This is a genomic window from Herbiconiux sp. VKM Ac-2851 (genome assembly GCF_013205105.1).
In the GTDB taxonomy this organism is placed as follows: Bacteria; Actinomycetota; Actinomycetes; order Actinomycetales; family Microbacteriaceae; genus Herbiconiux; species Herbiconiux flava.
Window position 1 is genome coordinate 1012505 of the sequence record NZ_JABMLJ010000002.1, and the last position, 115343, is coordinate 1127847.

Here is a 115343-nt window from a genome sequence, read left to right on the forward strand (position 1 = left end):
CGTGAGCACCGTGGCGCTGAACGGCTACCTCGTGAACCAGCTCGACTCGCAGCTGCGGGAGGCGTCGAACCGCACCATCCAGAACATCACGGCCGGCTCGCAGGGCCCGCGCCCCGGCCTCTCGCTCGGCCAGGCCTCCGGCACCCTCGTGGCGGTCGTGTCGAACGGCGAGGCGACGGCCGGCGTCGTGCTGGCCCAGGACGGCGAGTCGCAGACCCTCACCGACGAGCAGCTCGCCGCGCTCGACGGGATCGGGGCCGAGGGGGCGTCCGATCTGACGCTGGCGCCGCAGAGCGCCCCCGAGACGATCACGCTGCCCGGACTCGGCAGCTACCGGGTCGAGTCCCAGACGGTCACGGCCGCGGGCGACCTCGTCGTCACCGGCCTCCCGCTCGGCGACCTCGAGGGCACCCTGCAGCAGCAGATCGTCGTGATCGTGATCGTCACCGCCGGTGCCATGGCGCTCGCGGCCGTGGCGGCGTTCCTGATCATCCGTCTCGCCCTGCGGCCCCTCGACCGGGTGACCGCCACCGCCACCCGGGTCGCCGAGCTGCCGCTCGACCGCGGCGACGTGGCTCTCGCCGAACGCGTTCCGGCCGACGACACCGACCCGCGCTCCGAGGTGGGCCGGGTGGGCCTGGCCTTCAACCGGATGCTCGAGCACGTCGCCTCGGCCCTGACCTCACGACAGCAGAGCGAGAACAAGGTGCGGCAGTTCGTGGCCGATGCGAGCCACGAGCTGCGCACACCGCTGGCGAGCATCCGGGGCTATGCGGAGCTCACCCGGCGCACCGCCCCCGAGCTGCCCACCGACGTGGCGCACTCGCTCGGCCGCATCGAGTCGGAGGCCACCCGCATGACCACCCTCGTCGAGGACCTGCTGCTGCTCGCCCGCCTCGACGCCAAGCCCGAGCTCGCGATGTCGGAGGTCGACCTCTCGCTGGTGCTCGTCGACGTCGTCAGCGACGCCCACGTGGCGGGCCGCGACCACGTCTGGGACCTCGAGCTGCCCGAGGAGCCCGTGACCGTGTCGGGCGACCCCGAGCGGCTGCACCAGGTCTTCGCCAACCTGCTGGCCAACGCCAGGGTGCACACGCCGCCCGGCACGCGGGTGACGGTCTCGATCGACGGCTCCGCCGGTGCTCCGGATGCTCCGGTCGCCCTCGTGCGCATCGCCGACGACGGCCCCGGCATCGCGCCCGAGCTCCTCCCGACGCTGTTCGAGCGCTTCGTGCGCGGAGACGTCTCGCGGTCACGGCACAAGGGCAGCACCGGACTCGGCCTCGCCATCGTCAAGGCGGTGGTCGACGCCCACGGCGGAACGGTCGACGTCGAGAGCGAGCCCGGATCGACGGTCTTCTCGGTGGCGCTGCCGCTGGCCGCCACCGCGCTGCCGCGACCGCGGTGAGCCGGCCGTGACGAGGGGTACGGTGAGACCATGACCGATCAGCAGAACGAGCCCATCATGGCCGGAGCCGACGACGCCGCACTCACCGAGAAGGTCGAGGGCGTGCTCGCCCAGGTCAAGGCCGATTCGCCCGACGCCTCCTCGGCCGAGATCGCCGAGCTGCTGCGCGAGCGCCTCGGCCAGGCCGGCCTCGAGGTCGACGACGAGGAGATCGGGCGCCTGGCCGCCTGGGAGGCCGGCGAGAGCTGATTTGCCATCGGCGGCCGGGTGCCTTAGGCTTCACGAGGCCAAAGACCGCCGGTCGTCGGTGTGCGCTGCTGAGAAGCAGAGTTCACCGGCCGAAGATTCGTGAGAGCGAAGACCTGCGCAGGTGTACGAAGTACGTCCCCAGCGTTCTGCTGTGTTCTCGCTCCGGCCTCCTGCGCCGGAGCTTTTTTCTTTCCTGTCCCAGAGCTCCTTCTCCAGGTGCACCCGGTGGTCGTCCCGGCCAACACCATCGATTACTAGGAGCGCCATGGCGAACAAGGAAGCCTCGGTTGCCGAGCTCACGGAACTGTTCCAGAGCTCGACCGCCGTTCTGCTGACCGAGTATCGCGGTCTCACGGTCGCCCAGCTGAAGCAGCTGCGCGGAAGCATCCGTGAGCACGCGTCATACGCCGTGGTAAAGAACACGCTGACCAAGATCGCGGCGAACAACGCCGGCATCTCGTCGTTCGACGACGAGCTCGCCGGTCCGTCCGCGATCGCCTTCGTCCACGGTGACCCCGTGGCCGTCGCCAAGTCGCTGCGTGACTTTGCCAAGGCAAACCCTCTTCTGGTCGTGAAGGGCGGGTACTTCGACGGTAACCCCCTGACCGCCGACGAGGTCACCAAGCTCGCCGACCTCGAGTCCCGTGAAGTCCTGCTGGCGAAGCTCGCCGGTGCCTTCAAGGCCTCGCTGTTCGGTGCCGCATATCTCTTCAACGCCCCGCTGTCGAAGGCCGTTCGCACGGTCGATGCGCTGCGTGAGAAGCAGGAGTCCGCGTCCTGAGCTCCGGCTCCAGCACGCGGTTGAACTAACTACCACAACAAGGAGAACAACATGGCAAAGCTTTCCACCGAGGAACTGCTCGAGGCTTTCAAGGAGCTCACGCTCATCGAGCTGAGCGAGTTCGTCAAGGCGTTCGAGGAGACCTTCGAGGTCACCGCGGCTGCCCCCGTCGCCGTCGCCGGCCCCGCCGCTGCCGGTGGCGCGCCCGCTGAAGAGGTCGAGGAGCAGACCGAGTTCGACGTCATCCTCGAGGCTGCCGGCGAGAAGAAGATCCAGGTCATCAAGGAGGTGCGCGCCCTCACCAGCCTCGGCCTCGGTGAGGCGAAGGCACTCGTCGACGGTGCTCCCAAGGCCGTCATCGAGGGCGCCAACAAGGAGACCGCCGAGAAGGCCAAGGCCCAGCTCGAAGAGGCCGGCGCCACCGTCACCCTCAAGTAGTCTTCTCTGCTTCGAAGCGGATGCCCGGGCCTCACGGCTCGGGCATCCGTCGGTTAACCGGCCGCCCCTGATCGGCGCGGCGGTCAGCGCCGCGGGGGAGCGGTGGACGAGCGGATGACCAGCCGCGCCGGCACGAAGGTGTGCTTCGACGGCGGCGTCCAGCCCGGCTCCTCCAGCTGGCGGATCACCCAATCGACCGCCTGCTCGCCCTGCAGGTCGGGCCGCTGCCCGATCGAGGTGAGCCCGAACATCTCGCTGAGCGGGTGGTCGTCGATGCCGATCACCGACAGGTCCTCCGGCACCGACAGTCCGAGCTCGCGCGCGGCGAGGATGACCCCGATGCCGACCTCGTCGCAGGCCGCGAACACGGCCGTGGGGCGGCGCCGCGGATCGCCGAGGAGCTGCTTGCCCACCCGGTAGCCGCCCGGTATGTCGAAGGGCGTCGCGACGTGCGAGTCGGGGTCGTAGCGGATGCCCGCCGCCTCCAGCGCCTCCCGGTATCCGCGCAGCCGCTTCGAGTGCACGTGGAAGTCCATCTGCTCGTCGATGTCGCCACCGACGTGCACGATCGCGCGGTGGCCGAGCAGCAGCAGGTGCTCGGTGGCGAGCCGCGCCGCCTCGATGTCGTCGATGCTCAGCGTCGGGATGCCGACCAGGGGGCCGCCGATCCCGGCGATCGGCTTGCCCAGCGCGAGCAGGCGCTCGGCCTCGGGAGCGGTGATCTCGAGGGTGACGGCGATCACCGCGTCGACCCGCTTGCGCACGAGGAAGTACTCGAAGACCCGGCTGCGCTCCTCGACCGTCTTGGTCGTGTTGTAGAGCATGAGGTCGTAGCCGCGATCGAGCAGGGCGCGCTCGACGCCCTCGATGATGCTGCCGAAGAACCACTGGTTGATCTCGGGGATGATCACCCCGACGTTGTTGGTGCGGCCGGTGACGAGGCTCGACGCGCTCGAGGAGACGACGTAGCCCAGCGTCGCGGCAGCGGCGGACACCCGGGTGCGCGTCTCGGCCGACACGTAGCCGCGGCCGCTCAGGGCGCGGGACACCGTGGCCTTGGACACCCCGGCCAGGGTCGCCACGTCTTCGATTCCCGACACGACGACCTCCTCGTCTTCTCGTGTGCAAACGCTTCCAGAATCCTAGTGCCACGCGGCGGCGGATGTGGAGGACCAGTTTCGCGATCACTCCCGCTTCTGCTAGCGTGAGAGCGCTCTCTCCGAACGGATCGTTACCTTCTCGAGACATCGAGGACGTCGCTTGTCATTTGGTGGGAGTTATGGAAAGGTTTCCCTACACGCGCCACCGAAGGCACCACTACGGAGCGCACTAACTCAATGAGGAGGAGATATGCGGTCACTTTCGCACCGCCGTGTCACAGCACCCATCGCCATCGCGGCGGGCCTCGGGCTCGCACTCGTCGGCTGCTCCGGCGGCGCCGGCGGCGGAGCGGCGGGCGGTGAGGCCGGTGAGGCCGACGGCGTCGTCACCGTCTACGGCACCATCGCCGACACCGAGGCCGAGCTTCTCGAACAGTCCTGGGCGGACTGGGAGAAAGAGAACAACATCGACATCCAGTACGAGTCGTCGAAGGAGTTCGAGTCCCAGATCGGCATCCGCGCGCAGGGTGGCAACCCGCCCGACCTCGCGATCTTCCCGCAGCCGGGTCTGCTCGCCGACCTCGCGTCGCGCGGCTTCATCCAGAAGGCTCCCGAGGGCGTCGAGAAGAACGTCGACGAGTACTGGTCGACCGACTGGAAGGCCTACGGCACCGTCGACGACACCTTCTACGGTGCGCCGCTGATGGCCAGCGTCAAGGGCTTCATCTGGTACTCGCCGAAGCAGTTCGCCGACAACGGCTGGGAGGTCCCGAAGACCTACCAGGAGATGGTCGACCTGACCGCGAAGATGCAGACCACCCTGGGCACCGCCCCGTGGTGCGCCGGCTTCGGCTCGGGCGACGCCACCGGCTGGCCGGGCACCGACTGGGTCGAAGACCTGGTGCTGCGCCAGAGCGGCCCCGACGTCTACGACCAGTGGGTCAAGAACGAGGTCAAGTTCACCGACCCCGCGATCAGCGACGCCTTCACCTCCGTCGGCGACATCCTGCTCAACCCGAGCTACGTCAACGCCGGTTTCGGTGACGTCAAGTCGATCAACGCGACCGCCTTCGGCGACGTGGCGAACGCCATGGCCGACGGCAGCTGCGCGCTGACCCACCAGGCCTCGTTCTTCGACGGCTTCCTGACCGACGCCGGAGCCACGGTCGGCCCCGACGCCGACATCTGGGCGTTCGTCACCCCCGCGGTGAACGAGGGCGAGACCGCCGTCACCGGTGGTGGCGAGATCGTCGGAGCGTTCTCGAACGACGCCGACACCGTCAAGGTGCAGGAGTACCTCTCGAGCCCCGAGTGGGCGAACAGCCGCGTGTCGCTGGGTGGCGTCATCTCCGCGAACAAGGGCCTCGAGGCCTCCAACGCGCAGAGCCCCATCCTGCAGCAGGCCATCGGCATCCTCCAGGACGAGAAGACCACGTTCCGGTTCGACGCCTCCGACCTGATGCCCGGTGCCGTCGGCGCCGGAACCTTCTGGAAGGGCATGGTCGACTGGATCAACGGCACTCCCCAGGAGGAAGTGCTCACGTCCATCGAGGGCGGCTGGCCGACCGAGTAGGTCGCCTGCCCGTCACGGTCGAATAAGAACCACTCGATCGAACGGTCACGACGAGGCCGCCCGAACCCTTTCGGGCGGCCTCGCCGCACCCCGGTGCTACGGTTGCCTCACGGTGCCGAGGGCACCGGGCCGTTCACCGAGTTCAGAGTCGCACTCGAAAGGTTTTCATGTCCGATTTCCTTCTCTGGGTGGGGAAGCTGCCCGCGCTGGCGCAGATCCCCATCGTCCTCATCGCGTTCGGCATCGTCGTCGCGCTGATCCTGTTCTTCGTGGAGATCGCTCCGCGAACCGGGCGCAAGTACACGATCATCCGTCTCGCGGTCTGCGTCATCGCCCCGTTCCTCGCCCTCGTGCTCGTGGGCTCGGTCTGGTGGGCGGCGCTCATCGCCGCGGCCCTCGGCCTGCTGTTCTTCTGGATCGACAAGCGGTCCTCGCAGGGTGCCGGCTATCTCTTCCAGCTCTTCGGCTTCCTGGCCCCCGCGATCATCCTGCTGGTGATCGGGCTCATCTACCCCACGGTCAAGACCGCGATCGACTCGCTGTTCTCGAGCCGCGGCAACTTCGTCGGGCTCGACAACTTCGCCTGGGTGCTCACGAACCCGCAGAACCTGCGGGTCATCCTGAACACCATCATCTGGGTGCTGGTCGTGCCGATCGCGTCGACCATCTTCGGTCTCGCCTACGCCGTCTTCATCGACAAGAGCCGTGGTGAGAAGTTCTTCAAGATCCTCGTCTTCATGCCGATGGCGATCTCGTTCGTGGGCGCGTCGATCATCTGGCGCTTCGTCTACACCTACCGTCCCGACGACCAGAGCCAGATCGGCCTCCTCAACCAGGTGGTCGTGTGGCTCGGCGGTCAGCCGGTGCAGTGGCTGCAGGAGTCCCCCTGGAACACCTTCTTCCTGATCGTCGTGCTCATCTGGATCCAGACGGGCTTCGCGATGGTCATCCTCTCGGCGGCGATCAAGGGCGTTCCCGCCGAGCAGCTGGAGGCAGCGGAGCTCGACGGCACCAACGCGTGGCAGCGCTTCACCAATGTGACGGTGCCGGGCATCCGCTCGTCGCTGATCGTGGTGCTCACCACCATCTCGATCGCCTCGCTGAAGGTGTTCGACATCGTGCGCACCATGACGGCGGGCGCGAACGAGACCAGCGTGCTGGCGAACGAGATGTACACGCAGTTCAAGAACTTCGAGTACGGGCGGTCGGCGGCCTTCGCCGTCATCCTCTTCATCCTGGTGATGCCGATCGTCATCTACAACGCCAGGCAGATCAAGAAGCAGAGGGAGATCCGATGAGCGCCGTGCAGCCGATCGACCTGCCGGTCGACAAGTCGACGAAGAAGCAGCTGAGGTCGGGCGAACGCGCGATCGAGCGCGACGAGACGGTGACCAAGCGCACCAAGCGCCGGCTCACCAGTCGCGGCGCGACGGTCGCCGCCCTGATCATCGCGGTGATCTGGACGATCCCGACCTTCGGTCTGCTGATCTCCTCGTTCCGCGAGCGGAACGACATCCAGACCTCGGGCTGGTGGACGATCTTCGAGAACTGGGGCTTCACCCTCGACAACTACGTCGAGGTTCTGGGCTCCGGCAACTCCTCGGTCACGATCGCCTCGTCGTTCGTGAACTCGATCGCCATCACCATCCCGGCGACGCTGATCCCGCTGGTGATCGCGGCCCTGGCCGCCTACGCCTTCGCGTGGATCGACTTCAAGGGCAAGGACTGGCTGTTCATCGGCGTCTTCGCGCTGCAGATCGTGCCGATCCAGATGGCCCTCGTGCCGCTGCTCAGCCTGTTCTCGCGCGGCGTGGCCGTCGGTGACGACTGGATCTTCTCAGGAGTGCCCTCCAACGGCACCTTCTCGCAGGTCTGGATCGCGCACACGATCTTCGCCCTGCCGCTCGCGATCTTCCTGCTGCACAACTTCGTGTCGGAGATCCCGCGCGAGGTCATCGAGGCGGCTCGCGTCGACGGCGCCGGTCACGGGCAGATCTTCTTCCGGATCATCCTGCCGCTGACCATGCCGGCGCTGGCGTCGTTCGCGATCTTCCAGTTCCTCTGGGTCTGGAACGACCTGCTGGTGGCGCTGATCTTCGCCGACGGCGGGGTGGCCCCGATCACCAAGCTGCTGGCCGAGATCACGGGCTCGCGCGGCCAGGACTGGTACCTGCTCACGGCGGGTGCGTTCGTGGCCATCATCGTGCCGCTGATCGTGTTCTTCGCCCTGCAGCGGTTCTTCGTTCGGGGGCTCCTGGCGGGTTCCACCAAGGGCTGACGCGCTCGCGCACGCATCGCGGTCACCGACGCTCTCACGGGCTCGGTGGCCGCGATTCGTGCGTGAGGCCACGTTCGGGTTTCGCCCTGGGAGGACGGTGACGGCGGCGTCGGTGGTGCGGCGTACTGTCATCACTATGAGTGGAATGGGCGGCGGTGGCCGCATGAGCGCCGTCGCGGCCGCGGGCGGGCGCACCCGCGTCGGCGGCGGCGGTGGGGGTGGCGGCGGTGGCCGCGTCTCCAGCGGTGACCGCGACGCGCAGCGCGCCGCGAACGCGGAGGCGCCGAAGATCCCGAACCTGCTGCGGCGCATCGGGGAGCTGTTCCGGCCCTACCGTCCGGCGCTCACCGTCACCGCGGTGCTCGTGCTGATCGGGGCCGCCCTCACCGTGCTGCCTCCGCTGCTGACGCAGCAGGCCTTCGACCTGGGCCTGTTCCCGGCCGGCGGGCCGAACATCCCGATCCTGTTCGAACTGGTCGGCGCGATGGTGCTGATCTGGATCGTGTCGGCCGCCCTCGGCGTGTGGCAGACGTACCTCACGGCCCGGGTCGGCAACAGCGTGATGGGCGATCTGCGCATCCGGCTGTTCACCCACCTGCAGCGCATGGAGCTCGCGTTCTTCACCCGCACCAAGACGGGCATCATCCAGTCGCGGCTGCAGAACGACGTGGGCGGCGTGGCCAACGTGCTCACCAACACCGTCTCGAGCGTGCTCGGCAACACGGTGACGGTGATCGCGGCGCTCGTCGCGATGCTGCTGCTGAGCTGGCAGCTCACGGTGGTCGCGGTCATCCTGATGCCGCTGCTCGTGCTCGTGCAGCGCCGGGTCGGCCAGGTGCGGGCGCGCATCGCGGGCAAGACGCAGGAGTCGCTGTCCGACATGACGGCCATCACGCAGGAGACGCTGAGCGTCTCGGGCATCCTGCTGGCCAAGAGCTTCAACCGTCAGGGCGCCGAGATCGAGCGCTACTCCGACGAGAACCAGAACCAGATCGCGCTGCAGGTGCGCCAGCAGATGAGCGGGCAGTGGTTCTTCGCCATCGTCAGCATCGTGCTCTCGGTGGTGCCGGCGGTCGTCTACCTCGCGTCGGGCTACCTCATCCAGGGCGGGGTCGACGTGACGGCGGGCACCATCGTCGCGTTCACCACCGTGCAGGCGCGGCTGACCTGGCCGCTCCTCGGGCTGATGCGGGTCGGGCTCGACCTGCAGACCTCGGGCGCGCTGTTCGCCCGCATCTTCGAGTACCTCGATCTCAAGCCCACGATCGCCGATGCTCCGGATGCGGTGGACCTGCCCCATGGGGGCGGTGCCGAGCGCGCGGGGCGGGTCGAGTTCGACCACGTGAGCTTCGTGTACCCCGACGGGGAGGTCGAGCATCCGACCCTCGACGACGTCTCGTTCGCCATCGAGCCGGGGCAGTTCGCCGCGTTCGTCGGGCCCTCGGGCGCCGGCAAGACCACGGTGTCCTACCTCGTGCCGCGCTTCTACGAGGCCACGTCGGGGGCGGTGAAGGTCGACGGGTACGACGTGCGGGACCTGCGGCAGGAGTCGCTGATCGACCGGCTCGGCATCGTCAGCCAGGAGACCTACCTCTTCCACGCCACGATCGCCGAGAACCTGCGCTACGCCAAGCCCGAGGCGACCGGCGAGCAGCTGGCGGCGGCGGCGCGGGCGGCGAACATCCACGACCGCATCATGAGCTTCCCCGAGGGGTACGAGACGCTCGTCGGTGAGCGCGGCTACCGGCTCTCGGGCGGCGAGAAGCAGCGCATCGCCATCGCACGGGTGCTGCTGAAAGACCCCGCGGTGCTCATCCTCGACGAGGCGACGAGCGCGCTCGACTCCATCTCGGAGCGCGTGGTGCAGGATGCGCTCGACACCGCCGCGCGCGGCCGCACCACGATCGCCATCGCCCACCGGCTGTCGACGATCGTGAACGCCGACGTCATCTTCGTGGTCGACGCGGGCCGCATCGTCGAGTCGGGCACGCACGAGCAGCTGCTGGCGCGCGGTGGCTCGTACGCGGCGCTCTACGCGCAGCAGCTCACCACGGCCTGACCCGGACCAGTGGGGCGGGCCGCGCCAGCTCGCCACGGTCTGACCAAGTCGGTGCCGCCGACTGCGCAACACCGGCCCACCACGGCCTGAGCCGCACAGGTGGCGCGGGCCGCACCGCCGCCGGCTGCCCCGCACCGGCCCACCACGGCCTGACCCGGTCGGCGCCGCCGGCTGCCCCGCACCGGCCCACCACGGCTGAGCCGGTCCTCCTCTCGGCACCCTCGGCGGTGGGGGTGCGTTCCGTCGTGCTGATGCGTTCGGAATATTAGCGTTCACATTAGGGCCTGCAGCCGCCCAGCACCAGCCTGATTCCGGTTATCGATTCGTTACCGAATTGCCAATTGTGAAGGCTCACATTTTGTGAGTACCATGACGCACCGGCCCCGACGTGGCGGCCGACCCGGCACCATCACGCAGCACGACGCGGCCGGGACGATGAACAGAGAGGTTCACCATGAAGAAGAAGTTCCTCGGTCTCGCCGCGGCCGGAGCGATGCTCCTGACGCTCGCGGGCTGTGCCGGCGGCGGCACCAGCGCCGGCAGCTCCGAAGGCCCCAAGGCCGCCGACCAGCTCGTCGTCGGCTTCTCGCAGGTCGGCTCCGAGAGCGGCTGGCGCACGGCCAACACGACCGACATCCAGGCCGCGTTCAAGGACGCCGGCATCGAGCTGAAGTTCTCCGACGCGCAGCAGAAGCAGGAGAACCAGATCAAGGCGATCCGCTCCTACATCCAGCAGGGTGTCGACGTGATCGCGTTCTCGCCGGTCGTCGAAACGGGCTGGGACGCGGTGCTGAACGAGGCGAAGGCCGCGAACATCCCCGTCGTGCTCACCGACCGCGCGGTCGACTCGGCCGACGACTCGCTCTACGAGAGCTTCCTCGGCTCCGACTTCGTCGAGGAGGGCAAGAAGGCCGGCGAGTGGGTGCTCGAGGAGTACAAGGACTCGACCGAACCCGTCAAGATCATTCAGCTCGAGGGCACCACGGGCGCCGCGCCCGCCATCGACCGGGCCGAGGGCTTCGCCGACGCCATCAAGGGCGACGACAAGTTCGAGGTCGTCGCCAGCCAGACCGGTGACTTCACGCGTGCCGGCGGCAAGCAGGTCACCGAGGCTCTCTTGAAGTCGAACCCCGACGCCAACCTGATCTACGCCCACAACGACGACATGGCGCTCGGCGCCATCGAGGCGATCGAGGCGGCCGGCCTGAAGCCGGGCGTCGACATCAAGATCGTCAGCGTCGACGCGGTGAAGGACGGCATGCAGGCCCTCGCCGATGGCAAGATCAACTTCATCGTCGAGTGCTCGCCCCTGCTCGGCAAGCAGCTCGTCGACATCGTGAACCAGATCAACGAGGGCGAGACCCCCGAGAAGCGCATCATCACCGAGGAGACCACCTTCACGAAGGACCAGGCCGCCGAGGCGCTGCCGACCCGTCAGTACTAGGCCGGCACCAGCTCCACCAGCTCCACCTGAGAGCGGTGACGGATGCGCGGCCCCACACCCCGCATCCGTCACCGCCTCACCACGAACCCGCACACCGCACCGCACCCCACCGCACACCGCACTCCCTCGAAGAAGAGAGAACTCATGACCGAACCAGTCGTGGAGATGAGCGCCATCTCCATCTCCTTCCCGGGGGTGAAAGCGCTCGACGACGTCAGCTTCCGCATGTTCCCGGGCGAGGTGCACTCGCTGATGGGCGAGAACGGCGCCGGCAAGTCGACGCTGATCAAGGCGCTCACCGGCGTCTACCCGATCGACAGCGGCACCATCGTCGTCGACGGGGAGACCGTGTCGTTCACCGGTCCCGCCGCCGCCCAGGCCGCCGGCATCGCGACGGTCTACCAGGAGGTCAACCTCCTGCCGAACCTCTCGGTCGCCGAGAACATCCTGCTCGGCCGCGAGCCCCGCCGCTTCGGCTCGATCGACGGCCGCGCCATGCGCCGCCGCGCCGCCGAGCTGCTCGACGGCCTGAACCTCGACATCGACCCGGGCTCGCTGCTCGGCTCGCACTCCCTCGCCATCCAGCAGCTCGTGGCCATCGCCCGCGCGATCAACGTCGACGCGAAGGTGCTGATCCTCGACGAGCCGACCTCGAGCCTCGACGCCGACGAGGTGGCCGAGCTCTTCCGGGTGATCCGCTCGCTCCGCGACTCCGGCGTCGCCATCCTCTTCGTCTCGCACTTCCTCGACCAGATCTACGAGATCACCGACCGGCTCACCGTGCTTCGCAACGGCCGGCTCGTGGGGGAGTACCTCACCGAGGAGCTCCTGCGCATCGACCTCGTGCAGAAGATGATCGGCAAGGAGCTGACCGTCCTCGACGAGATCGGCCGCAAGGCGCACGCCGCCGATGCCGACGGAGGCGCGGCCGACCGTCCCGCCGACTTCGCCCGGGCCGAGGGCCTGGGCCGGAAGGGCGCCATCGAGCCGTTCGACCTCGTGATCGGTGAGGGCGAGGTGATCGGCCTGGCCGGTCTGCTCGGCTCCGGCCGCACCGAGCTGGCGCGCATCCTGGGCGGCATCGACCGCGCCGACTCGGGCACGCTGACCGTCGGCGGCGCCGGCTCGAAGCTGCGCACACCGCGCCAGGCCATCTCGCGCCGCATCGCGTACTCCTCCGAAGACCGCCGCGGCGAGGGCATCATCGACGAGCTCACCGTGCGCGACAACATCGTGCTGGCCCTCCAGGCCGACCGCGGCTGGTTCCGTCCCATCCCGAAGAAGCGCCAGGAGGAGCTCGCGCAGAGCTACATCCAGGCCCTGAACATCCGGCCCGCGAACCCCGACGCGCTCGTGCGCAACCTCTCCGGCGGCAACCAGCAGAAGGTGCTGCTCGCCCGCTGGCTCGCCATCGCGCCCCGGCTGCTCATCCTCGACGAGCCGACGCGCGGCATCGACATCGGCGCCAAGGCCGAGATCCAGAAGCTCGTCTACACGCTCGCCGAGAACGGCATGAGCGTCGTGTTCATCTCGGCCGAGCTCGAGGAGGTGCTGCGCCTGGCGCACCGCGTCGTGGTGCTCCGTGACCGCCGCCTCGTCGCCGACATCGAGAACGACGGCCTCACCGTCGACGCGCTGCTCGCGCTCATCGCCGACGGGTCAGTGGCCGAGGAGGGCGGGGTTCCGGATGCCCTGACCGCCGACTCCGGCTCGGGCGCCGGCCGCGCATCCGTCGCCGACCCCGGCCCCGCACACGACAGCGGCCCCGCAGCCGACCCCGCCCCCCTCGAGACCTCGGGAGACCGACGATGAACGCCCTGCTCCTCCGCACCGTCTCGAGCCGGCTGTTCTGGCCGATCGTGATGCTGCTCGTCCTCGTGTTGATCAACGTGATCGCCTTCCCCGACTTCCTCACCGTGACGGTGAAGGACGGGCACCTGTTCGGCTCGATCGTCGACATCCTGCGGAACGGGGCACCGACCCTGATCATCGCGGTCGGCATGACGCTCGTGATCGCGACCCGCGGCATCGACCTCTCGGTCGGCGCGGTGGCGGCGATCTCGGGGGCCGTGGCCTGCTCGATCCTGCTCGGCTCCTCCGACCCGGGCAACCCGGCGACCGTCGCGGTCGCGGTGATCGTCGCGCTCGTCATCTCGCTCGTGCTCGGCGTCTGGAACGGGTTCCTCGTCTCGGTCATCGGCATCCAGCCGATCATCGCGACGCTCATCCTGATGACGGCCGGCCGCGGTGTGGCGATGCTGATCACCGAGGGGCAGATCCTCACCGTCGACAGCGCGCCGTTCAAGGAGCTCGGCTCGGGCTTCTGGTTCGGCATCCCGGTCGCCGTCGTGATCGGCGCCGTGATCTTCGCGGTCGCCGCCCTGCTCACCCGGCGCACGGCGCTCGGCATGCTGATCGAGTCGGTCGGCATCAACCCCGAGGCCAGCCGTCAGGCCGGTGTGCGGGCGCGAGTGCTGCTGTTCACCGTCTACGCGTTCTGCGCGCTGTCGGCCGGCATCGCCGGGCTCATCCTGACGGCCAACCAGACGGCTGCCGACGCGAACAACACGGGCCTGTTCATCGAGCTCGACGCCATCCTCGCGGTGGTCATCGGCGGCACCTCGCTCGCCGGGGGCCGCTACTCGCTGGCGGGCACGCTCGTCGGGGCGCTGGTCATCCAGACCCTCGTCACCACGGTGTACACGGTCGGCATCCCGCCGATCGTCACGATGGTCTTCAAGGCGGCCGTCGTCACGGCCGTCTGCCTGCTGCAGTCGCCCACCACCAACGCCGCGTTCTCCCAGCTGCGCCAGCGGCTCGCCGCCCGCACCGCCCGAGTCAAGGAAGCAGCCGCATCATGACCGCCACCATCGACCGCCCCCGCACCGGGGCGCCCCTGCCGACCAAGCCCGGCCGCCCGCAGCGGCGCCCGGTCGACCGCCTGCGCGACGTGCTCACCAGCCCCAAGTCGGGCCCGGTGCTCGTCACCGCAGTGCTCTTCGTCGCCGTCTTCATCGTCGGCGGGGTGCGCTACAACGGGTTCTTCTCGGGCCAGGTGCTGCTGAACCTGTTCGTCGACAACTCCTACCTGATCGTGCTCGCGGTGGGCATGACCTTCGTCATCCTGACCGGCGGCATCGACCTCTCGGTGGGGGCGGTCGTGGCCCTGTCGACGATGATCGCGGCGAGTCTGCTGCAGACCGGGTGGTCGCCGGGGATCGTCATCCCGCTCATCCTGGTGCTGACCAGTGTGCTGGGTCTGCTGGTGGGCCTCATGATCCACGTCTTCAAGGTGCAGCCGTTCATCGCGACGCTCGCCGCGATGTTCCTCGCCCGCGGCCTCTGCTACGTGATCTCGAAGGACTCGATCTCGATCACCGAGCCCACCTTCGTGGCGCTCGCGGTGACGCGCATCCCGCTCGGCGGCGGCCTCAGCATCACCCCGAGCGTCGTGATCGCGCTCGCCGTGGTGATCGTCGCGGTGTGGGTGCTCGGCTTCACCCGCTTCGGCCGCACCGTCTACGCCATCGGCGGCAGCGAGCAGTCGGGCATGCTGATGGGCCTGCCGGTCGCCCGCACCAAGGTGATCGTGTACGTCGTGAGCGGCTTCTGCTCGGGCCTCGCAGGCGTGCTGTTCTCGTTCTACACGCTCTCGGGCTACCCGCTGACCGCGGTCGGCACCGAGCTCGACGCCATCGCCGCGGTGGTCATCGGCGGCACCCTGCTGACGGGCGGCTACGGCTTCGTGCTCGGGTCGGTGCTCGGTGTGCTGGTGCTCGGCGTGATCCAGACGATCATCACCTTCGAGGGCACGCTGTCCTCCTGGTGGACCAAGATCTTCATCGGCGCGCTGCTGCTCGTCTTCATCATTCTGCAGAAGGTGCTGACAGCTCGCAGGAGGTGAGAGTGCGGGGCCGACATAATACGTAGACGCGCGCGCATCCGGGCCGCCGATGAGGATCGACTGTGACTGAAGACGACAGGGCGCGAGCCGCCACGATCTTCGATGTGGCGCGCCTCGCCGGGGTCTCGCACCAGACGGTCTCCCGGGTGCTCAACGACATGCCGAACGTGCGGCCCGCCACGCGCCAGCGGGTCGAGAACGCGATCAAGCAGCTGCGCTACGTGCCCTCGCCGGCCGCCCGGGCGATGGTCACCCGGCGCTCGCGCACCATCGGCCTGATCACCACCGGTTCGGCCGACTACGGGCCGTCCTCGACCGCGCTGCACTTCAACGAGACGGCTCGGGATGCGCGCTACGCCGTGATCACCGCAGGGCTGCTCGAGGCCGACGCCGTGCACGTGCGCAGCGCGGCCGAGCTGCTGGTGCGGCAGAACGTCGAGGCGATCGTGCTGATCGTGCAGCAACGCGCGGCCGTGGAGGGCATCGCCGGGGTCGACCTCGGCGTGCCCGTGGTGGCCGTCGCCTCGGAGGACCGGGGGGTGCCGCACCGGGTGCAGCTCGACCAGTACGCGGGATCGCGCGCCGCCGTCGACCACCTCGCGGCGCTGGGGCACCGCGACATCCGGCACATCGCGGGCCCGGCCGACTCGATGGACGCCGCCGAGCGCCTGCGCGGCTGGTTCGGCGGACTCGCGGCGCACGGGCTGGTCAGCCGGGAGCCGATGGTGGGGGACTGGACGCCGGCGAGCGGCTACGCGCACGGGGTGCGGCTCGCGGCGGAGGGGGCGGCGACCGCGGTGGTGGTGGCGAACGACCAGATGGCGCTGGGGCTGATCCGCGCGTACACCGAGGCGGGGCTGTCGGTGCCGGGAGATTTGAGCGTGGTGGGGTTCGACGACATCCCCGAGGCGGAGTACCTGTCGCCGCCGCTCACGACGGTGCGGCAGGACTTCACCGTGCTCGGGCGGGCGGCGATGGAGACGGTGCTCGAGGTGCTCGGCGAGCGGCCGCCCGAGGCGGGCGCGATCGCGGCGGTCTCGGGCGTGTCGCTCGTGCAGCGCGCCAGCACGGCGCCCCCGGCCGCCCGCGCGCCGCGCGCGGCGGCTGCGCCCGCGCCCTCCCGCGGGCGCACCCTCTAGCCCGCCCACTCCTCCACCCTGGCGCGCGCTCGGCGAGTGGTCACTTTCGGCGCCGACACGCCGGGGCGAGGCGACAGAAGTGACCACTCGCGAGGGGGTGGGAGCAGGAGGGGCGGGGCGCTCGCCGGGCGGGAGGCATAATCGGGGGATGGTGAGCGCGGGCACGGGCGAGGGGGCGGCGCGGGTGCGCGCGGCCAGCGTGTTCGACGTGGCGAAGGCCGCGGGGGTGTCGCATCAGACGGTGTCGCGGGTGCTGAACGATCATCCGAGCCTCAGGCCCGCCACGCGCCAGAAGGTGCTCGACGCCATGCGGGAGCTCGACTACCGGCCGAACCTCGCCGCCCGGGCGCTGGTGACGAGTCGATCGCGGATCATCGGCATCCTCTCGACGTCGAGCGGGGAGTACGGCCCCGCCTCGAGCATCGCCGCCGTCGAGGCCGCCGCGCGGGCGCGGGGGTACAGCGTGAGCATCGCCAACGCCGACGGGGTCGACCAGCGGTCGATCGACGAGGCGCTCGAGCACCTCGTCGACCTCTCGGCCGAGGGGATCGTGGTCATCGCCCCGCAGCTGCAGGTGCTGTCGGCGCTGTCGGCGCGGTCGTTCCGCATCCCGTTCGTGACGTTGCAGACGCTGCGGCAGACCGACGGCGCCGAGCTCGCCCTCGACCAGGTGACGGGTGCGCGCCTCGCGACGGCGCACCTCGCCGAGCGGGGGCACCGCCGGATCGGGCACCTCGCGGGGGCGGTCGACTGGATCGACGCCGTCTCGCGCCGCGCGGGGTTCGCGGCCGAGCTCGAGACCCGTGGGATCGCCGTGGGCCCGGTGGCCGCCGGGGACTGGAGCGCGCCCTCGGGGTACCGGGCGGGGCAGGAGCTGATCGCCGCAGGCGTCACCGCGGTGTTCTCGGCCAACGACCAGATGGCGCTGGGGCTGCTGCACGCGGCGCACGACGCCGGGCTCGCCGTGCCGCGCGACCTGAGCGTGGTGGGCTTCGACGACACCCCGGAGGCCGCGCACTACCTGCCGCCGCTGACGACCGTGCGCCAGGACTTCGCCGAGGCCGGCCGCCGCGCGCTGGCGCGGCTGCTCGACGAGGACGGCACGAGCCCGTCGGTCGAGCCGGCGCTCGTCGTGCGGGCGTCGACGGCGCCGCCTCCGGATTGACCCTGGGATCGAGCATCCGGATGCCGTACACTCGCTACGGCGGCCCGTCATGTGATCGATCACATGCGGCGCCAGGACACCCCTCATCTCGACGAAGGAGCCCCGATGACGAGCGACAGCGACCCGGCCGACGCGATCCGCAGCGGCCGCGCCACCCTCGGAATCGAGCTCGGCTCGACCCGCATCAAGGCCTGCCTGATCGGCGACGACCCCACCGAGGTGCTCGCCGTCGGCAGCCACGCCTGGGAGAACGAGTTCGTCGACCGCGTCTGGACCTACTCCCTCGAGAGCGTCTGGAGCGGCCTGCAGGCTGCCTTCGCCGACCTCGTCGCCGACGCCGAGCGCCGCCACGGCGTGCGCCCCGAGACCTTCGGCGCCATGGGCGTCTCGGCCATGATGCACGGCTACCTCGCCTTCGACGCCGCCGGTGAGCTGCTCGTGCCGTTCCGCACCTGGCGCAACACCAGCACCGGCCCCGCCGCGGCGGAGCTGAGCGAGCTGCTCGGCGTGAACATCCCGCTGCGCTGGTCGATCGCGCACCTGCACCAGGCCGTGCTCGACCAGGAGCCGCACGTGCCGCAGCTCGACTCCGTCACGACCCTCGCGGGCTACGTGCACTGGAAGCTGACGGGCCAGAACGTCCTGGGGGTCGGCGACGCCTCGGGCATGTTCCCGATCGACTCGGCCACGAACGACTACGACGCCGAGCTGGTCGCACGCTACGACGCGCTCGCCGCCCCGACCGCTCTGCCGAAGACGCTCGTCGAGCTGCTGCCCGAGGTGCTGCCCGCCGGCCGCCCCGCCGGCACGCTGACGCCCGAGGGCGCGGCGCTGCTCGACCCGAGCGGGGGGCTCCGTCCGGGCGCGGTGCTCTGCCCGCCCGAAGGCGACGCGGGCACGGGCATGGTCGCCACGAACTCGGTGGCGCCGCGCACGGGCAACGTGAGCGCCGGGACGAGCATCTTCGCGATGGTCGTGCTCGAGCATCCGCTGGCCTCGGTGCACCACGAGCTCGACCTGGTGACCACGCCCGCCGGAGACCCCGTCGCGATGGTGCACTGCAACAACGGCGCGAGCGAGCTGGCTGCGTGGGTGGGGCTGTTCGGGCGGTTCGCCGAGGCCTCGAACCCCGGCGGGGCCGTCGACAGCGACGCCGTCTTCGACGTGCTGTTCCGTGAGGCACTCGCAGGCGCCCCCGACGCCGGCGGCCTGCTCGCCTACAACCACCTCGCCGGCGAGCCCATCGCCGGTCTGGCCGAGGGCCGCCCGCTCGTCGTGCGCACCCCCGACAGCGACTTCAGCCTCGCCAACTTCATGCGCGCCCAGCTCTACGGCGTGTTCGGCACCCTCGCCCTCGGCATGCGGGTGCTCGCGGGCGAGGGCGTCGAGCTCGACCGGATGTTCGCCCACGGCGGCATGTTCCGCACCAGCGGCGTGGCGCAGCGCTTCCTCGCCGGCGCCCTGGCGGCCCCGGTGTCGGTGGCCGAATCCGCGTCGGAGGGCGGAGCCTGGGGCATCGCGGTGCTCGCGGCCTACGTGCGGGCGGCCGAGCAGGAGGACGTGGCGCTCGACGTATTCCTCGACGAGCATGTCTTCGGGGGCGCCGTCTTCGAGACCTCCGAGCCCGACGCCGCCGATGTGGCCGGCTTCTCCGCCTACCTCGACCGCTACAGCGCCGGCCTCGCCGTCGAGCGCGCGGCAGTCGACGCCCTGACCCTGGAAGGACCCACCCGATGACCGACATCACCCCCGAGGTGCAGGAGGCGATCGACCGCGTGCGGAACGACGTCGCCGCCCTGCACGCCGAGCTCGTGCGCTACGGCCTCGTCGTCTGGACGGGCGGCAACGTCTCGGGCCGCGTGCCCGGCGCCGACCTCTTCGTGATCAAGCCGAGCGGCGTGCTGTACGACGAGCTGACGCCGGCGAACATGATCCTCTGCACTCTCGACGGCGAGGTCGTGGCCGGTTCGCCCGGCTCCGACCGCTCGCCCTCGAGCGACACCGCGGCGCACGCCTACGTGTACCGCAACATGCCCGACGTGGGCGGCGTGGTGCACACGCACTCGCCCTACGCCGTGGCCTGGGCCGCGTACGGCGAGCCCATCCCGTGCGTCACCACCGCGATGGCCGACGAGTTCGGCGGCGAGATCCCGATCGGGCCGTTCGCCATCATCGGTGACGACTCCATCGGCCGCGGCATCGTCGAGACGCTGAGCGGTCACCGCTCGCGCGCCGTGCTGATGAAGAACCACGGCCCGTTCACCATCGGCAAGGATGCGCGCGACGCCGTCAAGGCGGCCGTCATGGTCGAGGACGTCGCCCGCTCGGTGCTGTTCTCGCGCCAGCTCGGCACGCCGAACCCCATCCCGCAGCCGGCCATCGACTCCCTCTTCAACCGCTACCAGAACGTCTACGGACAAGACCCGACGGGATCACTCAATTGACCAAACTCAGCACCTCCCTCGACTCCTACGAGATCTGGTTCTTCACCGGCAGCCAGAACCTCTACGGCGAGGAGACGCTCCGCCAGGTGGCCGAGCAGTCGCAGCAGATCGTGGCCACCCTCGACGGCGCCGACGCCATCCCGGTGAAGATCGTCTGGAAGCCCGTGCTGAAGGACTCCGAATCCATCCGCCGCGCGGCCCTCGACGCCAACGCCGACGACAAGGTGATCGGCCTCGTCGCGTGGATGCACACCTTCAGCCCCGCCAAGATGTGGATCGCCGGGCTGGATGCGCTGCAGAAGCCCCTCCTGCACCTGCACACCCAGGCGAACGTCGAGCTGCCCTACGCCGAGATCGACTTCGACTTCATGAACCTGAACCAGGCCGCGCACGGCGACCGGGAGTTCGGCTACATCCAGACCCGTCTGGGCGTCGCCCGCAAGACCGTGGTGGGTCACGCGACGAACCGCCGCGTGCAGGACGAGATCGGCCAGTGGGCGCGCGCCGCCGCCGGCTGGCAGGCCGTCAAGACGCTGAAGCTCGCCCGTTTCGGCGACAACATGCGCTTCGTCGCCGTGACCGAGGGTGACAAGACCGAGGCCGAGCTGCGCTTCGGCGTGCAGGTGAACACCTGGGGCGTCAACGAGCTGGCCGCCGCGGTGTCGCTGGCCGAAGAGGACACCGCCGCCGTCGACGCGCTCGTTGCCGAGTACGAGGAGCTCTACGACGTCGTGCCCGAGCTGCGCGTCGGCGGTGATCGTCACCAGTCGCTGCGCGACGGCGCCGCCATCGAGCTCGGCCTGCGCTCGTTCCTCGAGGAGGGCGGCTTCGGCGCGTTCACCACGAGCTTCGAAGACCTGGGATCGCTGAAGCAGCTGCCCGGCCTCGCCGTGCAGCGCCTGATGGCCGAGGGCTATGGCTTCGGCGCCGAGGGCGACTGGAAGACCGCCATCCTGGTGCGCGCCGCCAACGTCATGGGCGCCGGCCTGCCCGGCGGTGCCAGCCTGATGGAGGACTACACCTACGACCTCGTCGACGGTGCCGAGACGATCCTCGGTGCGCACATGCTCGAGGTCAGCCCGTCGCTGACGACCTCGAAGCCCACGCTCGAGATCCACCCGCTCGGCATCGGCGGCAAGGACGACCCGGTGCGCCTGGTCTTCACCGCCGACCCCGGTCCGGCCGTCGTGGTCGCGCTCAGCGACATTCGCGACCGCTTCCGCCTCGTGGCGAACGTGGTCGAGGTCGTGCCGCCCCGCGCCCCGCTGCCGAACCTGCCCGTCGGCCGTGCCGTCTGGCGCCCCGAGCCCTCGTTCGCCGTCTCGGCGGCGGCCTGGCTCACCGCCGGTGCGGCGCACCACACGGTGATGTCGACCGCGGTCGGCGTCGAGGTCTTCGAGGACTTCGCCACCATCGCCAAGACCGAGCTGCTGCGCATCGACGCCGAGACGACCCTCCGCGGCTTCAAGAACGAGGTGCGCTGGAACCAGGCCTACTACCGCCTGGCGCAGGGCATCTAGCCCCTCACAAGATAGCGCGAACGGCCCTTCGGCATTGCCCGGAGGGCCGTTCGCGCTACCCGGCCGGCAGCGTCAGGACGAAGCGGGCGCCGGGAGTGCGCGGTGCGGCACAGGTGAGGTCGCCCCCGTGGGCGCGGGCGATGGCCCGGGCGATGGGGAGACCGAGGCCCGAGCCGCCGCCTGAGGTGTCGCGGGAGGCGTCGAGGCGCACCAGGCGGTCGAAGATGCGCTCGCGATCGGCTGCCGGCACGCCCGGGCCCTCGTCGGCGACCTCGAGGCGGGCGGTGCGGCCCTCGGCCGAGAGGGTGATGGTCACGGGGCCGCGCCCGCCGGTCATCCGGCTGGCGTTGTCGACGAGGTTCGCGACCACCTGGCCGAGCCGCTCGGGGTCGCCCTGCGCGGGCACCTCCTCGGGCGCCTCCACCCGCAGCTCGAGAGCCGGGCGACGGATGCGCTGCCGCCCGACCTCGGCCGCCGCCACCTCGCGCAACCCGATCGGTCGCAGCGCGAGGGTGAGGCCCTCGTCGAGCCGGGCCATCAGCAGCATGTCGTCGATCAGGCGTCCGGCGCGCGCGGCCTCGCGCACGACGTGCATCGCCAGGCGCTCCTGCTCGGGTGGGGCGACGGATGCTCGCACGAGCGTGTCGGCCGCGGCGCGCATCCCGGCCACCGGGGTGCGCAGCTCGTGCGCGGCGTCGCTGACGAAGGCGCGCACCCGGCGCTCCGCCTCGACCGCGACGAGCTCGGACCGCTGGGACGCCGCCTCGGCCTCCCGCGCGGTCTGCTCGGCGTCGCGCGCCACGAGCTCGGCGTCGCGGGCGGCACGTTCGGCGCCCTCGACGCCGTCGAGCATCTCGTCGAAGGCGCGGGCGGTGCGGCCGATCTCGGTGCGCGGGCGGGTGGGGTGCAGGCGCCGGCCGCGGTCGCCGTCGCCGATGTCGCGAGCGAGGGCGGTCATGGTCTCGAGGGGGCGGAGGGAGCGGCGCACGACGAGCACGAGGGCTCCGGCCGCCACCACGAGGAACGCGGCCGAGGCGGCCAGCATGATCCAGCGCAACTGGGTGAGGGTCTCGCCGACGGTCGCGGTGTCGGCCGTGAGGGTGAGGGTGCTGCCGTCGGAGAGCTCGGAGCGGAGGGTGAGGAGCCGCGCATCCGAGGTGTCGATGCTCGACGAGGTGACGGTCGCGCCGGCGGTGGTGGTGTCGGCGGTGTCGGGCGCGGTGGTGTCGGCGGTGCCGGGCGCGGTGGTGTCGGTGGTGTCGGCCGTGGTGGTGTCGGGGGTGCCGGGCGCGGTGGTGTCGGCGGTGTCGGGGGTGGGCGCGCCGGTGCCGCCGGAGGTGGGGGAGGGGTCGACGGATGCGGGGCCGGGGTCAGACGGCGCGGGGCCGGGCAGCGGGGGCAGGGCGGCGGGATCGGGGCCGCGGCGGAGCTCGTCGGGGGTGGGGCCCGCGACGACCGCGGCGCCGTCGGGCGACTCGATCAGCACCGAGACGCCCTGGGCCGAGAGCCGGTCGGCGAGCTCATCGTTCGAGACCGTGCCGATCAGAGCGGCGGCCGCGGCGGCGCGGTCGGCGAGTCGCTCCTCGATCTGGGCGCGCAGGCGCTCGCCGAGCACGAGCTGCACCGTCAGGCCGAGCCCGACGAGCAGCACCGCGAGCAGCCCCAGCACGGCGAGCACCGTGCGGGTGCGCAGCGAGCCGGTGGGCAGCGAGCCTGTGTGCACCGAGCCGGTGCGCTGGCCGCCAAGAGCGGTGGCGGGAGTGGAGGGGGCGGTGGCGGCGCGGGTCACGCGCTCAGCCGGTAGCCGATGCCGCGCACCGTGTGGATGAGGCGGGGGCCGTTCGCCTCCATCTTGCGCCGGAGCGAGCTGAGGTGCACCTCGACCACGTTGGGGTCGACGTCGTCGTAGCCCCAGACCTGCGTCAGGATCTGCCCCTTCGACAGCGTGCGCCCCCGACTCTCGGCGAGGAAGCTGAGCAGGCGGAACTCGGTCGCGGTCAGCTCGAGCGCTGCGTCGGCCCGTCGGGACCGGGCTCCGTCGACGTCGATCACGAGGTCGGCCACCTCGATCACCGCGGGGATGCGCCCCCGCCGCCGCAGCACCGCCGTCACCCGTGCGATCAGCTCGGCCATGGCGAAGGGCTTCACGAGGTAGTCGTCGATGCCCTCCGAGAAGCCGCGCAGACGGTCGTCGACCTCGTCGCGCGCGGTCAGCATCAGCACGCCGCAGTCGGTCGTGGTGCGGGCGGTCGCGGCGAGCTGGATGCCGCTGGCGCCGGGGAGCATCCAGTCGAGCACCACGAGGTCGGGCATGAACGACGCCAGTTCGCCCACGAAGGCGCGGCCGTCGGGGAGGGCTCCGACGGTGAAGCCCTCAGCGGTCAGCGCGGTGGCGACCGCGTCGCGGATGGTCTCGTCGTCCTCGACCAGCAGGATGCGCGCAGGGGTGGTCATGGTGCGACGGTAGGCAGCGCGGCTATCGACTCCCTATCGATGGGCTGGGAGCGGGCCGACCTTAAGTGGAGCTTCAGATTCGCTTCCGAGAGTGAGGGATGCCGGGCCGAAGTCGCCCGGACGGCGCCCCGGTGCCGACACCGAACGGAGACCCCATGTCCGACCTGAACAGCTACTTCGACGACGCGACCACGCCCATCCCGATGGAGCCGCAGCCGCCTCGCCGCCCCTCGCTCGCCCGCCGCATCGCGATCGGCGCCGCCTGCGGTGTCGTAGGGCTCGGCCTCGTCGGCACGACGGCGGCCTTCGCCGCCTCGGGCGGGTCGAGCCCTGTGCCGACCGTCGTCGCTTCGGCCTCAGCTACCCCGTCCGACGCCCCCACGCCTCCGGCCGCTCCCGACGGCACGACGCCTCCCACCCCGGCGGACGGCGCCACCCCGCTGGCACCCGGTGGGGACTGCGCTCCCGGTGGGGCCGGAGGCCCGCTCGCCGGCGGCCCCGCGGGCACTCCGCCCACCCCGCCCACCCCGCCGACCGACGGCTCGGCCCCCGCCGCACCGACCCCGCCGACCGACGTGCCCCAGGTCGAGGGCTCCTAGCCCGCGCCGGCCCGCGTCAGCGCGACGCGACCGTGCTGCCCCGCATCACGATCTTCGGGGCGACGTACTCGGTGCCGCCGTCCAGCGGCCCCCCGTCGATCGCCTCGAAGATGCGCTGGGCGGCGCGGCGGCCGAGCTCCTGCAGCGTGCAGTCGATGCTGGTGAGCTCGGGCCGGGAGTTGACGGCCAGCACCTCCCAGTTGTCGTAGCCGATCACCGAGACGTCCTCGGGCACCGAGCGACCGTAGTCGCGGAGTGTCTCGAGGGTGCCTCGGGCGATCTGGTCGGAGCCGCAGACGAAGCCGTCGATGTCGGGGTACCGATCGAGCAGCATGGCCGCGGCGTCGCGACCCCACCCCTCGGTCCAGCTGCCGAACATCGGCTCGGCGACCGGGGTCACGCCCGCCGCGGCCATGCCCTCGCGGAAGCCCTCGGCGCGGTCGAGCGCCGCCGCGTAGCCGACGTCACCGGTGATGTGCGCGATGCGCCGCCGGCCGAACGAGAGCACGTGCTCCACGGCCAGCCGCCCGCCCACTACGTTGTCGGGCGTCAGAGAGCGGTCGGTCGGGTCGTCCGACGGCGCGTAGGCGTAGACGACCGGCACCGGCAGGTCGTGGCCGAGCGAGGGCCGCGGGTCGGTCGAGCGGCCCACGACGATGATCCCGTCGACGCGCCGGTTCAGCAACGCCTTCAGGTGGTAGTTCTCGCGGATGCGGTCGCCGCGCGCGTCGCAGAGGAACACGCTGATCTGCCCCGAGCCGAACGCGTCCTCGGCCCCCATCAGGATGGGCAGCACGAAGCGGCCCTCGAGGTCGCTCGTGAGCAGCCCGACGGTGCCCGTGCGCCCCGCGATCAGGCTCTGCGCGAGGGCGTTGGGCGTGAACCCGATCTCGGTGGCCGCCGCCATCACCCGCTGCCGAGTGGTCTCGGCCACCTCGGCGCGGCCGTTCACGGCCTTGGACGCCGTGGCGATCGACACGCCCGCGAGGCGCGCGACGTCGTTCAGCGTCGCAGCCCGGCGCTGGCCGGATCGCGCAGTGTTGGCCATGATTCTCAACTTTCGAAAGCGTTGTCCCACACTAGCTCTTGACACATCCCAGATGCTTCGATTTACTTCTCGAAAGGCCTTTCGAAAACTTTCAGAAAAGCCCCGCACACAGCATCGCCGGGCATCCCGGCTCAACGAAGAGCTCACGAGGAGAACACACATGGCACGCATCAAGGGCCGCTTCGGCCGTATCGCGGCGGTGACGGTCGCCGGCGCACTGGCGGTCACCCTGGCCGCCTGCTCGAGCGGCGGAGGAGGCGGCGGAGCCGCGGCTCCCGCCGACATCCCGGCCGCCGGCACCGACGACGGCAGCACGCTCACCCTCTGGACCCGTGCGCCGCTGGAGAAGCAGGCGAAGCTCCTGGTCGAGGCCTACAACTCCTCCCACGAGAACCAGGTCGACCTCACCGTCGTGCCGAACGACGACTACGTCGCCAAGGTCGGCGCCGCCGCCGGCGCGAACGGTCTCCCCGACCTGTTCGCCGCCGACATCGTCTACGCACCGAACTGGGCCTCGCAGGGTCTGTGGAAGGACATCACCTCCCAGATCGACGGCCTCGAGTACAAGGACGAGCTGAACAAGGGCCACCTCGCCGCCGGAACGGTCGACGACAAGGAGTACGTCGTCCCGTTCGTGCTCGACCTGTCGATGCTGTTCTGGAACAAGGAGCTGTTCAAGGAGGCCGGCCTCGATCCCGAGAAGGCCCCCGCGAACCTCGAGGAGTTCGCCGACGCGGCGAAGAAGATCCAGGCCCTGAACAAGCCGGGCACCTACGGCACGGCCACCGGCCTGAACTGCGGCGGCTGCCTCGTGTTCACCTGGTTCCCGAGCGTCTGGGCCGACGGCGACCAGGTGCTGAGCGACGACGGGCTGGAGTCGCTGCTGAACAGCGACACCGCCAAGAAGGTCTACGACACCTGGAAGGACCTCTACGACTCCGGAGCGGTGCTGCCCTCCTCGACCGACGAGGCCGGCCCCACCTGGACCGCGGGCTTCACCGAGGGCAAGGTCGGCCTGCAGTTCTACCCGGCCACGCTGCTGAGCTCGACCCCGTTCGACGCGGGCGTCTCCGGCATCCCCGGCCCCGAGGGCGGCCAGTCCACCTTCGTCGGCGGTGACGGCATCGGCATCTCGAAGGACTCCGAGAAGTCGGCGCAGGCCTGGAACTTCCTCTCCTGGCTGACCTCCGAGGACGCCCAGGTCGGCGTGCTGGCGAAGAACGGCGACGCCGTCGCCCGCGGCGACCTGGCCTCGAACCAGTACTCCGAGGCCGACCCCCGCCTGGTCACCATCAACGAGGTCGCGGCCGAGGGCCAGACCCCGCTGGCGCTGAACTTCCAGCAGGCCTTCAACGCCCCCTCGAGCCCCTGGCTCACCCTGGTGCGGAACGCCGTGCTCGACGGCGGAGGCTCGGTCGACGCCGACAACGACGAGATCACCGCGGTGCTCTCGCAGTAGTCGACCCCACCACCGGCGGCCCGCCCATCCCACGGGGCGGGCCGCCTCACACCCGGTCGCGGGCCCCGAAGCCCCGGCCTGACACCGAATGATCGAAAGGCGCTCCATGTCGAGCAATGCCATCAAGACCCGCACCGCCCCGGTGCGCCGGCGCAGCGCGCAGCAGCGCGCCGAGGGCTGGCGGGGCTGGCTGTTCGCCGCCCCGACGGCGGTCATCGTCGTCGTGCTGTTCGTCGTGCCGCTGCTGCTGGTGTTCCAGATGTCGGCCAGCGACTGGCCACTGCTCGGCGGCAACAAGGGCCTGAACGTGCCCGAGAACTTCACCGACGCCGTCGCCAACCGCTTCTTCTGGAACGCCGTCGGCTTCACGCTCCTCTACACCGTGATCACCACGGTCATCCTGCTGGGGCTCGCGCTCGGCCTCGCCCTGCTGGTGCAGGAGTCGACGCGGTGGAAGGGGTTCCTGCGCACGGCGATCCTCATCCCCAGTGCGCTCGGCCTCGCATCCGCCTCGCTGCTCTTCTACGTGCTCTACTCGCCGATCGCCGGCCCGTTCGCGGGGCTGATGAACGACCTCGGCTTCACCTTCCTCGGTACGCCCGAGGGGGCGCTCTGGTCGACGGTGTTCCTGATCGTCTGGCGCTACGCCGGCTTCTACATGCTGCTGATGCTGGTGGGCCTGCAGGCCATCCCCGACGAGGTCTACGAGGCTGCCCGCATCGACGGCGCGAGCCGCTGGCAGACCTTCCGCTCGGTGACCGTGCCGCTTTTGAAGCCCACCATCGCGATGACGATGGTGCTCTGCATCACCGGCTCGCTGCTGGCGTTCGAGCAGTTCTACATCCTCACCAAGGGCGGGCCCGACAACAGCACCATCACCGTGGTGCAGCTGATCTACTCCGTCGCCTTCCAGGGCCCCAACAACCTCGGTGTCGCCGCCGCCCTCTCGGTGATCGTGCTGGCGGCACTCGTGGTCATCAACATCGCGCAGATCCGCGTGTTCAACGACAAGGAGCCGAAATGAGCGTCCAGTCGCTTCCTCGCAGCAGCAGCAGCAGCAGCAGCACCACCGGCCCCGCCACGACCGGTGAGCCCGCCCCGCTGCCCCCCAGGCGTCGCCGCCAGGGCGGCCGCATCGGCGGCGTCGCCCTGCGCACCCCGTTCTGGGTGCTCTCCGGCGGTCTCGCCATCGTCTTCCTCTACCCGCTGATCTGGGCCGGGGTGTCGTCGTTCGCGCCACTCGCCGGCACCAACCAGACCGACGGCTGGGGCATCGGCAACTACATCACCCTGGCCAACTACCAGGCCGGCATCTGGACCTACATCGGCAACTCGCTGTTCGTCTCGCTGCTGACCGTGGTGCTGACGCTCGTGACCTCGCTGCTCGGCGGCTACGCCTTCGCCCGCTTCCGCTTCCCGGGCAAGAACGTGCTCTTCCTCGCGACTCTTGCGATCCTGATGGTGCCGTACGCGTCGCTGCTCATCCCGCTCTACGTGCTGCTGAACATGATCGGCCTGTCGAACTCCCTCGTCGGCGTCTCGCTCGTGCTGACCATGCTGCAGCTGCCGTTCTCGACCTTCCTGATGCGGGTCTCGTTCGAGGCGGTTCCGAAGGAGCTCGACGAGGCCGCGATGGTCGACGGATGCTCGCGCTTCAGTGCTCTCTGGAGGGTGCTCATCCCCGCGGTGAAGCCGGGCATGATCACCGTCGGTCTGTTCGCCTTCCTGGCGGCGTGGAACGACTTCCTCGCCCCGCTGATCCTCATCAACGACTCCGACAAGATGACGCTGCCGCTCGCGATCTCCAACCTCCGCGGGCAGGTGCAGGGCGTCGTCGACTACGGCGCCACCGAGGCGGGCGTCGTCGTGCTCGCCCTGCCGTGCGTCGTGCTGTTCCTCGTTCTCCAACGTCACTACGTGCGCGGCTTCCTGTCCGGCGCCTTCAAAGGATGATCATGACTCTCATCGACCCCGCGGGCCGCACCATCGCCCGCTCAGACCGTCGCGCCGTCGTGGCGCCCGTGGTTCCGGCCTCCTCGGCCCTCGTGCCCCTCGGCGTGGGAGAGGTGCGCCTGACGGGCGGCTTCTGGGCCGCGCGCCAGGACGTGAACGCGGCCAACACCCTGCCCCACATCGAGCACTGGCTCGAGCGGGAGGGCTGGCTCGCCAACTTCGACCTCGCCGCCGCCGGCACCCTGCCCGAGGGGCGCCGGGGGCGGGAGTTCAGCGACTCGGAGGTCTACAAGTACCTCGAGGCCCTCGCCTGGGAGCTCGGCCGCCGCCCCGACGCCGCGCTCGAGACCCGCTTCCGCGCGGTCGTCGACCGCATCGCCGCGGCCCAGGAGGCCGACGGCTACCTGAACACCCGCTTCGGCCGCCCCGGTCAGGAACCGCGCTGGTCGCAGCTCGAGTGGGGCCACGAGCTCTACTGCGCCGGGCACCTGTTCCAGGCCGCAGTGGCCCGCGCGCGCACCGCCCCGGGCGCCGACGACGGCCTGCTGGGCATCGCGACGCGGGTCGCCGATCTCGTCTGCGACGTGTTCGGGGAGCAGGGCATCCGCTCGGTCTGCGGCCACGCCGAGGTCGAGACCGCCCTGGTCGAGCTCGGCCGCGTCACGGGGGAGCCCCGCTACACCGAGCAGGCCCGCCTGTTCGTGGAGCGCCGCGGGCACCAGGTGCTGAAGGACATCGAGTACGGCCGCTCCTACTTCCAGGACGACATCCCCGTGCGGGAGGCCGACGTGATGCGCGGCCACGCCGTGCGCGCGAACTACCTCGCGAGCGGTGCCGCCGACGTGGCGAGTGAGCTCGGCGACGACGAGCTGCAGCAGGCGCTCCGGCGCCAGTGGCTGAACACCATCGCCCGCCGCACCTACGTCACCGGCGGCCAGGGCTCGCACCACCAGGACGAGGGCTTCGGCGAGGACTTCGAGCTGCCCAGCGACCGGGCCTACTCCGAGACCTGCGCGGGCATCGCCTCGATCCAGTTCAGCTGGCGGATGCTCCTGGCGGAGCCCGATCCCGCGTACGCCGACCTGATCGAGCGGACGCTCTACAACGTGCTCGCCACCTCCCCGTCGGAGGACGGCCGGGCGTTCTACTACGCCAACACCCTGCAGCAGCGGGTGCCCGGGGCGGTGGCGGACGTCGAGGAGGCGTCGCTGCGTGCATCCGCCTCTCTTCGCGCGCCCTGGTTCGAGGTGTCGTGCTGCCCGCCGAACATCGCCCGCACGCTGGCGAGCCTCGACAGCTACGTGGCGACCCGGGATGCCGAGGGGGTGCAGCTGCACCAGTACGGCCCGGCGGTCATCCGCACCCGGCTCGAGGACGGGGAGGACATCGCGCTGACGGTGCAGACGGAGTACCCGGCCGACGGTCGCGTCACCGTGCGGATCGACGCCGAGGCCTCGCGCACCTGGACCCTCTCGCTGCGCGTGCCGGCCTGGGCCGAGGGCGCCGTGCTCTCGTTCGAGCCCGCCGACGGCACCGCCGACCGCGAGCAGCGCACCGTGCAGCCCGGAACGGCCGAGGTCTCCCGGGCCTTCCGAGCGGGGGACACCGTGACGCTCGAGCTGCCGATGGCGCCGCGCTTCGTGCACCCCGACCCGCGGATCGACGGGGTGCGGGGATCGATCGCGGTCGCCCGTGGCCCCGAGGTGCTGGCGCTCGAGTCGGTCGACCTGCCCGCCGGGCTGGACGACGTCGCGGACGTGGTGCTCGACCCCTCGATCGCGCCGGTCGAGCGCGACGGCGCGGTGCTCGTCACCCTGCGGCCCCGCCGGGTGCCCGAGGCGCCGTTCCCCTACACGCCCGCTCCCGGCGCCGAGCTCGGCGACCCCGTCTCGGTGCGGCTGGTGCCGTACCACGACTGGGCCGAGCGCGGCCCCTCCACGATGCGCATCTGGCTGCCGACCGCGTAGCCGAACGACCCCGCCGGGCGCGGTACCGACACCGCGCCCGGCCCCAGCACCATGAGCACGATAAGCACCACGAGCACGATCTGATCACTCGACGATGAGGAGACCATGACCATGTCCAGACCCCGCCCCCGGTCGGCATCCGCCGCCCGCACGACCGTCGCCGGGCTGGTGACGGCCGCGGTCATCACCGGCGCCCTGGCCTCGCCCGCCGCCGCCGCGCCGAACGCCGAGCTCGGCTACCCGGTGTTCAACGGCTCGGCGAACCCGGTGCCCGACACCGGCGTCGCCTACGACTCCCGCAACGAGCTCGGCGCCATCTTCGACGCCGACGTCGCGGCCGGCGCGGGCAGCTCGCCCGACTCCGACTTCTGGTTCGACCGGATGCTCGTGCGCACCGGCACCGACGGCAGCTTCGGTGACGAGAACCAGTGGATGTTCTCCCGCGGCAAGTCCGTGTTCATGAAGACCCACGACCCCTCGGTGCTCGGCTTCGGTGGCGACGTCGCCTACTGGGAGTCGATCGACGGACGCGGCGCCTACACGATCACGGTCACGGTCGACGGCCAGCCGCTCACCCTCACCGAGGCGACCGACCAGCGCAAGCAGACCCCGAGCTACTGGCGGAGCGTGTTCACCACCTCCGACGCCGAGCTCACCGTGGTCGAGACGAAGTACATCACCGACGGCAACGTCGCCGTGACCGGCGTCGAGCTGCGCTCGAGCGGGGGCGCCAAGAGCGTCACCCTCGGCGCCTCGTCGCCCTACACCACCGTCGCCGAGGGCGACGAGCTGACCGGAGTGGTGAAGGCGCTGAACGACGTCACCACCGTCTACCCGCGATTCTCGGGCGACGGCATGACGGTCGCCGACGGCGCCCTCACAGGTGCGGTCGAGGTGCCGGCCGGCGGCAGCGCCACCACGAAGGTGCAGCTCGGCTTCGTCACCCCCGAGACCGAGACCTCGCGCACCGAGTACGACGCGTACCGGGCCGCCGACGCGGCCTCGGCCTACACGACCCACGTCACGGCCTACAACGCGTGGTGGGCCGACAACGTGCCCTACCTCGACACCCCCGAGGACAACATCGACAAGACGCTCTACTACCGCTGGTGGCTGATGCGGTTCAACTTCCTCGACGCCGACGCACCCGGCAACACGTTCCAGTTCCCCACCGCGGTCGAAGGCTCGCTGGGCTACAACAACGCCATCGTGCTCACCTCGGGCATGTTCATCGACGACCTGAAGTACTTCCGCGACCCGGCCTACGCCTACGGCACCTGGGTCTCGGCCGGCGAGGCCGCGAAGAGCTACAAGTTCGTCGACAACCCCGGCGACCCCGCCAACTGGAGCAACAGCTACACCCAGTACATCTCCGACGCGGCTTGGCGCTCCTACCAGCTGCACGGCGGGCCGACGCCCATCGCCGAGAGCCTCGGCACCTACGCCGCCAACGACGTCGAGGGGCTGATCGACGCCTACGACACCGACGACAGCGGGCTGATCGACTACAACTGGGCCGCGATGACGGGCAACGACGCCGACGCGGTGTCGTTCGACGAGCGCCCGGGCGCCTCGATGGACCGCACCGAGAACGCCTACCTCTACGCCAACGCGCTCGCCGCGGCCTCGGCCTTCGACGCCGCCGGCGACACCGCGAAGGCGGAGAAGATGCGCCAGTTCGCCGCCGACATCAAGTCCAAGGTGCTCGAGCTGCTCTGGGACGACGACGCGAACCTGTTCAAGCACCGCTTCACGAGCGACGGCCAGCTGGCGAAGTGGAAGGAGACGAACAACTTCTACCCGTTCTCGGTGGGACTCGTGCCCAAGAAGGGCGACGCCGACCACGCCGACGACTACGAGGACGCCCTGCGCCTGTTCGCCGACGACGGCCAGTACCCGATCTTCCCGTTCTTCACCGCGAACCAGGCCGACAAGGCCGAGGCCGCGGCGGAGGGCTTCCCCGGCAGCAACAACTTCTCGGTCATCAACTCGACCGTGCTGTTCCGGCTGTTCTCCTCGGTGCTCCGCGACTACGACACCGACGCGATCACCCCGGAGTCGTACAAGAAGCTGCTCTACTGGAACGCCTGGGCGCACTACCAGAACGGCGGCGACAACCGTCTGCCCGACCAGAACGAGTTCTGGGCCGGCGGCTCGGCCGACCCGGCGAAGATCGACTACCGCTCGTGGATCCACCACACCATCCTCGGTGCGACGAACTTCACGATGATCGAGGACACCATGGGGCTCCGCTCCCGGGACGACGCCAAGATCGAGCTCGACCCGATCGACATCGGCTGGGACCACTTCACCGCGAACAACATCCGGTTCCGCGACCACGACCTCACCATCACCTGGGACGCCCCCGGCGGTGAGCGCCACTACGGCGACGACGTGCCCGAGGGCTACTCCGTGTTCCTCGACGGGAAGCTCGCCTTCACGGTCGACTCGCTCTCGCACGTGGTCTACGACCCGGCCACCGGTGACGTGACCGTCGATGACGGCACGGCCGTGCTGAGCTCGGTCGCCTCGTCGGTCAAGCAGGCCAACGAGGTCGCGTACACCGCGGACGACCGGGTGACCGACGTCTTCGCCAAGGCCGGCAAGGAGATCGACGAGGCCAGCGCATCGTCCGAGAACCTCGCCGCGGGCGCCGACGTGACGGCCTCGTTCGAGGCGGACGGCCGCCCGGCCGCCGCCGCGGTGAACGGCACGACGATCAACGAGCCCTTCTGGGGCACGGCCGGGTCGCCGAACGCGAGTGACACTCTGACCGTCGACCTCGGTGCGGCGAAGACCGTCGACGACGTGCGGCTGTACTTCTACCAGAGCTCCAGCACCGCCACGGTGCAGGGCTACTCCGAACCGCAGAACTACCTCGTCGAGTACGACGACGGCGGCACCTGGAAGCCGGTCGCTTCCCAGGCGCGCACCCCGCAGTACCCGACGGCGAACTACAACCGGGTGCAGTTCCCGGCGATCACGACCGACAAGCTCCGCGTCACCGTGGTGCACGCACCGGGGATGAAGACGGGACTGAAGGAGGTCGAGGCCTTCGCCACCGGCATCGCGGCGCCCGCGGCGAGCAACGTCGCCCCGTTCGTCGACGCCTACGTCGACGTGAAGGGCTCCGTGCCCGGTCGGACGAAGCTCGTCGGGACGGTGAAGGACGACGGCCTCCCGGGCGATGCCCTCACCTCCGGATGGAGCGTCGTGAGCGCACCGGAGGGCGGCGAGGCGATCTTCGCCGACCCGGCCTCGGCCAGCACCACTGCGAGCTTCACGGTCGAGGGCGAGTACGTGCTGCGGCTCAGCGGCAGCGACGGCGTGCTCTCGGCCGAGAAGGACGTCACCGTGCAGGGCGGTCTGCCCGCCGGAGGCGTGAACGTGGCCCCCGCGGGAACACCGACGGCCTCCTACACCTCCCCCTGGACGAACATCGACGCCGTCAAGGACGGGACGTCGATGTTCACCGGCGGGTCGAACGACATGCTGTGGGGCACCTGGTCGGGCGAGCGCCCGGAGAGCCAGTGGCTGCAGTACGACTGGTCGGAGCCGCAGCGCATCGACAAGGTCGACCTCTCGTTCTGGCGCGACCAGGACGGTGACGACGTCGGAGACGGTGTCGCCGTGCCGAAGAGCTGGAAGCTCGAGGCATGGGACGGCTCGGCCTGGGTCGAGGTCTCGAACCCGTCGGGCTACGGCCGCGAGGGCGACGCGGTGAACTCGGTCACCTTCGACCAGGTCACCACCACGAAGCTCCGCGCCACCTTCGCCGCCTCGTCGAACGGCACCACCTACGCCGGAGTGGGCGTGAGTGAGTTCCAGGTGTTCGCCGTGGCGCCCGTCTCGCTCGACCCGGTCGCGGTGCGCACCTCGGTCGGCACCGTGCCCGAGCTGCCCGCCACGGTCACCGGCGTCTACGCCGACGGCTCGCGGGCCGAGCTCGCGGTGAGCTGGCCCGCCATCGACCCCGCGAAGGTCGCCGGCGAGGGAAGCTTCACGGTGACCGGTGTGGTCACCGGAGCATCCCTCCCCGCCAGCGCCACGGTGTGGGTGAGGGCGACGCCTCCCGGCCAGATCACCACGGTCGACGCGGTGGCGGTCTCGACCCCGGCCGGCCGGGCACCCAGCCTGCCGACGACCGTGACCGTGCAGTACAACGACGGATCGCGCCAGAGCGGCGTCGCCGTCGAGTGGGCGGCCATCGACCCGGCGCAGTACGCCGCTCCCGGCAGCTTCACGGTGTCGGGCACGGTCGACGGCTCGCCGCTCGGCGCCACCGCGACCGTGACCGTGACCGGAACGGGCCCCGGCCCCGACCCGACCGGCCCGTCGGTCGACCGCATCGCGGGCGCCGACCGGTACGAGGTGTCGGCGGCGACGTCGGCGGCCGGGTTCCCGTCCGGCTCTGACACGGTCTACATCGCGTCGGGTCAGGCGTTCCCGGATGCCCTCTCGGCAGCCCCGGCGGCGACCATCGCCGGTGCGCCGGTGCTGCTCACCCTCGGTGACCGCATCCCGGCGCCCGTGCTGGCCGAACTCAAGCGGCTGGACCCGTCGAAGATCGTCATCGTCGGTGGCACCGACGCGGTCGGCAAGAAGGTCGAGACGGAGCTCGGCACGATCGGAGACGTCACCCGCATCGGCGGCGCCGACCGGTTCGCCGCGTCGCGGAGCGTCGCCGAGGCGTCCTTCCCCGACGGCGCCGAGGTGGCGGTGCTCGCCACCGGCCGCACCTTCCCCGACGCCCTGTCGGCGGGAGCCGCGGTGAAGGGCACCGGCCCGGTCATCCTGATCGACGGCACGGCTTCCTCCCTCGACAGCGCCACCACGGCGCTGCTGACGAAGCTGGGCGTGAAGACGATCGTGATCGCCGGTGGAACCGACGCGGTCTCGGCAGGCGTCGAGACCGCCGCGGCGAAGCTCGCCACGGCCACCCGCCTCGGCGGCGAGGACCGGTACGCGTCATCCCGGGCGATCAACGCCTTCTTCATCGAGAAGGCCGACCGGGTCGTGCTGGCCACCGGAGCGAACTTCCCCGACGCCCTCTCGGGCTCGGCGTTCGCGCCCGCCGTCGACGCCCCGCTGTTCACGGTGCAGACCGACTGCATCCCGGCCGAGACCCTGACGCAGATCACCGCCCTCGGCGCCACGCAGGTCACCCTGCTCGGCGGCACGACGGTGCTCTCCCCGGCTGTCGAATCCCTCACCGCCTGCCCGGCCGAGTGACCCGGCCCGCGAGCATGACGACCACGCAGATCCGGCCCGCCGCCCGCACCTCGGTGCGGCGGGCCGCAGCCCTCCTGACCGTGGGCGCCGTGCTCGCGGGCTCCGCCGTCCTGGCCGGCGCGGCGACCGCCGCGCGGGCCGAGACGGTCAACCCGATCCTCTCCGACGGCTCGTACTACTCCGCCGACCCGGCCACCCTGGTCGACGGCGACACGCTCTACGTCTTCGCCGGCCGCGACGAGGCGGGCCCGACCCAGAACGACTTCGTGATGAACGAGTGGCAGACGTTCTCGACGACCGACGTCGACTCCGGCGTGTGGCAGCACACCCCCGACGTGATGCGACCGGAGGAGGCCTTCGCCTGGGCGACGCCCGGCCGGGCCTATGCCGGCCAGGCCGTCACGGGCGCCGACGGACGGCACTACTGGTACGTGCCGGTGGCCCAGCGCGACCCCGGCAGCGCCGACGCCTTCGCCATCGGCGTCGCCGTCGCCGACAGCCCGGCGGGCCCGTGGAGCGACGCCATCGGGGCCCCGCTGATCTCGCAGAAGATCCTGGGCAACGACATCCAGAACATCGACCCGACGATCCTCACCGACGACGACGGCCGGGTGTACCTCTACTGGGGCACCTTCGGCCAGATGCGCGCGGTCGAGCTCGACCCCGGGATGACCACGCTGATCGGCGAGCCGATCACGGTCACCGGAACCGACGGCTTCTTCGAGGCACCCTGGATCTTCAAGCGTGGCGAGACCTACTACCTCGCCTACGCGGCGAACGACGTGGGGCCGAACTGCACCGAGGCCGTCTACCACGCGTGCATCTCCTACGCCACGAGCCCCGGGCCGATGGGCCCGTGGAGCTACGCGGGCCGGGTGCTCGCCCCGGTCTCCTCGACCACCAGCCACCCGGCGATCACCGAGTTCGACGGCCGGTGGTACATCGTTTACCACACAGCCGACGCCGCGGGTGGCAACCACTTCCGCCGCTCGGTCGCCATCGACGAGCTGAACTGGGACGACTCGGTCAGCCCCGCCCGCATCGAGGAGGTCGTGCAGACCCCCGTGAAGCAGATCGATCGCACCCCGCGGGCGAACATCGCTCCGTGGGCCACGGCCTCCGCGTCGAACCAGCCCGTCCCCGCGCAGTACTGGATCCGTGCCCTGAACGACGAGCTCGTGCGCCCCAACCCTCTGCCGCCGGACATGTGGGGCAACTACTCCGGCGACCGTCCGGAGTCGGAGTGGCTGCAGTACGACTGGGCCGAGCCCCGCCGCATCGACTCGAGCACCGTCGACTTCTGGCGCGACTCCGAGCCGGGCTCCGGCGACGGCGTCTCGAACCCGGCCTCCTGGCTGCTGCAGTACCGCGACGCCTCCGGCGACTGGGCCGACGTCGCCGACCCGAGCGGCTACGGCACCTCGACCGACGAGCCGCAGAGCGTGAGCTTCGCCCCGGTGACCACCACGGGCATCCGGCTCGCCCTGCAGGCCTCGCCGGGCGACGGCAGCTTCTCGGGCCTCGCCGTCGAGGAGTGGGAGGTGGGGGCCGCACAGCCCACCGGCTACCGGCCGGTCTCGATCACGACCGCCGCCGGCGCGCTGCCCGAACTGCCCGCGACCGTGACGCTCGACCAGGCCGACGGCAGCACCTCGACGACGCCCGTGCTCTGGGACGCCATCGACCCCGTGGACGTCTCCCGCCCCGGCACCTTCTCGGTGCAGGGCTTCGCCGAGGGCTACGCCGCCGAGGAGGTGACCGCCGCGATCACGGTCACGGGCGACACCGTTCCCGGTGAGGACACCACCGCACCCGAGGTCGTGCTCGCGCCGACGAGCGCGGTTCCGCCGTCGGGCTGGTTCCGCGCGGCGACCACCGTGCGCGCCTCGGCCACCGACGACCGCGACCTCCGCATGCGTGTCGAGGTGCGGGTCGACAGCGGCGCCTGGACGGCCACCGACAACACGCGCACCGTCGACGTGCCCGTCTCCGACGACGGCGAGACCCTGATCGAGGCGAGGGCGACGGATGCGGCGGGCAACGTCTCGGCCGAGACCGCCCTCACCGTGCGGCTCGACCGCGCGGCACCGGTGGTCACGCCGGCCGTCGAGCTGTCCGCCCGCCGGGTCTCGCTCAGCGCGAGCGACGCCGGATCGGGGGTGGCCTCGCTCGAGGTCTCCCTGGGCGACCGGGCCTCGTGGGCGCCGTACACCGGCCCCGTGGTGGCCGACGCCACCCGCACCGAGGTGCACTACCGGGCGACGGATGCCGCGGGCAACGTCTCGGCGACGCAGTCGGTGACCATCCCGGCCGCCGACAGCACCCCGCTCGAGGGCGACATCGCCGGCCTCGCCACCGCCACCGCCTCGTACTCGTCACCGTGGACCCAGGTCTCCTGGGTCAACGACGGCGACGCCTCGGCCGAGGCCCCGGGGTGGGGCACCTGGCCCGAGGTCGGGGAGCAGTGGGTGCAGCTGGAGTGGCCGCGGCTGGTCGACGTCGATCGTGCCGACGTGAGCTTCTTCACCGACCAGGACGAGTCGGCAGGCGCCGGGGTGATCGTGCCGCGCAGCTGGCGCGTGCAGTACTTCGACATCGCCGCGAACGACTGGCGCGACGTCGAGACGGCGGGGGAGTACGGCCGTGATCGGGTCGCCCCCAACAGCATCGCGTTCGATCGGGTGAGCACCGACCGGCTGCGCGTGCTGATGCAGGCGTGGGGCGAGGAGCCGACGCAGGGGTCGTCCGGCCTCCGCGAGGTGCAGGTCTTCGCCGCGGCGCCGGTCTCGACGGCGGTCGACCGGATCGCGGGCGGCGATCGGTACGAGGTGTCGGCGGCGACGTCGGCGGCCGGGTTCCCGTCCGGGGCCTCGACCGTCTACGTCGCGTCGGGGCAGGCGTTCCCGGATGCCCTGTCCGCAGCCCCGGCGGCGACCATCGCCAAGGCGCCCGTGCTGCTCACCCTCGGTGACCGCATCCCGGCACCGATCCTGACCGAACTCAAGCGTCTGGACCCGTCGAAGATCGTCATCGTCGGCGGACCGAACGCCATCGGCAAGAAGGTCGAGAAGGAGCTCGGCACGATCGGGGACGTCACCCGCATCGGAGGGGCCGACCGGTTCGCCGCCTCCCGAAGCATCGCGGAAGCGGCGTTCCCCGACGGAGCCGCACAGGTCGTGCTCGCCACGGGTCGCACCTTCCCCGACGCGCTCTCCGCGGGCGCAGCGGTGAACGGGAAAGCCCCGGTCATCCTCATCGACGGCGCAGCGACCTCCCTCGACAGCGCCACCAAGGCGCTGCTCGCGAAGCTGGCCGCGAAGGACGTCGTGATCGTCGGCGGCACCGACGCGGTCACCGCGGCCCTGGCGGACGACGTGGCGAAGGTCGCCACCGTCACCCGCCTGGCCGGCGAGGACCGCTTCGGGTCCTCGAGGGCGATCAACGCCTTCTTCATCGAGAAAGCCGACCGGGTCGTGCTCGCCACCGGAGCGAACTTCCCCGACGCCCTCTCGGGCTCGGCCTTCGCCCCCGCCGTGGATGCGCCCCTGTTCACGGTGCAGACCGACTGCATCCCGGCAGACACGCTGACGCAGATCACCGCCCTCGGCGCCCAGCAGGTCACCCTGCTCGGCGGAACCACGGTGCTCTCCCCGGCCGTCGAATCCCTCACCGCCTGCACCACCTGACCACGACCACCGACGAGAGAGACACCTGATGAGAGCACACCCGGGAATCCACCGGTCCCGTCGGCCAGGAGCGGGCGCGGCACGAGCGGCCTGCCGCGCAGGCCTCGGCCTCACCGGCGCCGCGCTGCTGACCGTCACCGCTTTCGCGGTGCCGGTCTCGGCCGCCCCGCTCGCCCCCGCGGCAGCGCCCGTCGACAGTCTGGTCGCGCACTATGACTTCGACGGTGACGTGCTCTCGGACGGCACGGTCACCGACAGCTCCGGCAACGGCAACGACGCCACCCTGGTGAACTCCGCGACGGCGACGGTCGAGGCCGGTGCGGCCGACGGCTCGTCGGCGATCGTCCTGCCGGGCGGCGCGGTCGACGCCGACGGGGCGTTCGTCGAACTGCCGACCGCTCTCATCGGTGACGGCACTGACCTCACCGTGTCGGCCCGGGTGAAGGTCGAGTCGATCGATCAGCCCTGGCAGTGGCTCTTCGGAATCGGCAACGACACGAGCCGCTACCTCTTCTCCACGCCGAGAAGCGGTGACGGGGAGCTGCGATCAGCCGTCACGGTCAACGGCGGCGGCTCCGCCGAGAGCATCGTGCGCGGCTCGGCGGCCCTGCCGGGCAATTCCTGGAAGACGGTGACGGTGGTGCTGGACGGCGGCTCCGACCGGCTCACCACCTACCTCGACGGGGCGGCGATCGGCTCGACCAGCACCACGGTCGACGCCTCCCAGCTGCTCACCGCGACCTCGGAACGGGGCGGCTACATCGGGCGGTCGCTCTATCCCGACCCGCTCTTCGCCGGAGCGGTCGACGACTTCGCCGTCTACTCCTCCGCCCTCACCGCCGACGAGGTCGGCCGGATCAGCGGTGGAACCGTTCCCACGCTGACCGCGATCCCCCGCACCGCCTTCGAGGTGCAGACCACGACGGGTGACGCCCCCGCCCTGCCGCCGTCAGCGGCCGGGTCGTTCAGCGACGGTTACGACCGGGCGGTGCCGATCGACTGGAACGCGGTCGACCCTGCGGACTACGCCGCGGTCGGGACGTTCACGGTCGACGGGACCGCCGCCGGCCGAGCGGTGACCGCCCGCGTCACCGTTCGCGACGGCGGGAGCCTGTCGATCGATCTCGGCAGCGACACCGGCGCCTTCCACGGCGGCGCCTCCGGCACTCTCTACGGCCTGTACGGCGAAGGGGTGCCGAGCGACAACCTGATCGAGGGCATGAACCTGCGGACGGTCTCGACGAAGGCCCAGGACGGCCCGCAGCATCCGGGAGCGGACGCCCTCGAGGTGGTCAAGCCGCTCGCCGACGCGACCGACGGCGACGTCTACATCTACATGACCGACATCTACCGGGGGTTCCCGTACGAGTGGCCGGGAGACACCCCCGAAGCGAAGCTCGCCGACTTCCAGGCGAAGCAGGCGGCGCAGGTCGCCCAGGTGAAGCAGCTCCCGGCCGAGTACCAGGACAACATCGTCTTCGTGCCCTTCAACGAACCGGAGGGCAACATGTTCGGAACGGGGGAGTGGAGCTACGACGGCACCAGCTGGCTCGACGACCCGACCGACTACTTCGCCGCCTGGGACAGCACGTACCGGCTGATCAAGGCCGAGCTGCCCGAGGCCCGCATCGCCGGCCCGAACACGAGCGTGCTGTTCGATCAGGTCGAGGGCTTTCTCGCCCACACCGTCGCCGCCGGCACCGTGCCGCAGGTGATGACGTGGCACGAACTGAGCGACCCCGCGAACATCCGCGCCAACGTCCCCCGGTATCGGGCGATGGAGCAGCGGGCCTTCGATGGCAGTCCGTTCGCGGGCACCGAGCTGCCGATCAACATCAACGAGTACGCCTTCAACTACCACACCTCCGTTCCCGGCCAGATGATCCAGTGGGTCTCGGCGATCGAGGACTCGAAAGTCGACGCCGACATCGCCTACTGGAACATCGACGGCAACCTCAGCGATTCCGCGGTGCAGTCCAACCGCGGCAACGGCCAGTGGTGGCTGCTGAACGCCTACTCGCAGATGTCGGGCCACACCGTGTCGGTCACGCCCCCGTTCCCGGGCCAGAGCTACACGCTTCAGGGTCTCGCGACGCTCGACGAGAACAAGGCTCAGGCCCGCGCGATCCTCGGCGGGAAGAGCGGCGGGGCGACGGTGTCGTTCACCGATGTCGACACCGAGCTGTTCGGTGAGACGGTGCATGCCGCCGTCGACCGGATCGACTGGACCGGCCAGATCGGCGACTCCTCCGGCCCGGCGGTCGTCGCCGAGCTCGACCTCCCGGTGGTGAACGGAGCGGTCACCCTGGACTTCGGGGGCTCCCTGCCCGCCCTCGACGAGTCGTCGGCCTACGAGATCGTGCTGACTCCCGGCGTCGGGACGAGCTCACCGGCCGTGCCGCCGTCGCTGTGGGGCGCCGGCTACGAGGCCGAGGCCGCCGCGCACAGTGGCACCGGCTACAGCGTGAACGGCCCCGAGGGCTCGCCCACCCGTCAGGGGGAGTTCTACACCTCCGGTGGCTACGACGTGGGGGGTCTGCGCACCGGCTCCGACGTCTCGCTCGATTTCAGCGTCGACGTGCCGAGCGACGGTCGTTACGACCTCAGCGTCTTCGCGAACTCCCTGAACACCTACGACCTGGTGCAGGAGCAGGGCCCGACCAACGTCTTCGTCACCGTCGACGGCGGCGCGGAGCAGGAGATCTTCCTCCCGTTGGGCTACAAGTGGGTGGTCTGGGATCACGCCGACACCCGGGTCGAGCTGACCGCCGGAACCCACACCATCCGCCTCTCGGCCACCAGCCGGGACGGCACGCGGGGAACGAAGGGCGACGCCATCGTCGACCGCATCGACCTCTCGCTGCCGAACCCGGCCGCGGCCGACCGGCTCTACGAGGCGGAGTACGCGAGCCTCGACGGCGGCACCCTCGACTACACGCAGACCGGCGTCTCGGCCTCGGGCGTGGCCCGGCTCGCCGAGGGGCAGTCGGCGACCTTCTGGGTGTACTCGGCAGCCGACGCCCTGTCGACCGTCGACGTCGAGACGCTCGGTGGCGGTACCGCCTCGCTCTCGGTGAACGGCGAGGACGTGGGGACGCTCGGCGACAGCGTGAGCCGGGACCTCTTCCTCGTCGGAGGGGTGAACAAGCTGACGGTCACCGGCACCGGCGGAACGCTCCTGCTCGACCGGCTCGCGATCACACCCGTGGACGCGCCGAGACCCACCGAGTACCAGGCCGAGGACGCCACCCTCGCCGGCACCGCCGTCGCGACACCGCTCTCCCGTGCGCAGGGCGGCGCGGCCGTGACCGGAGTCGGAGGCCTGCCCGGCAACGACAGCGCGCTCACCTTCGACGCGGTCGCCGTGCCGGAAGCCGGACGCTACGCCCTCACCGTGCGCTTTTCCAACGAGGAGCAGTCGCCGGCGACGCATTACAACCCCGATCCCCTGGCGAGGCCCGCCGACATCTCGGTCAACGGGGCGCCGGCGTTCCGGGTGCTCTTCCCGCACTCGTTCCACGAGAACGAGTTCTGGGAGCAGACGATCATGGTCGACCTCGAGGCGGGCGCGAACAGCATCCGGTTCACCTCGCAGGAGGCACCGAGCTTCGACGGCACGAGCTACATCTCCGACACGTTCCCGGGCGTGCTGCTGCGGTCGAGGTACGCGCCGAACATCGACGCCATCCGGGTGTCTCCGCTCGTCGGGCAGCCGCTGGTGGCACCGACGGTCGACCGCATCGCGGGGGCCGACCGGTATGCGGTGTCGGCGGCGACGTCGGCGGCCGGGTTCCCGTCCGGTTCTGACACGGTCTACATCGCGTCGGGTCAGGCGTTCCCGGATGCCCTCTCGGCAGCCCCGGCGGCGACCATCGCCGGTGCGCCGGTGCTGCTCACCCTGGGTGACCGCATCCCGGCACCGGTGCTGGCCGAACTGAAGCGGCTGGACCCGTCGAAGATCGTCATCGTCGGCGGAACCGACGCGGTCGGCAAGAAGGTCGAGACCGAGCTCGGCACGATCGGAGACGTCACCCGCATCGGTGGCGCCGACCGGTTCGCCGCGTCGCGGAGCGTCGCCGCGGCGGCCTTCCCCGACGGCGCCGAGGTGGCGGTGCTCGCCACCGGCCGCACCTTCCCCGACGCCCTGTCGGCGGGAGCTGCGGTGAAGGGCACCGGCCCGGTCGTCCTGATCGACGGCACGGCTTCCTCCCTCGACAGCGCCACCACGGCGCTGCTGACGGAGCTGGGCGTGAAGACGATCGTGATCGCCGGTGGAACCGACGCGGTCTCGGCCGGTGTCGAGACCGCCGCGGCGAAGCTCGCCGACGTCACGCGTCTCGGCGGCGAGGACCGGTACGGCTCGTCCAGGGCCATCAACGCGTTCTTCGTCGAGAAGGCCGACCGGGTCGTGCTGGCCACGGGAGCCAATTTCCCCGACGCCCTCTCGGGCTCGGCGTTCGCCCCCGCGGTGGATGCGCCGCTGTTCACGGTGCAGACCGACTGCATCCCGGCCGAGACCCTGACGCAGATCACCGCCCTCGGCGCCACGCAGGTCACCCTGCTCGGCGGAACCACCGTGCTCACGAAGGCCGTCGAGTCGCTGGCCGCCTGCCCGGTCAGCCGATGAGGACCCTCGTCGGGCTCGTGCTCGCCGTCGCGCTGGTGGGCGCGAATCCGGTGGGCGCGGGCCCGGCCGAGGCCGCCCCGGCCGAGGCGGCCGACGAGCTGTGGACGCCGCTGACCGAGGTCGGGCCGGGCGACCCGCTCGTCGAACCCGAGGAGGCGGCCCCGTTCCGGCTCGACGTGGACGCGCTGTCCGCGCTGCTGCAGGGCACCGTGAGCCGTCGCGCCGGCGCAGCGCCCACCGAGCTCGAGCTGCCCGACCCGAACGGGGAGCTCGTGCGCTTCGCGGTGCAGCCGCTGACGGTGATGGAGCCGGAACTCGCGGCCGCGCATCCGGAGATCGTCGCCGTCGCCGGCCGCGGCATCGACGACCCGGGCCTGAGCGTGCGCGCCGACCTCTCGCCGCTCGGCCTGCACGCCTCGGTGCGCAGCGCCGACGGGTCGACGACGGCCTGGTACCTCGATCCCGCGCTGCGCGGGGACGCGTCGACGTCGGTGTCGTACCCGGCCGGCGCCCTGCGCGACGAGCGGTCGGCGCTCGTCGAGCCCGAAGCCCCGCAGACGGCCGAGCCGGACGCGATCGCGCAGGAGGCCGCGGCCCCCGCCCCCGGCGCCGACGTCCCACTCCGCACCGTGCGCGTCGCGTTCGCCAGCGACCCGAGCTTCGCCGCGTTCTACGGCAGCGACGCCGTGCTCGCCGCCAAGGTCTCGATCGTGACCCGCGTCGGCGGCCTGTTCAACGACGACCTCGGCGTGCACCTGACCCTCGCCGACGGCACCGACCGGCTGAACTTCGACACCGTCGAGAAGGCCGAGGCCGCCGGCTACACCACCCCGGCCCTCGCCACCTGCGGTCAGGCGAGCCTCGACCAGAACAGCGCCGCGCTCGAGCGCCTGCTCGGTGTCGACGGCTACGACGTCGGTCATCTGCTGCTCGGTGTCGCCGGTGGCGGCCTGGCGGGCTACGCCGAGGTCGGGCTGCCCTTCGTCAAGGGCGGCGGATGCACGGGCGACCCGAACCCGGTGGGCGACGGCTTCGCCGTCGACTACGTGGCGCACGAGCTCGGCCACCAGTTCGGCGGAAGCCACACCTTCAACGCCTGCGGCGGCAGCAGCGGGGCGACCGCCGTGGAGCCCGGCTCCGGATCGACCGTGATGGCCTACGCCGGGATCTGCGGCGCGAACGACCTGCAGCCCCACAGCGACCCCTACTTCTCGCAGGCCAGCATCGCCGAGATCCAGCGCACGCTTGCCCGGCTGCCCGCCACCGCATCCGGCAACCGCGCTCCGGTCGTCACGGCTCCGCCCGACCGCGAACTGCCGCTGCAGACCCCGTTCACCCTCGTCGCCGACGGCTCCGATCCCGACGGCGACCCGCTCGGCTACCTCTGGGAGCAGAACGACGTCGGCGACCCCGATCGTGCCCTCTCCGACGGCGCCAAGACGGCCGGCCCGCTCGTGCGTGTCTTCGGCCGCTACGCCGCCGTCGGGACCGACGCGACACGGCAGTACTCCTCGCCGGGCGAGAACCCCGTCGGCACCGATCCGGGTCGGACGATCCCCGACCTCGAGCAGATCCTCGGCGGCGCCACGAACGCCGGAACCGGCGCCTGCGACCCCGCCCTCACCGGCATCGCCGCGCTCGAGTGCCACTCGGAATCGCTGCCGACGGCCGCCTACGCCGATGACGGGGCCCTCGACTTCCGGGTGACCGCGCGCGACCAGGACCCGGCGGGCGGCGGCGTCGCCCACGACGACGTGCGGCTCACCCTCGCACGCGACGCCGGGCCGTTCCTCGTGACCAGCCAGGGCGACGCCACCGAGGTGCTGCGCGGGGGAGCGACGACCGCCGTCACCTGGTCCGTCAACGGCACCGACCGGGCCGGCCTCGCTCCGACGGTGCGCATCCGTCTCTCGACCGACGGCGGCCGCAGCTTCGACACCGTGCTCGCCGACGCGACCGCGAACGACGGCAGCGAGACGGTGACCGTGCCGAACGTCGCCAGCTCCGCGGTGCGCATCCGCGTCGACGCCGTCGACAACTACTTCTTCGACCTCTCCGACGCCGACGTCACCATCGCCGCCGTGCCCCGAGTCGATCCCGTCGTCGACCGCATCGGCGGCGCCGACCGGTTCGTGGTCTCGGCCGCCGTCGCGCGCCAGGCCTTCCCCGACGGAGCCGACACCGTGTACGTCGCCTCGGGAGCGGTCTTCCCCGACGCGCTCTCCGCCGCACCGGCGGCCGCACGCGACCGGGCTCCGGTGCTGCTCACCCGGTCCGACCGGCTTCCGGATGCGGTGGTCGCCGAGATCACGCGCCTCGATCCCGAACGGGTCGTCGTCGTGGGCGGCCCGCTGAGCGTGGGCCCGGCCGTCGCCGAGCAGCTCGCCGCCACCGGCGCGGAGGTGACCCGCATCGGCGGACCCGACCGCTTCGCCGTCTCCCGGAGCGTCGCCGAGGCGGCGTTCCCCGACGGCGCCTCGACCGCCGTGCTGGCCACCGGCACCGACTTCCCCGACGCCCTGTCGGCCGGAGCCGCCGTCGCCGGGCAGAGCCCCGTGCTGCTCGTCGACGGCCGCGCGGGGTCGCTCGACGCCGCCACCCGGGCCGTGCTCGAGCGCCTCGGTGTCACCCGCCTCGTCGTCGTGGGCGGCGAGCTGTCGGTCTCCGCGGGGCTCGCGGCCGACGCGGGCGGCATCGCGCCCGTCACCCGGCTCGCCGGCGCCGATCGCTACGCCACTTCGATCGCCGTCGTCGCCCACTTCGTCGACGCGGCCGACCGGGCGCTGCTCGCCACCGGCCGCACCTTCCCCGACGCCCTCTCGGGCTCCCCGCTCGGCCTGCCGGTGCTCGTCGTGCCGCCGGACTGCCTGCCGGGGGCGACCCGCTCGGCCCTCGGCGCCCTGGGCGTGAGCCGGATCACTCTGCTCGGCGGCGAGGCCGGTCTGACTGCGGGGGTGCAGCGCCTGGACGTCTGCCCAGGGGGCTGACTCTCCGGCCGCGGTGCGGGCGCCATGGGCTACAGTGGAGGGGTGTTCGTGAATCTCCTCTGTTGTCGTCGCTGAGCGACGACCCTTCTCGCAGACTAGGTTCGTCACAGCCCCGAAGCCGCCGCTCACCAGCGCGCGCCGTGCGAATCTGAGCACGTAGCGGCTGCGAGCCCCATCAAGGACACAGCAATGAAGTACGCGAACAGCGTCATCGACCTCGTCGGCAACACCCCGCTCGTGAAGCTCAACAGCGTCACCGAGGGCATCCGGGCCACCGTGCTCGCGAAGGTCGAGTACCTCAACCCGGGCGGGTCGTCGAAGGACCGCATCGCCACCCGCATCATCGACGCTGCCGAGCGCGACGGCCTGCTGAAGCCGGGCGGCACGATCGTCGAGCCCACCTCGGGCAACACCGGCATCGGCCTGGCCCTCGTGGCGCAGCAGCGCGGCTACCGCTGCGTGTTCGTGCTGCCCGACAAGGTCGGCGAGGACAAGCGCAACGTGCTCACCGCGTACGGCGCCGAGATCGTCGTCACCCCGACGGCCGTGGCGCCCGAGGACCCGGACTCCTACTACTCGGTCTCCGACCGCCTGGCCCGAGAGATCCCCGGGGCCTTCAAGCCGAACCAGTACTCCAACCCGAACGGTCCGCTCAGCCACTACGAGACCACCGGCCCCGAGATCTGGCGCGACACCGAGGGGCAGATCACGCACTTCGTCGCCGGCGTCGGCACCGGTGGCACGATCAGCGGCGTCGGCCGCTACCTCAAGGAGGTCTCCGGGGGAGCCGTGCAGATCATCGGCGCCGACCCCGAGGGCTCGGTCTACTCCGGTGGCACGGGTCGGCCGTACCTCGTCGAGGGTGTCGGCGAGGACTTCTGGCCGACCGCCTACGACGGCACCGTCGTCGACCGCATCATCGCGGCGAGCGACGCGACCTCCTTCGAGCTGACCCGCCGCCTCGCCCGCGAAGAGGGCCTGCTCGTCGGCGGCTCCAGCGGCCTGGCGGTCGCGGCGGCGCTCGAGGCGGCCCGCGAGCTGCCGGCCGACGCGGTGGTCGTCGTGCTGCTCCCCGACGGCGGCCGCGGCTACCTGGGCAAGATCTTCAACGAGAAGTGGATGCGCAGCTACGGCTTCACGGACTCCCCTGCCGGGGCGACGGTGCGCGACATCGTCAAGGGCAAGAGCGGGGAGCTGCCCGCGCTCGTGCACGCGCATCCGGCCGACACCGTGCACGACGTGATCGAGATCATGGCGACGTACGGGGTGTCGCAGCTGCCCGTGCTCTCCGCCGAGCCGCCCGTGGTGATGGGCGAGGTCGTGGGATCGCTCGACGAGCAGAGCCTGCTCGACCGGGTCTTCGGCGGCCAGGCGAGCATGACCGACACCGTGGCGGGCCTCGTCGCCCCCGCTCTCCCGCTGATCGGCGCGAACGAGCCCGTCTCGGCCGCCCGTCAGGCCCTCACCCAGTCCAGCGCGCTGCTGGTCTCCGACGACGGCAAGCCCGTCTCGGTGATCACGCGCCAGGACCTGCTCACCTTCCTCGCCGAGGCGTGAGCCCCTACTCCCGTCTTCCCCTTCAGTAAGGAGCCATCATGGCCAAGAACACCGACGCGTTCGAGACGCGCGCCATCCACGCCGGCCAGGAGTTCGACCCCACCACCGGCGCCATCATCCCTCCCGTGTACCTGACCTCCACCTACGTGCAGGACGGCATCGGCGGCTTCCGCAACGGCTACGAGTACTCCCGCGGCGGCAACCCGACGCGCACCTCGCTCGAGACGCTGCTCGCCTCGCTCGAGGGCGCCAAGCACGGCCTCTCGTTCGCCTCGGGCCTCGCCGCGGAAGACGCGCTGCTGCGCGCCCTGCTCGAGCCGGGCGACCGCATCGTGCTCGGCAACGACGTCTACGGCGGCACGCACCGCCTGATCGAGCGCATCCACGGCAAGTGGGGCGTCGAGAACGTCGTCGTCGAGATGAGCGACCTCTCGGCCGTCTCGAAGGCCGTCACCGGCGGCCGAACGAAACTGCTCTGGCTCGAGACCCCGTCCAACCCGCTGATGAAGATCAGCGACGTCGCCGAGCTGGCCGAGATCGGCCACGCGGCCGGCGCCCTCGTCGTGGTCGACAACACCTTCGCCTCGCCGTACCTGCAGCAGCCGCTCACCCTCGGCGCCGACGTCGTCGTGCACTCGACCACCAAGTACCTCGGCGGTCACTCCGACGTGCTCGGCGGCGCCGTGGTGCTGAACGACGACGCGCTCGAGGAGAAGATCCGCTTCCTGCAGTTCGCCTCCGGCGGGGTCAGCGGGCCGATGGATGCGTGGCTCACCGTTCGCGGCATCAAGACGCTCGCCGTGCGGATGGACCGGCACTCCGCCAATGCGCAGGCCATCGCCGAGCACCTGGTCGGGCATCCGGCGCTCGACACCGTGTTCTACCCGGGCCTGCCGGATCACCCCGGCCACGAGCTGGCGAAGCGGCAGATGAAGTCGTTCGGCGGCATGATCTCGCTGGCGCTGAAGGGCGGACCGAAGGCGGCGCGCAAGTTCGCCGAGTCGACGACCGTGTTCCAGCTGGCCGAGTCGCTCGGCGGGGTCGAGTCGCTGATCGGGTACCCGTCCGAGATGACGCACGCGTCGGTGAAGGGCACGGCGCTCGAGGTGCCCGAGAACGTCATCCGCCTCTCGGTGGGCATCGAGTCGGTCGACGACCTGATCGCCGACCTCGACCGCGCGCTGCCGCGGCGCTGAGCGGGGCGGGCATGAGCGCGGTCGGGCCGAACTGGGCCGGAAGCTACGAGTACGGGGCCTCGGCCCTGCTCCGTCCGTCGTCGCTCGACGAGCTCGTGTCGCTCCTGCAGTCGTCGCCGCGGCTGCGGGCGCTCGGCTCGCGGCACTCCTTCAACGACGTGGCCGACAGCCCGGGCGTGTTGGTCTCGGTCGACGCGCTGTTCGGCGACGAGGAGCCCGTGCTCTCGGAGTCGGACCGCACGGTGACCGTCGGCGCGGCCACCCGCTTCGCGGCGCTCGCGGCGTTCCTCGAGCCGCGCGGCTGGGCGCTGCACAACCTCGGATCGCTGCCGCACATCTCCATCGGCGGCGCCATCGCGACCGGCACCCACGGCTCCGGCGTCGGCAACGGCAGCCTGTCGACCGCGGTCGCCGCCCTCGAGTACGTCGACGGCGCGGGATCGCTCGTGCGCATCGCGCGCGGCGACGAGGGCTTCGAGGGCTCGGTCGTCGCGCTCGGGGCGCTGGGCATCGTCACGCAGGTGACCCTCGACATCCAGCCGAGCTACCAGGTGCGGCAGGACATCTTCGTCGACCTCTCGTGGGAGGCCGCGCTCGACGGCTTCGACGAGATCATGGCCGCCGCGTACAGCGTGAGCCTGTTCGGCGACTGGGGCGACGCAGGGTTCAAGCAGGCGTGGGTGAAGACGCGGCTCGACGGCGTCGGCTCCGGTGCGGGTTCGACCTCGGCTACTCCGGCCTCGTCGACGGCTTCTGCGCCGTTCGCGTACGCCGACTCGTTCTTCGGGGCGCGGCCGGCCGGGTCGAAGGTGATGTCGCCCGCGGGCGACGACCTCGACAACACCACCGTGCAGGGCGGCGTGCCCGGGCCGTGGTCGGAGCGGCTGCCGCACTTCCGCGCCGACGTCACGCCCAGCGCGGGCGACGAGATCCAGACCGAGTACTTCGTCTCCCGGGCGGATGCGCGGGCCGCCCTCCTGGCCGTGCGCGCCCTCGGCGACCGCCTCCGCCCCCACCTCCTGGTGACGGAGCTCCGCACGATCGCCGCCGACGCCCTCTGGCTCAGCCCGGTGTTCGGACGCGACAGCCTCGCGATCCACTTCACCTGGAAGTCGCACCCCACCGAGGTGCGGGAGCTGCTGCCGTCGCTCGAGGCGGCGCTCGCTCCGTTCGACGTGAGGCCGCACTGGGGCAAGTGGTTCACGCTCGACGCGGCCGAGCTGGCGCCGAAGTACGAGCACCTCGCCGACTTCGCGGCCCTCGCGGAGTCGCGCGACCCCGCGCACCGCTTCCGCAATCCCTACCTCGCCCGCGTGCTCGGCCTCCCGGCCTGACTCACGGAGCAGTGACGCGAAAGGCCCTTCCCGTGACGGGGAGGGCCTTTCGTCGTCAGGACCCGTGACGATCAGTCGAGGGCGGGCTTGCCCGCCGAGTAGATCCAGGTGTCGAAGAAGGCCGTGAGGTCGTCGCCCGAGACCTGCTCGGCGTAGGCGACGAACTGCTCGGTCGAGACCGCGGTGCCCGCGTGCTCGGTGGCCCAGCCCTTCAGGATGGCGAAGAAGTCCGCGTCGCCCACCTCGGTGCGGAGCGCCTGCAGCGTCATGCCTCCGCGGGTGTAGACCGCTCCGTCGAAGATGCCGGCGGCACCGGGATCGGCGACGACGGTCTGCCAGAACGAGCTCGTCCCGGGGATCGAGTCGTAGGCGTCCTGGAACGCCTCCTGCGTGCTCGGTCCGCCGTGCTCGGCGGCCCACAGCCACTCGGCGTAGGTGGCGAAGCCCTCGTTCAGCCAGATGTCCGACCAGCGCTGCATCGACAGGCTGTCGCCGTACCACTGGTGGGCCAGCTCGTGCACGACCACGCTCGGGTCGGCATCGGCCGGGAACGCCCACGCCGGGTAGATCGGCCGCGTCTGGTTCTCGAGCGCGTAGGGCAGGTCGTCTTGCACGGTCTCGCCGGTGTCGGGGTCGACGTGCTCGCCGATGTAGCCGATGGCGAGCCCGCCCGCCTCGGAGAACGGGTAGTCGCCGAAGTACTGCGAGAGGAAGGAGATGACCTGGGGCTCGCTCTCGAAGATGGTCTTCGCCACGTCGCCGACCTTCACGCCCGGGGTGCCGTCGACGTCGCGGTCGAAGAGCGTCGGGTCGATCGCGTCGTAGTAGGTGATGCCGTCGGCGCCGGTCTCGCTCGTGACCGTGTAGTCACCGAGCGTCGCCGTGGCGAGATAGGTGGCCATCGGCTGCTCCATCTCCCAGTCGAACGTCGTCTGCCCGTTCGCGGTGCTCTGACCGGCCAGCCGGCCGTTGCCGACCACCTGAAGGCCCTCGGGAACCGTCATGCGGGTCGAGAAGGTCGCTTTGTCGGAGGGGTGGTCGTTCGACGGGAACCAGCTCGCGGCGACGCGGGGCTGCCCGACGACGACCGCGCCGGTGGGGGTGGCGAACACGCCGGCGGGGCCGAACGCGTCGGAGATCTCGATCGGCACCCCGCTGTAGGCGACCGTCGTCGTGATGGTCGCCCCGGTGTCGATCCCGGCGAGGGGGATGACCGTGAGCTCCGTGCGCGGCGGAGTCGCGTCGCCGTCGGTCGAACCCGCGGCCTGCGGCTGCCCGGTCACGTCGCTGATCTGCGTGGACGCGAGGCTCCAGTCGGCGGCCTGGCCGTTCACCGTGACGGCCGAGATCGTGATGTAGTCGGTGCCGTCGACCGCGCGGGTGTCGAAGTCGAGGTTGAACGCCGAGAGGTTCTGCGTCGCCAGCGCGGTGACCGTCGCCGTGCCCGAGAGCACGTCGGTGTCGGGGGCGTAGGCGAGGTCGAGATCGTAGTGCTGCACGTCGTAGCCGCCGTTGCCGTCGAGCGGGAAGTACGCGTCGCCGATGCCGGCCGCTCCGGGCTGGTAGTCGACGGGGGAGGGGGTGGCCGTCGGCGTGATGATCGGAGCCGGGGTGCTCGGCATCGGCGACGGCGTGGAACCGGGAGGGCACGGAGCCGCGGCGCTCGCCGGAGCCGGCGCGAAGCCGCCCGAGGCGACGAGGGCGAGCACGAGCAGCGGGATCGCGGCGAACGCCGCCGTCTTTCCACGGCCGGCGCGGCGCCCGAGCAGCAGCCAGGCGGCTGTTCCCCCGCCGATGGCGAGGAGCCCCAGGGCCAGCAGCAGCGGCCAGGACTCGAAACCGGTGGCGGCAAGCACACAACTCGTCACGGACGACCTCATCTCAGTTCGGTGACGCGACCCTATCCGACGCCGTGTCGCCCGCGCCACCCGACGGGACATCCCGTCTCATACCTTTAACACGAGCCCTCCTGAGCAGGAGTGGACGCTGCCCGATCAGCACCCCGCCGAGCACCAGCGCCGTGCCCACGGCCTGCGCCGGCCCGAACGCCTCGCCGGCCAGCAGGGTTCCGAGCAGCACCCCCGTCACCGGGTTCAGCAGCCCGATCAGCCCCACCGATCCGGCCGGCAGATGCCGCAGCCCCGTGAACCAGGCCGCGAAGGCGAGTGCCGTGGCCACGAGCGAGACATAGCCGAACCCCGCGAAGGCCGGCCCGTCGAGCGGCGGCGGCGGGCCTTCCCGCAGCAGGGCCACCGGCAGCACCGCGAGCCCACCCGCCACCAGCTGCCACGACGTCAGCGAGAGCACCCGGATGCCCCCGCCCCACTTCTTGGTCAGCACGAACCCCACCGACGACATCGCCATCGCGCCGAGCGACGCCGCCACCCCGAGCCCGAGCTCCCCGCCCGCCCCGGCCCCGCCGGCGCCACTGAGGCCGCCGCCCAGCATCAGCACCACCCCGCCGATGCCGACGGCGGCCCCGAGCAGTCCCGCGGCCCGCGGCCGTTCGCGGAGGAGCGGCCACGCCACGAGCATCAGCACCCCCGCCGACGACGCCATCAGCGTCGACGCGGTGCTCGTCGGCAGCAGCTGCGAAGCCGCATAGATCAGGACGAAGAAGGCGCCCACGTTGAGCACGCCGAGCACCGCGGACTTCCACCACCAGTCGCCGCGGGGCCGCTCCCGCATCACGGCGAGCAGCAGGAGGCCGGCCGGCAGCGCCCGGAGCACGGCACCCCAGAGCGGGGCGTCGTCGGGCAGGAACCACCGCGTCACGAAGTAGTTCGACCCCCACGCGATCGGCGCGAGGGCCGTCAGCAGCATCCAGCGCCATTTAGCTTCCATGGAAGCGACTATAGCTTCCCGGGAAGCTATAGTCGAGGCATGGCAAGTCCCGAACCCGCCGACCGCGTCTCTGAGATCCAGGCGGCGTGGCGCCGCGAACGTCCCGACCTCGACGTCTCGCCGCAGGGCGTGATCGGCCGCGTGCACCGCCTCGCCGCGCACCTCACCGCCGAGCTCGTCGAGGTCTACGCCCGCTTCGGCCTCGGCGAGGGCGAGTTCGACGTGCTGGCGACGCTCCGGCGCTCGGGCCGTCCGTTCGAGCTGGCGCCGAGCGAGCTCGCCGGGCACACCATGGTCACGACCGGGGCGATGACCAAGCGCCTCGACCGGCTCGAGGCGGCCGGCCTGGTCGTGCGGCGAGCCGCGGGAGGCGACGGCCGACGCCGCGTGGTGGCGCTGACCCCCTCCGGCGTGGCGCTGATCGACGAGGCCTTCACCGCTCACATGGCCAACGAGGCGCGGCTGCTGGCCGGGCTGGCGGCTGATGACCGGGCCGCTCTGCAGCGCATCCTGTCGCACTGGCTGAACGACCTGGGCCTCTAGGGCGCGACACGCCCGACGCGCTCGATGTCGGTGGCCGAAGTTATCCTCAGGCCAGTTCCTCCGCTGTCTCCACAGGAGGGGTCGAAGTGGCGTCTTTTCGCGGAAGAGGCTGTGGAGGAGTAGTCGTGAAAGCTGTGCACAGATGTGGACGGCCTGTGGATAATTACACGGGTGTAACACTTCATCTAGGGGTGCTCGCCAGGTACGACAACTAGATGTAGTATTGAACTCCCGGGTCGGGGAGCGCGCCAGAACAGCGCGAACAGCCCGCAGAAACGCGGGTCAGCCCGCAGGAACACAGATCTTCCCGTTTTTTCATCGTTCGAGAAAGGTGCAGCACCTATGGCAATCACGGTCTACACGAAGCCCTCCTGTGTCCAGTGCACAGCCACGTACCGCGCCCTCGAGAACAAGGGTCTCGAGTTCGAGATCTTCGACCTCTCGGTCGACGAGAAGGCCCTCGAGACCGTCAAGGAGCTCGGCTACCTGCAGGCTCCGGTCGTCATGACCGACGACGGCGACCACTGGTCGGGCTTCCGCCCCGACAAGATCGCGGAGCTGGCGTCCCGCTCCGCCAGCTGATCACTCCGGTGTCCACAGACCTCATCTACTTCTCGAGCGTCTCGGGCAACACCCGGCGGTTCGTCGAGGGGCTGGGCCGGCCCGCCTCTCGCATCCCCCTCTATGCGCGCGAAGAGCGACTGAAGGCCACGGAACCCTACGTGCTCGTCCTCCCCACCTACGGTGGCGGAGAGACGGGTGGCGCCGTTCCGAAGCAGGTCATCCAGTTCCTCAACGACGAGGAGAACAGATCGCTCATCCGTGGCGTGATCGCTGCGGGCAACACCAATTTCGGCGAGGCGTACTGCCTGGCGGGCGACATCGTCGCGCGCAAGTGCAAGGTCCCGCTGCTCTATCGATTCGAAGTATTCGGAACACCGGATGACCGTGAGGCCGTCCAGATTGGATTGGACAGACTGTGGAAGCAACTCTGATCGACGCACCGACGGCGGCGCCGGCGCTCGACTACCACTCGCTCAACGCGATGCTGAACCTCTACGACGAGAACGGACTGATCCAGTTCGACAAGGACAAAGAGGCCGCGAAGCAGTACTTCCTGCAGCACGTCAACCAGAACACCGTCTTCTTCCACAACCTGAAGGAGCGCCTCGACTACCTGGTCGAGAAGGAGTACTACGAGCAGGCCGTGCTCGACCAGTACTCGTTCGAGTTCATCCAGCAGCTCAACGACCTCGCCTACTCGAAGAAGTTCCGCTTCGACACCTTCCTCGGCGCGTTCAAGTACTACACGAGCTACACGCTGAAGACCTTCGACGGCAAGCGCTACCTCGAGCGCTTCGAGGACCGCGTGGTCATGACGGCCCTCGGCCTCGCCCAGGGCGACGAGAAGCTCGCCACGAACCTCGTCGAGGAGATCATCGGCGGCCGCTTCCAGCCCGCCACCCCCACCTTCCTCAACACGGGCAAGGCCCAGCGCGGCGAGCTCGTCTCCTGCTTCCTGCTCCGCATCGAAGACAACATGGAGTCGATCGCCCGCGGCATCAACTCGGCGCTGCAGCTCTCCAAGCGCGGCGGCGGCGTGGCCCTGCTGCTGTCGAACATCCGTGAGGCCGGTGCCCCGATCAAGCAGATCGAGAACCAGTCCTCGGGCATCATCCCCGTGATGAAGCTCCTCGAAGACAGCTTCAGCTACGCCAACCAGCTCGGCGCCCGTCAGGGTGCGGGTGCGGTGTACCTCAGCGCGCACCACCCCGACATCATGAAGTTCCTCGACACCAAGCGCGAGAACGCCGACGAGAAGATCCGCATCAAGACGCTCTCGCTCGGCGTCGTGGTGCCCGACATCACGTTCGAGCTCGCGAAGAACGACGAGGACATGTACCTCTTCTCGCCGTACGACGTCGAGAAGGTCTACGGCCTGCCCTTCGGCGACATCTCGGTGACCGAGAAGTACCGCGAGATGGTCGACGACCCGCGCATCCGCAAGACCAAGATCAAGGCCCGCGAGTTCTTCCAGACTCTCGCCGAGATCCAGTTCGAGTCGGGCTACCCGTACATCATGTACGAAGACACCGTCAACAAGGCGAACCCCATCAAGGGCCGCATCAACATGTCGAACCTGTGCTCGGAGATCCTCCAGGTCAACACGCCGACGACCTACAACGAAGACCTCTCCTACGCCGAGATCGGCAAGGACATCTCGTGCAACCTGGGCTCGCTGAACATCGCGCTGACCATGGACTCGCCCGACTTCGGCACCACCGTCGAGACCGCCATCCGCGGCCTCACCTCGGTGTCGAACCAGTCGCACATCGCCTCGGTGCGCTCCATCGAGACCGGCAACGACCGCTCGCACGCCATCGGCCTCGGCCAGATGAACCTGCACGGCTACCTCGCCCGCGAGCGCGTCTACTACGGCTCGGAGGAGGGTGTCGACTTCACGAACATCTACTTCTACACCGTGCTGTTCCACGCGCTGCGGGCCTCGAACGCCATCGCCATCGAGCGCGGCGAGAAGTTCGACGGCTTCGACGACTCGACCTACGCCTCGGGTGAGTTCTTCGACAAGTACACCGACGCCGAGTGGGTGCCGGCCACGGCCCGGGTGGCCGAGCTGTTCGAGACCTCGAACGTGCGCATCCCCACGCAGGACGACTGGCGTGCGCTGAAGGCCTCCATCCAGGCCCACGGCATCTACAACCAGAACCTGCAGGCGGTGCCGCCGACCGGCTCGATCTCGTACATCAACAACTCGACCTCGTCGATCCACCCGGTGGCCTCGAAGATCGAGATCCGCAAGGAGGGCAAGATCGGGCGCGTCTACTACCCGGCGCCGTTCCTCACGAACGACAACCTCGAGTACTACGACGACGCCTACGAGATCGGTGCCGAGAAGATCATCGACACCTACGCCGCGGCCACGCAGCACGTCGACCAGGGCCTCTCGCTGACCCTGTTCTTCAAGGACACCGCGACCACGCGCGACATCAACAAGGCGCAGATCTACGCCTGGCGCAAGGGCATCAAGACGATCTACTACATCCGCCTGCGCCAGCTGGCCCTCGAGGGCACCGAGATCGACGGCTGCGTCTCGTGCATGCTGTGATGATCGTCGACACGACAACCCGAAGGACTCTCCGATGACCCCTCCCGAGCCGCTGAAGCTCCTCACCAAGGTGCAGGCGATCAACTGGAACCGCATCCAGGACGACAAGGACGTGGAGGTCTGGAACCGCCTCGTCAACAACTTCTGGCTGCCCGAGAAGGTGCCGCTGTCGAACGACGTGCAGTCCTGGGCCACGCTCACGCCGGCCGAGCAGCAGCTCACCATGCGGGTGTTCACCGGTCTCACCCTGCTCGACACGATCCAGGGCACGGTCGGGGCGGTCTCGCTCATCCCCGACTCGCTGACCCCGCACGAGGAGGCCGTCTACACGAACATCGCGTTCATGGAGTCGGTGCACGCCAAGTCGTACTCGTCGATCTTCTCGACCCTGTCGAACACGAAGGACATCGACGAGGCCTTCCGCTGGTCGACCGAGAACCCGAACCTGCAGAAGAAGGCGTCGATCGTCCTCGACTACTACCACGGCGACGAGCCCCTGAAACGGAAGGTCGCCTCGACGCTGCTCGAGAGCTTCCTCTTCTACAGCGGCTTCTACCTGCCGATGTACTGGTCGTCGCGGGCCAAGCTCACGAACACGGCCGACCTCATCCGCCTCATCATCCGTGACGAGGCCGTGCACGGCTACTACATCGGCTACAAGTTCCAGCGCGGGCTGGAGCTCGTCGACCAGGCCAAGCGCGACGAGATCAAGGACTACGCCTTCTCGCTGATGTACGACCTCTACGAGAACGAGGTGCAGTACACGCAAGACCTCTACGACGAGGTCGGCCTGACCGAAGACGTCAAGAAGTTCCTGCACTACAACGCGAACAAAGCGCTGATGAACCTCGGCTACGAGCCGATGTTCCCGAAGTCGGTCACCGATGTGAACCCGGCGATCCTCTCGGCCCTGTCGCCGAACGCCGACGAGAACCACGACTTCTTCTCGGGGTCGGGCTCCTCCTACGTCATCGGCAAGGCCGTCAACACCGAAGACGAGGACTGGGACTTCTAGCCCCACCTCTCGCCGAAGCCCCTCGAACCGTCCAGGTCCGAGGGGCTTCCGCGTTTCCGGAGGCTAGGGGTGGGCGAGGATCTCCGCCGTGAGGCGGCGCTGCCAGGCGACGTCGGCCCACATCGGGTGGTGCGGCGCCGCGTTCGAGCAGAGCACGACGCCCCAGACGCCGTGCTCGAGCGCGGTGCGGATACCGAGCTCGGCGAGGGAGCGGCCGATCGGGCCCTCCTCGAAGGTGCCGTGCAGGGGCGTGTAGCCGATCCAGCCCTCGCCGATCACCGCGGGCACGCCCTTCCAGCGTGCCCACTCCGCGATGGCGATGGTTCGCGACTCGATCTCCCGCTCCATCACGGCGCGGTAGGGGCCGTAGTTCTCGTAGAGCCAGGTGTCCCAGCGATCGGCGTCGAGCTGGTCGTAGCCGTAGATCATCTGGTCGGTGACGACGGTGGCCTCGAACTTCCAGGCGGCCGCGCGGCCGTACTCGGCCGGGTCGGGGGCGTCGGGGCGCAGGAGTTCGCGCAGGGCGGCGTTCGGGAATCCCTCGCTGCCCTCGGAGCGGATGTCGAGGCGCTGCTGCAGCGCATCCAGCACCCCGTAGCTGTAGACGTGGAACTGAGCCGCCCCCAAACCGTCGGGCAGCTGGTGCATGGCGAGGTGCGGCGGCTTGCCCCAGCTCGCCGTGACGAGCAGGTCGGGGTGGGCCTCCCGCAGCCGCTCGACCGCCTGTATGCCGCTCAGGGCATGCGAGTCGGATGCCGGTTCCGGCGACACGGCGGGGGAGACGGTGGCCCCCGCGAACTCGGGCAGCAGCGAGAAGTCGACCTCGTTGTGCAGCTCCACCAGCGCGATCGTGTCGCGGTGACCGGCGGCGGTGAGGTGCTCGATCAGCCGGCTCCAGGAGGCGGCGAGCAGCTCGTAGCGCGACTCCTCGGGGACGGCGTGGATGGCCTCGAACCAGCTGCTCGAGCGTGCGAACGCGGGGGACTGCTGGTACTCCCAGCTCGCCAGGATCACGACCACACCGTGCCGCGACGCCGCCTCGAACAGCTCGATCAGGCGGGCGCCCACGTCGAGCGAGTAGCCACCGGGCACGTCGTACCAGCGGGTGCCCTGGCCGTAGAAGCCGCCGCCGGGGGCGACTCCGAGACCCTCGATCGTCAGGTCACGCGCGAGCGACGCGAGCGGCCGGCCCTCGTGCGAGAGCTCGCCGAACAGCAGCAGGGGAGCGGCGCAGATGCGCACGGCGTTGTAGCCGCGCTCGACGGTCTCGGCGAAGGCGCGGTCGAGGTCGGCGAAGGGGCCGCCGGGCTCGGCCCGGGTGTACCAGGAGAAGTCCCACAGGCTGATGGCGAGCCGCGTCGGCAGGTGGGCCGGAACGGGGCCGGTCAGATCGGTCATGCGGGCAGCCTCTCGGTGGGGGTGGGCGATGGTGTCCACGACAGCAGCTCCTCGGCGCCCGCGAGCACCCGCAGCGTCAGCGCGGAGGGCTCTACCGGGCCCGCGAGTGGCAGCTCGACCACGAACGGCGAGCCCGGCGCGAGCGCCACCCACCACTCCCAGACCGTCATGCCGCCGGCCGGAGCGATGGCGGCGAAGAGGGTGCCCGTGACGGGCGGGGTCAGCGACGCGGGGGCGAACGGGGGCCCTTCGAGTCGCACTCGGGCCCGCGGCACGACGACGGTCGTCGAGACGCCGACGCGGGCGATCCGGCGCCGCCGCGCATCCGCTTCGACCGACATACTCACCGCACACGGCCCCACGCACCACGTCGACTGCTCGTCGCGCAGCGCGAGCGGGCCGCGGGGGAGAGCCGTGCGGGCGTCATCGGTCGTCACGGCATCGACACTACGGATGCGCGACCGCACCGCACCATGGCCGAAACCTCGCTCGACCTGGACGATCCGCCGACCGACGGAGCGTCAGCCCCGGGGCGAAACGGCGTGCGCCGCGTACTGCTCCCGGATGATCGGCCGATGATCCGGCGCCGGCGATCCCGCGAGCGAGATCGCCCAGGACGGCCGCGTGCCCGAGAGCACCCAGCCAGCCTGCACGGCGGCTCCGTCGGCCACGTACTCGCCCGGCAGCGGCACCGTCACGGGAACGTCGAACACCTGAGCCGCCACGGCCTGCACCGCCGGGTTGAGTGCCGCGCCGCCGATCAGCAGGATGCGCTGCGGCACGACCCCGACCCGACGCACCGCGTCCAGGCCGTCGGCCAGCCCGCAGAGCAGTCCCTCGATGGCGGCCCGGGCGAGCCCCGGCCGGGTGGTGGAGGCGAGGGTGAGGCCGAACAGGGTCGCGGTCGCGGTGGGGAGGTTCGGGGTGCGCTCGCCCTCGAAGTAGGGCTGCAGCACGAGGCCGTCGGAGCCGGCGGGCGCCTCGAGCGCCAGCGCCCCGAGCTCGGTGTGCGAGACCCCCAGCAGGGCGGCGGTCGCGTCGAGCACCCGCGCGGCGTTGAGCGTGGCGACGAGCGGGAGGAAGGCCCCCGAGGCGTCGGCGAAGCCGGCCACGGTGCCGCTCTCGTCGGCGGAGGGCTCGCTGGTGACGGCGAAGACGGTGCCGCTGGTGCCGATCGACACGACGACGTCGCCCTCGACGGCGCCGAGCCCGAGGGCCGCGCCGGCGTTGTCGCCCGCACCGGCACCCACGACGATGGCGGCCGGCACGTCGACCGACACCGGCGTGGAGGCAGAGGCGGTGAACGCGACCGTCGACCCGGCGGCCTCCGCCGGCCCCAGCACGCGTGGCAGCACCGCGTCGTGCCCGAGCGCCGCCACCAGCAGCTCACGGTCGTAGGAGCCGGTGCGGGGATTCCAGTACGAGGTGCCGCTGGCATCCGAGCGGTCGGTCACGAGTTCCTCGAGCACCGGCCCCAGGGGCGAGGCGCCGGCCGGCCCGTAGCCGCGCAGGCGCCAGGTGAGCCAGTCGTGCGGCAGCGCGACGGCGGCCACCCGCTCGGCCGCCGAAGGCTCGGCGTCGCGCAGCCAGCGCAGCTTGGTGGCGGTGAACGACGCGACCGGCACGGAGCCGGTGCGCTCGGCGAGGGAGGCGGCGCCGAACTCCTCGATCAGCTCCCGGGCGGCGGGCGCCGAGCGGGTGTCGTTCCAGAGCAGCGCCGGGCGGATGACCTCTCCGGCTTCGTCGAGCACCACCATGCCGTGCTGCTGCCCCGCGATCGCGATGGCGGCGACGTCGTCGAGCCCGCCGGCCGCGTCGAGCGCCGTGACCAGGGCGTCCCACCAGAACGCCGGGTCGACCTCGGTGCCGGCCGGGTGCGTGGCCCGCCCCTGGCGAACGAGCTCACCGCTCTCGAGGTCGCGGATCACGACCTTGCAGCTCTGGGTGGATGAGTCGATGCCGGCGACGAGCGTCATTGGTGTCTCCTGGTGCGGGTGAAAAAGTTTGCTTGCACAACATATTCGACGGATGCCCGCCGGGGCAATCCGGCGACGCCGATGCCGAGTTTGCGAACACCAACTACTCGTGCGAGAGTACTCCGGTGTCTCCGCTTCGTCTCTTCGTGCTCGGCTCGCTCGACGCGCGCGGAGCGATGCACGGGCACCAGCTCCGGCTGCTCGGCGAGGAGGAGCGCATCCACCTCTGGACCGACGTCAGCGTCGGCTCGCTCTACGGTGCCCTGAAGCGTTTGGCCGCCGACGGTCTGATCGCCGAGGAGCGCGTCGAACGCGAGGGCGCCTACCCCGAGCGGCAGGTCTACGCGATCACGCCGGCCGGACGCGAGGCGCTCGCCGCGCTCCGCGAGGAGGGCCTCCGCGCCATCCGCCTGAAGCACGACCCCTTCGATCTCGCGGTCACGCGCCTCGACCCCGCGCGGCTCGACGAACTGGCCCCCGAGCTCGAGCGCCGGATCGACGCCCTGCGGGTGCTGCTCGCCGAACAGCAGGAGCGCCTGGACCGCGCCCGCCCGCACCTCTCACTCGCCGAGACCTGGGTGATGGAGCACCGCTCCGACCGCGTGCGCGCGGAGATCGCCTCGCACGAGCGCCTCCTCGCCGCCGTGCCCGACATCATCGCCGACGAGCGCCGCCGCGCCGGCGCCCTCCCCGACCCGAAGGCGCCGGGCACCCACCGGCACGACGAACCCACCACAGCCAGCACGCCCGACACCCCCAGCACCCCCCGAAAGGCCCCCACCCCATGACCGAGACCGCCACCACCCAGGCGCCTCCCGCCGTTCCGGCCCGCGCCTGGCGTGCGCTGATCGTGCTGCTCGCCGGCATGTTCATCGCCCTGCTCGACACGACGATCGTGAACGTGGCGCTGCCGACGATCCGCACCAGCATCGATGCCTCCGAGGCGACCCTCTCCTGGATCATCTCGGGCTACGCCCTGGCGTTCGGTCTCGCCCTCATCCCGGCAGGCCGTATCGGCGACCGCATCGGCCACAAGTGGGTCTTCTTCACCGGCGTCGCCCTCTTCACCGTGGCGAGCCTCGCCTGCGGTCTCGCGATGGACAGCACGCAGCTCATCGTCGCCCGCGTCGTGCAGGGCCTCGCGGGCGGCATCTTCGTGCCGGCCGTGACGGCGTTCATCCAGCTGCTCTTCCCGCCGCAGTCGCGCGGCAAGGCCTTCGCCATCATGGGCGCCGTGATCGGCGTCTCGTCGGCTCTCGGTCCGATCGTCGGCGGTCTGATCATCCAGGCCTTCGGCGAGGAGTCGGGCTGGCGCCTCGTCTTCGGCGTGAACCTGCCGATCGGTCTCGCCACCCTCGTGGCCGCCGTCTTCCTGCTGCCCGGCCGCACGGCCGCCGCCGAGGGGGCCCCGGCCGAGCGCCCGAAGATCGCCATGGACTGGCTGGGCCTCGTGCTCGTCTCGGCCGCCCTGGTCGCGCTGCTCGTGCCGCTGATCGAGGGGCAGGACGAGGGCTGGCCGCTCTGGACCATCCTCTCGCTCGTCGCCGGCGCCCTGCTCCTCGTCGCCTTCGGCGCCTGGGAGGTGCGCTACACCCGCCGCGGCAGCATCCCGCTGGTGCCGCCGAGCCTCTTCCGTCATCCGGCGTTCACGGGCGGCGTCGTGCTCGCCCTGGTCTATTTCGCCTCCTTCACGAGCATCTTCTTCACCATCTCGCTGCTCTGGCAGGCGGGTCTCGGGCACACCGCGCTCGAGTCGGGCGCCGTCTCGATCCCGTTCGCCATCGGCTCCATCGTCGGCTCGAGCCAGAGCGCGCGACTGGCGCAGCGGCTCGGCCGCTCCGTGCTCGTGATCGGCACCGCGGCCGTGGTGGTCGGCCTCGCCGCCATCTGGGTCATCCTGCTGGTCACCCCGCCGGCCGACCTGACGAACTGGCTGCTGCTCGCCCCGCTGCTGATCGCCGGCGCCGGAAACGGGCTCTTCATCGCCCCGAACGCCCAGTTCATCGTCGCCACGGTGGAGCGCAAGGAGGCCGGTTCGGCCTCGGGCGTCATCAGCGCCATGCAGCGCGTCGGCAGCGCCATCGGCATCGCGGTCGTGGGCAGCGTGTTCTTCGGCTCGCTGGTCGTCGGGCAGGGGTCTCCGGATGCTCTCGCCACCGGCTTCGTGAACAGCTCCGCCCTGGCGATGGCCGTCAGCACGGGCTTCGCGGTGCTCGCGTTCCTGCTCGTCTTCGCGCTGCCCAAGCGCACCTCGACGGGCCACTAGAACACATTCCTGGGAAAACCCTTGCGCTCGGGGCCGGGCAGCCGCTAACGTCATTACCCGCGGCAACTCGGCCGCCATGAACGAAAGGGGAGGTGAACACCATGATTCCGAATCGGAACTTCGACATGGCGCTTCCCCCGTTCATGCGCGTCACGGCCTAGCCGCGACCCGAACGCCAGGAAGCGCCTCCATCGCTCGTCATCTCATGGAGGAAGACTTCCCGTGTTCACCGCATCAACCCGCTCGCACGACAGCGAGCTGCTCCTGTTCCATCAACACGACCCCGTCTCGGGGGTCGACTCCCTGCAGTTCGGCCGCGGTCTCGCGGCCGGCACCTACCGCCGGGACTGGACCTGGCTGGCCCTCGTCGACGACCGCCCGGTCGCCCGCGGCGTCTGGTGGGGCCCCGTCGGCTCGGTGCATCCCATCGAACTGCACTGCCTGATCGTCGACGCGTCCCTGCCCCACCCCGAGGTGTGGGCGTCGGCGCTGATCCGCTCGGCGCACCGCGCCTTCGCGGAGGCGGGAGCCATCCTGGCGCCCGACTTCGTGATCGAGGTGCCCGCCGCGACCCTGGTGTCCGACGAGGTGCAGAACGCCCTCTCCTGGCGCCGGGAGGCGGCCGTCGCGGCCGGCCTCACGGTGCTCGGCGAGACCGCGCTCGAGGGCGGAGTGCAGCAGCTGCGGCACTCCGCCCGGGCCGTCCCGGCGCCCCGCGGCACCCGCGTCCACGCGGGTGTGTAGCGGGGCCCGGCGGTCACGCCGACCATCGGTGTGACTGTCACACGCTCGTCCCCCACGTCGGGACGTGTGCGTGTGACAGTCACATCGGCCTCCGCTCCGCATCCCCGGCTCACAGTTCCGGCCACCCCGGCGGCGTGCATAATGTAAGGGCGTTCACGCCGTGTGAACGTGCACATCAGCACCAGAGCAGGTACGGGATGAACGAGCCCTCGGCGGAGGCCAAGCGCCCCCGGGCGCCGAGCATCCGCGATGTCGCGAAGCTCGCGGGTGTCTCGCACCAGACCGTCTCCCGGGTGCTGAACAACCACCCGAGCATCCGCGACGAGACCAAGGCCCGCGTGCTCGAGGTGATGGGCGAGCTGAACTACCGCCCCAACCGTGCGGCGAGAGCCCTGGTCACGAGCCGTTCCCGCGCCATCGGCGTGCTCACCTCCTCGCGCTCGGAGTACGGGCCGGCCTCGAGCATCAAGGCCATCGAGGAGGCCGCGCTGCTGCACGGCTACCTGGTGGTCACCGCCAACGCCGACGGCACCGACCGGGCCTCGATCGCCCGGGCCATCACGCACCTCCTCGACCAGGCGGTCGAGGGCATGGTGGTCATCGCGCCGCAGGTGCGCGTGTTCGACACCCTGCACGAGCTGAACCTAGACCTGCCCTACGTGACCCTGCAGTCCACCGGCCGGCAGGGCGACCACTCGCTCTCCGTCGACCAGATCGAGGGGGCGAGACTCGCCACCCGGCACCTGATCCAGTTGGGCCACCGCGGCATCTACCACCTCGCCGGCCCCCAGGACTGGGTCGAGGCCGAGGCGCGGATGGAGGGGTTCCTGCGCGAGATGAGCGACCAGGACGTGCCCACCACGGCCCCGATCCTCGGCGACTGGACGGCGGAGTTCGGCTACTACGCCGGGCTCGAGCTGCTGCGCGTGCGCGACTTCACGGCGATCTTCTCCTCGAACGACCAGATGGCGCTGGGGCTCATCCACGCGATCCGCGACGCCGGGCTCGACGTGCCGGGCGACATCAGCGTGGTCGGTTTCGACGACATCCCCGAGGCCGCGCACTTCTGGCCGCCGCTCACGACGGTCAGGCAGGACTTCGCCGAGCTCGGCCGCCGCTGCGTCGCGCTCCTGGTCTCGGCCGTCGGCGACGACGCGTCGGGGGAGGGCCCGGTCGCCGAGGCTCCGCTGCAGTGGCCCGGGTCGTTGCTGCCGACTCTCGTTGTGCGGCGCTCCACGGCCCCGCCTCCCGCCTGATCGCGCGGAACCCCCCGAACTGGGCGCATCCGCTCGGTTACCGAACCGAGACCATCGCCGACTTGACAGGCTCGGCCGCCATGGGCGTAATATCAATCCGATGTGACCGTTCACATGAACGAATTTGTGAACGGTCACACAAGACGAAGGGGTCATGAGGATGACGATGCGAGCCGAACTCGAGGTGGGCATCGCCCGCTTGCGGGCGGAGATCGCTGGTCTGCACTCCGAGCTCACGCGCTACGAGCTCGTGGTCTGGACGGGCGGGAACATCTCGGGTCGTGTGGTCGGCGCCGACCTGTTCGTCATCAAGCCCTCCGGTGTCTCCTATGAAGACCTGGCACCGGAGAACATGATCCTCTGCGACCTCGAGGGCACGGTCGTGCCGGGCACGCCCGGTGCCGCCCGCGCCCCCTCGGTCGACACCGCGGCGCACGCCTACGTGTATCGCAGCATGCCGGAGGTCGGGGGAGTGGCCCACACCCACTCGCCCTACGCCGTGGCCTGGGCGACGCTCGGGGAGCCCATCCCCTGCGTCACCACGACCATGGAAGCCGAGTTCGGGGGCGAGATCCCCGTCGGGCCGCTCGCCCGGATCGGCGACGACTCGATCGGGCGGGGGATCGTCGGCACGCTGGCGGGCCACCGCTCGCCGGCCGTTCTGATGCAGAGCCACGGCCCCTTCACCATCGGCCCGGATGCCCGGACCGCGGTGAAGACGGCGGTGCTCGTCGAAGACGCCGCGCGGGTCGCGCACCTGGCCCGCCAGCTCGGCGAGCCGCGGGAGCTCACTCCCTCAGCCACCAGTCCGATCACGACGAAGAAGTCCTACACCACATCACGAAAGGAAACACAGTGAAGATCAAGACACTGCTCGCAGGAGTCGCCGCCGGCGCCCTGATGGTCAGCCTGGCCGCCTGCTCCAGCGGGGGCAGCAGCTCGGGCGGCGGTGAGGGCGGCGGAGACGGCGGCCTCATCGGCGTCGCGATGCCGACGAAGTCGTCGGAGCGCTGGATCCAGGACGGCGACGCCGTCAAGTCGCAGCTCGAGGACGCCGGCTACACCGTCGACCTCCAGTACGCCGAGGACGACATCCCCACCCAGGTCTCGCAGATCGAGAACATGATCACCAAGGGCGCCAAGGCCCTGATCGTCGCGTCGATCGACGGCACCACGCTCACCAGCGTGCTGCAGGAGGCCGCCGACAACGACATCCCCGTCATCGCCTACGACCGCCTCATCCGCGACACCGAGAACGTCGACTACTACGCGTCGTTCGACAACTACAAGGTGGGCGTGCAGCAGGCCAACTCCGTGCTGAACGGCCTCGGCCTCGTCGACCTCGACGGCAACGCGACCGACGGTGCCCCCGCCGGCCCGTTCAACATCGAGCTGTTCGCCGGTTCGCCCGACGACAACAACGCCACGTTCTTCTGGAACGGTGCGATCGACACCCTGCAGCCCTACATCGACAAGAAGGTCCTCGTCGTCAAGAGCGGCCAGGAGGCCTTCGAGCAGGCCGCCACGCTCCGCTGGGACGGCGAGACCGCCCAGAAGCGCATGGAGAACCTGCTGACGTCGACCTACTCCGACGGCTCCAAGGTCAACGCGGTGCTGTCGCCCTACGACGGCATCTCGCGCGGCATCATCTCGGCCCTGACCGACGCCGGCTACTCCGTCGGCGCTGAGTGGCCCGTCATCTCGGGCCAGGACGCGGAGCTCGACTCCGTCAAGGCCATCGAGTCCGGCGAGCAGTACGCCACCATCTTCAAGGACACCCGCGAGCTCGCGACCGTGGCCGTCAAGATGGCCTCGGCCCTGCTCGAGGGCAACGAGCCCGAGACGAACAACACCGAGGACTACGACAACGGTGTGAAGGTCGTCCCGTCCTTCCTGCTCGAGTCGCAGATCGTGGTCAAGGACAACATCGAGGACACCCTCGTCAAGTCCGGCTACTGGACCGAAGAAGAGATCAAGGGCTAGTCAGCCCCACTGAGACCCCCGCCCCGGTCGCGCGAGAGCGCGGCCGGGGCGCGGGGGTCTCGCCCCACCCGGCGTACGGCGTACGAGGCAAGGAAGCAGGTAATCCACGACATGTCCGATGACAGGACGAACATCCTCGAGATGCGGAGCATCACCAAGACGTTCCCCGGCGTGAAGGCGCTGCAGAACGTGACGGTCGACGTCCGCCGCGGCGAGGTCCACGCGATCTGCGGGGAGAACGGCGCCGGCAAGTCGACGCTGATGAAGGTGCTCTCGGGTGTGTACCCGCATGGCACCTACGAGGGTGACATCGTGTTCGAGGACGAGGTCGTGCAGTTCCGCGACATCCGTGACTCGGAGGCGAAGGGCATCGTGATCATCCACCAGGAGCTCGCCCTCAGCCCCTACCTCTCGATCGCCGAGAACATCTTCTTGAACAACGAGTTGAAGGGCCCGTTCGGCCTGATCGACTGGAACAAGACCAACCACGAGGCCGCCGCGCTGCTCGCGCGGGTCGGTCTGAAGGAGAACCCCACCACCAAGGTGCGGGACATCGGCGTGGGCAAGCAGCAGCTCGTGGAGATCGCGAAGGCGCTGTCCAAGCGCGTGAAGCTGCTCATCCTCGACGAGCCGACCGCGGCCCTGAACGACGAGGACTCCGACCACCTGCTGAACCTCATCCTGCACCTCAAGGAGCAGGGCATCACGTCGATCATCATCAGCCACAAGCTGAACGAGATCAAGAAGGTCGCCGACTCGGTCACCGTCATCCGTGACGGCAAGACCATCGAGACGATCTCGAAGAACGACGTCACCGAGGAACGCATCATCAAGGACATGGTGGGGCGCGACCTCGAGCACCGCTACCCCGACCACACCCCGCACATCGGCGAGGAGATCCTCCGCGTCGAGGAGTGGACCGCCCACCACCCCCAGGACCCGACCCGCGTCATGGTCGACGACGTGAACATCACCGTCCGCGCCGGCGAGATCGTCGGCATCGCGGGCCTGATGGGCGCCGGCCGCACCGAGTTCGCGATGAGCCTGTTCGGCCGCAGCTACGGCTCCAAGATCTCGGGCCGCGTCTTCGTCAAGGGCAAGGAAGTGAAGACCCGCACGGTCGCCGAGGCGATCGAGAACGGTCTCGCCTACGCCACGGAGGACCGCAAGACCTACGGGCTCAACCTGATCGACGACATCAAGCGCAACATCTCGATGGCGTCGCTGGAGAAGCTCGAGCGCTTCGGTCTGGTCGACGACGGCAAGGAGTTCCAGGTCGCGAACTCCTACCGCACGAGCATGAACATCAAGGCGCCGAGCGTGCTGGCGAAGACCGGGAAGCTCTCGGGCGGAAACCAGCAGAAGGTCGTGCTGTCGAAGTGGATCTACTCCGACCCCGACGTGCTGATCCTCGACGAGCCCACCCGCGGCATCGACGTGGGTGCGAAGTACGAGATCTACAGCATCATCAACAAGCTCGCGGCCGAGGGGAAGGGCATCATCGTCATCTCCTCCGAGCTGCCGGAGCTGCTCGGCATCTGCGACCGCGTCTACGCCCTCTCCGAGGGCCGGATCACCGGCGAGCTGCCCATCGCGGAGGCCACCCCCGAGGCCCTGCTCAAACTCATGACCATGGAAAAGCCCCGCTAGCCCGCGCGCTGACGGAAGAGGAGAATCAACGACCATGTCCGACCTGGAAACCAAGCCGTCCGACGCGACGGCCGCGGGCGCGCAAGTCAACCCCGTCGAGAACAAGTTCACCGAACGGCTCAGCCACATCCTGGGTGACCTCGGCAAGAACGGCATCTTCATCGCGCTCGTGCTGGTGGTGGTGCTGTTCAGCATCCTGACCAACGGCATCCTGCTGCGCCCGCAGAACATCTCCAACCTGATCGTGCAGAACGGCTACATCCTCGTTCTCGCGATCGGCATGGTGATGGTCATCATCGCCGGCCACATCGACCTGTCGGTCGGTTCGGTCGCCGCGTTCGTCGGTGCCGTCTCGGGTGTGTTCGCCGTCCAGTGGGGTCTGCCCTGGTGGCTCTCGATCATCCTGTCGCTCGCCGTCGGTGCCCTGGTGGGCGTCTGGCAGGGCTTCTGGATCGCCTTCGTGGGCATACCCGCGTTCATCGTGACCTTGGCGGGCATGCTGATCTTCCGCGGACTCGCCCTCGTCGTGCTGGGCAACGCCAACATCGGCTCGTTCCCGACCGAGTACCGTGCCCTCGGCAACGGCTTCCTCACCGACCTGTTCGGTGAGTTCGAGCTCGACCCGCTGACCCTCGGCATCGCGGCGATCGCGATCATCGCGCTGTTCGTGTCGCAGTTCCGCACCCGCCGGGCCCGCCAGAGCTACGGCCAGGAGGTCGAGCCCTTCGCCTGGTTCGTCGCCAAGCTGGTGCTCGTCGCCGTGGCCGTCGGCCTGTTCGCCTACGCCCTCGCCACCTACAAGGGCATCCCGGTCACGCTGATCGTGCTCGCCGTGCTCGTGCTGATCTACGGCACGGTCATGAACCGCTCGACCTTCGGCCGTCACGTCTACGCCATCGGCGGCAACCTGCACGCCGCGGAGCTGTCGGGCATCAAGACCCGCAACGTCACCTTCTGGCTGTTCGTGAACATGGGCGTGCTGGCCGCGCTCGCCGGCCTGATCTTCACCGCCCGCCTCAACCTGGCCGGCCCGAAGGCCGGTGACGGCTTCGAGCTCGAGGCCATCTCCGCCGCCTTCATCGGCGGCGCGGCGGTGCAGGGTGGTGTCGGCACCATCGGTGGCGCCATCATCGGTGGTCTGATCATCGGTGTGCTGAACAACGGCATGTCGATCATGGGCATCGGCATCGAGTGGCAGCAGGCCGTCAAGGGCCTCGTGCTGCTGCTCGCGGTCGCGTTCGACGTCTACAACAAGCGCCGCTCCGGCGGTCGCTGAGCCTCGGCTCCGCCTCTCCGCATGAGCATTCGGCGGGTGTCCACCCGGCCCGGTATAGGGTCGCGGTCGTGACACCCGCCGAATTCCGTTTCACCCTCCCCGGCGGCGACGAGCTGGTCGCGCGGTCCGGGGCGGTGGTCGCGGTCTGCGCCGGCGACGAGTCGGGCGCCGATGCGCTCGCGCGCCAGGTCGCCGAGCGGATCACCTCCGGCGCCTCCCCGGTCTACACCTGGATCGACCGCCGCCGGGGCCTCGTGCCGGCACTCGACGTCGCCGAGAACATCTTCATGGGGCACGAGCGCCGACGCGCGCGGGGCCTCTTCCGTGGAGGCATCGACTGGAAGCGCACCCGCGACGACGCCGCAGCACTGCTCGCCGGCCTGGGCTCGACGCTGCGGCCGGTCGACCGCGCCGGTGACGCCGGCGAGTTCGACCGGCTCGTGATCGAGATCGCCCGGGCCGAGGCCCGCGGGGCGTCGGTCGTCGCGCTCGACGAGCCGTCGGCGCGGCTCTCCCCGGCCGAGACAGCCCGGCTGCTCGAGGTGCTCTCGGGTCTCGCCATCCGGGGCACCGCCGTGCTGGTCGTGACGCAGCGCCCGGCCGAGGCGCTCGGCTATGCCGACGAGCTCGTGGTGCTGCGCGGCGGCGCGATCGTCGGCGTCCATCCGAGGGCGTCCTGGGCGGGCTCGGCCGCCGACCGCGAGGTCATGCGCGACCGGGTGCTCGCCGAGCTGGTGGGGCCGACGGATGCGCGTCCGGCCGCCCCGGCAACGCCGCCGTCCGCCGGCAGCCCGCTCCTCCGCGTCACCGGCTGGAGCACCTTCGACCCGGTCGAACCCGAGCGCGCCCTCGTCTCCGACGCCGGGCTGGAGGTGCGAGCCGGCGAGATCGTCGGCGTCGCGGGCCTCCGCGACTCGGGGGCCGAGTCGCTGCTGCTCAGCGTCTACGGCCGCTCCGAGGGCACCGCCACCACGGGCACCGTCGAGGTCGACGGCCGCCTGGTCGACACCTCCACCGTCGAGAAGGCCATCGCCGCCGGCCTCTTCCTCGCCACCACCTCGGCCCCCCGCTACCGGGTGCGCTTCGTCGGCGGCATCGCCATGCCCGTCTCGGCCTCGAAGCTGCCGGCCCTCGTCTCGCTCGGCCTGGTCGACCGCGACAGCGACACCGCCCCGCGCGAAGGCCTCGGCGCCACGATGCTCGGGGCCGCCCGCGCCCTCGGCAAGGGCGGCGACGAGGCGGGCCACATCCGCGGCCTGGTCGCGGCCTTCCCCGCCTCCGACCGCCGGGTGCTGATGCTCGGCGAACCGTTCCGCGGGTCGACGGATGCGCAGCGGGCCGACATCGTCGCCCACCTCGAGGCGGCCCGCGCCGCCGGCAAGGCCGTCGTGATCGCCTCGGCCGACCTCCCGGCCCTGCTCGCGCTCTGCGACCGCGTCGTCACGATGGCCGCCGGCCGCGTGACCGGCGAGGTGCACGCGGGTGCCGAGCCCGCGGCCGTCGGGGCGCTCCTCGCCCCCGCGTGACGCGGTCACGCCATGATGCGGTCGCCAGGTGACGCGGTGACGCCGAACGAGACCGCCCAGCCCCGCGAGGTGCGCTGGGGCCTCGTCGACGTGGTCGCGGGCATCGCCGCCTTCGCCGTGCTGTCGGCTGTGGCTCGGGTGCTCGTGCGGCTCCCCGGGGTCGGTGGCGAACCGGCGCTGGTGCTCGGCATCGAGCAGGTGGTGGGCGGCTGGCTGCCGCTCGTCGCCGTGGTGCTGGTCGCCACCTGGTGGCGCGGACGGCGGAGCCTCCGCCTCGACTTCGGGCTGCGCATCCGGCCCGTCGACCTCGTGGTGGGGCTCGGCGTCGGGGTGGGGCTGCGGCTCGCGGCGCTCGGCCTCGCCGAGCTCGTGCGGCAGGCGACCGGCACCCGGGCCACGGCGTTCTCCGGGGGTGTGGGCGACCCGGTGCTGTTCGTGCTGTTCGCGGTGCTGGCCGCCTCCGTCGTGTCGCCCGTGGTCGAGGAGCTCTACTTCCGCGGTCTGGTGCTGCGCTCGATCGAGCGCGCGGTCGCTCCGGCCGGGTCGACGGATGCGCGGCGGCGCCGGGCCGCGACGATCGCGGTGCTCGGCTCGGCGCTGCTGTTCACGGCGTTCCATCTCGACGGCGTGCCCGAGACGGCCGCCGCCGCGTCCCGCCTCCTCACCCTGTTCGTGGTGGGGATCGTGCTGGGGCTGATGGCGGTCGTGACGAAGCGGCTCGGGCCGTCGATCGTGGCGCACGGCGCCTTCAACCTCACGGTCGCCGTGCTCGAGATCGTGACCCCGCCCGCGGTGACGGGCTGAGCCGAGAACCGACCCGCCCGACCGCTCGCCGAGCCGCCGCCTACCCCTTCGGGTACGCCTCCCACGCCGACTGCACCATCTCGCCGAGCGTGTGCCGCATCTCCCAGCCGAGGTCGCGGGCGGCGAGCTCGCCGAGCGCCACGATGCGGGCCGGGTCGCCCGGGCGGCGCGGAGCCACCTCGGGGGTGAAGTCGATGCCGGTGACCGAGGCTACCGCATCCATGATCTCGCGCACCGAGACGCCGTCGCCCGAGCCCAGGTTGTAGGCGGGCAGCACGCTCTCGCCGGCCTCGAGCCGGCGCGCGGCCGCCACGTGGGCGAGCGCCAGGTCGGAGACGTGGATGTAGTCGCGCACGCAGGTGCCGTCGGGGGTGTCGTAGTCGTCGCCGAAGATCGTGGGGGTGCGGCCCTCGCCGAGCGCGCGGAAGACCAGCGGGAACAGGTTGTGCGCGCTCGCGTCGTAGAGGTCGGGCGAGCCCGAGCCGACGACGTTGAAGTAGCGCAGGGCGGTGGCCTCGAGCCCGGCGGCGACCGCCTGGTCGCGCAGCAGCCACTCGCCGATCAGCTTCGACTCGCCGTAGGGCGACTCGGGCGCCTTCGGGGTGTCCTCGGTGACGAGCAGGGTGTCGGGGGTGCCGTAGACGGCGGCGCTGGAGGAGAACACCAGGCGGGACACGCCGACGGTCTGCATGCGCTCGAGCAGCACCGCGGTGCCCGTGACGTTCTGCTCGTAGGTGTGCAGCGGCCGCTTCACGGAGACGCCCGCGTACTTGTAGCCGGCGACGTGGATGACGCCGGTGACGTCGTGGTCGCGCAGCGTCCGCTCGACGAGCTCGCCGTCGAGGATCGAGCCCTGGACGAACGCGACACCCTCCGGCACGAAGCCGGGGAAGCCGCTGGAGAGGTCGTCGAGCACGACGGGTGTGAGTCCTGCGCCCTGCAGCGCGCGGACGACGTGGGCGCCGATGTAGCCGGCGCCTCCGGTGACGAGCCAGGTGGTCATTCCGAGATCCTCTCGATGGCGGGGTCGATGACGGATGCTCCGCCGAACGGCCGGCGGACGGCCCCCTCCGACGGCACCACGGTGAACACCACGGGTTCGCGGTAGCCCGCCTCGGCGAACGCGGCGCGCTGCGCCTCGGCCAGCGCCTCGGCCTTCGAGCGGTGGATCAGGGCGATCGACGATCCGCCGAAGCCGCCGCCGGTCATCCGCGAACCGATGGCGCCGACGCGGCGGGCGACCTCGACGGACAGGTCGAGCTCGGGCACCGAGATCTCGAAGTCGTCGCGCATGGAGGTGTGCGAGGCGTCGAGCTGCGGGCCGACCGCGCCGGCCCCGTGCTTCTCGAGGGTGCGCACGAGGTCGAGCACACGCTCGTTCTCGGTGATGATGTGGCGCACGCGGCGGAAGGTCTCGTCGTCGAGCAGCTCCTCGGCGCGGCCGAGGTCGTCGGGGCCGAGGTCGCGCAGCGACGGCACCCCGAGGGTGCGGGCGCCGAGTTCGCACGAGGCGCGACGGGCGGCGTACCCGCCGGTGGCGTGCTCGTGCTCGACCCGGGTGTCGGTGACGACGATGACGAGCTCCTCGTCGTCGAGGCCGAGCGGCACGACGCGGGTCTCGAGCGAGCGGCAGTCGATCAGCACGGCCGAGTCGAGGCGGCCGAGCAGCACGGCCGACTGGTCCATGATGCCCGTGGGCGCTCCCACGGCCTCGTTCTCGGCGCGGCGGCCGATCACCGCCAGGGTGCGGCGGTCGAAGCCTAGGCCCCAGAGCTCGTCGATCGCGAGGCCGACGACGCCCTCGAGCGCGGCGCTCGAGGAGAGCCCGGCGCCGACGGGGATGTCGGAGACGACGTAGAGGTCGAGGCCGGGTACCCGGGCGAGGTCGGCGCCCTGCACCCCCGCGGCCCAGATGACGCCGAGCAGGTAGGCCGACCAGCCCGACACGGCCTCGGCCGAGAGGTCGTCGATCGAGATCTCGACGATCTCGTCGGTGAACGACGACGAGACGCGCACCAGGCGGTCATCGCGCACCCGAGCGGCCATCACCGTGTGGCGGTCGATCGCGAAGGGCAGCACGAAGCCGTCGTTGTAGTCGGTGTGCTCGCCGATGAAGTTGACCCGGCCGGGAGCGGCCCAGAGCGAGGTGGGAGCCTCGCCGTAGGCGGCCGCGAAGCCGCGGACGGCGGCGGAGTCGAGCTCGTCGAGGCCCTTCGGGGCGGGGGCGGGGGTGGTGATGTCGGTCATGCGTCGTCCTTGTCTGCGCGGGCGAGGGCGTCCTTCAGGAGACCGGCCGCCGTCTCGGGCGGAACGTCTCCGATGAAGGCGCCCATGGCGGCTTCGGAGCCGGCCAGGAACTTCATCTTGTCGGCCGCTCGGCGCGGCGAGGTGATCTGCAGCATCAGGCGGATGTCGTCGCGGTGCTCGTTCACCGGCGCCTGGTGCCAGGCCGAGATGTAGGGGGTCGGTGTGTCGTACAGGCGGTCGATGCCGCGCAGGATGCGGCGGTAGACGACCGCGAGCTCGTCGCGCTCCTCGGGGGTGGTCTCGGCGAAGTCGGGCACGTGCCGGTTCATCAGCAGGTGCACCTCGACGGGCCAGCGGGCCGCGAACGGCACGAAGGCGGTGACGTGCTCGCCCTGGATCAGCACGCGGTCGGAGCCGCGCTCGAACTCGAGGATGTCGGCGAACAGCGTGGGGCCGTAGCTCTCGATCGACGAGATCAGCTTCTGCGTGCGCGGCGTGATGTAGGGGTAGGAGTAGATCTGGCCGTGCGGGTGGTGCAGGGTGACGCCGATGGCCTCGCCGCGGTTCTCGAACGGGAAGACCTGCTGCACGCCCGGCAGCGCCGAGAGGGCGGCCGTGCGATCGGCCCAGGCCTCGATCACGGTGCGCGCCCGGGTGACGGAGAGGTCGGCGAAGGAGCCCTCGGTCGCCGGGCTGAAGCAGACGACCTCGCAGCGCCCCACCGAGGTGGCGGTGCGGCCGAGGCCGACCTCCCGCAGCTCGGCGAGGGAGACGGCCGGGTCGGTGCCCTCGGGAGCCAAGTCGGGGCCGAACGACGGCGACTTGTTCTCGAACACCGCGACGTCGTAGTTGCTCGGCACCTCGGTGAGGTTCTCGGGGCTCGACGGGGCGAGCGGGTCGAGGTGCTTCGGCGGCAGCATCACGCGGTTCTGGCGCGCGGCGGCGATGGAGACCCACTCGCCGGTCAGCGGGTCCTGCCGCATCTGCGCCACCGGCGGCCGGGGCGCCTCCGGGCGGGCGTCGTCGGCCCGCTCGGGAGGGAGGAGGGTGTCGGGGTCGTCGAAGTAGATCAGTTCGCGGCCGTCGGAGAGACGGTGCACCCGCTTGATGATCCCGTTGCTGAGGGTCTGCACCCCTCGATTACGCCAGTTTCGAACCCGAAAGTCAAGCCCGCCGATTCGGTTTCGAATGCGTAAGATGTAGCCATGGGGAATGACGCGTCGACGGTGCGGCGCACGCGCGTGCTCGAGCTCGTCGCGGCGACCGGCTTCGCGCGCGTCGCCGAGCTGAGTCGCGAGCTCGGCGTCTCCGAGGTCACCGTGCGCAGCGACCTCGCGGCGCTCGAGCGCGACGGCGCCGTCGACCGCGTGCACGGGGGAGCGGTGCTGCGCGGAATGTCCCCCCGCACCGATGCGCTGGAGCCCTCGTTCGAGTCGGCGCGGGCGACCTGGGCCGACGAGAAGCGCCGCATCGGCGTCGCCGCTGCCGCGCTCGTCGAGAGCGGCAGCAGCGTGCTGCTCGACGTCGGCACCACCACCGCCGCCGTGGCCGACGCCCTGCTCGAGCGCGACGACCTCGACGACGTCGTCGTGATCACGAACGGCCTCTCCATCGCGCTCGCGCTCGAGGACGCGATCCCGCGCTTCACCGTCGTCGTCACCGGCGGCACGCTCCGGCCCTTGCAGCACTCGCTCGTCGCGCCCTACGCCTCGGCGCTGCTCAGCCGCCTGCACGCCGACCTCGCGATCATCGGCTGCACCGGGGTCGACGCCCGCGCCGGGGTGACGAACGTCAACCTCCCCGAGTCCGAGCTGAAGAGCGCCATGGTGGCGGCGAGCGACCGCGCCGTGGTCGTGGCCGATCCGTCGAAGATCGGGCACGCCGACGTGGGTATCGTGGGAGGTCTGGCCGAGTTCGAGCTGCTGGTCACCGCAGCCGGAGCCGACGCCCCGGCCGGCCACGACGACCGGCTCGCCGCGCTGCGGGCCGCCGGCCTCGACGTGCTCGCGGCCCCCTGAACCCCACCCGCTTCCAGCACCACACCGCACCGCACCGCACCGAAGAGCCCAAGAGCCGAAGAGCCGAAGAGAAACGAGCCCCGCGTTGTCCGACACCTACCTCGCCGCCGCCGACCGCTACGAGCGGATGCCCTACAAGCGCTCGGGCCGGAGCGGCCTGAAGCTCCCCGAGCTCTCGCTCGGCCTCTGGCACAACTTCGGCCACGAGCGCCCCATCGACACCCAGCGCGCGATCATCCGCCGCGCCTTCGACCTCGGCATCACCCACTTCGACCTCGCCAACAACTACGGCCCGCCCGCCGGATCGGCCGAGACGAACTTCGGCCGCGTCTTCGCCGAAGACCTCGCGCCCTACCGCGACGAGCTGATCATCTCGTCGAAGGCCGGCTACCACATGTGGGAGGGCCCCTACGGGGAGTGGGGCTCGCGCAAGAACCTGCTCTCCTCGCTCGACCAGTCGCTGACCCGCCTCGGCCTGCCCTACGTCGACATCTTCTACTCGCACCGCTTCGACCCCGAGACCCCGCTCGAGGAGACCATGGGCGCCCTCGCGACCGCGGTGCACTCGGGCAAGGCGCTCTACGTCGGCGTCTCGAACTACTCGCCCGAGCAGACCCGCGAGGCCGCGCGCATCCTGGCCGAGCACAAGGTGCCGCTGACCATCCACCAGCCGAGCTACTCGATGTTCAACCGCCACATCGAGACGGGCCTCCTGCCCGTGCTCGAGGAGGTCGGCGCCGGCAGCATCGTCTTCTCGCCGCTGCAGCAGGGCCTGCTCACCGACCGCTACCTCAGCGGCCACGTGCCCGCCGACTCGCGGGCCGCGACCAGCAATTTCCTCTCGGCCGACCGCATCGACGACACCTACCTCGAGCGCGCCCGCGGGCTCGCCGAGATCGCGAAGGGCCGCGGCCAGACCCTCGCCCAGCTGGCGCTGACCTGGGTGCTCCGCCACCCGCAGGTCACCAGCGCGCTGATCGGCGCCTCGAGCGTCGCGCAGCTCGAGCAGAACGTCGCCGCGCTCGGCGCCCCGAAGCTCTCCGTCGACGAGCTCGCCGCCATCGAGCCCTTCGCCGTCGACGGAACGGGGCGTCGGTAGATTTGACGACGGTCCTGCACCCGGGCGACGCGCTGAGCGGCCGCCGCCGCTTCTTCTACGTCATCATCCTCGGCGCACTCGTGGCGCTCGGCCCGTTCACGATCGACCTCTACCTGCCGGCGTTCCCGGTGCTCGAGGCCGACTTCGGCGTCTCGGCCGCCGCGATCCAGCTCACCCTCACCGGCACCACCCTGGGCTTCGCGCTGGGGCAGTTGCTGGTGGGGCCGCTGAGTGACCGGGTCGGGCGACGGATGCCCATCATCATCGCCTCGTCGGTGCACGTGCTGGCGTGCGTCGGTGCGGCGCTCGCGCCCGAGATCGTGAGCCTCGGGGTGTTCCGGGTCATCCAGGGCATGGGCGCCGCGGCCGGAGGCGTGGTCGCGATGGCGATGGTGCGCGACCTGTTCGGCGGGCGCCGGCTGGTGGTCATGTTGTCCCGGCTGGCGCTCGTCTCCGGCCTCGCCCCGATCATCGCGCCGGTGATCGGCTCGCAGCTGCTGCTCGTGGTGGACTGGCGGGGCATCTTCTGGGTGCTCGCCGCCTACGGGGCGCTCGTGGTGACCGTGGTGTCGCTCTGGATCAGCGAGACGTTGCCGAAGGAGCGCAGGAGCGGCGCCGGGGGTTCCGGTGTGCTGCGCCGCTACCGCAACGTGCTGACCGACCCGATCTTCGTCGGCGTCGCCCTGATCGGCGGCATGACCTTCTCGGGGCTGTTCTCCTACCTCTCGGCGAGCTCCTTCCTGTTCCAGCAGGTCTACGGCTTCGACCCGCAGCAGTACGGCCTGCTCTTCGCCGTCAACTCGCTCGGCATCGTCGCGGGCACCCAGCTGAGCGCCCGGCTGACCCGCTGGTTCGGGCCCCAGTGGATCCTCGCGGTCTCGACCGTGCTGCTGTTCACCTGCGCGGCGCTGATCGCCCTGTTCTCGGTGCTCGACCTCGGCCTCTGGGGAACGCTCATCCCGCTCTGGTTCTTCATCGCCTCCTGCGGACTCACCTTCCCGTGCGTCCAGGTGCTCGCGCTGAACGCGCACGGCCACGAGGCGGGCACCGCGGCGTCGCTGCTCGGCGCCGTGAACTTCGGGATGGCCGGGATCGTGTCGCCCCTGGTCGGCGTGCTCGGCATCGACTCGGCCACACCGATGGCGGCGGTGATGGGGGCGACGGCGCTCGTGAGCATCCTGTCACTGTGGTTCGTGGTGCGGCCGAAGCGGGTGCCGGCTCTCGGGCACTGAGGTACGCTCACGGGATGTCAGAGCAGCCGCCGCAACCCGCCGAGACCCTCGGCCCGCCCGAGCCCCCCGTTCCCTACAAGGTCACGCGGCGATGGCCGGTCGTCTCGGCCGTCGTGGCGCTCCTGGTCGCCGTGCTGCTCGGGGTCATCGTCGTCGTGCGCGAGCAGGGCCTGCCGTTCGGCATCGACGAGGAGTGGATGGACGAGATCCTCGAGAACCGCACCCCGGTCCTCGAGGCGCCGTCGCTCGTGATGAACTACCTCGGCGGCGGGTTCCTCGCGGTGATCGTGATCCCGCTCGTCGTGATCGCGCTGCTGCTGATCTTCCGGCGCCCCTGGGCCGCGCTGTTCTTCACGATCTCGATCATCCTGAGCGCGGCCGTCGTGCAGGTGCTGAAGACCGCGGTCGGGCGGCCCCGGCCCGAGGACATGCTGGTCGTCAGCGACTTCGGCTCCTTCCCCTCCGGTCACTCCGCGAACGCGGCGACGCTCGCCGTGGTGCTCGGCATCGTCTTCGCCCGCACCTGGATCTGGGTGGCCGGCTCGGTCTACACGCTGCTGATGATGGCCAGCCGCACCTACCTCGGCGCCCACTGGCTCACCGACACCATCGGCGGGCTGCTGCTCGGAGCGGGCGTCGCCGCACTGGTCTGGGCCCCCTTCGCGTCGAAGATCTACGCCGAACGGGTGCGCGACCATCGGCCCATCTGGAACCGTTCCGCTCCGCCCGGGGTTACCGGTAGCGTCGGGGCATGAGAATCCTCCTTGTCGGCGCGGGCGGTGTCGGCGACGCGATCGCCAAGATCGCCGCACGCCGCAGCTTCTACGACCACATCGTCGTCACCGACTACGACCTCGCCCGAGCCGAACGCACCGTCGCGTGGGTCGAGGGCAAGCACGGCCCCGAGGTCGCGGCCCGCTTCACCGCCGACCGCATCGACGCCTCGAACCCCGACGACGTCGCCGAGGTCGCCCGCCGGCACGGCGCCACCCACGTCATGAACGCCGTCGAGCCGAAGTTCGTGCCGACCATCTTCGCCGGGGCGCTCGCCGCGGGTGCCGACTACCTCGACATGGCCATGAGCCTGTCGGAGCCGCATCCCACGAACCCCTACACCGAGACCGGCGTCAAGCTCGGCGACGACCAGTTCGCGCAGGCGCCCGACTGGGAGAAGGCCGGCCGCCTCGCCCTCGTCGGCATGGGCGTCGAGCCCGGCCTCTCCGACGTCTTCGCCCGGTACGCCGCCGACCACCTGTTCAGCGAGATCGACGAGCTCGGCACCCGCGACGGGGCCAACCTCGTGGTGCGCGACAGCGACGGCAACGAGATCTTCGCCCCCTCGTTCTCGATCTGGACCACGATCGAGGAGTGCCTGAACCCTCCCGTGATCTGGGAGAAGGACACCGGCTGGTTCACCACCCCGCCGTTCTCGGAGCCCGAGGTCTTCACCTTCCCCGAGGGCATCGGCGACGTCGAGTGCGTCAACGTCGAGCACGAGGAGGTGCTGCTGATGCCGCGCTGGGTCGACGCCAAGCGCGTGACCTTCAAGTACGGGCTCGGCGAGGAGTTCATCGGCATCCTGAAGACGCTGCACCAGCTCGGGCTCGACAAGACCCAGCCCGTTCGCGTGCGCTCGGCGAACGGCCCCGTCGAGGTCGCCCCCCGCGACGTCGTGGCGGCCGGCCTGCCCGACCCCGCGACCCTCGGCCCCTTCATGACGGGCAAGACCTGCGCCGGCCTCTGGGTCACGGGCACCGGCACCGACGGCGAGCCGCGCGAGGTGTACCTCTACCACGTCAGCGACAACGAGTGGACGATGGCCGAGTACGAGGCCCAGTGCGTCGTCTGGCAGACGGCCCTCAACCCGGTCATCGCGCTCGAGCTGCTCTCGAACGGCACCTGGTCCGGTACCGGCGTGCTCGGCCCGGAGGCGTTCGACGCGAAGGCGTTCCTCGACCTGATGGCCACGCCGCTGGACGAGGGCGGCTACGGGCAGGCCTGGGGCCTCGAAGACCGGCTCGCCTGAGGCCAGGGGGAGCCAGAGCATGAGCGGCAGCGCGGTGCACACCGGTGGCTCGGCCCTGCCGGTCGAGATCGAGGCGGTCGAGCTGCACCGCATCGCGATGCCGCTCGTGCGTCCGTTCGAGACGAGCTTCGGTCGCCAGAGGGCGCGCGACGTGCTGCTCGTGCGCGTGCTCACGGCTCAGGGCGAGGGCTGGGGCGAGTGCGTCGCCATGGCCGACCCGGTGTACTCCAGCGAGTACGTCGAGGGGGCGGCGGCGGTCATCCGGAGCTATCTGGCCCCGGCCCTGCTCGCCGCCCGCATGGTGCGGGCCGCCGAAGTGTCGAGTGTGCTCGGCGGCACGATCGGCCACCGCATGGCCAAGGCCGCCCTCGAGGCGGCGGTGCTCGACGCCCAGACCCGGGCCGCCGGCATCAGCTTCGGCGAGTACTTCGGGGCGGTGCGGCCCGAGGTCGACTGCGGCGTCTCGGTGGGCATCGCCCCGTCGATCGACGCGCTGCTCGATGAGGTCTCCGAGTACGCCGAGGCGGGCTACCGCCGCATCAAGCTCAAGATCAAGCCGGGTTGGGACCTCGAACCGGTCGCCGCCGTGCGCTCGATGCTGGGGCCGGATGCGCTGCTGCAGGTCGACGCGAACACCGCCTACACCGTGGCCGACATCGACCACCTGCGCGGGCTCGACGACTTCTCGCTGCTGCTCGTCGAGCAGCCCTTCGTCGAGGAGGACATCGCCGCGCACGTGATGCTCGCGAAGGCCATCGACACCCCGGTCTGCCTCGACGAGTCGATCACGAGCACCGCAGTCGCCGTCGACGCGATCGAGCGCGACGCGACCTCGATCGTGAACATCAAGGCCGGGCGGGTCGGCGGCTACCTCGAGGCCATCCGCATCCATGACGCCTGCCTCGAGCGCGACGTCGCCGTCTGGTGCGGCGGGATGCTCGAGACCGGCCTCGGCCGCGCCGCCAACGTCGCGCTCGCCGCCCTCCCGGGCTTCACGCTGCCGGGCGACACCTCGGCGTCCGACCGCTACTTCGCCGACGACCTGACCGAGTCGTTCGTGCTCGTCGACGGACGGCTGGCCGTGCCCTCGGGCCCCGGCACCGGCGTCACGGTGCGCACCGAGCTGGTGGCCGCGTGGCGCACCCGGCCGGCCGAGCTGCTCACCCGTGCCTGAGATCGCGCTGCGGCCGTTCGACCCGGCGCTAGCCGGCGATCGGGCGGCCGTGCTCGAGATCTGCGTGCGCACCGGCGACGCGGGACGAGATGCGAGCGGTCTGCATCCGGATGCGCGGGTGCTGACCGACCGCTACGCCACGCCCTATCTCGACCTCGAGCCGGAGCTCGCCGTGCTGGCGACGGTGGGCGACGAGGTCGTGGGCTACGTGCTCGGGACGGCCGACACCGAGCGCTTCGCCGAGCGCTTCGCCGCGCATCCGTCGAGCCTGGCACCTCTCGAACGTCGGGAGCACGCCGGGCGACTGCTGATCGCGGAGGCTGCGGACCTGCCTGCGCACCTGCACATCGACCTGCTGCCGGCCGCCCAGGGGCGTGGCGCGGGGCGGGCGCTGATCGAGGCGTTCGTGGCGGCGCTGCCCGCCGGGACCGCCGGAGTGCACCTCGTCGTCGACCCCGCCAACGCCGGGGCGCAGGCGTTCTACCCGCGCGCGGGCTTCCGGGAACTCCGCCGTTCGAGCGACGGCGTCGTGTACGGACGGCTGTTCGGGTGATCGCTGTTCGGGTGATCGCTGCTCAGGGCAGCAGCAGGGTCGGCGACATGAGGCCGATGAGGAGCAGCGCCAGGGCGGCGATGGTGCCGGCCGCGGTCAGTGCGCCCACCCAGGGCCAGCGCTCGAACCAGTAGAGCAGTTCGGGAAGCTCCTCGCGCAGGGCGGCGGCGGTGATCGGATCGAGACGGCGGCGCACCGGCACGTCGACCGCGGTGGCGACCCGCTCGATGTCGTCGCTCGACCAGAACTCGCCGCGCATCCGGAGCAGGAGATCGCCGGCGGTGTCGACCAGGAAGAGCTGGTGCGTGGTCTCCGTGCTCGGCCCCCGGTAGACGTCGAGCACGATCGCGCCGGCGATGCGCTTCACCGGCACGCGGTTGTGGGAGAAGAAGCCGCGCTCGATCACGGCGTCCCGATCGACCCGGATGCTGACGGCGCGCAGCAGCAGCACGGCCGCGACGTAGAGCAGCACGACGAAGCCGAACGCGATCACCACCCGCGGCCAGCTGCCGCGCGGGATGGCGTACCAGAGCATGGCGGTGAAGATCGGCAGCGTCAGCGCCGCGACCACGATGCGCGCCTGCGCGAGGATCTGGGCGCGCGGCCGCAGCACTCGCGTCGCGACCCCCGTCTGCACACTCACCAGGCCAGGGTAGGTCGGGCGGCGGGGCCGCTGTAGCGGCCACTTGGGGGACATCCGGGCGGTCGCTCCCAGGCGGCGCCCAGAGTGCGACGGACGTCGGAAAGGAGCCGCAACCCCTGTCGGCGGCGGGACGCCCTTCGTAGGCTGAGGCCATGACCGCTCACGATGCAGTCCCCCTGTCCGTCGTCGATTCCTGGTGGCGCGCCGCCAACTACCTCTCGGTCGGGCAGATCTACCTGCTCGACAATCCGCTGCTGAAGCGGCCCCTGAAGGTCGACGACATCAAGCCGCGGCTGCTCGGGCACTGGGGCACGACGCCGGCGCTGAACTTCATCTACGCGCACCTGAACAAGCTGATCGTCGAACGCTCCTCGAACGTCATCTACATCGCGGGCCCGGGTCACGGCGGCCCTGGGGTCGTGGCGAACGCCTGGCTCGACGGCACCTACTCCGAGCTGTTCCCGCAGGTCTCGCAGAACGGCGAGGGCATGCGCCGGCTGTTCCGCCAGTTCTCCTTCCCGGGCGGCATCCCCTCCCACGCGGCGCCCGAGACGCCCGGCTCGATCAACGAGGGCGGCGAGCTCGGCTACTCCCTCGTGCACGCCTACGGCGCGGCGCTCGACAACCCCGACCTCATCACGGCCTGCGTGATCGGCGACGGCGAGGCCGAGACAGCGACGCTCGCCACGAGCTGGCACCTGAACAAGTTCCTCAGCACGATGACCGATGGGGCCGTGCTGCCGATCCTCAACCTCAACGGGTACAAGATCGCCAACCCGACCGTGCTGGCGCGCATCCCGGAGCACGAGCTCGAGTCGCTGTTCATCGGCTACGGCTACTCGCCCCGGATCGTGGCCGGCGGCTTCGACGACGAGGACCCGATGGCGGTGCACCAGCGTTTCGCCGACACGATGGCGCAGGCCTTCGACGACATCGCGACCATCCAGCGCCAGGCGCGCTCGGGCGGCGAGACGGCACGCGCGGCGTGGCCGATGGTCATCCTGAAGACCCCGAAGGGCTGGACCGGGCCCAAGTTCGTCGACGGACTGCCCGTCGAGAACACCTGGCGTGCCCACCAGGTGCCGCTCGCCGGCGTGCGCGACAACCCGGAGCACCTCGCCCAGCTGCAGGAGTGGCTGATGAGCTACCGCCCGGGCGAGCTCTTCGACGCGCACGGCAAGCCGGTCGTCGAGCTCGCTCCCGCTCGGCCCGAGGGCGATCTGCGGATGAGCGCGAACCCGCATGCGAACGGCGGGCTGCTGCGCAAGGCGCTGACCCTGCCCGCGCTCGACGCCGTGGCCGTCGACATCACCCCGGGCGACGGGCCGTCGGGGCCCGGCACCGGAGCCGAGGGGCGCGGTGCGGTGGCCGAGCCGACCCGGGTGCTCGGCGCCTGGCTGCGCGACCTGATCCGTCTGAACCCGGAGTCGTTCCGCATCTTCGGGCCCGACGAGGTGGCGTCCAACCGGCTCGACGACGTGTACGAGGTGACGGCCAAGGAGTGGCAGGCCGAGGTGCTCGAGACCGACGAGAACCTCTCGCACAACGGGCGCGTGATCGAGATCCTCAGCGAGAACCTCGCGCAGGGACTGCTCGAGGGCTATCTGCTCACGGGGCGGCACGGGCTGTTCACCTCCTACGAGGCGTTCATCCACGTCGTCGACTCGATGTTCAACCAGTACGCCAAGTGGCTGGAGTCCAGCGCGAAGGTGGAGTGGCGCCGGCCGATCTCCTCGTTCACCTACCTGCTCTCGTCGCACGTCTGGCGGCAGGACCACAACGGCTTCTCGCACCAGGACCCGGGGTTCCTCGACCACGTGGTGAACAAGCAGTCCAGCGTGGTGCGGGTCTACCTGCCACCGGATGCGAACACCCTCCTCGTGACGGCCGAGCACTGCCTGGCGTCCCGCGACTACGTCAACGTGATCGTCGCGGGCAAGCAGCCGACGGCTTCGCTGCTGTCGCTGGAGGAGGCCCGCACCCACGGCGCCCGCGGTGTGAGCGTCTGGGAGTGGGCCGGCACCGAGCGCGTGGGGGAGGAGCCCGACGTGGTGGTCGCGGCGGCCGGTGACGTGCCGACGGTCGAGGCGATGGCGGCGGTGCAGATCCTGAAGAAGGAGATCCCGGATCTCGCGGTGCGCTTCGTCAACGTGGTCGACCTGATGCGCCTGCAGGAGCAGACCGAGCATCCGCACGGCCTCGACGCGGCGTCCTTCGATGCGGTGTTCACCACGGACAAGCCGGTGGTGTTCGCGTTCCACGGGTACCCGTCACTGATCCACCGGCTCACCTACCGGCGCACCAACCACGCGAACATCCACGTGCGCGGGTTCAAGGAGATGGGCACCACGACGACGCCGTTCGACATGCTGATGCTGAACGACCTCGACCGATTCCGGCTCGTGATGGACGTCATCCGGCGGGTGCCCCGGCTCTCGACCGCCTACGCGGGGCTGTCGCAGAAGATGGACGACGAGCGGGCGGCCCACCGCGCCTACACCCGGGCGCACGGCGAGGACGCGCCCGACGTGACCGGCTCGGCCGGCCTCGTCTTCGCCTCCGACGAGGACGTGGCGGAGGCCGGCGCCGACACGGGCGACGACAATGCCCGCGGCGGTCGGGGCGAGTTCGGCTGATCGGGATCGGTCATCGGCGGGGGTGGGTTCGGGCGCGCATCCGCGTAGCATCGAGGCATGAGTTCTGAGAATCTGCTCGGCCTGCCCGAGACCCGTCTGCCCGAAGACCCGGGTGTCACCGAGGCGCTCGCCGGAGCCGTCGGCTATGACGTCGACGAGGTGCTCGAGGCGACCGTCAAGTCCCATCCCACCTCCTCGCTCGCTTGGGCGACCCTCGCCGACCGCGCCTTCTCGCGCGGTGAGACGCTGCAGGCCTACGCCTTCGCCCGCGTCGGCTACCACCGCGGCCTCGACGCTCTGCGCAAGGCCGGCTGGCGCGGTCAGGGCCCGGTGCCGTGGTCGCACGAGCCCAACCGCGGCGTGCTGCTGTCGCTCTACCTGCTGCGCCGAGCCGCCGAGGCGATCGGCGAGACCGACGAGGTCACCCGCCTGACCGAGTTCCTGCAGGGCGCCGACCCGCGCGCGGTCGAGGCGATCGAGGCCGGGGAGCGCTGAGGCTTTCCTTTCGGAATGCCGAGGCGTACTGTTGCGTTCTATCAGACGACGGAAGGAGTCGATATGAAGGTGCAGAACTCTTAAGAGCTCGATGTAGCCGGTGAGCGGCACGACCGCTCATTTCCAGCTCTCGACGAACCGCCCCCGCCACGGCCGGGGCGGTTCCCCTTTTAATCCGCGGTCGTCTCGGCGGTCGCGGCGAGGGCTTCGGCCCAGGGCTGGGGGGTCGAGCGGACGGGGTCGCCCGTGGTCGCCGCCTGCTGCAGGAGGAGGGCGAGGTAGTGGTCCTGGCTCGCCTCCGCGAGGGAGTAGACGTCGGGGCCGCCGGCGATGCGGGTGCGCATGCCCTCGAGCATCCGGGCGATCGCGATCTCGTCGTCGGCGAGGCGGCCGGGCATGAAGGGGTTGGTGAACATCCACTCCTCGCCGAGCAGCAGGCCGCGAAGGAACAGGCCCTCGAGGTTTCCGCCCTCGCCCGTCATCACCCGCCGCAGCTGCCCGAACACGGGCTCGTCGTGGCCGCGGACGTAGCGCACCTCGAGGTTCTCGAGCTCTCCGCGATCGCCGCGCACGAGCATCCGGTTGCCGCGGATCCACGAGAAGTACTGCTCGGGCGCGAAGTCGTAGACGCCCAGCCGGTCGCCGAAGTCGAAGCGCGCGGTGGTCTGCGTCGCGGTGACGAAGCGCCCCTCGTGCGGGTCGCCGTGGCGGTCGGGGCCGGCGAGCAAGGGGTAGGTGAAGGTCTGGGCGGTGATGGTGGCGTCCTCGGCGCCGATGCCGAGGGCCCGGCGCAGCACGCTGACGCCGTGGTAGTCGTGGCACTGGGCGACGACGGCCTGGCTGATCCGGCCGAGGCGCCCCGAGGCGGCGACCGCGAGCTGCGCGCTCAAGAGCGGCGAGAGGTGGTACTGCTCGGCGACCTGCACGATGGCCCCCGGCACGCGCTCGACGTCGTGCCAGAGCTCGACGAGCTCGGCGAGATCGGTGGCCGGCGGGGTCTCGGTGAGCACGGGCATCCGCTCGTCGACCAGGTTCCGGATGATCGTGGGGGCGGCTTCCCGCGGCACCGACACCACGGCGAACTCGGGTGCGGCGGCGAGCAGCTCGTCGACGTCTCTGAACGGATGCACGCCCCGCGCCTCGAGCCGCGCCGCCGTGCGCGGGCTGCGCGTGACGAGGCCCGCGACCTCGAAGCGATCGGGCAGGGCCTCGGCGATGCGCAGGAAGAACTCGCTGCGCCACCCGCTCCCCACGATGCCGAACCGGACGGGGCCTTCGCTGCTTCCCTGCATGCCCTCCACGCTAGCCCGGCGAGGGCCCGCAGCGGGGCTGGGTGTTCGGCCGTTCTGTCTTGCTGGCGGAGAATGGGGGATTCGAACCCGGCTGTGGGGTGGGTGCGCGCACCCAACTGGCGGAGAATGGGGGATTCGAACTCATGACACCGAAGCGACACAGACGACCGGATACCAGCAACGTCAGGCATCCGGGCACATGAGGAATGCGCCTCAGGTGCAAGCGACAGCACGCAAATACACGGGGACGCACTGCCTGTTGTGCCCCTAACTGTGCCCCCGGAAACTTCCCCCCTGAGACTCCTGCGCACCGCGTCCAGCAGAACGCGAAGCGGGCAGCAAGCGGCGTGGGGGCGGGGGTGTCCTACCCCTGGTCGGGCAGGTCGCCGCGGCTGATGACGCGGATCGGCAGATCCTGGCTGCCCACCGATCGCATGCGGAGCTCGAAGACGTGTGTGATCGCCTTGAGGAACGCGTACGGGTCGACGTCGTGAACGAGGAACTCGGTGACAGGGATCTCGCCATCGTTGGCTGCTGCGATCTTCGGGAACACGTCGCCACCCTCGGGCACGAGGTCTCGGTGAACGGCGTAGATGTGCAGATCGTGGTCTAGCTCACCACCGCCGATCTCGAAGCCGACCGTCAGCCATTCGTCGTGATCGAGACCGACAGCCTCCTCGATGCTCGGGGCTGGGATGGTGATCTTCTGGTCGAGGTGCGCTGCGCCCTGCCAGGTCGCGAACATATCGCTGTTGCCCCAGAGGTAGCCGTCCTTGTCGTCGCTCATGATCGCGACTCTATCGGGACGTGTGCGGCCCGTAGAAGCGTCGGGCGGTGCAGAGGTCGTCCTGTGCTTCTACGAGCCGCGGTCGCCGTGTGGTGACCTGGTGGGGGTGCTTCACAATTCTACGCCGACTGTGAAGCTGGGTTGAGTAATGGCTAGGACCAGTTCCGGGTCTGCTCGATCCAGGTGCTGTTGCGGTAACGGAACTTGATCACGCCGTTCAGCGGGATGGTCACTGATGCGGCGCCGTCCTTCACCCACACCTTGTTACTGGCACCCGACGTGCTGACAGCCTGGATGGTGGTGCGGCCTCCGATGATGCCGGTGAAGATGATTTCCTGGCCGGACTCACCGGCGCTCATGTTGTTGATGGTGTGAGTTGTCGGCGCGGCACACAGGACCTCTTCGTAGCCCTTGGTGCCATCGATCGCGGTGCGGGTGTCGTCGATAGTAAGGGTGCGGGGGGTGCGCTGCACCTTCCCCTCACCGTTCAGCGCGGCCGAGACACCGCCGTGTCGGAGCAGGTGACGGTTTGCGGTCGCGACGGCGAATACGCTCACCTGAGTGGCATCCGTGGGGGTGACAACGCCGTAGTGAGTGATCGACGACAGGTCGTCGGTGCCGGTGTAGAACTCGCTCGAGCCGGCCTGCTCGATCCGAACGGTGGATCCGATGTCGACACGGTCCACGGGCGACAGCATCTCGACGCCGTGCTTCGTGGGCTTGATCAGACCGATGCCATCGAACGACGAGTCGCTGAACCCATTCCCGCCGAGGTCGCCGCCATCGAGGAGGATTGCGGAGCGCATCGCCTTCTGACCGGCCCACGCGATCGACCCGCCTTCCCAGTGGAAGTTCTGGAACCGCGACAGTCGGAGCCCCTCTTCACCTGGCTCGAAGATATTCACGCCGTTGAAGTTCGACCAGGTGATGTACTCGAGGTCGAACGCACGCTGACGATCGGAGCGCTGCCGCTGGAACGAGGTGAACATCGCCACCTTGAGGCCGTCGATACCGGCCGCGCGCATGACGACCCGGTTGTTGTACCACTGCGAGTTGTTGATCTGCACGTCACCTACGGTGTAACGGAGGGCGTTGTCGGCGGGCTGCAGCGAGAGCCACCCGTAGTCGCATCCGTGCACCTCGACCTGGTTGAGGATGAGGCGCCGCAAGTGCTGGTGCTCGTTCAGCGGAGTGACGTAGAACCCCGCGGCGGCGTTGAAGATCCTCACCCTGTCTATCTGGATACGGCCGACCCGCTCGAGCGCGACCGCGTTGCCGTTCGCCGGGTCGAGCATGTCGATAGTCAGGTCCGACACGCGGGCGTAGATGTCGCCGGCCGTGGTGTTGCGGCGGATGTCGAGGCCTCGCCCGACAAGGGCGCCGCCCTGACCCTCCAGAGTGATGTTCTCGGAGCTGATGCGGATCGGTGCAGTCAGGACGTGGTTGCCGAGAGCGACGGCGCCGCCACGGTATCCGCGGTCCTGAGCGGCGTTGACTGCGAGCTGGATGGCTGCGGCGTCCCCGGTGCCGGTGCCGTCCATGGATGCGCCGTATCGGGCGGGGCTGATGGGGGCCATGATCAACCCCAGGAAGCGGCTCTTGAGCGCGGAGTCGGTGGCTGAGCCAGCGGTGTTGATGCGACCAGCGATCACGGCGTCATTCGTGGTGCCGACGGCTGCGGCCGCGGTTGCGGCAGTCTGAGCGGTCGCTGCTGCAGCCTGCGCTGACGCGACTGCTGAGGGCACCGTGGTGAGGCCGTCGAGCAGCGTCTGAACGTAAGCCGGAATGGTCCAGTCCTCGGCGGATGCGGGGCTGACCTCGACGAGAGCGCCGTACTTGACCGTGCTGACACCGGAGGGCACCTGCAGTACGCGCGTGCGCTGGATGGCGCGTGTGCCCGCCGCTGACGTGTCACCCGACGGCTGGAGGCGCTCGTACACCCGGATTGCCTGACCCTCGGGCGGAACGATCTGCGTCCACGGCGATGACCCGTCTTCGAGGTACGGGTTCCCGTTCGAGACCTGCACCACGTACTGGGTGCGGGACACGTACGCGCTGTCGGGCCCCTCGAAAGCGGAGGTGAGTTCCACGGCGAACAGACCGGTAGCCGGCTTGCCGAGAGAATCCAGCACGGGGCCGGTGATAGTGACTGTGGACATGGTGACCTTTCGGGTGACGAGGGTTAGGCGTACTTGTTCACGCCGGAGCGCATGGTCTGTTCGGTTTCGCGGTCGTACCCGGCGATCTCGATCCGGGCTTCTCCCCCCGCGAGCTGTCGCATCCAGCCGAGGAAGGAACCGTCCATGTAGATCGGTCGGTCGGCTGCGGTGCCGATCGCTGCGGACGGGCTAGCAGCACGGCTCACGCCCATCGCTGGGGCGCCAGCACCGAAATCAGCCGCCTTCATGGCCGACGTCGACGCTGAACGAATCCGTGACACGCTCGACTCCATGCCATCGGCGAAACCACCGACCAGCGCGCGGCCGCTGTAGAGCGTCCAGCCCCTGCCGGAGAACGGGCCCTCCTTCGCGGGAGAGTGCGGGAGGAAGTTCGAGACCGCCGCCATGACGCCACCGATCGCGTCTTTCGCGAGGCCGATCGCGCCGCGGATGCCGTCAGCGAGGCCCCGGACGATGGAACGGCCGACATCAGACAGCCACTCGCCGGCACCGCTGAAGAAGTCCTTGATCCCGGCTTCGACGTTCCCGAAGCCCTCAAGGATGGAGGGCAAGAATCTCGCGACGATGCCCTTCACCGCGTCGACTATGCCGTTCCAGATCTTGTTGATGGAGGCGCCCATCCCAAGGGCGATGTCCGTCATGTTCTTGCTGAAATTCGACCAGTCGCCCGTGATGAGCGCGGTGAACGCGGTCCATGCCCCCTGCAGGATCGTGAACGCGACAACGAGCACGGTCGAGATGACGGCCGCCAGGATCTGAATGGTAGCGATCACCAGCGGCAGGTACTCCAGCAGCGGAGTCAGTGCCTCGAGCATGGAGGTTATTGCCGGCACCATCGCCGTGAATGCCGGCAGCAGCGTTGTGAGCAGCATGCCCGCGTTAGCACCGATCTGGACTAGCAGCTGACCCATGAACTCCGCGAGCGGCGGGATCAGTGGTGCGAGCGCGGTGAACGCCTCGATCAACTGAGGGAGGACCTCGGCGCCGAACTGGGAAATGCTCGGCGCGAGGGTATCGATCGCGCTGATCAACGCGTCACCGAAGATCGGGATCAGCGGTGAGACCGCCTCGAGAACTTGGGTCAGAAGCGGCGCCACGGCTTGGAGAGAAGCGCCGAGTACTTCGCCCAACGTGCCGGCTAGCTGGCCGGCGAAGGTCCCGAGAGAGCCGAGCGCTTCGGCCATGGCGGGCATGGCGGGTCCGACCGCGTCGAGGCCGGCCTTGATTCCGTCGAAGAATCCGGTGAGCCCATCCGCGAAGGCGGGCTGGGCGAGAGCGTCGGCAACGCTGGTCAGGAACCCACCTAGCGCCTCCCCAGCGGTGGTCAGGATTCCTGAGATCGTGGGCGCGAGGTAGGCGATCGCGTCACCGATCGGAGTCAGTGCTGCACCGAGGGCAGAGAAGCCAGCGTTGGCGCCCTCGAGGATGGTGGTCAGGCCCGTCTGGAAGGTCGGCCCGTTGATGACGTCGGCGACGGTCTGCAGGACGGCTGCGAAGGTCGCCAGGCCGCCCCCGCCGGCTGCGAGAGCGGCGGTGTTGATGCCGGCAAAAATCGATGCGATCGCACCGATCGCTGTCCCCAGCTGGCCGAGCGCGGAGATCCCCGCGTCGACCCAGGCGGTCAGTCGCCCGTCTGCCTCAGCTGCCGAGATGAAGGCGTTGAACGAGTCGCCGATGCGGACCATGAACTCTGCCATCCGGGGCAGGTACGACGCCCCTAGGGTGCCGAGAATGGCGATCGAGGACGCGAACCCATCGGTGCCCTTCGCCGCGATGTCGACGGACTGCGCGAGGTTGCCGAACATGCCCGCCAAGCGCCCATTGCCGAACGCTGAGTCGAACGAAGAGGCCAGACGGGCCGTGTACTCGCCGAGGCTGTTTGCGACCGCTGAGAAGCCGTCCTGCAGCTGCGGGAGCGTGTTGTTGACGAACGAGATGATCGGGTCACGAGCTCGCGCCCAGAACCGGTCATCGATAGTCGACCCGAGCGCCTTGAAGCCCTCAGCGAGCGGCTCGAGCTGCTGCGGCGCGGAACGCAGCGCCACGAGCAGGGTCGTCGCTCCGACAGCTGCTGCAGCGAACATGCCCGGGAGCAGGAGACCGACGGCGCCGATCTTCGCGAGGCCTGCACCGAGGGTCACCAGGCCCGCCCCGGATGACAGGGCGCCGGCCGCGAGTGACGTGATGCTCGTCGCCAGCAGAGCGAGCTTCGGAAGGTTCTTGTCGAGGTTGGACAGCCCCCGACCAATGTCCGCGAACATCGACCCGACGGCGCGACCGCCCGACAGCGCGGCCAGCGCGGCACCTGCTTTCGCCAGTGACGCGGCCGGCACGTTCACCCGCAGGTTGACGAGGCGGTCGCGGGAGGCCTTCGCGAGCTGAGCGTTCGCCTTCAGGACCTTCGCGTCGACCTGTAGGTTCGCCTGGTTGCGGGCGATGCCGTTGCGCAGCTTCTCGACCGCTCGCTCAGCCGGCCTGGTGTCAGCGTCGACCTTGATCGCGGCGGACATCGTCGCCTCGACGCGCTTCAGGACAGCGCGGAGGTCCTCGCGGAACTTCGTCGAGTTCGGGAGTACCCGAATGGATACTCTGCCGACTTCTTTGCCGACTCCCGCGGCGGCCACTAGAGGACCACCGACGACGTCGAAGGGATGCAGAATTGGTCGCCCAAGGCGAGCTCCATCGGGTTCTGCGGACCCACCCCGAATCGGGGCGTTGGATGGATGACGCCTAATCCGGCGCTAACCCGATTCTACCGGGCGCAACACTCCCAAACCAGCATTCAAAACACCTCAGCCGAGGGCCTTAGATCGGCAGCAATCCGGGCCGTATGGCCCCCAAAGGCTCCCCAGAGTTCCCCCCTCCAGACTCACGCGCACCGCGTCCAGCAGAACGCGAAGCGGGCAGCAGAAGACCCCGGCAGGGGGGTGCCCGGCCGGGGTCTCGTGTTCGTTCTCCTACGCGAGCAGCGTCTTGAGCTGTGCCTTGAGCGTGCCGCCCGGGTCTGCGGTCTGCAGCTCGGCGATGACCTGGCGCACGGTCGGTGCCTGCGGGACCTGCGGCGGTGCGTACTGACCCGCGAGGGCCGACGTGTCGTTGTTGCTGGGCTGCTGCGGTCGTGACTTCACGACGGTGTTGGGCTTTGCCATGGTGTTCTCCTATTCGGTGGTTGACCGGTGCCTAGCGCATCCAGTCGGGTCGGGTGGTGGTGACGGGATTGACTACCGGCGCGATGTGGATGCGCTTGCCCTCCTCGTGCTGGCGCTTGGCATCCTTCACGAACTCGTACCGGCGCCGATGCGACAGGTCGTCGAGCAGCGCGGTCCGGGTGCTGTACTGCTGCTTCGTGGGTGTCCACACCTTCACCTCGGTCAGCTGCTGCAGCTGCTCGATGGGCGTCAGACGGTCGCCGACGGGCAGATCGGAGGTCGAGTGCGTCTCGGGATCGAACGGTCTCTGTGCCGGCCCGTACACGCGGCGCGGTGCACCCTCGATCTGGGTGTCGAGCGGGGTCCACAGGAAGAACTCGGGCCACGCGGCGGCATAATCGTCGACCCAGTCGAGACCGCGCCACACGAGAGAGCCAGCGATCAGTTCCACCCCGATGAGGCTCGTGTGCTCGCTGCGGAGCTCGTTCCACTCGGTGGCCAGTGCCCGGGCAGCGTCGGGGTGCGGGTTGCCCGGTGCGAGCAGCCTGGCTGCGCGGGTCTGCACGTCGATACGCGCCTCGTGGAAGCCCTCGCAGAGTTCAGGCTGGTGCGCGTCTAACCATGCCGCGGTGTCGAGCCGCAGCACCGCCTGAGCAGAGTTGAGGTAGGTCTGCTCGAGGTCCAGGATGTCGGCCAGCACACGACGCCCCTGCACCTCACGCTCCGCTGCCTCCCGAAGGCTTGGACCACCATCGAGGAACGATCGCGCCACGTCAGCCGGGTCAGGCTGCCGAGGATAGTCCGCGGTCTTCTGCGCCGCCGCCGCCTTGAGCTCCTCGCGCCGGGCGACCAGAAGCCCGTACCCGTCATCGAGGGCGAGAGCGATGGTGTGAAGATCAGTCATCAGCCTGCCCCTTCCCCGTCAGTCGGTCACGGGTCTGTTCCCGCTTCGACACCCGACCCAGCGCTTCCGCGACCGGGTCCACCACGTGAGCCGGCGCGGCCGCTCCGCGAACACCAGCAGCGAACGCCTCGATCTTCGCCACGTCGACGTCGCCAACCTCGTCGGTGAACGAACCTGGGTCAACGTGCTGCATCAGCACCTCGACTTGATCCGTTGAACGTCCCGACAGGTGCTCCACCTTCGCTGCCACGATGTCCCGGAGATAACGGTTCGCACCGGCCTTCTCGCCCTCACGGCGAGCCTCATCTGCATCTGTCATTTTCTGTTTCCCTTCGTTGGTACGCCGGCCGGATTGACCTGCACGTATCGGGCTTCCTTCAACGCCGGCACCAGGTGGCCGGCGAGGTCCTTCATCAACTCGTCGTGACGAGCCGCGACCGGCTCGAGCTCATCGACCCGACGCCGCAGCTGCTTGATCTCGCGCAGGTTCTGACGCGCCATGTCCCGCCACCGGTCACGATCAGCGACCAGCCCCTCGACGTCGACCACCCCCGCGTCAGTCACGACGCCCTCCGACCCATACCAATCGGAGTGACCGGCCACGACACCGACTTGGGGTCGACAACCTCACCGCTCGTCTGCTCGACCCAATCCCCGTCAGGGCCCTCGATCCACTCCGTCTCACCCGCCGAATCGGTCAACTCGAACCGCGGCCCCTGACCCCGTCCTTCGCGTCCGTCCCGTGCCGTTGCATCCATGCCATTCGTACGTTCGTTCGTACGTACATGAAGCCCGCCGATTCCGGCGTGGCTTCTGTCGGCTTCCGCCGTGGAATCAGATCGCTTCTCGGGTGGAGTCTGCGGTGGAGTTGGCTTTGACTTGACTTTCTGCCGACGCCACGTCGCGCGCCTAGCCTCGATCTCGGCCGATGTCGGCTGTGACTGATCCCAATGCGCGACCTGGTAGCCGGCGTCCGTGACATCCCAGAGACCCGTGTCGACGAGCTCGAGCGCAGCAGCCGTGGCCTCGGCGGTGTTGAGCATCGGTGAGGCGATGAACGGGACGTCTTTGCGTCCGACCCGCCCGTCGTTTTCCTGCCCAACACCCCATGCCAGCGTCCAGGAGAACAGCACCCACGCGTTCACGGTTAGCCCTTTATAGGTGGAGTCGTTCAGCCACCTCGGCGGAAGGCTCGCTTGCCACCCCGCTCGGTCGTCGCGCTCAGTCACCGCGGCCCTCCCTTGCTGCGGCCAGCTCGTCGGTGAGGACCTCGATCGTCAAACCCAGGTGCTGCACGACCATGGTCGCGATCTGCAGGTTCTCCTCGCCGGTCCGGTGCAGGGCCTTCGCGCGACCGAACTCCTTGCTGAGCAGCTGGGTGAGCATCTCGTGGCGCAGATCCTCGTACTCCGGATTGGTCGCGATCCGGGTCACGTCCATCGCGATCCGGTACGCCTCAGCCTCTGCATCGTCGAACGCCCGCCGCTCAGCCGACGTCATGTCGTCGGCGCTCATGCGTTCACCGCCGCGGCTCGGTTGGACGTCTTCGGAATCTCGCGTGACGGCAGAGCGAGGATCCCGTCACGCTTTCGCCGAGTCGAGACGCCGGCATAGATCATCGTTGTGTCGAGGCTGGAGTGGCCGAGCAACTCCTGGATCACTCGGATGTCGACGCCGCCCTCGACCATGTCGGTTGCGTACGCGTGCCGAAGGGAGTGGGGGGTGAGCTTCGGATCGGTAATGCCGGCACGGTTCACCGCGCGCGCAATCACGTTCGTCACGGACACCGACTTGATAGGCCCTCCGTCCTCCTGCTGCGAAGGGAACCACCAGTCATTCCGCGGCATCGACATCGCGAGCTCGCCGATCACCGGGTGAAGGGGGAACGTACTGACCTTCGAACCCTTTCCGACGGTGCGAATGGTGTTCTCCCGCACATCGATGTCGGCGCCGTGTACGCGAGCGATCGATGAGACCCGGAACCCCTGGTAGTACCCAAGGAGGATCATCGCCCGCGTCTTCCGGTACGCCCCCGAATCGAGCATCGCCGTGATCTGCTCGCTACTGAACGGTCGCGGCGTGCCCTTCGGCGCTCTCACGGGCGGGAGTTTCAGGGCCGGATTGTCGACCCGGTGCCCGTCATCCTGCAGGAAAGTGAAGAACGCGAGGAATGCACCCCGCTCGGTGCGGCGTGTGCCCGCTGCGACGTTGGGCCGACCGATCTGGCGCCGCAGATCGGTCACCGTAACATCGAGCGGACCTCGATCACATCCCCTGCCCAGAGACCGGAGGATGCTCTTGCGGTTGTTGACCGTCGTGTCCGCGAGGCCCTTCGAACGCTCGTAGTCGGCGAAGTCGGACAGATAGTCCGCCCAGCCCTCGACCTCGCCCAGTAGGCGGTGCTCGAAGCCTTGACGTCGGCTCTCGCGCCACAGCGGCTCGACGGCGCTCAACTCTCCGAATCGATCTGCTCCTGAGCCCACCGCCGCAGCGCAGCCCCGGCATCCGCCAGCTGCAGCCCGAGGCCTTCGAGAGCCCTGACGCTCATGTCGTCTTCGAGGCGAAGGGCCGCGTCGAAGGTCAGAGCACCCGTTGCGCGGTCCTGGGTCTTGCAGACGCGGAGAGGGATCTCGACGAGGCGTCCGTCCGAGCGGACAAACCGGACCGTGTGGAGGTCGATCGGCTCGGACATGTGAGCGTCGAGCCCGATCTCCATGTCGGAGACCTGGTGGCCGGCGCACCAGTCGACCTCGGTGCAGGGGTCGACGTGGTCCCACGCCTTGGTGCTCTTGTCGGTCGTGTGGTCTAGCATCTGTTCTGACTCCTTCGTGTTGGTGAGGGTTTCCGTTGCGATCGGCACCGTGTCCGCGGTGCCTTTCGTGCTTCCGGGGGTCACGACGCGATGTCCTCGACGCCGCCGGTCTCCAAATACTTTTCGAACGCGACTCGGGGGATGAGCTTCCTTGCCCCGAGCTGGATCGTTGGGATGCGTCCCGCCTTCACTGCGGCACTGATGGTTCGGTAATCGCACGGCACGAGCGCTGCAGCCTCCTTGTAGGTGAGGGCCCGCGCCTGCGGGTGGGTGAGCGTCATTAGTTCTCCTTGCTGAAATTCGACCCCAGGATGATTCCTGAGGAACCAGTTCGCCCATTACAGCACAGGATTATGCCTCAGGCAACAAAGACGCACTAATGTTTTGCACATGGCCGAAAAAATGACGGGCGCAAGCTGGGGCGAGCGCCTCACCCTCAGGGTTGGGGAACGGCTTCGACGTCGCCGCCTCGACATGGGCTATTCGGTCCGAGAGCTGTCGGAACGAACCGAACGATTCGGGCACCTAGTGCCTCGTCAGGCCATCGTCAATCTTGAAGCCGGCCGCAAGGCAAGCCTCGGGGTCGACGACCTCTTCATGCTCGCTCATGCTCTCGCGATGAACCCACTGCACGCCGTCTACGATCCGATGGCTCAAGGCGCGCCGGTGGAAGTGTTGCCGAATCTCAACGTGCCCACCTGGGAGGCTCTCGAATGGGCATCGGTTCGAGACAGTGTGCTCGACACGATCTATGGCATCGACATCGATGGCGCCAAGCACATCGTGAAAATGCGGTCACGCCTGGACGCCGTCCGAGAACGTATCGCCGGGCAAGAGGAGCGTCTCGGGGAGTACCAGGCGAGGTTCACTGAGCTAGATGGTGATGCGCAGGAGACCACACGGCAACTGATGGATGGCCTGCGGACGGGGCTAGATGCAATGCGATCGGAAGAGGCTTCGCTGGTTCACGTCCTGGAACGTCTCGCGGTGCAGATGAACGACTCATGGTTCTCAAGTTCAGCCGTGCGGAACTACACGAAGAAGGTCTGGTTCGCCGATGACGAGCCGTCGTCCTAACCGAGAAGACACGGTCTCGTTGTATCGCACCGCGGCCGGCGCCGAGCGGTGGAGGATCGCCTACTGGGTGCCCGCGCAGGGCGGACAGCCCGAACGTCGAGTCTGGAAGAAGGGCTACGCCGACGAGAAGTCCGCGCGGGAGGCGCTGGCGGCCGTTCTCGTGGACATTCGACGCGGCGACCACCTGGAGGTCACCCGCGACACCCTGAACGGCTACAGCGCGGTCTACCTCGACACCATCCGCGTGCGAGCGTCGACGATGGCCGGCTACAGGAAGCACTACAGGGTGCACATCGCACCGTCCAGGCTCGGAGCGATGAAGCTTGCCGAGATAACGAAGGATGATCTGAACCGCTTCTACCGGGAGCTCGAGCGGTCGGGACGTAAAGACGCCGGCCACGAGGGGGAGGGCCTGGCGCCGTCGACAGTTCGGCACATCCACGTACTGATCTCGCAGATCATGGCCGCTGCGCTGGAGGACGGCCTGATCCGAGCGAACCCAGCGAAGAAAGCGACGCCGCCGACGAAGCTCGAGGCCGCTCCACCCGAGATGAGCACCTGGTCGGCGTCTGAGGCGTCGGCGTTCCTGGGGTGGTCAAAGGCCCGTGGCGACTATCTCTGGCTCGCCTGGTACCTGCTGCTGTCGACAGGGATGCGCCGTGGCGAGCTGCTCGCCCTCCGGTGGCGCGACCTCGACATCGACAACGGCGTTGTGCACCTCGGCCGCGCGCTGTCTTACGTGAAGGAGGCGGGCACGCCGCCTGTGATGTCTTTCACGAAGCCGAAGAGCGGCCGAGGGCGGAACGTGGACCTAGACCGAACCGGTGTCGACGGGCTTATCGAGCGACGCAGGACGCTGGCTGGCACCGTCCCCGAGCTCGCTACTGCGGATGCGCTGATCTTCTGCAACAGGTTCGCGAAGCCGCACAACCCCGTGCAGTTCTCGTTCCAATGGCGGAAGCGGGTGGGGGAAGCGCAGCTAGATCTTCCGACCCTTCCGACGCTCTCCGTTCACGAGCTGCGGCACACTCACGCGACACTGCTGCTGCGGGCCGGCGTGCACCCCAAGATCGTCTCTGAGCGCCTCGGGCACGCCTCTGTGACGATCACCATGGAGACGTACTCGCACGCGATCGCGAGCCTGCAGAGAGACGCTGCGGACGTCATGGGCGGGATGCTCAGCGGGGGAACTGTGCCGCGAACTGTGCCCGGTGATCGAGCTTCCCGGGCGATCGGCGTGCTGCCGGGGGACTAACTGGCGGAGAATGGGGGATTCGAACCCCCGAGGGCTTGCACCCAACACGCTTTCCAAGCGTGCGCCATAGGCCACTAGGCGAATTCTCCTGGCATCGCGTGGCGATGACCATGAAGCATCCTACCTGCTCCCGGCACCGCCCGCCGACCGCGGGTGGCAGCTCAGAGCGCGCGGAGCGCCTCCGCGATGGGCGTCGAGCCTGAGATCGCCTCGAACTGCTTGTGCACGCCCTCGCCCGAGGTGAGCAGCTGCGCGATCAGCCACGCGACGTCGGCGCGCGGGATGGTGCCGCGCCCGGTCGACTCCGCGAGCGTCACCGAGCCGGTCGCGGGGTCGTCGGTCAGGCCGCCGGGGCGCACGATCGTCCAGTCGAGATCGCTCTCGCGCACGGCCGCGTCGGCCTCGCTCTTGGCCTTGAGGTAGATCTGGAACACGTCGTCGCTGGCGGCGTCGAACGAGTCGGCGCCCATCGACGAGACGAGCACGTACCGCTTGGCCCCGGCGCGCCAGGCGGCGTCGGCCAGCAGGATGGCCCCGTCGCGGTCGACGGTCTGCTTGCGCTCGGCGCTGCTGCCCGGGCCAGCGCCGGCCGCGAACACCACCGCGTCGATCTCGCGCGACGACAGCTCGGCGGCGAGCGCCTCCGAGTCGGACTGCTCGAGGTCGAGCACGAGCGCCTGCCCGCCCGCCTCCTCGACGTCGGACGCATGGTCGGGGTTGCGCACGATGCCCCACACCTCGTTCCCCGAGGCGCTGAGCAGCTTGGTGGTGTGCAGGGCGATCTGGCCGTGTCCTCCGGCGATGGCGATCTTCATGCCCCCAGCCAACTCCTCCCCGCCCGATTCATCAAGCAGGGCGCGATTCATCAAGCGCGCCGCAGTTGCTACACTGGTCGTCGGCTCCCCGTGTGGCGCCATCCAGGCCAACTCCCCCAGGGCGGAAACGCAGCAAGGGTAACCGGGCTCTGGCGGGTGCGCGGGGAGTCCTTCTCGTTAAGACGGGGGCCGGCGGGGTGGCGCGGTCGCGCATCCGCTCGTCATCGCGCCGAGGTTCACCCGTTTAGGGGCGCGAGGGGCGCGGCCCCGGGTCGATAGCCTCGGGCCATGACGTCACTGCACCGCACCGCGCTCGCTGCCATCGCCCTCGGGGTGCTGCTCGCGGCATCCGGATGCTCGGCCCCCGCCCCCACGCCCGAGCCGACGGTGACCGTCACGGTCACCCCCACCGCGACCGCGAGCCCCACGAGCGACCCCGCGCCCGCCCCGGAGCCGACCGCGGAGGTCGACCCGAACGCCTACGTCGCCTCCGACACCTCCACCTGGGTGGTCTCGTTCGCCGGCATCGGCCCGCTGGTGGTCGGCGACACCTTCGAGGTCGTGCAGGCCGACGTGCCCGCCGCCCCCGTGATCTGCCGCCCCGGTGTCGACACCTGGACCTTCGGCGGCGTCGGCTACACCCTGGTCAGCGGCATCGACGAGCAGAACCCGGCCGCGCCCGTGACGCTGGTGCGGATGGTCGCCATCGACACAGTGCAGCCCGGCACCGGACCGCGCACCGTCGAGGGCATCGGACTCGGCTCGACGGTCGCCGAGCTGCAGGCGGCGCGACCCGATGCCGTCGCCACCCCCGGACAACAGGGCCAGCCCGCCGCCTACCAGCTGTTCTCGGACGGCCGGGTGGTGACCTTCCAGGATTCCGGCACCGGCACGATCCAGATGATCACGGTGTCCAGCTCCACCGGAGTCGTCGGGGACATCTGCGGCGCCTGAGCCGGTTTCCGGGCGCGTCCCAGGCGCGCCTGGATAGAGTGGAACACGGACAACCGAAGAGGATTCCGTGTCATCACTTGAGAACATCCCCGCTTCCGTCCCCGGCGTGAAGAGCATCTACATCACCTCCGCCGAGGGCCACTCCGGCAAATCCACGATCGCGCTCGGCGTGCTCGAGATGCTGCGCCGCTCGGTGCAGCGGGTGGCGGTGTTCCGACCGATCGCCCGGAGCGTCGCCGACCGCGACTACGTGCTGGAGATGCTGCTCGAGCACGACGGCAGCGAGCTCGGCTACGAGCAGGCGATCGGCGTCACCTACGACGACGTGCACGCCGATCCCGAGGCCGCGCTGTCGCGCATCCTGCAGCGCTACAAGGCGGTGGAGCGCGAGCACGACGCCGTGCTCATCCTCGGCAGCGACTACACCGACGTCGGCAGCCCCTCCGAGCTCAGCTACAACGCGCGCATCGCCGCGAACCTCGGCGCGCCCGTGCTGCTCGTGCTCGGCGGGCGCAAGGGGCAGGGCTCCGAGGAGCTGCTCGGCCGCTCGGAGGCGCGCTCGGCCGACGACATGCGGCAGATCACCGAGCTCGCCCTGGTCGAGCTGAAGAACGCGCACGCGACGCTCGTCGGGATCGTGGCGAACCGCTCCGACCCCGAGAACCTCGAGAAGATCCGCGATGCCATCTCGCTCGCCGCCCGCGACGCGGTGGACGAGCTCGTCCAGTCCGCGGCCGCCGAGCCGGCGCCCGTGACGTCGTCGATCCCGGTGCAGCCGCGCCGCATTCCGGTCTGGGCCATCCCCGAGGACCGTCTGCTGGTGGCACCGAGCGTGGCGAGCATCCTGGAATCGATCGACGGCACCCTCGTGCTCGGCGACCCGCGGCTGATGGCCCGGGAGGCGCTCGGCGTCGTGGTCGCCGCGATGTCGATGCGCAACGTGCTGCCCCGCCTCACCGAGGGCGCCGTGGTCGTGGTGCCGGGCGACCGCTCCGAGCTGCTGCTCGCGGTGCTGATGGCGAACTCCTCGGGCACCTTCCCCTCGCTCGCCGCGATCGTGCTGAACGGCGGCTTCGAGGTGTCGGAGCCGGTGATGCGGCTGATCCGCGGGCTCGACCCGAAGATCCCGATCATCTCGACCGAGCTCGGCACCTACGAGACCGCCGTGCGCATCACCTCGACCCGCGGGCGCCTGGCCGCTGACTCGCCGGTGAAGTTCGACAACGCGCTGGCGCTGTTCGAGCAGTACGTCGACGGCTCGCAGCTGCTGCGCCTGCTCGACGTGTCGAAGGCGGATGTCGTGACGCCGCTGATGTTCGAGTACGGGCTGCTCGACCGCGCCCGCCAGGCCGACCGGCACATCGTGCTGCCCGAGGGCGGCGACGACCGCATCCTGCGCGCCGCGAACACGGTGCTCACCCGCGGGGTGGCCCGCCTCACGATCCTGGGCGAGGAGGACGAGGTGCGCACCCGCGCCGCCGAGCTCGGCCTCGACCTCGACGCGGCGGCCGTCGTGTCGCCCTTCGACCCAGCGCTTCGCACCCGGTTCGCCGAGGAGTACCAGAAGCTGCGAGCCCACAAGGGCACCACCTTCGACATGGCCTTCGACACCGTCACCGACGTGTCGTACTTCGGCACGATGATGGTGCAGCTCGGCCTCGCCGACGGCATGGTCTCGGGCGCGGCGCACACGACGGCCCACACCATCCGGCCGGCGTTCGAGATCATCAAGACCCGGCCCGGGGTGTCGGTGGTGTCGAGCGTGTTCCTGATGGCGCTCGCCGACCGCGTACTGGTCTACGGCGACTGCGCCGTCGTGCCCGACCCGACGAGCCCGCAGCTGGCCGACATCGCGGTCTCCTCGTCCGAGACGGCGGCCCAGTTCGGCATCGACCCGCGCGTGGCGATGCTCTCGTACTCCACCGGCTCGTCGGGCTCCGGCGCCGACGTCGAGAAGGTGCGCGAGGCGACCGCGCTCGTGCGGGCCGCGCATCCCGAGCTGCCGGTCGAGGGGCCGATCCAGTACGACGCGGCGACGGATGCGGTGGTCGCCGCCGCGAAGATGCCCGGTTCGCAGGTGGCCGGCCGGGCGACGGTGTTCATCTTCCCCGACCTCAACACGGGCAACAACACCTACAAGGCGGTGCAGCGCTCGGCGGGGGCCGTGGCCATCGGGCCGGTGCTGCAGGGCCTGAACAAGCCGATCAACGACCTGTCCCGAGGAGCGCTCGTGCCCGACATCGTGAACACCATCGCCATCACGGCGATCCAGGCGGCGACGGCGGGTGCTGCGTCTTCGGGTGCCGGGGCGGTGTCCGCATGAGCGCCATCCTGGTGGTCAACAGCGGCTCGTCGTCGTTCAAGTACCAGCTGATCGAGATCGAGACCGAGCAGGTGCTCGCGTCAGGGCTCGTCGAGCGCATCGGCGAGGACGTCGGCCACACGAAGCACACCACCCCCGAGGGATCGTGGGAGTCGGAGGACCCGATCGCCGACCACACCGCCGGGTTCGCGGCGATGCTCGCCGCGTTCGGCGACCACGGCCCGTCGCTCGACGAGCATCCGCTCATCGCCGTCGGCCACCGGGTCGTGCACGGCGGCAAGCGGTTCCACGAGGCGACCATCGTGACCGATCTCGTGAAGATCAACATCGAAGACCTCAGCGAGCTCGCCCCGCTGCACAACCCGGCGAACCTCGCGGGCATCGACGCGGCGCAGAAGGCCTTCCCGTCGGTGCCGCAGGTGGCGGTGTTCGACACGGCGTTCCATCAGACGCTGCCGCCGGCGGCCTACACCTACGCGATTGACGCGTCGCTGGCCGAGCGGCAGCGCATCCGGCGATACGGGTTCCACGGCACGTCGCACAAGTACGTGTCGGGGGCAGCGGCCGAGTACCTCGGGCGGGACGTCTCGTCGCTGAAGATGATCGTGCTGCACCTCGGCAACGGCGCCTCCGTCTGCGCCGTCGACGGCGGGCGCTCGGTCGAGACCTCGATGGGCATGACGCCGCTCGAGGGGCTCGTGATGGGCACGCGCTCGGGCGACCTCGACCCGGCGGTGCTGTTCCACCTCAACCGCAAGACGGGCATGGGGTTCGCCGAGCTCGACGAGTTACTGAACCGCCGCTCGGGTCTGCTGGGGCTCTCGGGCAAGGGCGACATGCGCGACGTGCAGAAGGCGGCCGCCTCGGGCGACCCGGCCGCCGAGCTGGCACTGGAGGTGTACTTGCACCGCATCCGGGGCTACGTGGGGTCGTACTACGCGCAGCTCGGGCACCTTGACGCGGTCGTGTTCACGGCCGGTGTGGGGGAGAACAACCCGCTCGTGCGGGCGCGCTCGCTCGCCGGCCTGGAGGAGCTGGGCATCACGGTGGATGCTTCGCTGAACGAGGCTCCGGGGTCGGAGGCGCGGACGATCTCGGCGCCGTCGTCGCGGGTCGCGGTGCTCGTGGTGCCGACGAACGAGGAACTGGAGATCGCGCGGCAGTCGTTCGCGGCGGTGTCGGCGTAGAACGCTGCACCCTCAGGACGAGCGGCCCGGGAGCAGGCTGAGGGCCTGCGAGCGCTGGGCGAGCAGCTCGGCGTAGGTGCCGTCGCGCTCGGCCCAGCGCAGGCGCTGCGCGGCCGCCACCACGATCTCGGGCGGGGTCGGCGTCTGGGCGAGCAGGCCCAGCACCTCGTCGAGGAAGGCCTCGAGCGGCAGGGCGGCGGGGTTGACCTTCTCCTGGCCGGCGGTGGCGACCGCGGGCGGCACGAGCTCGGTGACCTCGACGCCGGATCCGGCCAGCTGGGCGCGCAGGGCCTCGGTGTAGGCGTGGACGCCGGCCTTCGAGGCGCCGTATCCGGGCATCGGTGGGAAGGGGAGGAAGCCGATGCCCGAGGACACCGTCACGATGTCTCCGGCGCCGCGCGCGATCAGGTGCGGGGTGAAGGCGTCGACCACGCGGATCGTGCCGAGCAGGTTCACCGCGATCGCCGCCTCGCTGTGGGCGAAGTGGGAGGGGTCGCGGAGGTCCTCCATCAGCATGACGCCCGACATCGTGACGACGAGGTCGAGCTCGGGGTGGCGGGCGAGCACGTCGTCGCGGGCGCGGGCGACGGATGCGGGGTCGGTGACGTCGACGGTCACCGTGTCGAGGCCGTCGAGGCCTGGCCGGGTGGTGTCGCGGCCGCCGACGACGACGGTGCTGCCCGCCGCGGCGAGCCGGCGGGCGAGGCCGAGTCCGATGCCGGAGGTGCCGCCGACGATGAGCGCGGTGCGGTGGGTGAGTTCCATGGGTGTCCTTCTGGGGGTGGGGCGTGCAGCCGGTGAGCGGATGCGCGGCGGGGGTGGGGTGCCGGTGGGCGGCGTGGGGCCGGGGGTCGGCTTCGGTGGGCGGTGGTCGGGCCGTGCAGGCGGCGGGCGGATGCGCGGCGGGGGTGGGGTGCCGGTGGGCGGCGGCGGGCCGTGCGGGCGGTGGCGATCCGCGGGCGGCGGGCCGTGCATCCGATGCTCCACCGGGCGGCGCGGGCGGGGGAGTCCCCCCGTGATCCGGGGAGTGGCAGGACCCCCTCAGGCGCGGTGGCGGGTGGCTATCGTGAAGGCGTGACCACCTCAGGCCCTGGATCGGCCCCCGACGAGAACCGCCTCGGCGAGTACCTGCGCGCCCGTCGTGCGCTCGTCGCGCCCGAGCAGGTGGGGCTCCCGGGTGGCTCCCACCGCCGCGTGCCCGGTCTCCGGCGCGAGGAGGTCGCCCTGCTCGCGGGCATCAGCGCCGACTACTACCTCCGCCTCGAGCGCGGACGCGACAGCAACCCCTCCGCGCAGGTGCTCGAGGCGCTCGCCCGCGTGCTGCACCTCGACGACGTCGAGACCGACTACCTCCTCGGCCTCGCCAAGCCGCCACCCCGCAGAACCGCGGCCCGGCCAGCCCGCCGCGCCGAGCGGGTGCCCGAGCGCCTGCACCACCTGCTCGCCGCCCTCGAGCTGCCCGCCTTCGTCGAGGGCCGCACCTTCGACGTGCTCGCGTCGAATCCGCTCGCGGTGGCCTTCAACCCGCGGCTCGTGCCGGGCGAGAACCGCCTCCGCTCCCTGCTGCTCGACCCCGGGGAGCGCACCTTCCACGACGACTGGGAGCGCGCGGCCGCCGACTCGGTGGCGGCCTTCCGCAGCACGATCGGCGACGACGTGACGGATGCCCGGGCCGTCGAACTGGTCGGCGAGCTCTCCCTGGCGAGCGGCCGGTTCCGCACGCTCTGGGCGCGGCACGACGTGCAGCGGCTCGAGGGCGGGGTCGCGACCGTGCACCACCCGGTCGTCGGACCCCTGCGCCTGAACCGCGAGAAGCTGCCCGTCGGCGAGGTGCTGCTCGTCGTCTACTACCCCGACGAGCGGTCCGACTCGGCCGAGCGGCTGGCGCTGCTCGCGTCGACGGTGGCGGCCGACGCGCGCTCCTCTCTATAGGGCCCGTTTCTGTAGGCCCCGTTCAGCCGCAGCGTCCCACGCTCAGCAGGGCGCCGCGCTCAGTCGTCCCTGCTCAGTCGTCCGCGATCAGCCGCTTCCCGAAGCTCACGGCGGCATCCCGCGTGTACCCGAGCGCGCGGTAGAACTCCATCACGCCCTCGTTCCCCTCCCGGATCTGCAGGTTCAGCTTCGGGCAGCCCAGCCCGAGCAGCCGCTGCTCGACCTCCTGCACCAGCGCCCGCCCGTCCCCGCGCCCCTGCCGCGCCGGCGTCACCGCGAGGTAGTTCACCCAGCCCCGGTGCCCGTCGTAGCCGGCCATGGCGCTCGCGACCACGGCGTCGGCGGCGTCGACGCCCACGAGGAAGAGCCCGGGCTGCACGGTGAGCTTCCGCGCGATGTCCCGCCGCGGGTCGTTCCACGGCCGGGTCAGTCCGCACTCCGCCCAGAGGGCCACGACCTGCTCGGTGTCGGCCTCCTCGAACGAGCGGATTCGCACCCCGCCCTCACCCGCGGACACAACCTCGGGCGCGGGCGCGTCGGCAGCCGGGCGCTCGGGTGAGGCGGGGCCGAGGGCGCGGCTCAGGGCATCCGTCATCGACCGGCGCTGCACCGCGGGCGGATACGTCTCGGGATCGGCCGCCCCCAGCGTGTTCATTCCCTCGGCGACGGCCACCAGGGTGAGGGCCTCGGTGCGGATGCGCTCAGCCGCCCACGTGGGCCGGCACGCACCGAGCAGGCGCTCGACCCGCGCGACGAAGCTGCGGTTGCCCGCGCGGTGCCGCTCGGCGAGCGTCGGATCGGCGAGTGCCGCCGCGAGGTAGCTCACCCAGACGCGGGCCTCGTCGACGCTCTGCGCGTCGAGCGACAGCGCGTTCAGCAGCACGGCCTCGAGGGCCTGCTCGGGGGTGGGCGCCCGCTCGGGGTCGCCGGGCGCGCGCGCCTCGGCGGCGTCGGCGCGCTCGCGGGTGCGGGTGTGCAAGAGGTCGCGGGCGTGCAGCAGCAGGGCGTCCTTCGTCGGGAACGCGTGCATCACGAGTCCGGTGGTGCAGCCGGCGCGCTCGGCGACCGCGCGGATCGTCAGCCCCGGCAGCCCGCGCTCGGTCAGCACCGCCCAGGTGGCCTCGGACAGGCGCTGCCGCTGATCGTCGACGTCCCGCTGTCGTGCCATCGCGCATCCGTTCTACTCGTCTCTCGCTTTGCCTGTCAGCATAACAAGCGTTACGGTAATGCTTGTTACGAGAGGATCCCATGACCCGCCGACCCGCCCTTGCCGTCACCATCGAGCGCGTGCCGTTCGACGACCCCGCCGCCGATGCCCTGCGCCGGGCCCAGCGCGCTGAACTCGACGAGCGCTACGGCCGTGACGACCACGAGCCGGGCGCCGTGCCGACCGCCGCGTCGACCCCGGTGTTCGTCGTGGCCCGCACTCTCTCGGATGTCGCCGTGGGGTGCGGGGGGCTGCGCCCGCTGCCCGAGGGTGGGGCTGAGATCAAGCGGATGTTCGTGCATCCGGATGCCCGGGGGCAGGGCGTCTCGACCGCGATCCTGCGCGCGCTCGAAGAGGAGGCGCGGCAGCTCGGCGTCGAGCGGCTGGTGCTCGAGACGGGCACGGAGCAGCCCGATGCCATGCGGTTCTACGAGCGCGAGGGGTATGAGCGGATCGAGCCGTTCGGGCCGTACATCGGCTCGGAGCTGTCGGTCTGCTACGCCCGGACGCTGTAGCGCCGCCGTCGCAGCAGCCGCGCCCGCGCCCGACCCCGGTGTCGGTGGCCGCAGGTAGTCTTAGCGGGTGGTTACCGCCCTCTATCGCCGCTATCGGCCCGAGACCTTCGCCGAGATGATCGGGCAGTCGCAGGTGACCGATCCGCTCATGACTGCCCTGCGCACGAACCGGGTCAACCACGCCTATCTGTTCAGCGGCCCACGCGGCTGCGGCAAGACGACGTCGGCCCGCATCCTGGCCCGCTGCCTGAACTGCGCGGAGGGCCCCACCGACACGCCCTGCGGTGTCTGCCCCTCGTGCGTCGAGCTCGGCCGTGACGGCCCCGGCTCGCTCGACGTGGTCGAGATCGACGCCGCGAGCCACAACGGCGTCGACGACGCCCGCGACCTGCGCGAGCGCGCCGTGTTCGCCCCCGCGCGCGACCGCTTCAAGATCTTCATCCTCGACGAGGCCCACATGGTCACGCCGCAGGGCTTCAACGCCCTGCTCAAGATCGTCGAGGAGCCGCCGGAGCACATCAAGTTCATCTTCGCGACGACCGAGCCCGACAAGGTCATCGGCACCATCCGCTCGCGCACCCACCACTACCCGTTCCGGCTCATCCCGCCGGCGCAGCTGCTCGAGTACGTGCAGTCGCTCTGCGAATCCGAGGGCGTCGACGTGGCCCCCGGCGTGCTGCCGCTCGTCGTGCGCGCGGGCGGCGGCTCGGCCCGTGACACGCTGTCGCTGCTCGACCAGCTGATCGCCGGCTCCGAGAACAACCACGTCGACTACGAGCGCGCCGTCGCGCTGCTCGGCTACACTCACGGCGCCCTGCTCTCCGAGGCGGTCGACGCCCTCGGCACCCACGACGGCGCGGCGGTCTTCGACGCGGTCGACCGCGTCATCCAGACGGGGCAAGACCCGCGCCGCTTCGTCGAAGACCTGCTCGAGCGCCTGCGCGACATCATCGTCGTCTCGGCCACCCGCGAGCAGGCCGCCTCGGTGCTCCGCGGCGTGCCCGCCGACGACCTCGAGGTCATGCGCCGCCAGGCGGCCCTCTTCGGCCACGCCGAGCTCTCGCGCGTCGCCGACATCGTCAATTCGTCGCTCAGCGAGATGACCGGCGCGACCTCGCCGCGGCTGCACCTCGAGCTGATGATGGCGCGGGCCCTCGTGCCGGCCGCCGACGACACCCAGCGCGGGGCGCTCGCGCGGGTCGAGCGCCTGGAGCGGCGCATCGGCGTCGACGCGGGCGACGCCGATTCGGGCGTGTCGGCCGCTTCTGCTGCGCCCGCGCCTGCCTACGCTGCAGCGCCTGTTGGTGCCACTTCTTCTCCATCTTCTGCTTCCCCCAGCGCGCCGGCGGCGAACGAGCCTCCGGCGAACACGGTTCCGGATGCTCAGACCGCCGCCGCCTCGTGGAACATCGCCGCGCTGGCCTCTGCCGCCCCGGCGGCCTCGCCCTCCGCGGCCTCATCCGCCCCGTCGTCTCCGGCCGCAGCCACCTCGGCCTCGTCGAACGCTTCCGCCCCGACCGGCGCTTCGTCCGCTGCACCCGCACCCGCGCTCGCGCCCGGCGATGCCGACCCGGCTCCCCGCTCCACGCCCGACGTGGTCGCGGTGCCCCCGGCGGCGACGCCGGTGCAGGCGGTCGCGGCGGCGGCCGGCGAGGTCACGCTGCAGCAGCTGAAGGATGCCTGGCCCGAGATCCTCGAGGCCGTGCAGAAGGCGAAGATGACCGCCTGGCTGGTCGTCTTCACCGCACAGGTGCGTGCCCTCGACGGCGACGTCCTCACGCTCGCCTTCCCCAGCGAGAACGACGTGGCGAGCTTCAAGGAGCGCTCGGCCCCCGGCCAGGGCGTCAGCGAGTACCTCCGCCAGGCGATCCTGGACGTTCTGGGCCTCCGCGTGAAGTACATCGCCCGCGTCGACACCACCCTCCGCCCCCACGACGGCCCCGCCGCCGCCACCGTGCCGTCCGCGGCGCCCTCCGCGCCCCCGGCCGCTCCCTCTGCACCAGTGCCGCCCACCACAGCCCCAGCGCCTGAAGTAGCACCTGCGGCTATTGCGTCTGCGGGTACCGCACCTGCGGCCTCTGCCTCAGATTCGTCGGCCGCCGCCTCCGGTCAGGCTTCGTCGGCGCCATCCACCGCCGCGCCTTCGGTCCCGCCGGCTTCGTCTGCGCCCACGGCCTCCCAGGGTTCGGCGCCGGCAGATTCGTCCGCGCCGGTGGCAGCCGCTGCGCCGTCGCCGTCCACGGCGTCGGAGTCGGTCACCGCGTCCGCCCCGTCTCCGGCCGCTGCCGAGGGTGACTCGACCGCCTCGCCGGAGACCCCCTCCGGTTCGGCGTCGGTCGGCGCCGCGTCGGATGACGGGGACGAGGACGACGACGAGTTCGACGAGGACGAGGAGCTCGAGGACCTGCCGCCCGAGGAGGAGCTCGCTCCCGAGCCCAAGGCGATCGTCGACTCCTCTGGCTGGACTGTCCCCGGCCTCAACGAGAACACCGCCGCCGCACCCGCCGAACCCGGCCCCGAGAGCGACTCGGCCGAGGTTGCCCGCATGCGCGCGCAGCTCGCCGAGCTCAAGAACGCCGGCCCGGCCGCTCCGCAGCCCCGGGACTCCTCCGCCGACCGCGGGCTGGCGTCCGCACCCACGTCATCGTCAGCTCCGGCCCAGCGTCCCCAGACGGATGCGCCCGCTCAGCGCGCGCAGCAGGCGCCGTCGCAGCGTCCGGAGGCGAGTGCGCCGGCCCAGAGCACGCCGGCTGATGCACCTGCTCGGCGCCCACGGGAAGCGCCGCCGCAGCGTCCGCAGGCGAGTGTGCCTGCGCAGCGTCCGCAGGGTGGTGCCGCGACGACGTCGTGGGATGTCGTCGCCATTCCCAGGTCGGCCGACGAGGAGCCGCCGCCCTACGACGAGCCGATGCCGAGCGACGAGCCCGATCTGCCCCCGTCACTGGCCGACATCCTGCCGAGCGGTGGAGCGCCGTTCGGGGCGCCCGCCGGTCAGCGTCCGGCGACGTCTCCGGAGCAGTCGGCTGGTCGGGGATCCGGCGCACCGATCGAGCAGCCCGGCGCCCAGGGCCCGGGTCCGCAGGACACGCGGGGCGCGGCGGCCGTGAGCGGCCCCGCGTCGTCGGGTGCGCGGGCAGGGGATCCCGCGGCGCGGCCCGGGGCTCTCCGGTTCGAGGCCTCGGGGCCCGAGGGGCCCGGAGAGGTGCCGGCGTCCGGCGCGCAGCAGTCGGGAGCGACGGCGCCGCAGCGGCCCACGAATGCGGGCGCGGGCCCCGGCGGTCGTGCGCGGTACGGGGAAGCGGTCGTGCGGGAGATCCTCGGCGCGAACTTCATCGAGGAGCAGCCCCTGCCCGGGCGCGAAGGCTGACACCCGCACCGGCCGGAAGCCCCGCACCGCCCGGGAGCACCGCCTCCGAGCTCCGCCCGAGGCAGCGGCCGGCGGGCAACATCACCCCGAACATCCGAAGAACCCGTAGAGAGACACAGAGCCCACACGAATGTACGAAGGCATCGTCCAGGAGCTGATCGACGAGCTCGGCCGCCTGCCCGGAATCGGGCCGAAGTCGGCTCAGCGCATCGCGTTCCACATCGTGCAGACGGAGTCGTTCGACGTGAGCCGGCTCGCCGAGATCCTGACCGACGTGCGCGAGAAGGTGCACTTCTGCCAGATCTGCGGCAACGTCTCCGAGCAGGAGACCTGCGGCATCTGCCGCGACCCGCGCCGGTCGCAGATCTCGATCTGCGTGGTCGAGGAGGCCAAGGACGTCGTCGCCATCGAGCGCACCCGCGAGTTCCGCGGCCTGTATCACGTGCTCGGCGGCGCGATCAGCCCGATCGACGGCATCGGGCCCGACAACCTGCGCATCCGGGAGCTCATGCAGCGCCTGGCCGACGGCACGGTCACCGAGGTCATCATCGCCACCGACCCCAACCTCGAGGGCGAAGCGACCGCGACGTACCTCTCGCGGTTGCTCACGACGCTCGAGATCCGCGTCACGCGCCTCGCGTCGGGCCTGCCCGTCGGCGGCGACCTCGAGTACGCCGACGAGGTCACCCTCGGCCGCGCCTTCGAAGGGCGCCGCCTCGTCGAGAACTGAGCAGCGGATGCTCCCCGGCAGCCCCTCGTGACCCCCGCCTCCTCGAAAATAGAGCTGCGGATGCCGAGCGGCGGCGCGTCGTGACCCCCGCCTACATCGTGGTGTCCGAGCCGCGCCCGGGCCGGGTGCTCCTCGAGCCACTCGATTCCGACGGAGCCCCCGCCGGATCCGCGGCGGAACTCTCCCGCCCCGACCTCGCGGCAGCCGTGGCCGAACGAGAACGTGACCGTCCCCGCTGGGTCTGGAACGACACCCAGCGCTGGTACCCCGCCCTCCTGGCCGCGAACGTCCGCGTCGACCGCTGCATCGACCTCCGCCTCTGCCACACGATCCTCCGCGCCTCCACCCTCACGGCGCACTCGACCCTCGCGACGGCACCCCCGACGGCCTGGGACGCCCTCCGCCCCGCCGGCGCCCCCACCGCCACCCCGAAGCAGGTGGAACCCTCCCTCTTCGACGACCTCGCCGACATCGACCAGCCAGTAGAACCGGACGATCCACGATCGACCCGTCACAAATCGCCCTCTGGAGGCGCTGAAAGGGCGATTTTCGACGGCTCGATGGCAGGCGAGCGGGCGTTGGGCGGCGAGCGGGCGAGGGGAGGCGAGCGCGAGGTGGGGGACGAGCGGCGCGAGTTCGCGCTCCAGCGCGACGCGATCGCGACCGCGAGCGACCCGAGCCGCATCGCCCTGCTCGTGGCCGCCGAGTCCGTGGGGGCGCTGGCC

92 protein-coding genes, 1 tRNA gene and 1 other RNA gene (2 of these 94 running past the window's edge) are annotated in these 115343 nt (G+C 70.4%); 64 read left to right on the top strand and 30 right to left on the bottom strand.

All coding sequences use genetic code 11. The features are described from left to right. The 4 genes from HQQ85_RS11430 to rplL form a co-directional block, all read left to right on the top strand. Positions 1-1408 carry the 3' portion of an ATP-binding protein gene (locus HQQ85_RS11430; protein WP_371741863.1) on the top strand. The gene continues 71 nt to the left of window position 1, outside the view, so only the last 1408 of its 1479 coding nucleotides appear in the window; the start codon falls outside the window, past its left edge; it ends in the stop codon at positions 1406-1408. Between the two features lie 30 nt (positions 1409-1438). After that, complete coding sequence (locus tag HQQ85_RS11435) at positions 1439-1657, top strand: hypothetical protein (protein ID WP_173182591.1); 219 nt, start codon at positions 1439-1441, stop codon at positions 1655-1657. Positions 1658-1922: 265 nt separating this feature from the next. Beyond that, positions 1923-2438: a 50S ribosomal protein L10 gene (gene rplJ / locus HQQ85_RS11440; RefSeq protein WP_173182592.1), complete on the top strand. Its 516-nt coding sequence runs from the start codon at positions 1923-1925 to the stop codon at positions 2436-2438. A gap of 51 nt (positions 2439-2489) precedes the next feature. Further along, positions 2490-2876, top strand: a complete 387-nt coding sequence (gene rplL, locus HQQ85_RS11445) for a 50S ribosomal protein L7/L12 (RefSeq protein WP_173182593.1) — start codon at positions 2490-2492, stop codon at positions 2874-2876. Between the two features lie 83 nt (positions 2877-2959). Here rplL and HQQ85_RS11450 read toward each other — a convergent pair whose 3' ends face one another. Then, the gene (locus tag HQQ85_RS11450; protein ID WP_173182594.1) at positions 2960-3976 is read right to left on the bottom strand and encodes a LacI family DNA-binding transcriptional regulator; all 1017 of its coding nucleotides are present in this window, start codon (positions 3974-3976) and stop codon (positions 2960-2962) included. A 250-nt stretch (positions 3977-4226) separates the two neighbouring features. Between HQQ85_RS11450 and HQQ85_RS11455 the strand changes: the two genes are divergently transcribed. The 13 genes from HQQ85_RS11455 to araA all read left to right on the top strand — a co-directional run bounded on the left by HQQ85_RS11455 (position 4227) and on the right by araA (position 21502). After that, complete coding sequence (locus HQQ85_RS11455) at positions 4227-5549, top strand: ABC transporter substrate-binding protein (protein WP_173182595.1); 1323 nt, start codon at positions 4227-4229, stop codon at positions 5547-5549. 167 nt (positions 5550-5716) lie between these two features. Beyond that, a complete protein-coding gene (locus HQQ85_RS11460; RefSeq protein WP_173182596.1) occupies positions 5717-6847 on the top strand; it encodes a carbohydrate ABC transporter permease in 1131 nt (376 codons plus the stop codon). Then, a complete protein-coding gene (locus HQQ85_RS11465; protein WP_173182597.1) occupies positions 6844-7827 on the top strand; it encodes a carbohydrate ABC transporter permease in 984 nt (327 codons plus the stop codon). Before HQQ85_RS11460 ends, HQQ85_RS11465 begins: the two co-directional genes overlap by 4 nt. A 163-nt stretch (positions 7828-7990) precedes the next feature. Next, entirely contained in the window at positions 7991-9886 is a 1896-nt protein-coding gene (locus HQQ85_RS11470; RefSeq protein WP_173182947.1) for an ABC transporter ATP-binding protein, read from the top strand. Between the two features lie 454 nt (positions 9887-10340). Then, a complete protein-coding gene (locus HQQ85_RS11475) occupies positions 10341-11330 on the top strand; it encodes an ABC transporter substrate-binding protein (RefSeq protein WP_173182598.1) in 990 nt (329 codons plus the stop codon). A gap of 144 nt (positions 11331-11474) precedes the next feature. Then, complete coding sequence (locus HQQ85_RS11480) at positions 11475-13142, top strand: sugar ABC transporter ATP-binding protein (RefSeq protein WP_173182599.1); 1668 nt, start codon at positions 11475-11477, stop codon at positions 13140-13142. After that, positions 13139-14191, top strand: coding sequence for an ABC transporter permease (locus HQQ85_RS11485; protein ID WP_173182600.1), 1053 nt, complete (start codon positions 13139-13141; stop codon positions 14189-14191). Before HQQ85_RS11480 ends, HQQ85_RS11485 begins: the two co-directional genes overlap by 4 nt. Further along, positions 14188-15234: a galactofuranose ABC transporter, permease protein YjfF gene (yjfF, locus tag HQQ85_RS11490; RefSeq protein WP_173182601.1), complete on the top strand. Its 1047-nt coding sequence runs from the start codon at positions 14188-14190 to the stop codon at positions 15232-15234. The genes HQQ85_RS11485 and yjfF overlap by 4 nt, the downstream gene beginning before the upstream one ends. A 62-nt stretch (positions 15235-15296) precedes the next feature. Beyond that, the gene (locus tag HQQ85_RS11495) at positions 15297-16373 is read left to right on the top strand and encodes a LacI family DNA-binding transcriptional regulator (protein WP_173182602.1); all 1077 of its coding nucleotides are present in this window, start codon (positions 15297-15299) and stop codon (positions 16371-16373) included. A gap of 148 nt (positions 16374-16521) precedes the next feature. Beyond that, on the top strand, positions 16522-17538 hold the full coding sequence (locus HQQ85_RS11500) for a LacI family DNA-binding transcriptional regulator (RefSeq protein WP_173182603.1): 1017 nt from the start codon (positions 16522-16524) through the stop codon (positions 17536-17538). Between the two features lie 105 nt (positions 17539-17643). Next, positions 17644-19275 (top strand): xylulokinase, encoded by a 1632-nt coding sequence (locus tag HQQ85_RS11505; protein WP_173182604.1) that lies wholly within the window; start codon positions 17644-17646, stop codon positions 19273-19275. Then, a complete protein-coding gene (locus tag HQQ85_RS11510; protein ID WP_173182605.1) occupies positions 19272-19982 on the top strand; it encodes an L-ribulose-5-phosphate 4-epimerase in 711 nt (236 codons plus the stop codon). Before HQQ85_RS11505 ends, HQQ85_RS11510 begins: the two co-directional genes overlap by 4 nt. Continuing rightward, a complete protein-coding gene (gene araA / locus HQQ85_RS11515) occupies positions 19979-21502 on the top strand; it encodes an L-arabinose isomerase (protein WP_173182606.1) in 1524 nt (507 codons plus the stop codon). Before HQQ85_RS11510 ends, araA begins: the two co-directional genes overlap by 4 nt. A gap of 55 nt (positions 21503-21557) precedes the next feature. On the opposite strand, the gene HQQ85_RS21480 is transcribed toward araA, so the two are convergent. Together HQQ85_RS21480 and HQQ85_RS11525 are read right to left on the bottom strand one after the other, a co-directional pair. Next, entirely contained in the window at positions 21558-23291 is a 1734-nt protein-coding gene (locus tag HQQ85_RS21480; protein ID WP_371741864.1) for an ATP-binding protein, read from the bottom strand. Beyond that, positions 23288-23956: a response regulator transcription factor gene (locus HQQ85_RS11525; protein ID WP_173182607.1), complete on the bottom strand. Its 669-nt coding sequence runs from the start codon at positions 23954-23956 to the stop codon at positions 23288-23290. Before HQQ85_RS11525 ends, HQQ85_RS21480 begins: the two co-directional genes overlap by 4 nt. A 155-nt stretch (positions 23957-24111) precedes the next feature. Here HQQ85_RS11525 and HQQ85_RS11530 point away from each other — a divergent pair, with 155 nt between their 5' ends. Continuing rightward, entirely contained in the window at positions 24112-24555 is a 444-nt protein-coding gene (locus HQQ85_RS11530) for a hypothetical protein (RefSeq protein ID WP_173182608.1), read from the top strand. Positions 24556-24571: 16 nt separating this feature from the next. On the opposite strand, the gene HQQ85_RS11535 is transcribed toward HQQ85_RS11530, so the two are convergent. Next, the gene (locus HQQ85_RS11535; RefSeq protein WP_173182609.1) at positions 24572-25603 is read right to left on the bottom strand and encodes a LacI family DNA-binding transcriptional regulator; all 1032 of its coding nucleotides are present in this window, start codon (positions 25601-25603) and stop codon (positions 24572-24574) included. A gap of 160 nt (positions 25604-25763) precedes the next feature. Here HQQ85_RS11535 and HQQ85_RS11540 point away from each other — a divergent pair, with 160 nt between their 5' ends. The 11 genes from HQQ85_RS11540 to HQQ85_RS11590 all read left to right on the top strand — a co-directional run bounded on the left by HQQ85_RS11540 (position 25764) and on the right by HQQ85_RS11590 (position 51601). Next, positions 25764-27062, top strand: coding sequence for a sugar ABC transporter substrate-binding protein (locus HQQ85_RS11540; protein WP_173182610.1), 1299 nt, complete (start codon positions 25764-25766; stop codon positions 27060-27062). 106 nt (positions 27063-27168) lie between these two features. Next, positions 27169-28086, top strand: a complete 918-nt coding sequence (locus HQQ85_RS11545) for a carbohydrate ABC transporter permease (protein WP_173182611.1) — start codon at positions 27169-27171, stop codon at positions 28084-28086. Next, the gene (locus tag HQQ85_RS11550) at positions 28083-29015 is read left to right on the top strand and encodes a carbohydrate ABC transporter permease (RefSeq protein ID WP_173182612.1); all 933 of its coding nucleotides are present in this window, start codon (positions 28083-28085) and stop codon (positions 29013-29015) included. Before HQQ85_RS11545 ends, HQQ85_RS11550 begins: the two co-directional genes overlap by 4 nt. Positions 29016-29017: 2 nt before the next feature. Continuing rightward, positions 29018-30982: a glycoside hydrolase family 127 protein gene (locus HQQ85_RS11555; protein ID WP_173182613.1), complete on the top strand. Its 1965-nt coding sequence runs from the start codon at positions 29018-29020 to the stop codon at positions 30980-30982. A gap of 105 nt (positions 30983-31087) precedes the next feature. Then, positions 31088-36214, top strand: a complete 5127-nt coding sequence (locus tag HQQ85_RS11560) for a cell wall-binding repeat-containing protein (RefSeq protein WP_173182614.1) — start codon at positions 31088-31090, stop codon at positions 36212-36214. Between the two features lie 14 nt (positions 36215-36228). Then, positions 36229-39900: a cell wall-binding repeat-containing protein gene (locus HQQ85_RS11565; RefSeq protein WP_173182615.1), complete on the top strand. Its 3672-nt coding sequence runs from the start codon at positions 36229-36231 to the stop codon at positions 39898-39900. 28 nt (positions 39901-39928) lie between these two features. Further along, the gene (locus HQQ85_RS11570) at positions 39929-44527 is read left to right on the top strand and encodes a cell wall-binding repeat-containing protein (RefSeq protein WP_173182616.1); all 4599 of its coding nucleotides are present in this window, start codon (positions 39929-39931) and stop codon (positions 44525-44527) included. Continuing rightward, complete coding sequence (locus HQQ85_RS11575; protein WP_173182617.1) at positions 44524-47514, top strand: cell wall-binding repeat-containing protein; 2991 nt, start codon at positions 44524-44526, stop codon at positions 47512-47514. The genes HQQ85_RS11570 and HQQ85_RS11575 overlap by 4 nt, the downstream gene beginning before the upstream one ends. A gap of 189 nt (positions 47515-47703) precedes the next feature. After that, positions 47704-49071 (top strand): cystathionine beta-synthase, encoded by a 1368-nt coding sequence (locus tag HQQ85_RS11580; RefSeq protein WP_173182618.1) that lies wholly within the window; start codon positions 47704-47706, stop codon positions 49069-49071. 38 nt (positions 49072-49109) lie between these two features. Then, entirely contained in the window at positions 49110-50267 is a 1158-nt protein-coding gene (locus tag HQQ85_RS11585; protein WP_173182619.1) for a cystathionine gamma-synthase, read from the top strand. A gap of 11 nt (positions 50268-50278) precedes the next feature. After that, positions 50279-51601, top strand: coding sequence for an FAD-binding protein (locus tag HQQ85_RS11590; protein ID WP_173182620.1), 1323 nt, complete (start codon positions 50279-50281; stop codon positions 51599-51601). A 71-nt stretch (positions 51602-51672) separates the two neighbouring features. On the opposite strand, the gene HQQ85_RS11595 is transcribed toward HQQ85_RS11590, so the two are convergent. Both HQQ85_RS11595 and HQQ85_RS11600 read right to left on the bottom strand, forming a co-directional pair. Next, positions 51673-53469, bottom strand: a complete 1797-nt coding sequence (locus tag HQQ85_RS11595) for a M1 family metallopeptidase (protein WP_216851629.1) — start codon at positions 53467-53469, stop codon at positions 51673-51675. Between the two features lie 13 nt (positions 53470-53482). Beyond that, the gene (locus tag HQQ85_RS11600; RefSeq protein WP_173182621.1) at positions 53483-54445 is read right to left on the bottom strand and encodes a DMT family transporter; all 963 of its coding nucleotides are present in this window, start codon (positions 54443-54445) and stop codon (positions 53483-53485) included. 39 nt (positions 54446-54484) lie between these two features. On the opposite strand from HQQ85_RS11600, the gene HQQ85_RS11605 reads away from it, so the two are divergent. The 5 genes from HQQ85_RS11605 to nrdF all read left to right on the top strand — a co-directional run bounded on the left by HQQ85_RS11605 (position 54485) and on the right by nrdF (position 59130). After that, positions 54485-54988 (top strand): MarR family winged helix-turn-helix transcriptional regulator, encoded by a 504-nt coding sequence (locus tag HQQ85_RS11605; RefSeq protein ID WP_173182622.1) that lies wholly within the window; start codon positions 54485-54487, stop codon positions 54986-54988. Between the two features lie 342 nt (positions 54989-55330). Continuing rightward, entirely contained in the window at positions 55331-55570 is a 240-nt protein-coding gene (gene nrdH / locus HQQ85_RS11610; RefSeq protein ID WP_173182623.1) for a glutaredoxin-like protein NrdH, read from the top strand. A gap of 8 nt (positions 55571-55578) precedes the next feature. Beyond that, positions 55579-55983 carry a class Ib ribonucleoside-diphosphate reductase assembly flavoprotein NrdI gene (gene nrdI / locus HQQ85_RS11615; protein WP_371741865.1) on the top strand — a complete coding sequence of 135 codons (405 nt, stop codon included), beginning with the start codon at positions 55579-55581 and terminating at the stop codon, positions 55981-55983. After that, complete coding sequence (gene nrdE / locus HQQ85_RS11620) at positions 55968-58115, top strand: class 1b ribonucleoside-diphosphate reductase subunit alpha (RefSeq protein WP_271206339.1); 2148 nt, start codon at positions 55968-55970, stop codon at positions 58113-58115. Before nrdI ends, nrdE begins: the two co-directional genes overlap by 16 nt. Positions 58116-58149: 34 nt before the next feature. Continuing rightward, positions 58150-59130, top strand: coding sequence for a class 1b ribonucleoside-diphosphate reductase subunit beta (gene nrdF, locus HQQ85_RS11625; protein WP_173182624.1), 981 nt, complete (start codon positions 58150-58152; stop codon positions 59128-59130). Positions 59131-59193: 63 nt separating this feature from the next. Here the strand turns inward: nrdF and HQQ85_RS11630 are convergent, their stop codons facing one another. The 3 genes from HQQ85_RS11630 to xylB all read right to left on the bottom strand — a co-directional run bounded on the left by HQQ85_RS11630 (position 59194) and on the right by xylB (position 62504). Beyond that, complete coding sequence (locus tag HQQ85_RS11630; protein ID WP_173182625.1) at positions 59194-60528, bottom strand: cellulase-like family protein; 1335 nt, start codon at positions 60526-60528, stop codon at positions 59194-59196. Further along, positions 60525-60965 (bottom strand): hypothetical protein, encoded by a 441-nt coding sequence (locus tag HQQ85_RS11635; RefSeq protein WP_173182626.1) that lies wholly within the window; start codon positions 60963-60965, stop codon positions 60525-60527. The genes HQQ85_RS11630 and HQQ85_RS11635 overlap by 4 nt, the downstream gene beginning before the upstream one ends. An 84-nt stretch (positions 60966-61049) precedes the next feature. Continuing rightward, positions 61050-62504 carry a xylulokinase gene (gene xylB, locus HQQ85_RS11640; RefSeq protein WP_173182627.1) on the bottom strand — a complete coding sequence of 485 codons (1455 nt, stop codon included), beginning with the start codon at positions 62502-62504 and terminating at the stop codon, positions 61050-61052. A gap of 125 nt (positions 62505-62629) precedes the next feature. Between xylB and HQQ85_RS11645 the strand changes: the two genes are divergently transcribed. From HQQ85_RS11645 to HQQ85_RS11690, 10 genes are all read left to right on the top strand, one after another. Beyond that, positions 62630-63292, top strand: coding sequence for a PadR family transcriptional regulator (locus HQQ85_RS11645; protein WP_173182628.1), 663 nt, complete (start codon positions 62630-62632; stop codon positions 63290-63292). Continuing rightward, positions 63289-64770 (top strand): MFS transporter, encoded by a 1482-nt coding sequence (locus HQQ85_RS11650; RefSeq protein ID WP_173182629.1) that lies wholly within the window; start codon positions 63289-63291, stop codon positions 64768-64770. Before HQQ85_RS11645 ends, HQQ85_RS11650 begins: the two co-directional genes overlap by 4 nt. Before the next feature lie 222 nt (positions 64771-64992). After that, the gene (locus HQQ85_RS11655; protein ID WP_173182630.1) at positions 64993-65514 is read left to right on the top strand and encodes a hypothetical protein; all 522 of its coding nucleotides are present in this window, start codon (positions 64993-64995) and stop codon (positions 65512-65514) included. Positions 65515-65711: 197 nt separating this feature from the next. After that, complete coding sequence (locus HQQ85_RS11660; RefSeq protein ID WP_173182631.1) at positions 65712-66770, top strand: LacI family DNA-binding transcriptional regulator; 1059 nt, start codon at positions 65712-65714, stop codon at positions 66768-66770. 160 nt (positions 66771-66930) lie between these two features. Next, positions 66931-67629: an L-ribulose-5-phosphate 4-epimerase gene (locus HQQ85_RS11665; RefSeq protein ID WP_173182632.1), complete on the top strand. Its 699-nt coding sequence runs from the start codon at positions 66931-66933 to the stop codon at positions 67627-67629. Further along, positions 67626-68753: a multiple monosaccharide ABC transporter substrate-binding protein gene (gene chvE, locus HQQ85_RS11670; protein ID WP_371741866.1), complete on the top strand. Its 1128-nt coding sequence runs from the start codon at positions 67626-67628 to the stop codon at positions 68751-68753. The genes HQQ85_RS11665 and chvE overlap by 4 nt, the downstream gene beginning before the upstream one ends. A gap of 111 nt (positions 68754-68864) precedes the next feature. Continuing rightward, positions 68865-70403 carry a multiple monosaccharide ABC transporter ATP-binding protein gene (gene mmsA / locus HQQ85_RS11675; RefSeq protein ID WP_173182633.1) on the top strand — a complete coding sequence of 513 codons (1539 nt, stop codon included), beginning with the start codon at positions 68865-68867 and terminating at the stop codon, positions 70401-70403. Positions 70404-70437: 34 nt separating this feature from the next. After that, on the top strand, positions 70438-71679 hold the full coding sequence (gene mmsB / locus HQQ85_RS11680; RefSeq protein ID WP_173182634.1) for a multiple monosaccharide ABC transporter permease: 1242 nt from the start codon (positions 70438-70440) through the stop codon (positions 71677-71679). Positions 71680-71747: 68 nt separating this feature from the next. Continuing rightward, positions 71748-73205 carry a sugar ABC transporter ATP-binding protein gene (locus HQQ85_RS11685; RefSeq protein ID WP_173182635.1) on the top strand — a complete coding sequence of 486 codons (1458 nt, stop codon included), beginning with the start codon at positions 71748-71750 and terminating at the stop codon, positions 73203-73205. 36 nt (positions 73206-73241) lie between these two features. Next, positions 73242-74009 carry a type II CAAX endopeptidase family protein gene (locus HQQ85_RS11690; protein ID WP_173182636.1) on the top strand — a complete coding sequence of 256 codons (768 nt, stop codon included), beginning with the start codon at positions 73242-73244 and terminating at the stop codon, positions 74007-74009. A gap of 40 nt (positions 74010-74049) precedes the next feature. Here HQQ85_RS11690 and galE read toward each other — a convergent pair whose 3' ends face one another. From galE to galT, 3 genes are read right to left on the bottom strand one after another with little or no spacing between them, the layout of a single operon-like run. Beyond that, a complete protein-coding gene (galE, locus tag HQQ85_RS11695; RefSeq protein WP_173182637.1) occupies positions 74050-75012 on the bottom strand; it encodes a UDP-glucose 4-epimerase GalE in 963 nt (320 codons plus the stop codon). Further along, on the bottom strand, positions 75009-76256 hold the full coding sequence (gene galK, locus HQQ85_RS11700) for a galactokinase (RefSeq protein WP_173182638.1): 1248 nt from the start codon (positions 76254-76256) through the stop codon (positions 75009-75011). The genes galE and galK overlap by 4 nt, the downstream gene beginning before the upstream one ends. Further along, positions 76253-77389: a galactose-1-phosphate uridylyltransferase gene (gene galT / locus HQQ85_RS11705; RefSeq protein ID WP_371741867.1), complete on the bottom strand. Its 1137-nt coding sequence runs from the start codon at positions 77387-77389 to the stop codon at positions 76253-76255. Before galT ends, galK begins: the two co-directional genes overlap by 4 nt. Positions 77390-77461: 72 nt before the next feature. On the opposite strand from galT, the gene HQQ85_RS11710 reads away from it, so the two are divergent. The 7 genes from HQQ85_RS11710 (at position 77462) to HQQ85_RS11740 (ending at position 84358) form a co-directional block, all read left to right on the top strand. Then, on the top strand, positions 77462-78274 hold the full coding sequence (locus HQQ85_RS11710) for a DeoR/GlpR family DNA-binding transcription regulator (protein ID WP_173182639.1): 813 nt from the start codon (positions 77462-77464) through the stop codon (positions 78272-78274). 127 nt (positions 78275-78401) lie between these two features. Next, on the top strand, positions 78402-79373 hold the full coding sequence (locus HQQ85_RS11715) for an aldo/keto reductase (RefSeq protein ID WP_173182954.1): 972 nt from the start codon (positions 78402-78404) through the stop codon (positions 79371-79373). 2 nt (positions 79374-79375) lie between these two features. Next, on the top strand, positions 79376-80605 hold the full coding sequence (locus HQQ85_RS11720) for a multidrug effflux MFS transporter (RefSeq protein ID WP_173182640.1): 1230 nt from the start codon (positions 79376-79378) through the stop codon (positions 80603-80605). Between the two features lie 14 nt (positions 80606-80619). Continuing rightward, entirely contained in the window at positions 80620-81360 is a 741-nt protein-coding gene (locus HQQ85_RS11725) for a phosphatase PAP2 family protein (protein ID WP_173182641.1), read from the top strand. Beyond that, complete coding sequence (locus tag HQQ85_RS11730) at positions 81357-82631, top strand: saccharopine dehydrogenase family protein (protein ID WP_173182642.1); 1275 nt, start codon at positions 81357-81359, stop codon at positions 82629-82631. The genes HQQ85_RS11725 and HQQ85_RS11730 overlap by 4 nt, the downstream gene beginning before the upstream one ends. A gap of 19 nt (positions 82632-82650) precedes the next feature. Further along, on the top strand, positions 82651-83805 hold the full coding sequence (gene menC / locus HQQ85_RS11735) for an o-succinylbenzoate synthase (RefSeq protein ID WP_173182643.1): 1155 nt from the start codon (positions 82651-82653) through the stop codon (positions 83803-83805). Further along, on the top strand, positions 83798-84358 hold the full coding sequence (locus tag HQQ85_RS11740) for a GNAT family N-acetyltransferase (RefSeq protein ID WP_371741868.1): 561 nt from the start codon (positions 83798-83800) through the stop codon (positions 84356-84358). Before menC ends, HQQ85_RS11740 begins: the two co-directional genes overlap by 8 nt. Before the next feature lie 22 nt (positions 84359-84380). Here the strand turns inward: HQQ85_RS11740 and HQQ85_RS11745 are convergent, their stop codons facing one another. Continuing rightward, a complete protein-coding gene (locus HQQ85_RS11745; RefSeq protein ID WP_173182644.1) occupies positions 84381-85001 on the bottom strand; it encodes a hypothetical protein in 621 nt (206 codons plus the stop codon). A gap of 152 nt (positions 85002-85153) precedes the next feature. Between HQQ85_RS11745 and HQQ85_RS11750 the strand changes: the two genes are divergently transcribed. Together HQQ85_RS11750 and HQQ85_RS11755 are read left to right on the top strand one after the other, a co-directional pair. Next, complete coding sequence (locus tag HQQ85_RS11750; RefSeq protein ID WP_173182645.1) at positions 85154-87637, top strand: phosphoketolase; 2484 nt, start codon at positions 85154-85156, stop codon at positions 87635-87637. Between the two features lie 57 nt (positions 87638-87694). Next, a complete protein-coding gene (locus HQQ85_RS11755) occupies positions 87695-88132 on the top strand; it encodes a DUF3151 domain-containing protein (RefSeq protein WP_173182646.1) in 438 nt (145 codons plus the stop codon). A 170-nt stretch (positions 88133-88302) separates the two neighbouring features. Here the strand turns inward: HQQ85_RS11755 and HQQ85_RS11760 are convergent, their stop codons facing one another. From HQQ85_RS11760 to HQQ85_RS11820, 13 genes are all read right to left on the bottom strand, one after another. Next, on the bottom strand, positions 88303-89424 hold the full coding sequence (locus HQQ85_RS11760) for a Gfo/Idh/MocA family protein (protein ID WP_173182647.1): 1122 nt from the start codon (positions 89422-89424) through the stop codon (positions 88303-88305). 364 nt (positions 89425-89788) lie between these two features. Further along, positions 89789-90211, bottom strand: coding sequence for a hypothetical protein (locus HQQ85_RS11765; RefSeq protein WP_173182648.1), 423 nt, complete (start codon positions 90209-90211; stop codon positions 89789-89791). A 152-nt stretch (positions 90212-90363) separates the two neighbouring features. Next, positions 90364-92370 carry a hypothetical protein gene (locus HQQ85_RS11770; protein ID WP_173182649.1) on the bottom strand — a complete coding sequence of 669 codons (2007 nt, stop codon included), beginning with the start codon at positions 92368-92370 and terminating at the stop codon, positions 90364-90366. Between the two features lie 23 nt (positions 92371-92393). Further along, positions 92394-94901 (bottom strand): hypothetical protein, encoded by a 2508-nt coding sequence (locus HQQ85_RS11775; RefSeq protein ID WP_173182650.1) that lies wholly within the window; start codon positions 94899-94901, stop codon positions 92394-92396. 447 nt (positions 94902-95348) lie between these two features. Beyond that, positions 95349-95540 (bottom strand): hypothetical protein, encoded by a 192-nt coding sequence (locus tag HQQ85_RS11780; protein WP_173182651.1) that lies wholly within the window; start codon positions 95538-95540, stop codon positions 95349-95351. 31 nt (positions 95541-95571) lie between these two features. Continuing rightward, positions 95572-96444 carry a hypothetical protein gene (locus tag HQQ85_RS11785; protein ID WP_173182652.1) on the bottom strand — a complete coding sequence of 291 codons (873 nt, stop codon included), beginning with the start codon at positions 96442-96444 and terminating at the stop codon, positions 95572-95574. After that, positions 96437-96763: a hypothetical protein gene (locus HQQ85_RS11790; protein WP_173182653.1), complete on the bottom strand. Its 327-nt coding sequence runs from the start codon at positions 96761-96763 to the stop codon at positions 96437-96439. The genes HQQ85_RS11785 and HQQ85_RS11790 overlap by 8 nt, the downstream gene beginning before the upstream one ends. Further along, positions 96760-97008, bottom strand: coding sequence for a hypothetical protein (locus HQQ85_RS11795; RefSeq protein WP_173182654.1), 249 nt, complete (start codon positions 97006-97008; stop codon positions 96760-96762). The genes HQQ85_RS11790 and HQQ85_RS11795 overlap by 4 nt, the downstream gene beginning before the upstream one ends. Then, a complete protein-coding gene (locus tag HQQ85_RS11800; RefSeq protein ID WP_173182655.1) occupies positions 97005-97673 on the bottom strand; it encodes a hypothetical protein in 669 nt (222 codons plus the stop codon). The genes HQQ85_RS11795 and HQQ85_RS11800 overlap by 4 nt, the downstream gene beginning before the upstream one ends. Beyond that, a complete protein-coding gene (locus tag HQQ85_RS11805; protein WP_173182656.1) occupies positions 97666-97959 on the bottom strand; it encodes a hypothetical protein in 294 nt (97 codons plus the stop codon). The genes HQQ85_RS11800 and HQQ85_RS11805 overlap by 8 nt, the downstream gene beginning before the upstream one ends. Then, a complete protein-coding gene (locus HQQ85_RS21355; RefSeq protein ID WP_173182657.1) occupies positions 97956-98897 on the bottom strand; it encodes a tyrosine-type recombinase/integrase in 942 nt (313 codons plus the stop codon). The genes HQQ85_RS11805 and HQQ85_RS21355 overlap by 4 nt, the downstream gene beginning before the upstream one ends. Then, positions 98894-99340 carry a hypothetical protein gene (locus tag HQQ85_RS11815; protein ID WP_173182658.1) on the bottom strand — a complete coding sequence of 149 codons (447 nt, stop codon included), beginning with the start codon at positions 99338-99340 and terminating at the stop codon, positions 98894-98896. Before HQQ85_RS11815 ends, HQQ85_RS21355 begins: the two co-directional genes overlap by 4 nt. Further along, the gene (locus HQQ85_RS11820; RefSeq protein ID WP_173182659.1) at positions 99337-99537 is read right to left on the bottom strand and encodes a helix-turn-helix domain-containing protein; all 201 of its coding nucleotides are present in this window, start codon (positions 99535-99537) and stop codon (positions 99337-99339) included. The genes HQQ85_RS11815 and HQQ85_RS11820 overlap by 4 nt, the downstream gene beginning before the upstream one ends. A gap of 109 nt (positions 99538-99646) precedes the next feature. Between HQQ85_RS11820 and HQQ85_RS11825 the strand changes: the two genes are divergently transcribed. Further along, positions 99647-100333: a hypothetical protein gene (locus HQQ85_RS11825; RefSeq protein WP_173182660.1), complete on the top strand. Its 687-nt coding sequence runs from the start codon at positions 99647-99649 to the stop codon at positions 100331-100333. A gap of 67 nt (positions 100334-100400) precedes the next feature. Further along, positions 100401-101588 (top strand): site-specific integrase, encoded by a 1188-nt coding sequence (locus tag HQQ85_RS11830; protein ID WP_173182661.1) that lies wholly within the window; start codon positions 100401-100403, stop codon positions 101586-101588. Position 101589: 1 nt separating this feature from the next. Here the strand turns inward: HQQ85_RS11830 and HQQ85_RS11835 are convergent. Together HQQ85_RS11835 and HQQ85_RS11840 are read right to left on the bottom strand one after the other, a co-directional pair. Then, positions 101590-101677 (bottom strand) — tRNA-Ser (locus tag HQQ85_RS11835). Positions 101678-101749: 72 nt separating this feature from the next. Next, on the bottom strand, positions 101750-102403 hold the full coding sequence (locus HQQ85_RS11840; RefSeq protein WP_173182662.1) for an SDR family oxidoreductase: 654 nt from the start codon (positions 102401-102403) through the stop codon (positions 101750-101752). Positions 102404-102482: 79 nt separating this feature from the next. On the opposite strand from HQQ85_RS11840, the gene ffs reads away from it, so the two are divergent. The 4 genes from ffs to HQQ85_RS11860 all read left to right on the top strand — a co-directional run bounded on the left by ffs (position 102483) and on the right by HQQ85_RS11860 (position 106867). Beyond that, an RNA gene (gene ffs, locus HQQ85_RS11845) (signal recognition particle sRNA small type) lies at positions 102483-102579 on the top strand. 112 nt (positions 102580-102691) lie between these two features. After that, entirely contained in the window at positions 102692-103357 is a 666-nt protein-coding gene (locus tag HQQ85_RS11850; protein WP_173182663.1) for a hypothetical protein, read from the top strand. Positions 103358-103424: 67 nt separating this feature from the next. Continuing rightward, a complete protein-coding gene (pta, locus tag HQQ85_RS11855; protein ID WP_371741869.1) occupies positions 103425-105680 on the top strand; it encodes a phosphate acetyltransferase in 2256 nt (751 codons plus the stop codon). Continuing rightward, positions 105677-106867, top strand: a complete 1191-nt coding sequence (locus HQQ85_RS11860; protein ID WP_173182664.1) for an acetate/propionate family kinase — start codon at positions 105677-105679, stop codon at positions 106865-106867. The genes pta and HQQ85_RS11860 overlap by 4 nt, the downstream gene beginning before the upstream one ends. A 12-nt stretch (positions 106868-106879) precedes the next feature. Here HQQ85_RS11860 and HQQ85_RS11865 read toward each other — a convergent pair whose 3' ends face one another. Then, a complete protein-coding gene (locus tag HQQ85_RS11865; RefSeq protein ID WP_173182665.1) occupies positions 106880-107632 on the bottom strand; it encodes an SDR family oxidoreductase in 753 nt (250 codons plus the stop codon). Between the two features lie 309 nt (positions 107633-107941). Here HQQ85_RS11865 and HQQ85_RS11870 point away from each other — a divergent pair, with 309 nt between their 5' ends. After that, a complete protein-coding gene (locus HQQ85_RS11870; protein WP_371741870.1) occupies positions 107942-108799 on the top strand; it encodes a helix-turn-helix domain-containing protein in 858 nt (285 codons plus the stop codon). Positions 108800-108872: 73 nt separating this feature from the next. Here HQQ85_RS11870 and HQQ85_RS20805 read toward each other — a convergent pair whose 3' ends face one another. Beyond that, entirely contained in the window at positions 108873-109967 is a 1095-nt protein-coding gene (locus HQQ85_RS20805) for a GNAT family acetyltransferase (RefSeq protein WP_216851630.1), read from the bottom strand. An 80-nt stretch (positions 109968-110047) separates the two neighbouring features. On the opposite strand from HQQ85_RS20805, the gene HQQ85_RS11880 reads away from it, so the two are divergent. The 4 genes from HQQ85_RS11880 to HQQ85_RS11895 form a co-directional block, all read left to right on the top strand. Then, positions 110048-110521, top strand: a complete 474-nt coding sequence (locus HQQ85_RS11880) for a GNAT family N-acetyltransferase (protein ID WP_173182666.1) — start codon at positions 110048-110050, stop codon at positions 110519-110521. Positions 110522-110588: 67 nt separating this feature from the next. Beyond that, a complete protein-coding gene (locus tag HQQ85_RS21665; RefSeq protein WP_371741871.1) occupies positions 110589-113888 on the top strand; it encodes a DNA polymerase III subunit gamma and tau in 3300 nt (1099 codons plus the stop codon). 130 nt (positions 113889-114018) lie between these two features. Then, the gene (gene recR / locus HQQ85_RS11890; protein WP_173182667.1) at positions 114019-114618 is read left to right on the top strand and encodes a recombination mediator RecR; all 600 of its coding nucleotides are present in this window, start codon (positions 114019-114021) and stop codon (positions 114616-114618) included. A gap of 80 nt (positions 114619-114698) precedes the next feature. Beyond that, positions 114699-115343 carry the beginning of a bifunctional 3'-5' exonuclease/DNA polymerase gene (locus tag HQQ85_RS11895; RefSeq protein WP_173182668.1) on the top strand. 1263 nt of this gene lie beyond the right edge of the window, so 645 of the gene's 1908 nt are visible here — the first part of the coding sequence; it begins with the start codon at positions 114699-114701; its stop codon lies beyond the right edge, outside the window.

What these genes read in the sequence shown, in the direction of transcription:
- galK (WP_173182638.1), bottom strand. Translation starts at nt 76,256, where the DNA reads ATGACCGACATCACCACCCCCGCCCCCGCCCCGAAGGGCCTCGACGAG.
- nrdH (WP_173182623.1), top strand. Translation starts at nt 55,331, where the DNA reads ATGGCAATCACGGTCTACACGAAGCCCTCCTGTGTCCAGTGCACAGCC.
- HQQ85_RS11500 (WP_173182603.1), top strand. Translation starts at nt 16,522, where the DNA reads ATGGTGAGCGCGGGCACGGGCGAGGGGGCGGCGCGGGTGCGCGCGGCC.
- HQQ85_RS11510 (WP_173182605.1), top strand. Translation starts at nt 19,272, where the DNA reads ATGACCGACATCACCCCCGAGGTGCAGGAGGCGATCGACCGCGTGCGG.
- HQQ85_RS11790 (WP_173182653.1), bottom strand. Translation starts at nt 96,763, where the DNA reads ATGACAGATGCAGATGAGGCTCGCCGTGAGGGCGAGAAGGCCGGTGCG.
- HQQ85_RS11715 (WP_173182954.1), top strand. Translation starts at nt 78,402, where the DNA reads ATGCCCTACAAGCGCTCGGGCCGGAGCGGCCTGAAGCTCCCCGAGCTC.
- HQQ85_RS11630 (WP_173182625.1), bottom strand. Translation starts at nt 60,528, where the DNA reads ATGACCGATCTGACCGGCCCCGTTCCGGCCCACCTGCCGACGCGGCTC.
- HQQ85_RS11750 (WP_173182645.1), top strand. Translation starts at nt 85,154, where the DNA reads ATGACCGCTCACGATGCAGTCCCCCTGTCCGTCGTCGATTCCTGGTGG.
- HQQ85_RS11780 (WP_173182651.1), bottom strand. Translation starts at nt 95,540, where the DNA reads ATGGCAAAGCCCAACACCGTCGTGAAGTCACGACCGCAGCAGCCCAGC.
- HQQ85_RS11775 (WP_173182650.1), bottom strand. Translation starts at nt 94,901, where the DNA reads ATGTCCGCCGCGATCAAGGTCGACGCTGACACCAGGCCGGCTGAGCGA.
- HQQ85_RS11475 (WP_173182598.1), top strand. Translation starts at nt 10,341, where the DNA reads ATGAAGAAGAAGTTCCTCGGTCTCGCCGCGGCCGGAGCGATGCTCCTG.
- rplJ (WP_173182592.1), top strand. Translation starts at nt 1,923, where the DNA reads ATGGCGAACAAGGAAGCCTCGGTTGCCGAGCTCACGGAACTGTTCCAG.
- xylB (WP_173182627.1), bottom strand. Translation starts at nt 62,504, where the DNA reads ATGACGCTCGTCGCCGGCATCGACTCATCCACCCAGAGCTGCAAGGTC.
- HQQ85_RS11730 (WP_173182642.1), top strand. Translation starts at nt 81,357, where the DNA reads ATGAGAATCCTCCTTGTCGGCGCGGGCGGTGTCGGCGACGCGATCGCC.
- HQQ85_RS11865 (WP_173182665.1), bottom strand. Translation starts at nt 107,632, where the DNA reads ATGGAACTCACCCACCGCACCGCGCTCATCGTCGGCGGCACCTCCGGC.
- HQQ85_RS11665 (WP_173182632.1), top strand. Translation starts at nt 66,931, where the DNA reads ATGACGATGCGAGCCGAACTCGAGGTGGGCATCGCCCGCTTGCGGGCG.
- HQQ85_RS11580 (WP_173182618.1), top strand. Translation starts at nt 47,704, where the DNA reads ATGAAGTACGCGAACAGCGTCATCGACCTCGTCGGCAACACCCCGCTC.
- galE (WP_173182637.1), bottom strand. Translation starts at nt 75,012, where the DNA reads ATGACCACCTGGCTCGTCACCGGAGGCGCCGGCTACATCGGCGCCCAC.
- HQQ85_RS11555 (WP_173182613.1), top strand. Translation starts at nt 29,018, where the DNA reads ATGACTCTCATCGACCCCGCGGGCCGCACCATCGCCCGCTCAGACCGT.
- HQQ85_RS11880 (WP_173182666.1), top strand. Translation starts at nt 110,048, where the DNA reads ATGACCCGCCGACCCGCCCTTGCCGTCACCATCGAGCGCGTGCCGTTC.
- HQQ85_RS11540 (WP_173182610.1), top strand. Translation starts at nt 25,764, where the DNA reads ATGGCACGCATCAAGGGCCGCTTCGGCCGTATCGCGGCGGTGACGGTC.
- HQQ85_RS11770 (WP_173182649.1), bottom strand. Translation starts at nt 92,370, where the DNA reads ATGTCCACAGTCACTATCACCGGCCCCGTGCTGGATTCTCTCGGCAAG.
- HQQ85_RS11710 (WP_173182639.1), top strand. Translation starts at nt 77,462, where the DNA reads ATGGGGAATGACGCGTCGACGGTGCGGCGCACGCGCGTGCTCGAGCTC.
- HQQ85_RS11505 (WP_173182604.1), top strand. Translation starts at nt 17,644, where the DNA reads ATGACGAGCGACAGCGACCCGGCCGACGCGATCCGCAGCGGCCGCGCC.
- yjfF (WP_173182601.1), top strand. Translation starts at nt 14,188, where the DNA reads ATGACCGCCACCATCGACCGCCCCCGCACCGGGGCGCCCCTGCCGACC.
- menC (WP_173182643.1), top strand. Translation starts at nt 82,651, where the DNA reads ATGAGCGGCAGCGCGGTGCACACCGGTGGCTCGGCCCTGCCGGTCGAG.
- HQQ85_RS11725 (WP_173182641.1), top strand. Translation starts at nt 80,620, where the DNA reads ATGTCAGAGCAGCCGCCGCAACCCGCCGAGACCCTCGGCCCGCCCGAG.
- HQQ85_RS11765 (WP_173182648.1), bottom strand. Translation starts at nt 90,211, where the DNA reads ATGAGCGACGACAAGGACGGCTACCTCTGGGGCAACAGCGATATGTTC.
- HQQ85_RS11480 (WP_173182599.1), top strand. Translation starts at nt 11,475, where the DNA reads ATGACCGAACCAGTCGTGGAGATGAGCGCCATCTCCATCTCCTTCCCG.
- HQQ85_RS11525 (WP_173182607.1), bottom strand. Translation starts at nt 23,956, where the DNA reads ATGACCACCCCTGCGCGCATCCTGCTGGTCGAGGACGACGAGACCATC.
- rplL (WP_173182593.1), top strand. Translation starts at nt 2,490, where the DNA reads ATGGCAAAGCTTTCCACCGAGGAACTGCTCGAGGCTTTCAAGGAGCTC.
- HQQ85_RS11660 (WP_173182631.1), top strand. Translation starts at nt 65,712, where the DNA reads ATGAACGAGCCCTCGGCGGAGGCCAAGCGCCCCCGGGCGCCGAGCATC.
- HQQ85_RS11570 (WP_173182616.1), top strand. Translation starts at nt 39,929, where the DNA reads ATGAGAGCACACCCGGGAATCCACCGGTCCCGTCGGCCAGGAGCGGGC.
- HQQ85_RS11465 (WP_173182597.1), top strand. Translation starts at nt 6,844, where the DNA reads ATGAGCGCCGTGCAGCCGATCGACCTGCCGGTCGACAAGTCGACGAAG.
- HQQ85_RS11785 (WP_173182652.1), bottom strand. Translation starts at nt 96,444, where the DNA reads ATGACTGATCTTCACACCATCGCTCTCGCCCTCGATGACGGGTACGGG.
- HQQ85_RS11850 (WP_173182663.1), top strand. Translation starts at nt 102,692, where the DNA reads ATGACGTCACTGCACCGCACCGCGCTCGCTGCCATCGCCCTCGGGGTG.
- HQQ85_RS11435 (WP_173182591.1), top strand. Translation starts at nt 1,439, where the DNA reads ATGACCGATCAGCAGAACGAGCCCATCATGGCCGGAGCCGACGACGCC.
- HQQ85_RS11585 (WP_173182619.1), top strand. Translation starts at nt 49,110, where the DNA reads ATGGCCAAGAACACCGACGCGTTCGAGACGCGCGCCATCCACGCCGGC.
- HQQ85_RS11455 (WP_173182595.1), top strand. Translation starts at nt 4,227, where the DNA reads ATGCGGTCACTTTCGCACCGCCGTGTCACAGCACCCATCGCCATCGCG.
- HQQ85_RS11560 (WP_173182614.1), top strand. Translation starts at nt 31,088, where the DNA reads ATGACCATGTCCAGACCCCGCCCCCGGTCGGCATCCGCCGCCCGCACG.
- HQQ85_RS11485 (WP_173182600.1), top strand. Translation starts at nt 13,139, where the DNA reads ATGAACGCCCTGCTCCTCCGCACCGTCTCGAGCCGGCTGTTCTGGCCG.
- HQQ85_RS11825 (WP_173182660.1), top strand. Translation starts at nt 99,647, where the DNA reads ATGGCCGAAAAAATGACGGGCGCAAGCTGGGGCGAGCGCCTCACCCTC.
- HQQ85_RS11460 (WP_173182596.1), top strand. Translation starts at nt 5,717, where the DNA reads ATGTCCGATTTCCTTCTCTGGGTGGGGAAGCTGCCCGCGCTGGCGCAG.
- HQQ85_RS11470 (WP_173182947.1), top strand. Translation starts at nt 7,991, where the DNA reads ATGAGCGCCGTCGCGGCCGCGGGCGGGCGCACCCGCGTCGGCGGCGGC.
- HQQ85_RS11605 (WP_173182622.1), top strand. Translation starts at nt 54,485, where the DNA reads ATGGCAAGTCCCGAACCCGCCGACCGCGTCTCTGAGATCCAGGCGGCG.
- HQQ85_RS11650 (WP_173182629.1), top strand. Translation starts at nt 63,289, where the DNA reads ATGACCGAGACCGCCACCACCCAGGCGCCTCCCGCCGTTCCGGCCCGC.
- HQQ85_RS11535 (WP_173182609.1), bottom strand. Translation starts at nt 25,603, where the DNA reads ATGGCCAACACTGCGCGATCCGGCCAGCGCCGGGCTGCGACGCTGAAC.
- HQQ85_RS11755 (WP_173182646.1), top strand. Translation starts at nt 87,695, where the DNA reads ATGAGTTCTGAGAATCTGCTCGGCCTGCCCGAGACCCGTCTGCCCGAA.
- HQQ85_RS11545 (WP_173182611.1), top strand. Translation starts at nt 27,169, where the DNA reads ATGTCGAGCAATGCCATCAAGACCCGCACCGCCCCGGTGCGCCGGCGC.
- HQQ85_RS11840 (WP_173182662.1), bottom strand. Translation starts at nt 102,403, where the DNA reads ATGAAGATCGCCATCGCCGGAGGACACGGCCAGATCGCCCTGCACACC.
- HQQ85_RS20805 (WP_216851630.1), bottom strand. Translation starts at nt 109,967, where the DNA reads ATGGCACGACAGCGGGACGTCGACGATCAGCGGCAGCGCCTGTCCGAG.
- nrdF (WP_173182624.1), top strand. Translation starts at nt 58,150, where the DNA reads ATGACCCCTCCCGAGCCGCTGAAGCTCCTCACCAAGGTGCAGGCGATC.
- HQQ85_RS11565 (WP_173182615.1), top strand. Translation starts at nt 36,229, where the DNA reads ATGACGACCACGCAGATCCGGCCCGCCGCCCGCACCTCGGTGCGGCGG.
- mmsB (WP_173182634.1), top strand. Translation starts at nt 70,438, where the DNA reads ATGTCCGACCTGGAAACCAAGCCGTCCGACGCGACGGCCGCGGGCGCG.
- HQQ85_RS11530 (WP_173182608.1), top strand. Translation starts at nt 24,112, where the DNA reads ATGTCCGACCTGAACAGCTACTTCGACGACGCGACCACGCCCATCCCG.
- HQQ85_RS11600 (WP_173182621.1), bottom strand. Translation starts at nt 54,445, where the DNA reads ATGGAAGCTAAATGGCGCTGGATGCTGCTGACGGCCCTCGCGCCGATC.
- HQQ85_RS11550 (WP_173182612.1), top strand. Translation starts at nt 28,083, where the DNA reads ATGAGCGTCCAGTCGCTTCCTCGCAGCAGCAGCAGCAGCAGCAGCACC.
- HQQ85_RS11805 (WP_173182656.1), bottom strand. Translation starts at nt 97,959, where the DNA reads ATGAGCGCCGACGACATGACGTCGGCTGAGCGGCGGGCGTTCGACGAT.
- HQQ85_RS11575 (WP_173182617.1), top strand. Translation starts at nt 44,524, where the DNA reads ATGAGGACCCTCGTCGGGCTCGTGCTCGCCGTCGCGCTGGTGGGCGCG.
- HQQ85_RS11820 (WP_173182659.1), bottom strand. Translation starts at nt 99,537, where the DNA reads ATGACGCTCACCCACCCGCAGGCGCGGGCCCTCACCTACAAGGAGGCT.
- recR (WP_173182667.1), top strand. Translation starts at nt 114,019, where the DNA reads ATGTACGAAGGCATCGTCCAGGAGCTGATCGACGAGCTCGGCCGCCTG.
- HQQ85_RS11590 (WP_173182620.1), top strand. Translation starts at nt 50,279, where the DNA reads ATGAGCGCGGTCGGGCCGAACTGGGCCGGAAGCTACGAGTACGGGGCC.
- HQQ85_RS11760 (WP_173182647.1), bottom strand. Translation starts at nt 89,424, where the DNA reads ATGCAGGGAAGCAGCGAAGGCCCCGTCCGGTTCGGCATCGTGGGGAGC.
- mmsA (WP_173182633.1), top strand. Translation starts at nt 68,865, where the DNA reads ATGTCCGATGACAGGACGAACATCCTCGAGATGCGGAGCATCACCAAG.
- HQQ85_RS11860 (WP_173182664.1), top strand. Translation starts at nt 105,677, where the DNA reads ATGAGCGCCATCCTGGTGGTCAACAGCGGCTCGTCGTCGTTCAAGTAC.